General features: G+C 73.9%; 97 protein-coding genes, 1 tRNA gene and 1 pseudogene (2 of these 99 cut by a window edge). 61 read left to right on the plus strand and 38 right to left on the minus strand.

What is annotated here, in order from left to right:
• On the plus strand, positions 1–994 hold the 3' portion of the coding sequence (locus AB0G08_RS01070; RefSeq protein ID WP_358081580.1) for a glycosyltransferase family 4 protein. The gene continues 68 nt to the left of window position 1, outside the view; the window shows 994 of its 1,062 coding nt (coding positions 69–1,062); the start codon falls outside the window, past its left edge; the stop codon is at positions 992–994.
• An 11-nt stretch (positions 995–1,005) separates the two neighbouring features.
• Here AB0G08_RS01070 and AB0G08_RS01075 read toward each other — a convergent pair whose 3' ends face one another.
• A complete protein-coding gene (locus AB0G08_RS01075) occupies positions 1,006–2,556 on the minus strand; it encodes a serine/threonine-protein kinase (RefSeq protein WP_358081284.1) in 1,551 nt (516 codons plus the stop codon).
• Positions 2,557–2,745: 189 nt separating this feature from the next.
• On the opposite strand from AB0G08_RS01075, the gene AB0G08_RS01080 reads away from it, so the two are divergent.
• The 5 genes from AB0G08_RS01080 (at position 2,746) to AB0G08_RS01100 (ending at position 10,046) form a co-directional block, all read left to right on the plus strand.
• Positions 2,746–3,576 carry a patatin-like phospholipase family protein gene (locus AB0G08_RS01080; protein ID WP_358081287.1) on the plus strand — a complete coding sequence of 277 codons (831 nt, stop codon included), beginning with the start codon at positions 2,746–2,748 and terminating at the stop codon, positions 3,574–3,576.
• The gene (locus tag AB0G08_RS01085) at positions 3,576–4,592 is read left to right on the plus strand and encodes a 1-acyl-sn-glycerol-3-phosphate acyltransferase (protein WP_358081290.1); all 1,017 of its coding nucleotides are present in this window, start codon (positions 3,576–3,578) and stop codon (positions 4,590–4,592) included. The genes AB0G08_RS01080 and AB0G08_RS01085 overlap by 1 nt, the downstream gene beginning before the upstream one ends.
• Before the next feature lie 9 nt (positions 4,593–4,601).
• The gene (gene cutA / locus AB0G08_RS01090) at positions 4,602–4,922 is read left to right on the plus strand and encodes a divalent-cation tolerance protein CutA (protein WP_357088067.1); all 321 of its coding nucleotides are present in this window, start codon (positions 4,602–4,604) and stop codon (positions 4,920–4,922) included.
• 47 nt (positions 4,923–4,969) lie between these two features.
• Positions 4,970–8,842, plus strand: a complete 3,873-nt coding sequence (locus AB0G08_RS01095) for a hypothetical protein (RefSeq protein WP_358081293.1) — start codon at positions 4,970–4,972, stop codon at positions 8,840–8,842.
• Between the two features lie 154 nt (positions 8,843–8,996).
• Positions 8,997–10,046 (plus strand): acyl-CoA desaturase, encoded by a 1,050-nt coding sequence (locus AB0G08_RS01100; protein WP_358081296.1) that lies wholly within the window; start codon positions 8,997–8,999, stop codon positions 10,044–10,046.
• 57 nt (positions 10,047–10,103) lie between these two features.
• Here the strand turns inward: AB0G08_RS01100 and AB0G08_RS01105 are convergent, their stop codons facing one another.
• Positions 10,104–10,880, minus strand: coding sequence for a hypothetical protein (locus tag AB0G08_RS01105; RefSeq protein WP_358081299.1), 777 nt, complete (start codon positions 10,878–10,880; stop codon positions 10,104–10,106).
• A 198-nt stretch (positions 10,881–11,078) separates the two neighbouring features.
• On the opposite strand from AB0G08_RS01105, the gene AB0G08_RS01110 reads away from it, so the two are divergent.
• Both AB0G08_RS01110 and AB0G08_RS01115 read left to right on the plus strand, forming a co-directional pair.
• The gene (locus tag AB0G08_RS01110; protein WP_357880787.1) at positions 11,079–11,372 is read left to right on the plus strand and encodes a 4a-hydroxytetrahydrobiopterin dehydratase; all 294 of its coding nucleotides are present in this window, start codon (positions 11,079–11,081) and stop codon (positions 11,370–11,372) included.
• Complete coding sequence (locus tag AB0G08_RS01115; RefSeq protein ID WP_358081302.1) at positions 11,369–12,520, plus strand: FHA domain-containing protein; 1,152 nt, start codon at positions 11,369–11,371, stop codon at positions 12,518–12,520. The genes AB0G08_RS01110 and AB0G08_RS01115 overlap by 4 nt, the downstream gene beginning before the upstream one ends.
• A 64-nt stretch (positions 12,521–12,584) precedes the next feature.
• Here AB0G08_RS01115 and rocD read toward each other — a convergent pair whose 3' ends face one another.
• The 4 genes from rocD to AB0G08_RS01135 form a co-directional block, all read right to left on the minus strand.
• Positions 12,585–13,799, minus strand: a complete 1,215-nt coding sequence (rocD, locus tag AB0G08_RS01120) for an ornithine--oxo-acid transaminase (RefSeq protein WP_358081304.1) — start codon at positions 13,797–13,799, stop codon at positions 12,585–12,587.
• Entirely contained in the window at positions 13,796–14,611 is an 816-nt protein-coding gene (gene ddaH / locus AB0G08_RS01125) for a dimethylargininase (protein ID WP_358081583.1), read from the minus strand. Before ddaH ends, rocD begins: the two co-directional genes overlap by 4 nt.
• A gap of 563 nt (positions 14,612–15,174) precedes the next feature.
• Positions 15,175–16,050 (minus strand): thrombospondin, encoded by an 876-nt coding sequence (locus tag AB0G08_RS01130; RefSeq protein WP_358081306.1) that lies wholly within the window; start codon positions 16,048–16,050, stop codon positions 15,175–15,177.
• Between the two features lie 196 nt (positions 16,051–16,246).
• Positions 16,247–18,016: a ricin-type beta-trefoil lectin domain protein gene (locus AB0G08_RS01135; protein ID WP_358081308.1), complete on the minus strand. Its 1,770-nt coding sequence runs from the start codon at positions 18,014–18,016 to the stop codon at positions 16,247–16,249.
• A 439-nt stretch (positions 18,017–18,455) separates the two neighbouring features.
• Here AB0G08_RS01135 and AB0G08_RS01140 point away from each other — a divergent pair, with 439 nt between their 5' ends.
• Positions 18,456–19,265: a DNA-formamidopyrimidine glycosylase family protein gene (locus AB0G08_RS01140; protein WP_358081311.1), complete on the plus strand. Its 810-nt coding sequence runs from the start codon at positions 18,456–18,458 to the stop codon at positions 19,263–19,265.
• Between the two features lie 113 nt (positions 19,266–19,378).
• Here the strand turns inward: AB0G08_RS01140 and AB0G08_RS01145 are convergent, their stop codons facing one another.
• From AB0G08_RS01145 to AB0G08_RS01160, 4 genes are all read right to left on the minus strand, one after another.
• The gene (locus AB0G08_RS01145; protein WP_358081314.1) at positions 19,379–20,257 is read right to left on the minus strand and encodes an aminoglycoside phosphotransferase family protein; all 879 of its coding nucleotides are present in this window, start codon (positions 20,255–20,257) and stop codon (positions 19,379–19,381) included.
• Positions 20,258–20,423: 166 nt separating this feature from the next.
• The gene (locus AB0G08_RS01150; protein WP_358081316.1) at positions 20,424–21,842 is read right to left on the minus strand and encodes a WGR domain-containing protein; all 1,419 of its coding nucleotides are present in this window, start codon (positions 21,840–21,842) and stop codon (positions 20,424–20,426) included.
• 114 nt (positions 21,843–21,956) lie between these two features.
• Complete coding sequence (locus AB0G08_RS01155) at positions 21,957–23,336, minus strand: FAD-dependent oxidoreductase (RefSeq protein WP_358081319.1); 1,380 nt, start codon at positions 23,334–23,336, stop codon at positions 21,957–21,959.
• Positions 23,337–23,349: 13 nt separating this feature from the next.
• Positions 23,350–24,504, minus strand: a complete 1,155-nt coding sequence (locus tag AB0G08_RS01160; RefSeq protein ID WP_358081322.1) for a glutamate--cysteine ligase — start codon at positions 24,502–24,504, stop codon at positions 23,350–23,352.
• A 1,043-nt stretch (positions 24,505–25,547) separates the two neighbouring features.
• Here AB0G08_RS01160 and AB0G08_RS01165 point away from each other — a divergent pair.
• The 4 genes from AB0G08_RS01165 (at position 25,548) to AB0G08_RS01180 (ending at position 29,846) form a co-directional block, all read left to right on the plus strand.
• On the plus strand, positions 25,548–25,841 hold the full coding sequence (locus tag AB0G08_RS01165) for a DUF6412 domain-containing protein (protein WP_358081326.1): 294 nt from the start codon (positions 25,548–25,550) through the stop codon (positions 25,839–25,841).
• A gap of 89 nt (positions 25,842–25,930) precedes the next feature.
• Positions 25,931–26,680: a membrane protein insertase YidC gene (gene yidC, locus AB0G08_RS01170; RefSeq protein WP_358081329.1), complete on the plus strand. Its 750-nt coding sequence runs from the start codon at positions 25,931–25,933 to the stop codon at positions 26,678–26,680.
• Positions 26,681–26,752: 72 nt separating this feature from the next.
• Complete coding sequence (locus AB0G08_RS01175; protein WP_358081331.1) at positions 26,753–28,174, plus strand: carbohydrate-binding protein; 1,422 nt, start codon at positions 26,753–26,755, stop codon at positions 28,172–28,174.
• Between the two features lie 268 nt (positions 28,175–28,442).
• Entirely contained in the window at positions 28,443–29,846 is a 1,404-nt protein-coding gene (locus tag AB0G08_RS01180) for a cellulose binding domain-containing protein (protein ID WP_358081334.1), read from the plus strand.
• A gap of 187 nt (positions 29,847–30,033) precedes the next feature.
• On the opposite strand, the gene AB0G08_RS01185 is transcribed toward AB0G08_RS01180, so the two are convergent.
• Both AB0G08_RS01185 and AB0G08_RS01190 read right to left on the minus strand, forming a co-directional pair.
• Positions 30,034–30,702, minus strand: a complete 669-nt coding sequence (locus AB0G08_RS01185; RefSeq protein ID WP_358081337.1) for a DedA family protein — start codon at positions 30,700–30,702, stop codon at positions 30,034–30,036.
• An 85-nt stretch (positions 30,703–30,787) separates the two neighbouring features.
• Complete coding sequence (locus AB0G08_RS01190; RefSeq protein WP_358081340.1) at positions 30,788–31,390, minus strand: DUF1349 domain-containing protein; 603 nt, start codon at positions 31,388–31,390, stop codon at positions 30,788–30,790.
• Between the two features lie 118 nt (positions 31,391–31,508).
• Between AB0G08_RS01190 and AB0G08_RS01195 the strand changes: the two genes are divergently transcribed.
• Positions 31,509–33,161 (plus strand): alpha-amylase family protein, encoded by a 1,653-nt coding sequence (locus AB0G08_RS01195; protein ID WP_358081343.1) that lies wholly within the window; start codon positions 31,509–31,511, stop codon positions 33,159–33,161.
• A gap of 4 nt (positions 33,162–33,165) precedes the next feature.
• On the opposite strand, the gene AB0G08_RS01200 is transcribed toward AB0G08_RS01195, so the two are convergent.
• Positions 33,166–34,755 (minus strand): mucoidy inhibitor MuiA family protein, encoded by a 1,590-nt coding sequence (locus AB0G08_RS01200; RefSeq protein WP_358081346.1) that lies wholly within the window; start codon positions 34,753–34,755, stop codon positions 33,166–33,168.
• A 110-nt stretch (positions 34,756–34,865) separates the two neighbouring features.
• Here AB0G08_RS01200 and fabG point away from each other — a divergent pair, with 110 nt between their 5' ends.
• The gene (gene fabG / locus AB0G08_RS01205) at positions 34,866–35,624 is read left to right on the plus strand and encodes a 3-oxoacyl-ACP reductase FabG (RefSeq protein ID WP_357878123.1); all 759 of its coding nucleotides are present in this window, start codon (positions 34,866–34,868) and stop codon (positions 35,622–35,624) included.
• A 156-nt stretch (positions 35,625–35,780) separates the two neighbouring features.
• Here the strand turns inward: fabG and AB0G08_RS01210 are convergent, their stop codons facing one another.
• Positions 35,781–36,200 carry a hypothetical protein gene (locus AB0G08_RS01210; protein WP_358081348.1) on the minus strand — a complete coding sequence of 140 codons (420 nt, stop codon included), beginning with the start codon at positions 36,198–36,200 and terminating at the stop codon, positions 35,781–35,783.
• Positions 36,193–36,588, minus strand: coding sequence for a hypothetical protein (locus AB0G08_RS01215; protein WP_358081350.1), 396 nt, complete (start codon positions 36,586–36,588; stop codon positions 36,193–36,195). Before AB0G08_RS01215 ends, AB0G08_RS01210 begins: the two co-directional genes overlap by 8 nt.
• Before the next feature lie 403 nt (positions 36,589–36,991).
• Between AB0G08_RS01215 and AB0G08_RS01220 the strand changes: the two genes are divergently transcribed.
• The gene (locus AB0G08_RS01220) at positions 36,992–37,897 is read left to right on the plus strand and encodes a Gfo/Idh/MocA family oxidoreductase (protein WP_358081586.1); all 906 of its coding nucleotides are present in this window, start codon (positions 36,992–36,994) and stop codon (positions 37,895–37,897) included.
• A 473-nt stretch (positions 37,898–38,370) separates the two neighbouring features.
• Positions 38,371–39,168: an ErmE/ErmH/ErmO/ErmR family 23S rRNA (adenine(2058)-N(6))-methyltransferase gene (gene erm, locus AB0G08_RS01225; RefSeq protein WP_358081352.1), complete on the plus strand. Its 798-nt coding sequence runs from the start codon at positions 38,371–38,373 to the stop codon at positions 39,166–39,168.
• Between the two features lie 97 nt (positions 39,169–39,265).
• Here the strand turns inward: erm and AB0G08_RS01230 are convergent, their stop codons facing one another.
• The gene (locus AB0G08_RS01230; RefSeq protein ID WP_357878135.1) at positions 39,266–39,457 is read right to left on the minus strand and encodes a DUF2795 domain-containing protein; all 192 of its coding nucleotides are present in this window, start codon (positions 39,455–39,457) and stop codon (positions 39,266–39,268) included.
• A 91-nt stretch (positions 39,458–39,548) separates the two neighbouring features.
• Here AB0G08_RS01230 and AB0G08_RS01235 point away from each other — a divergent pair, with 91 nt between their 5' ends.
• Positions 39,549–40,805, plus strand: a complete 1,257-nt coding sequence (locus AB0G08_RS01235) for an erythromycin esterase family protein (RefSeq protein ID WP_358081355.1) — start codon at positions 39,549–39,551, stop codon at positions 40,803–40,805.
• Positions 40,806–40,904: 99 nt separating this feature from the next.
• Here AB0G08_RS01235 and AB0G08_RS01240 read toward each other — a convergent pair whose 3' ends face one another.
• The 4 genes from AB0G08_RS01240 to AB0G08_RS01255 form a co-directional block, all read right to left on the minus strand.
• Positions 40,905–43,109 carry an MMPL family transporter gene (locus tag AB0G08_RS01240; protein ID WP_358081357.1) on the minus strand — a complete coding sequence of 735 codons (2,205 nt, stop codon included), beginning with the start codon at positions 43,107–43,109 and terminating at the stop codon, positions 40,905–40,907.
• 40 nt (positions 43,110–43,149) lie between these two features.
• Positions 43,150–43,695 (minus strand): helix-turn-helix domain-containing protein, encoded by a 546-nt coding sequence (locus tag AB0G08_RS01245; protein WP_358081359.1) that lies wholly within the window; start codon positions 43,693–43,695, stop codon positions 43,150–43,152.
• 124 nt (positions 43,696–43,819) lie between these two features.
• The gene (locus tag AB0G08_RS01250; RefSeq protein WP_358081362.1) at positions 43,820–44,254 is read right to left on the minus strand and encodes a helix-turn-helix domain-containing protein; all 435 of its coding nucleotides are present in this window, start codon (positions 44,252–44,254) and stop codon (positions 43,820–43,822) included.
• Between the two features lie 75 nt (positions 44,255–44,329).
• A complete protein-coding gene (locus AB0G08_RS01255) occupies positions 44,330–45,736 on the minus strand; it encodes a PLP-dependent aminotransferase family protein (protein ID WP_358081365.1) in 1,407 nt (468 codons plus the stop codon).
• Positions 45,737–45,788: 52 nt separating this feature from the next.
• On the opposite strand from AB0G08_RS01255, the gene AB0G08_RS01260 reads away from it, so the two are divergent.
• The 4 genes from AB0G08_RS01260 (at position 45,789) to AB0G08_RS01275 (ending at position 49,239) form a co-directional block, all read left to right on the plus strand.
• A complete protein-coding gene (locus AB0G08_RS01260) occupies positions 45,789–46,610 on the plus strand; it encodes an isocitrate lyase/phosphoenolpyruvate mutase family protein (RefSeq protein WP_358081368.1) in 822 nt (273 codons plus the stop codon).
• A gap of 31 nt (positions 46,611–46,641) precedes the next feature.
• Complete coding sequence (gene ligD, locus AB0G08_RS01265; RefSeq protein WP_358081371.1) at positions 46,642–47,601, plus strand: non-homologous end-joining DNA ligase; 960 nt, start codon at positions 46,642–46,644, stop codon at positions 47,599–47,601.
• Positions 47,602–47,971: 370 nt separating this feature from the next.
• A complete protein-coding gene (locus AB0G08_RS01270; protein WP_358081373.1) occupies positions 47,972–48,475 on the plus strand; it encodes a DUF1772 domain-containing protein in 504 nt (167 codons plus the stop codon).
• Positions 48,476–48,720: 245 nt separating this feature from the next.
• Positions 48,721–49,239, plus strand: a complete 519-nt coding sequence (locus AB0G08_RS01275) for a hypothetical protein (protein ID WP_358081375.1) — start codon at positions 48,721–48,723, stop codon at positions 49,237–49,239.
• Between the two features lie 257 nt (positions 49,240–49,496).
• Here the strand turns inward: AB0G08_RS01275 and AB0G08_RS01280 are convergent.
• The 4 genes from AB0G08_RS01280 to AB0G08_RS01295 all read right to left on the minus strand — a co-directional run bounded on the left by AB0G08_RS01280 (position 49,497) and on the right by AB0G08_RS01295 (position 52,366).
• Positions 49,497–49,568: transfer RNA gene (locus AB0G08_RS01280), tRNA-Arg, on the minus strand.
• A gap of 300 nt (positions 49,569–49,868) precedes the next feature.
• Positions 49,869–50,561 (minus strand): winged helix-turn-helix domain-containing protein, encoded by a 693-nt coding sequence (locus AB0G08_RS01285; protein WP_358081378.1) that lies wholly within the window; start codon positions 50,559–50,561, stop codon positions 49,869–49,871.
• 312 nt (positions 50,562–50,873) lie between these two features.
• Positions 50,874–51,536, minus strand: a complete 663-nt coding sequence (locus tag AB0G08_RS01290; RefSeq protein WP_358081381.1) for a DUF305 domain-containing protein — start codon at positions 51,534–51,536, stop codon at positions 50,874–50,876.
• Between the two features lie 8 nt (positions 51,537–51,544).
• Entirely contained in the window at positions 51,545–52,366 is an 822-nt protein-coding gene (locus AB0G08_RS01295) for a DUF3105 domain-containing protein (protein WP_358081384.1), read from the minus strand.
• Between the two features lie 100 nt (positions 52,367–52,466).
• On the opposite strand from AB0G08_RS01295, the gene argS reads away from it, so the two are divergent.
• From argS to AB0G08_RS01325, 6 genes are all read left to right on the plus strand, one after another.
• Positions 52,467–54,131, plus strand: coding sequence for an arginine--tRNA ligase (argS, locus tag AB0G08_RS01300; protein WP_358081388.1), 1,665 nt, complete (start codon positions 52,467–52,469; stop codon positions 54,129–54,131).
• A gap of 61 nt (positions 54,132–54,192) precedes the next feature.
• Positions 54,193–55,578 carry a diaminopimelate decarboxylase gene (gene lysA / locus AB0G08_RS01305; RefSeq protein WP_358081391.1) on the plus strand — a complete coding sequence of 462 codons (1,386 nt, stop codon included), beginning with the start codon at positions 54,193–54,195 and terminating at the stop codon, positions 55,576–55,578.
• A gap of 8 nt (positions 55,579–55,586) precedes the next feature.
• Positions 55,587–56,900 (plus strand): homoserine dehydrogenase, encoded by a 1,314-nt coding sequence (locus AB0G08_RS01310; RefSeq protein ID WP_358081588.1) that lies wholly within the window; start codon positions 55,587–55,589, stop codon positions 56,898–56,900.
• A 275-nt stretch (positions 56,901–57,175) separates the two neighbouring features.
• Positions 57,176–58,225 (plus strand): threonine synthase, encoded by a 1,050-nt coding sequence (thrC, locus tag AB0G08_RS01315; protein WP_358081394.1) that lies wholly within the window; start codon positions 57,176–57,178, stop codon positions 58,223–58,225.
• Positions 58,226–58,388: 163 nt separating this feature from the next.
• Positions 58,389–61,694: an efflux RND transporter permease subunit gene (locus AB0G08_RS01320; protein WP_358081397.1), complete on the plus strand. Its 3,306-nt coding sequence runs from the start codon at positions 58,389–58,391 to the stop codon at positions 61,692–61,694.
• Between the two features lie 113 nt (positions 61,695–61,807).
• A complete protein-coding gene (locus AB0G08_RS01325; protein ID WP_358081400.1) occupies positions 61,808–63,052 on the plus strand; it encodes an MFS transporter in 1,245 nt (414 codons plus the stop codon).
• A 90-nt stretch (positions 63,053–63,142) separates the two neighbouring features.
• Here AB0G08_RS01325 and AB0G08_RS01330 read toward each other — a convergent pair whose 3' ends face one another.
• A complete protein-coding gene (locus AB0G08_RS01330; protein ID WP_358081403.1) occupies positions 63,143–63,688 on the minus strand; it encodes a hypothetical protein in 546 nt (181 codons plus the stop codon).
• A gap of 141 nt (positions 63,689–63,829) precedes the next feature.
• Here AB0G08_RS01330 and thrB point away from each other — a divergent pair, with 141 nt between their 5' ends.
• The 3 genes from thrB (at position 63,830) to AB0G08_RS01345 (ending at position 71,305) form a co-directional block, all read left to right on the plus strand.
• Positions 63,830–64,774, plus strand: coding sequence for a homoserine kinase (gene thrB / locus AB0G08_RS01335; RefSeq protein WP_358081406.1), 945 nt, complete (start codon positions 63,830–63,832; stop codon positions 64,772–64,774).
• A gap of 297 nt (positions 64,775–65,071) precedes the next feature.
• Positions 65,072–67,216: a transcription termination factor Rho gene (gene rho / locus AB0G08_RS01340; protein ID WP_358081409.1), complete on the plus strand. Its 2,145-nt coding sequence runs from the start codon at positions 65,072–65,074 to the stop codon at positions 67,214–67,216.
• Positions 67,217–67,807: 591 nt separating this feature from the next.
• On the plus strand, positions 67,808–71,305 hold the full coding sequence (locus AB0G08_RS01345; protein ID WP_358081411.1) for a phosphodiester glycosidase family protein: 3,498 nt from the start codon (positions 67,808–67,810) through the stop codon (positions 71,303–71,305).
• Between the two features lie 96 nt (positions 71,306–71,401).
• Here the strand turns inward: AB0G08_RS01345 and AB0G08_RS01350 are convergent, their stop codons facing one another.
• Positions 71,402–72,298, minus strand: a complete 897-nt coding sequence (locus AB0G08_RS01350; protein WP_358081414.1) for an AAA family ATPase — start codon at positions 72,296–72,298, stop codon at positions 71,402–71,404.
• 298 nt (positions 72,299–72,596) lie between these two features.
• On the opposite strand from AB0G08_RS01350, the gene rpmE reads away from it, so the two are divergent.
• A complete protein-coding gene (gene rpmE, locus AB0G08_RS01355) occupies positions 72,597–72,821 on the plus strand; it encodes a 50S ribosomal protein L31 (RefSeq protein ID WP_088998650.1) in 225 nt (74 codons plus the stop codon).
• 97 nt (positions 72,822–72,918) lie between these two features.
• On the plus strand, positions 72,919–74,007 hold the full coding sequence (prfA, locus tag AB0G08_RS01360) for a peptide chain release factor 1 (protein ID WP_358081417.1): 1,089 nt from the start codon (positions 72,919–72,921) through the stop codon (positions 74,005–74,007).
• A gap of 21 nt (positions 74,008–74,028) precedes the next feature.
• Here prfA and AB0G08_RS01365 read toward each other — a convergent pair whose 3' ends face one another.
• Positions 74,029–75,579: a GGDEF domain-containing protein gene (locus AB0G08_RS01365; protein WP_358081591.1), complete on the minus strand. Its 1,551-nt coding sequence runs from the start codon at positions 75,577–75,579 to the stop codon at positions 74,029–74,031.
• 72 nt (positions 75,580–75,651) lie between these two features.
• Here AB0G08_RS01365 and prmC point away from each other — a divergent pair, with 72 nt between their 5' ends.
• From prmC to AB0G08_RS01385, 4 genes are all read left to right on the plus strand, one after another.
• Entirely contained in the window at positions 75,652–76,599 is a 948-nt protein-coding gene (prmC, locus tag AB0G08_RS01370; RefSeq protein WP_358081421.1) for a peptide chain release factor N(5)-glutamine methyltransferase, read from the plus strand.
• Positions 76,599–77,243, plus strand: a complete 645-nt coding sequence (locus AB0G08_RS01375) for an L-threonylcarbamoyladenylate synthase (RefSeq protein WP_357870843.1) — start codon at positions 76,599–76,601, stop codon at positions 77,241–77,243. The genes prmC and AB0G08_RS01375 overlap by 1 nt, the downstream gene beginning before the upstream one ends.
• The gene (locus AB0G08_RS01380) at positions 77,244–77,855 is read left to right on the plus strand and encodes a phosphotyrosine protein phosphatase (protein WP_358081424.1); all 612 of its coding nucleotides are present in this window, start codon (positions 77,244–77,246) and stop codon (positions 77,853–77,855) included.
• Between the two features lie 116 nt (positions 77,856–77,971).
• Positions 77,972–80,083, plus strand: a complete 2,112-nt coding sequence (locus AB0G08_RS01385; RefSeq protein ID WP_358081427.1) for a transglycosylase domain-containing protein — start codon at positions 77,972–77,974, stop codon at positions 80,081–80,083.
• A 12-nt stretch (positions 80,084–80,095) separates the two neighbouring features.
• Here the strand turns inward: AB0G08_RS01385 and AB0G08_RS01390 are convergent, their stop codons facing one another.
• On the minus strand, positions 80,096–81,589 hold the full coding sequence (locus AB0G08_RS01390) for an SDR family oxidoreductase (RefSeq protein WP_358081430.1): 1,494 nt from the start codon (positions 81,587–81,589) through the stop codon (positions 80,096–80,098).
• A 35-nt stretch (positions 81,590–81,624) separates the two neighbouring features.
• On the opposite strand from AB0G08_RS01390, the gene glyA reads away from it, so the two are divergent.
• From glyA to AB0G08_RS01455, 13 genes are all read left to right on the plus strand, one after another.
• Positions 81,625–82,911, plus strand: coding sequence for a serine hydroxymethyltransferase (gene glyA, locus AB0G08_RS01395; RefSeq protein WP_358081432.1), 1,287 nt, complete (start codon positions 81,625–81,627; stop codon positions 82,909–82,911).
• Positions 82,908–83,339: a hypothetical protein gene (locus AB0G08_RS01400; RefSeq protein ID WP_358081435.1), complete on the plus strand. Its 432-nt coding sequence runs from the start codon at positions 82,908–82,910 to the stop codon at positions 83,337–83,339. Before glyA ends, AB0G08_RS01400 begins: the two co-directional genes overlap by 4 nt.
• Positions 83,340–83,503: 164 nt before the next feature.
• On the plus strand, positions 83,504–83,725 hold the full coding sequence (locus AB0G08_RS01405) for a hypothetical protein (protein WP_088998658.1): 222 nt from the start codon (positions 83,504–83,506) through the stop codon (positions 83,723–83,725).
• The gene (atpB, locus tag AB0G08_RS01410; RefSeq protein ID WP_358081437.1) at positions 83,726–84,547 is read left to right on the plus strand and encodes a F0F1 ATP synthase subunit A; all 822 of its coding nucleotides are present in this window, start codon (positions 83,726–83,728) and stop codon (positions 84,545–84,547) included.
• Between the two features lie 93 nt (positions 84,548–84,640).
• Complete coding sequence (gene atpE, locus AB0G08_RS01415; RefSeq protein WP_210832257.1) at positions 84,641–84,868, plus strand: ATP synthase F0 subunit C; 228 nt, start codon at positions 84,641–84,643, stop codon at positions 84,866–84,868.
• 31 nt (positions 84,869–84,899) lie between these two features.
• Complete coding sequence (locus tag AB0G08_RS01420; protein ID WP_088998661.1) at positions 84,900–85,430, plus strand: F0F1 ATP synthase subunit B; 531 nt, start codon at positions 84,900–84,902, stop codon at positions 85,428–85,430.
• A complete protein-coding gene (locus AB0G08_RS01425; RefSeq protein ID WP_358081440.1) occupies positions 85,430–86,251 on the plus strand; it encodes a F0F1 ATP synthase subunit delta in 822 nt (273 codons plus the stop codon). Before AB0G08_RS01420 ends, AB0G08_RS01425 begins: the two co-directional genes overlap by 1 nt.
• 92 nt (positions 86,252–86,343) lie before the next feature.
• Positions 86,344–87,999: a F0F1 ATP synthase subunit alpha gene (gene atpA / locus AB0G08_RS01430; protein ID WP_358081442.1), complete on the plus strand. Its 1,656-nt coding sequence runs from the start codon at positions 86,344–86,346 to the stop codon at positions 87,997–87,999.
• 10 nt (positions 88,000–88,009) lie between these two features.
• Positions 88,010–88,939: a F0F1 ATP synthase subunit gamma gene (locus tag AB0G08_RS01435; RefSeq protein ID WP_358081444.1), complete on the plus strand. Its 930-nt coding sequence runs from the start codon at positions 88,010–88,012 to the stop codon at positions 88,937–88,939.
• Positions 88,939–90,375 carry a F0F1 ATP synthase subunit beta gene (gene atpD / locus AB0G08_RS01440; protein WP_350919652.1) on the plus strand — a complete coding sequence of 479 codons (1,437 nt, stop codon included), beginning with the start codon at positions 88,939–88,941 and terminating at the stop codon, positions 90,373–90,375. The genes AB0G08_RS01435 and atpD overlap by 1 nt, the downstream gene beginning before the upstream one ends.
• A 212-nt stretch (positions 90,376–90,587) precedes the next feature.
• Positions 90,588–91,730, plus strand: coding sequence for an LCP family protein (locus AB0G08_RS01445; protein ID WP_358081448.1), 1,143 nt, complete (start codon positions 90,588–90,590; stop codon positions 91,728–91,730).
• Between the two features lie 89 nt (positions 91,731–91,819).
• Positions 91,820–92,104: a F0F1 ATP synthase subunit epsilon gene (locus AB0G08_RS01450; RefSeq protein WP_358081451.1), complete on the plus strand. Its 285-nt coding sequence runs from the start codon at positions 91,820–91,822 to the stop codon at positions 92,102–92,104.
• 12 nt (positions 92,105–92,116) lie between these two features.
• Positions 92,117–92,572 carry a DUF2550 domain-containing protein gene (locus AB0G08_RS01455; RefSeq protein ID WP_358081454.1) on the plus strand — a complete coding sequence of 152 codons (456 nt, stop codon included), beginning with the start codon at positions 92,117–92,119 and terminating at the stop codon, positions 92,570–92,572.
• Positions 92,573–92,722: 150 nt separating this feature from the next.
• Here the strand turns inward: AB0G08_RS01455 and AB0G08_RS01460 are convergent.
• Together AB0G08_RS01460 and AB0G08_RS01465 are read right to left on the minus strand one after the other, a co-directional pair.
• A pseudogene (locus tag AB0G08_RS01460) lies at positions 92,723–92,914 on the minus strand (glyoxalase); the annotation flags it as partial.
• Positions 92,915–92,946: 32 nt separating this feature from the next.
• On the minus strand, positions 92,947–93,519 hold the full coding sequence (locus tag AB0G08_RS01465; RefSeq protein ID WP_101412544.1) for a cob(I)yrinic acid a,c-diamide adenosyltransferase: 573 nt from the start codon (positions 93,517–93,519) through the stop codon (positions 92,947–92,949).
• Between AB0G08_RS01465 and murA the strand changes: the two genes are divergently transcribed.
• Entirely contained in the window at positions 93,518–94,960 is a 1,443-nt protein-coding gene (gene murA / locus AB0G08_RS01470) for a UDP-N-acetylglucosamine 1-carboxyvinyltransferase (protein WP_358081456.1), read from the plus strand. The two genes, AB0G08_RS01465 and murA, sit on opposite strands and share 2 nt — an antisense overlap.
• 142 nt (positions 94,961–95,102) lie before the next feature.
• On the plus strand, positions 95,103–95,951 hold the full coding sequence (locus AB0G08_RS01475) for a 3-hydroxyacyl-CoA dehydrogenase family protein (RefSeq protein WP_357870771.1): 849 nt from the start codon (positions 95,103–95,105) through the stop codon (positions 95,949–95,951).
• A 31-nt stretch (positions 95,952–95,982) separates the two neighbouring features.
• Here AB0G08_RS01475 and AB0G08_RS01480 read toward each other — a convergent pair whose 3' ends face one another.
• Positions 95,983–97,167, minus strand: a complete 1,185-nt coding sequence (locus AB0G08_RS01480; protein WP_358081458.1) for an MFS transporter — start codon at positions 97,165–97,167, stop codon at positions 95,983–95,985.
• Between the two features lie 118 nt (positions 97,168–97,285).
• On the opposite strand from AB0G08_RS01480, the gene AB0G08_RS01485 reads away from it, so the two are divergent.
• Positions 97,286–98,179, plus strand: coding sequence for a helix-turn-helix domain-containing protein (locus tag AB0G08_RS01485; RefSeq protein WP_358081460.1), 894 nt, complete (start codon positions 97,286–97,288; stop codon positions 98,177–98,179).
• Positions 98,180–98,222: 43 nt separating this feature from the next.
• Here the strand turns inward: AB0G08_RS01485 and AB0G08_RS01490 are convergent, their stop codons facing one another.
• Together AB0G08_RS01490 and AB0G08_RS01495 are read right to left on the minus strand one after the other, a co-directional pair.
• The gene (locus tag AB0G08_RS01490; RefSeq protein WP_358081462.1) at positions 98,223–99,068 is read right to left on the minus strand and encodes an ABC transporter permease; all 846 of its coding nucleotides are present in this window, start codon (positions 99,066–99,068) and stop codon (positions 98,223–98,225) included.
• A complete protein-coding gene (locus AB0G08_RS01495) occupies positions 99,065–99,913 on the minus strand; it encodes an ABC transporter ATP-binding protein (RefSeq protein WP_358081464.1) in 849 nt (282 codons plus the stop codon). Before AB0G08_RS01495 ends, AB0G08_RS01490 begins: the two co-directional genes overlap by 4 nt.
• Before the next feature lie 150 nt (positions 99,914–100,063).
• Here AB0G08_RS01495 and AB0G08_RS01500 point away from each other — a divergent pair, with 150 nt between their 5' ends.
• Entirely contained in the window at positions 100,064–102,070 is a 2,007-nt protein-coding gene (locus AB0G08_RS01500; protein ID WP_358081466.1) for a protein meaA, read from the plus strand.
• A 121-nt stretch (positions 102,071–102,191) separates the two neighbouring features.
• Here the strand turns inward: AB0G08_RS01500 and AB0G08_RS01505 are convergent, their stop codons facing one another.
• Together AB0G08_RS01505 and AB0G08_RS01510 are read right to left on the minus strand one after the other, a co-directional pair.
• Positions 102,192–102,494 (minus strand): DUF1540 domain-containing protein, encoded by a 303-nt coding sequence (locus AB0G08_RS01505; RefSeq protein WP_358081468.1) that lies wholly within the window; start codon positions 102,492–102,494, stop codon positions 102,192–102,194.
• A gap of 61 nt (positions 102,495–102,555) precedes the next feature.
• Entirely contained in the window at positions 102,556–103,488 is a 933-nt protein-coding gene (locus tag AB0G08_RS01510) for a polysaccharide deacetylase family protein (protein WP_358081471.1), read from the minus strand.
• 1,134 nt (positions 103,489–104,622) lie between these two features.
• Here AB0G08_RS01510 and AB0G08_RS01515 point away from each other — a divergent pair.
• Positions 104,623–105,225, plus strand: coding sequence for a hypothetical protein (locus AB0G08_RS01515; protein WP_358081474.1), 603 nt, complete (start codon positions 104,623–104,625; stop codon positions 105,223–105,225).
• 97 nt (positions 105,226–105,322) lie between these two features.
• Here AB0G08_RS01515 and AB0G08_RS01520 read toward each other — a convergent pair whose 3' ends face one another.
• The gene (locus tag AB0G08_RS01520) at positions 105,323–105,940 is read right to left on the minus strand and encodes a DUF4126 domain-containing protein (protein ID WP_358081594.1); all 618 of its coding nucleotides are present in this window, start codon (positions 105,938–105,940) and stop codon (positions 105,323–105,325) included.
• 71 nt (positions 105,941–106,011) lie between these two features.
• Between AB0G08_RS01520 and nucS the strand changes: the two genes are divergently transcribed.
• Positions 106,012–106,671 carry an endonuclease NucS gene (gene nucS / locus AB0G08_RS01525; RefSeq protein ID WP_121399575.1) on the plus strand — a complete coding sequence of 220 codons (660 nt, stop codon included), beginning with the start codon at positions 106,012–106,014 and terminating at the stop codon, positions 106,669–106,671.
• A 49-nt stretch (positions 106,672–106,720) separates the two neighbouring features.
• Here nucS and AB0G08_RS01530 read toward each other — a convergent pair whose 3' ends face one another.
• Together AB0G08_RS01530 and AB0G08_RS01535 are read right to left on the minus strand one after the other, a co-directional pair.
• Positions 106,721–107,398: a methyltransferase domain-containing protein gene (locus AB0G08_RS01530; RefSeq protein WP_358081476.1), complete on the minus strand. Its 678-nt coding sequence runs from the start codon at positions 107,396–107,398 to the stop codon at positions 106,721–106,723.
• A 68-nt stretch (positions 107,399–107,466) separates the two neighbouring features.
• Complete coding sequence (locus AB0G08_RS01535) at positions 107,467–108,963, minus strand: aldehyde dehydrogenase family protein (protein WP_358081478.1); 1,497 nt, start codon at positions 108,961–108,963, stop codon at positions 107,467–107,469.
• Between the two features lie 286 nt (positions 108,964–109,249).
• Here AB0G08_RS01535 and AB0G08_RS01540 point away from each other — a divergent pair, with 286 nt between their 5' ends.
• From AB0G08_RS01540 to AB0G08_RS01560, 5 genes are all read left to right on the plus strand, one after another.
• Entirely contained in the window at positions 109,250–109,819 is a 570-nt protein-coding gene (locus tag AB0G08_RS01540) for an FHA domain-containing protein (protein ID WP_358081481.1), read from the plus strand.
• A gap of 99 nt (positions 109,820–109,918) precedes the next feature.
• The gene (locus AB0G08_RS01545; protein WP_358081484.1) at positions 109,919–110,977 is read left to right on the plus strand and encodes an alpha/beta hydrolase; all 1,059 of its coding nucleotides are present in this window, start codon (positions 109,919–109,921) and stop codon (positions 110,975–110,977) included.
• Between the two features lie 149 nt (positions 110,978–111,126).
• Positions 111,127–112,917 (plus strand): 3-hydroxybutyryl-CoA dehydrogenase, encoded by a 1,791-nt coding sequence (locus AB0G08_RS01550; protein WP_358081488.1) that lies wholly within the window; start codon positions 111,127–111,129, stop codon positions 112,915–112,917.
• Between the two features lie 40 nt (positions 112,918–112,957).
• Positions 112,958–113,452 (plus strand): SigE family RNA polymerase sigma factor, encoded by a 495-nt coding sequence (locus tag AB0G08_RS01555; RefSeq protein ID WP_358081491.1) that lies wholly within the window; start codon positions 112,958–112,960, stop codon positions 113,450–113,452.
• Positions 113,449–114,471: the 5' portion of a hypothetical protein gene (locus tag AB0G08_RS01560; RefSeq protein ID WP_358081494.1), read on the plus strand. The gene runs 30 nt beyond the window's last position; 1,023 of the gene's 1,053 nt are visible here — the first part of the coding sequence; it begins with the start codon at positions 113,449–113,451; its stop codon lies off the right edge, out of view. The genes AB0G08_RS01555 and AB0G08_RS01560 overlap by 4 nt, the downstream gene beginning before the upstream one ends.

The following is a 114,471-nucleotide window of genomic DNA, read 5'->3' on the forward strand; positions in this document are numbered from 1 at the left end:
CCTGGTGGAGACGCTGGTCGGCCGGGGGCACGCGGTGACCGTCTTCGGCGCCGGCCGCGAGCACGGGACCACGGCCGCGTTCGTCTCCACGGTGCCCGAGCTCCAGTTCGAGCGGCTCGGCGAGGCGCTGCCCGAGCTGGCCCACCTGGCCCGGGTCAACCATCGGGTCCACGCGGGCGACTTCGACGTCGTCCACGACCACACCACCATCGGCCCGCTGATCGCCGGCCACCGGGCCGTGCCCACCGTGGCCACCGTGCACGGCAACCCCGTGGGCGAGTACGGCGACGTGCTCAGCGAGACCGACAGCGGTGTCGGGCTGGTGGCCATCTCGCACGCCCAGCGCCGGCTCAATCCGCCGCTGCCCTGGGTCGGTACGGTGCACAACGCGATGGACGTCCGCGGCGTCCCGCACAAGACCGCGCCCGGGCACGGGCCGGTGCTCTGGCTGGCCCGGTTCAGCCCCGACAAGGGCCCGGACCTCGCCATCCGGGCGTGCCGGGCCGCCGGCCTGCCGCTGGTGCTGGCCGGCAAGTGCAACGAGCCGGCCGAGCACCGCTACTACGACCAGGTGGTCCGGCCCCTGCTCGGCGAGGACGTCCGGGTGGTGCTCGACGCCGACCGGGCCGAGGCGCTGCGGCTGCTGGTCGAGGCCCGGTGCCTGATCATGCCGATCCAGTGGGACGAACCGTTCGGCATGGTGATGGTGGAGGCGATGGCGACCGGCACGCCGGTGGTGGCGCTGGACCGGGGCGCGGTGCCGGAACTCGTCCGGCCCGGCCGGACCGGCCTGATCTGCGAGCGCGTGGACGAGCTGCCCGGCGCGTTGCGGGCGGCGACGGACCTCGACCCGGCGGCCTGCGTCGCGCACGTGGCGGAGAACTTCTCCACCGAGCGGATGGCCGCCGGGTACGAGGAGGTGTACCGCCGCTTCATCGCGCAGTCGGCCTCGCCCGCGACGGCCCGGGAGCCCGTCCGGGCCCGGGCCCGCTGACCGCCCGGCGGTCAGAGCCGCGCGGCCCCGAGCGCGGTGATCGCGCTGTCGAGCCGGCGGGCGTACGCGTCGGTGACGGCGCCCTCGCCGCGCCGGATGGCGACCTTCTCGCGGAGCCGGGCGATCCGCTCGCCCAGGTCGCCCGACCGGGCGCGCGCCGCGTCGGTCAGGTTGCGCAGCTCGTTGCGGAAGTCGAGGCCGACGTCGGGACGGATGCCCCCGTCGTCGAGGCCCGCGTCGATCAGCCCGTCGACCCGGTTGGCCGCCTCGATGAGGTCGCCGCGTTCCGGGGGCGTCCGGCTCGGCCTGGGCGCGACCGGCGGGGCGGAGGTCGGGGTCGGGGAGGCCGCCGGGGCCGGTGCGGCGTCGGCCGTCGGCGTGGGGGAGGGTGGCGGGTCGGACGGGCCCGTGGTGGGCAGCGACCGGGGCGGGCTCGCCTCCTCCTGACGGATCGCGGGCACGGCCAGGGCCACCCCCACGAGCAGCACGACCGGCACGATCAGCACCGGCCGTGGCAACCGGCGTCGGCGGCGCTCCCGGGCGAGGCGGGCGCTGCGCGACTCGGGTCCGCCGTCCGGCTCCGACCCGGCCGCTCCTGCCGTCCCGGCGGGTCCTGCCGGGTCGCCCGGTCCCGCCGTCGGCGGGGCGGGGTCACCCGTGGGCGCGGGGGTCGGCAGCGTCGGGAGGGTGACCGTCGGCGCGAGCATGGTGGCGGCCTGCGGGTCGGCGGGGAGCAGCTGGTCGCGCAGGACCGTGGCGACCTGGCGGGCGGTGGGCCGCTCCAGCGGGTCCCGCGCCAGGCAGCGCAGGCAGGTGCGGGCGACCTCCGGCGGCAGGCCCGGCATGTCGGCCAGCGGGGGAGGACCGTCCCCGGCGAGTGCCTCGCTGAGCTGCTCCCAGGTGTCCGCCGGGTACGGCACCCGACCGGACAGCGCCTCGTAGAGCAGCACGCCGAGGGAGTACACGTCGGTGGCCGGCTGCGCGGGCGCCCCGTCGAGCCGCTCCGGCGCCACGTACGCGGGCGTGCCGAAGGTGCCCCCGTCCTCGTCGTCGTCCGGCGCGCCGATCCGGGTGGCGATGCCGAAGTCGAGCACCTTGACCCCCGAGCGGGTCATCATCACGTTGGCCGGGGTGATGTCCCGGTGCACGATGCCGAGCCGGTGGGCGGCGGCGAGCGCGTCCGCCACCTGGGCGCCGACCTCGACCGCCTCGGCCCACGGCAGCGGCCCCTCGGTGAGCCGGACCTCCAGCTCCTCGCCGGCCAGCAGCTCCATCACCACGAACGAGGTGATCGACCCGTCGGGCGCGACCGTCTCGCCGTAGTCGTGCACCGAGGTGACGTGCGGGTGGACGAGCTGGGCGGCGGCGCGGGCCTCCTCGCGCACCATGTCGCGGAAGCGGGCGTCCGCGGCGAGCGACGGGGCGAGCACCTTCAGCGCCACGACCCGGTCGAGCACCTCGTCGCGCGCCCGCCAGATCACCGACATGCCGCCGGCGCCGATCTGGTCGACGAGCCGGTACCGGCGGGCCAGCAATCGGCCGGGGTGCAGTGCTGGCTTCACGGATCGCACCTGCCTCGCTGTGGGAGCGCTATCAGGTTGCGCGAATGTGTCGGGCCTGTCAACGGTCGGCTTCCTTCCGGGGCCGAACCCCGACGGGCGGAACCGGGGCCCGGCCGCCGGTGCCACCCCGGGCCACCCTCGCCGGGCCGCACCGGACGGCCCCTTTCCCGCCCGTGCCAGGATGAAGCCATGTCGGGACCGGTGGCGTTCGTACTCGGGGGCGGGGGAGTCCTCGGCGCGGTCGAGGTGGGCATGTTGCGGGCGTTGTTCCGGGCCGGCATCCGGCCCGACGTGGTGCTCGGCACCTCGATCGGGGCGGTCAACGGCGCGCTGGTCGCCGCCGAACCGTCCGAGGCGGTCACCGACCGGCTGGTCCGGCTCTGGGCCTCACCCGAGGCCAGCGAGGTGTACGGCGACTCGGTGGCCCGCCAGCTGCGCCGCTTCGCCGCTCGCACCCACCTGCACTCGCCCCGCCCGCTGCGCAAGCTGCTGGAGGCCGAGCTGGGTGCGGAGACCACCTTCGCCGATCTCCAGGTGCCCTTCCGCTGCTGCGCGGCCAACATCGAGCGCGCCGCCGAGCACTGGTTCGACAGCGGGCCCCTGGTGCCGGCCGTGCTCGCCTCCGCCTCGGTGCCGGGGCTGCTGCCGCCGGCCCGGATCGACGACCAGCACTACGTCGACGGCGGGATCGTGAACTCCATCCCGATCGGCGAGGCGGTCGCCGTGGGCGCCACGCGGATCTTCGTACTCCAGGTGGGCCGGATCGAGCGGGAGCTGACCCCGCCCCGGCGGCCCTGGGAGATCGCCCAGGTCGCGTTCGAGATCGCCCGGCGGCACCGGTTCGCCCGGGAGATGGCGGCCCTGCCCGACGGGGTGGAGGTGCACGTGCTGCCCACCGGCGGGTTGGAGCCGCGCGACGACACGCCGTGGGCGTACCGGGACATGGCGGCGGTGGGGCGGCGGATCAGCCGCGCCTACACGGCCTCCCGGCGCTACCTGGCGACGCAGTTGGAACCCTGATGCCCCTGCCGCCGCAGTGGGTACGCCGGCTGCTCCTGGCCCCCGGCGTGGTGCTGCTCGCCTTCCTGGTGGTGACGACCCTGCCGGTGTGGGCGTTGCTCGCGGCGGCCGCCTCGCCGCTGGTCCCGGGCCGGCTGCGGCCGCTGCGCCTGCTCTGGCTCGGCTGCGTCTACCTGGTCTGGGACGCGACGGCGCTGCTCGCGCTCTTCCTGCTCTGGGTCGCCTCCGGCTTCGGCTGGCGGGTCCGGTCGCCGGCCTTCCAGCGGGCGCACTACGTGCTCGCCGGCTGGTTCCTGCGGGCGCTCTTCTGGCACGCCCGCTGGGCGCTGCACCTGAGCATCGACGTGGTGGGCACCGACCCCGACACGGCCCTGCCCGGCCGGCCCGAGCTGGTGCTCTGCCGGCACGCCGGCCCGGGCGACTCGTTCATCCTGATCCACGCCCTGGTCAACTGGTTCAACCGGGAGCCGCGGATCGTGCTGAAGGACAGCCTCCAGTGGGATCCGGCGGTCGACGTGCTGCTCAACCGGCTGCCCAACCGCTTCCTCGCGCCGGGCCCCGAGGGCCGGGGATCGTTGACCGAGCAGATCGGGCACCTGGCCCACGGCCTGGACGACGACGACGCGTTCGTGATCTTCCCGGAGGGCGGCAACTTCACCCCCGGCCGCCGGCTGCGGGCCATCGAGAAGCTGCGCGGCCTCGGCCTGGAACGGATGGCGCGGCGCGCCGAACGGATGCGCCACGTGCTCGCCCCGCAGCCGGGCGGGCTGCTCGCGGCACTGGACGCCGCGCCCGACGCCGGGGTGATCTTCGTGGCGCACACCGGCCTGGACCGGATGCTCACCGTCGGCGACGTGTGGCGGGAACTGCCGATGGACAAGCGCATCACCATGCGCTTCTGGTCGGTGCCGCCCGAGGAGGTGCCCGTCGGTCGCCAGGAGCGGATCGACTGGCTTTTCGACTGGTGGGCCCGGATCGACGAGTGGATCGCGGCCAATCGGGACGGTGCCGCGTAGGGTGCGCTGGTGGACCAGATCTGCGTGGTGACGACGGTGGTGGACGCCCGCTCGGTCGCCGACGTGATGGCGGCAGCGGCCGTCGCCGGTCGGCTCGCGGCCTGCGCGCAGGTGGGCGGCCAGGTGGACAGCACCTACTGGTGGCGTTCCGGGGTGGAGACCAGCACCGAGTGGTCGGTGCAGTTCAAGACGGCGCCGGACCGGGCCGCCGCGCTGGTGGAGCAGATCCGGGCCAGCCACCCGTACGAGGTGCCCGAGATCCTGGTGACCCGGGTGGACAGCGGCGACCCCGGCTACGCCACCTGGGTGCACGAGCACACCCGGCCCTGAGTACCCGCACTCTTCTCAGGTGATCTCCCGGCCACCATGATGGCCGGGTGCAGAACATCGGCTACCCATGTCCCGCCTGCGGCGCACCGGCCGACCTCGGCTCCGGCTGCTCCGGGTGCGGCCGGCCGCCGTACCCGGCCGCCGCCGAGGTGGTCCGGCTCGACCGGGAGATCGTCGCGCTCGGCGGCGAGGTCGAGCGGGCCCGCGCGGCGTACCAGGGGCTGGCCGACCGGCTGGGCGCGGCCCGGCAGCGCCGGGCGGCACTGGCAGCCGCGGTCCGGGCGGAGTTCCCCGTGTCGCGTCCGGCGGCGCCCGCGACCCCGCGCCCGGCAGCGCCTGCGACCCCGGCGCCGGTGCGCCCCGCGCCCGCCGCGACCCCGCCGCCAGCCGCGATCCCGCCAGTGGCGTGGCCGGGCCGGGGGCCGGTCGCTCCGGTCCCCGCGCCGGCGGGTGCGGGCGGGGCGGAGACCTCCACCCGGACGGTGCAGGGCCTGCTCTTCGTCCTCGGCGGGCTGCTGCTGGGCACCGCCGCGGTGGTCTTCACGGCGGTCGCCTGGGCGGCGGTCGGGGTCGCCGGCCGCGCGCTGATCCTGCTCGCGTTCACCGCGCTCGCCCTGGCCGCGCCGCTGGTGGCGGTGCGACGCGGGCTGCGCGGCACCGCGGAGACGTTCGCCGCCGTCGGGCTCCTGCTGGTGCTCCTCGACGGGTACGCCGCCTGGTCGGTGGACCTGGCCGGAGTGGCCGACTGGCCCGCCACCCGCTACGCCGCGCTGGTCGGGGGGGCCGGCGCGGCGATCGCCGCCGGGTACGCCCGGCTCAGCGGGCTGACCGTGCCGTGGTTCGCGGCCCTGGTGACCGCGCAGCCGGTGCTGCCCCTGCTCGTCGGCGACGCCCGGCCGGACGCCGCAGGCTGGGCGCTGACCTTCCTGGGGGTGGCGCTGCTCGACCTGGCGGTGCTGGTCGCGCTGCGCCGCCGGGGCACCCCGACGGCCGGCACCACCTCCGTCGGCGGTCCGGCGACCGGCGTCGCGATGGCGGCCGGTCCGACGGCCGGCGCGGCGACCCCGGGTGGTGCGACGCCCGCGCCGGCCGGGTTCGGAGTGGCGACGCCCGCGCCGGCCGGGTCCGGAGCGGCGGCGTCCGCGCCGGCCGGGTCCGGAGTGGCGGCGTCGGCGCTGGGCGGCGAGCGCCCGGCGGTCGTCGCCGGGCGCGTCCTGGCCTGGGTGGGGCACGCCGGCGCGCTCTTCGTGGCCGCGTGCTGCGCGCTCGTGCCGCTGATGCTCGGCCGGGCCGCCGGCATCCCGCTGCTGGCCGGGGCGCCCCTCCTGCTGGTGGCGCTGACGCTGCTCGGCACCGCGCTGCTCACCGGCGGGGCGGTGTTCCGCGCCGTGGCCGCCGCGCTGTTGGTGCCGGTGCTGGCCGGCGCGCTGATCCGCCCGATCGCGGAGCTGAGCCTGTCGCCGCTGCTCACGGCGCTGGTCGTGGTGGCGCTGGCCGGCGCGGTACGGCTGCTGCCGGCCGGGTGGCGGACCGGTCCCCGCGCGGGCGCGCTGCTGGTGGCCGGCGGGGTGGCCCAGTTCGCCGTGCTGCTGGCCGTCGCGTTCGCCGGCGCCACCGCCGGCCGGTCGCTGCCGCCGTGGCGGGGGGCCGCCCCCGGGCCCGACCTCGACCAGGGCTGGCAGGGGCCGGTGGTGATCGCGCTGACCGTGGCCGCCCTGGGGCTGCTGCTGCCGAGGGCCGCCCGGCCGGCGCTGGCCGCGGTCGGCGCGGCGGCCGTCGTGCTGGCGGTGCCGGCCGGCTGGCCGTCGCCCTGGCCCGCGGTGGTGGCCCTGGACCTGGCGGCGGCGGTGGGCCTGCTGGCCGTCGCGGTGGGGCGCCCGGGCGTCCGGTCCTGGACGGTCCTGGCCGCGGGGGTGGCCGGGACCCTCCTGCTCGGGCACGGCCTGGTCGTGGGGTTCGCCGCCCCGGCGGGGGCGCTCGCGGCGCTCGCGGTGGTGCTGGTCGCCGGGATCGCGGTGGCGGCGGCGGGCCGGCGTGGCACGGCCGTGCAGCGCGGGGTGGCCGGAGCGGCGCTGGCCGTCGTGCCGCTCGCGGTGCCGGCCGGCGCGGTCGTCGCCCTCCTCGCCGCCGGTGCGCCGGCCTGGTGGCAGGCGCGGGCGGCGCTCGCCGCCGTCGCGCTGCTGCCCGTCGGGCTGCTCGCGGTCCGCCGGCACTGGCCCGACCTGCGGGCGTACGCCTCCGTCGGGGTGGCCGTGGCGGTCACGGCGGTCGGGTTGGCGCCGGTGGTCGTACCGGCCGACGAACCGGTGACGCTCTACGCCGCCGTGGCGGTCCTGCTCGCGACGCTGGGCGGTGCGGCGCGCTCCGACGTCGTCCTGCGGGTGGCCGGCGTCGTCCTGCTCGTGGTCTCGGTCGCCGCCGCCGCGCCGGTGGCGCTGACGGCGCTCGTCGCCCCGTACGGCGAGGTGGCGCCCTGGTCGGGCGTGCCCACGGTGACGGCCGATCCGGGGGCGCTCCCGGCGGGCCTCGCGTTGGCCGCGCTGGCGGTGGCCGGGGTGCTGGTCGGCCGGCCGGGCCGGGGCGTCGTGCGGCCCGGCCCCCTGCCGGCGGGCGCCGCTTCGTCGGCGGGCGCCGGTTGGTGGCGGGCCGCGCTGGTCGCGTTGCCGTTCGCCGCGACCGCGCTGCCCGTGCTGCTGGTGGCCGCCGGCCTGCCGTGGCCGGTGCTGCCGGTCGTCGCGCTGCTCGGCGGGGTGGCCGTGGTGCTGGCCGCCGCGCTGGCCGCGCCGCGCCCGCTGCTCGCCCCGGTCGGGGTGCCGGTGGGGTTGGTGCTGGCGGCGTCGGGGCTGCTCGGGCTGCTGGCCACCCGGGCGGGCACGATGGTCGGCCTGGGCGTGCTCGTGGTGGCGGCGACGGTGGTCGCCGTGGCGGCCCGCCGGGACGACGCGCGGCTGGGCGGCGCCCTGGTCGCGGTGGCCGCCGCGACGGGCCTCGCGGTCGTCGCGCCGCTGGCCGGCGGGCTGCCGGTGCGGACGGCCGCGTTCAGCGTGCTCGCCGTCGCGGTGCTCACCCTGGTCGCCGCGGCGGTGCTCGGCGGCCCCCGGACGCCCGCCGGGCCGCCGCTGTCCGGTCCGGCGTCCGGCGCCCTGACCGGTCCGGCGTCGCCCGGTCCGGCCGGCGCGGCGTGGCCCGGTCCGGCCGGTCCGGCGGCGCCCGGTCCCGTCGGCGCGACGTCGGCCGCCCCGCTCCGCCGGGGGCGGGCCGCGGCGGCGGCGTTGGACGCGTCCGCGCAGGCCGTGGCGCTGGTCGCGCTGCTGCTCGCGGTGGGCTCGCTCCGGCACGCCGCGGCGGTCTGCGTGCTGTGGGGCGCCGCCGTCGCACTGCGGGTGCTGCGTCGGGGCGAGTCGCCGGGCCGGCGGTGGGCCTTCGCGGGCATCGCCGGCGGCAGTGAACTGCTCGGCGGCTGGCTGCTGCTGGCCGCCGGGGACGTGGCGGTGCTGGAGGCGTACACGGTGCCGGCGGCGGCGCTGGCCCTCGTGGCGGGCGTGGTGGCGCTGCGTAGTCGGCCCGGGCTGACCAGTTGGCTGGCGCTGGGCCCGGGGCTCGCGGCCGCACTGCTGCCGAGCCTGGTGTCGGTGCTGGTGGCCCCCGACCCCCAGCCGTGGCGGCGGCTGCTGTTGGGCGTCGCCGCGCTCGGCACGGTGCTCGCCGGGGCGACCCGCCGCTGGCAGGCGCCGGTGCTGCTGGGCGGGGTGACGCTGGCGCTGCTCGCGCTGCACGAGCTGGTCGGGGGCTGGGACCGGCTGCCCCGGTGGATCTTCCTGGCCGTCGGCGGGTTCGCGCTGATCGGGCTCGCCACCACCTACGAGCGGCGCCGCCGGGACCTGGCCCGGCTCCGGGCCGCCGTCGGCCGGATGGGCTGACCACCACCCGTCCCGGGCGTCGGGGGTAGGGCTCGCCCTACCCCCGAACCGGGGGTGGGCAGGGTTACTCAGCGCAACCGTTCGCCGGAGACTGGAGGGCAGGGGCGCGCCGACCGGCGTCGTCCGGGATCGAGGAACGGGAACGGGAGCCGCAATGGTGCTCGGAGCGGTGGCGGACCCGCCGGTACGGCGGGGCAGTGACTACGCGCAGTTGTCCCGACGGATCAGCGGGGCGGGTCTGCTGGAGCGGCGCCCGGGACGGTACGTGACCCGGATCGTGCTCACGCTCGGCGTCTTCGCGGCGGGCTGGGCGGCGGTCGGCCTGGTCGGCGACTCGTGGGCGCAGCTCCTGGTGGCCGTCTTCCTGGCCGTCGCCACCACCCAGGTCGCGTTCCTCGGCCACGACGCCGGGCACCGGCAGATGTTCCGGCGGCGCGGGCCGAGCGAGGCGATCGGCCTGCTCACCGGCAACCTGGCGGTCGGGCTCAGCTACGGCTGGTGGGTCGACAAGCACAACCGGCACCACGCCAACCCCAACCACGAGGACGAGGACCCCGACGTCGGGGCTGGCGCGCTGGTCTGGACGTACGAGCAGGCCGCCGCGACGCGCGGGTTCGGCCGCCGGCTGGCCCGCCGGCAGGCGTGGCTGTTCTTCCCGATGCTGCTGCTGGAAGGCATCGCCCTGCACGTGGCGAGCGTGCAGGCGATCGTGGGCCGCGACTCCGACGGCCGCTTCCGCACCCCGATGCGGCACCGCCAGGTCGAGGCGGTGCTGCTGGCCCTGCACGCCGTGGGCTACCTCGGCGCGCTGCTGCTGGTGATGTCGCCGGTGAAGGCGCTGCTCTTCGTCGCCGTCCACCAGGGACTGTGGGGCTTCTACATGGGCTGCTCGTTCGCCCCGAACCACAAGGGCATGCCGATGCCCACCGCCGACGACGACCTGGACTTCCTGCGCAAGCAGGTGCTCACCGCCCGCAACGTGCGGGGCGGCCGCATCGTCGACGTCGCGCTGGGCGGGCTCAACTACCAGATCGAGCACCACCTGTTCCCGAACATGCCCCGGGCCAACCTGCGCCGGGCTCAGCCGATCGTCCGCGCCTACTGCGCCGAGCAGGGCATCCCGTACGCCGAGACGGGGCTGGTCGAGTCCTATCGCCAGGCGCTCGCGCACCTGCACGAGGTGGGCCGGCCGCTGCGCGGCTGAGACGCACGGCGGGGGCGGCGCCGATCGGCGCCGCCCCCGTTTTCCGTGCGGTCGGGCTCAGGAGCCCATGGACTCGATCAGCTCCTGCGGGGCCTCCTGCGTGTCGCTGGCGGCCGGCTTCTCCACGGTGACCGGGGCGCCGAAGTCCGAGTAGGTCGTGATCATCGTGCCCAGCGACTCGTGTAGCACCTGGGTGTCGATGGCGAACTCGACGAGCCGGCCCTGGTCGTCCACCCGGGCGGTGAACGGGACGGCCTTGGCCTTGTCACCGAGGGCCTGGATGGCCTTGTCGTCGGCCTTGGTGCGGGTGTAGTCGAGGGTGCCGGAGTAGCTGCCCGGGCCGGTCTTCTCGACGTCCACCACGCTGTCGACCATCTGCTTCGCCCCGCCCGGGTCGCCCTCGGGCATCAGGTTGAGCTGGCCGCTCTTGCCGAGCTTGGTGGCGTCCATGTGCAGCCACTTCTTCGGCATCCCCTGCATGCCGGTGATCTTCAGGTAGGCGTCGTTGCCGATCAGCAGGATCCGGAAGGTGCCCTGCGCGCCCATCTTCATCGTCATGTCGCCGGTCTTGGTGGCCGGGTCCATCGAACCGCTGCCGGTGATGACCGACGACTTGAGCTGCATCTTGACGCTCTGCTGGTTCAGCTTCTGCGCGGCGGCGCTCAGCTCGGCGCGGGCGTCGGCGGGGGCGCTGCTGGCCGGTGCCGCGCCGGTGGTGGCGCCGCCGTTGCCGGCCGGAGCGTCCGCGTCCGTCTTCGTGCCGCATCCGGTGAGACCGAGTGCGAGCGCGGCGACGAGCGCGACCCCCGTGGTCGCCAGCCGTCGAGTGTTCATCGTGGAAATCTCCTCACGCAGGGTGGGTCGGGGCGACGAACCGGTCGCGGCCCCGACCGGGCCGCCGGTCAGCCTAACCCCGCCGGTCCACAGCCGCCCGTCTATACCGTGGCGGCTGCCGGCCGCCGTGCTGCCGGGTTGGCCACACCTCCCGCCGCTGGTCGGCGTCGTCGCGACCGGTCCCGGTAGGGTCTCCCCATGGCAGACGTGCTCACCGCCGAGGCGGTGCGAGACGAGCTGGGTGAGCTGGCGGGCTGGTCGGGGGACCCCGCCGGGATCGCCCGCACCGTGGAGCTGGCCAGCTTCCCGGAGGCCATCGCGGTGGTCGACCGGGTCGCCGTGACGGCGGAGGAACTGGACCACCACCCCGACATCGACATCCGCTGGCGCACCCTGACCTTCCGGTGCGTCACGCACTCGGTGGGCGGGGTCACCCGGCGTGACCTGGAACTGGCGCGGCGGATCGACGAGATCGTGGGGAGCGTCCGATGAGATTCGAGATCAGCAAGGTGCTGGACGCCATCGAGGGCCGGGTCAGCACCGACCCGTCGCTGGCCCGGGCCGTCGTCGATCTGGCCGAGGTGATTCGCTACCAGGATCTCGACGGCGGCCGGCCGGCGAGCCTGCTCCGCCTCGGCATGGTGATCGACGCGCTCGCCCGGGAGCTGGAGGAGGACAGCATCCCGGTCTACGCGGTGGTCCACCGGGCCCTGCTCTCCGACGCCGACCTCACCTCCAACGAGCGCATGGTGGTGCGCCGGTGGGCCGACGACGGGCTGGTCGAGGTGCTCGACAACCCGGGCGACCGGATGCTGGAGGTGGCGGACCTGCTCGGGCTGCCCGTACTCACCCGGGTGCGGGCCGACGGCCTGCGCGGGCGCTACCCGTGGCTGGTCGAGCAGGCCGGCCGGGTGCTCGCCCCGGTGCCCGGCGCCGGCGGGCCGGTCTTCATCGCCCACGTCGGCGGCGGGCACACGCCGGTCGCCGGTGACCGGTCACCGGCCGGTGTGAAGCTGCTCTCCAGGCAGTGGCGCTGCGCGGAGCCCGGCTGCGCGCTCTTCGGCGGTGGCGGGGGCGGCGGGGCCTTCGCCGACCTGTCCCGGGTCGTGGAGCGCAGCCCCGCCGGCCAGCCGCCGCCCACGCTGCGCGGCGGCGCGCCCACCTGCCCCCGGCACGGCACCCGGCTCGGCGACGGCGGTCCGCGACCGCGCAGCGCCGTCCTCGCCGTCCGGGTGGGCGGGCTGATCCGGCGCCGCTTCGTGCTCACCGAGGACCAGCCGGCCGTGGTGGGCCGGGCGCCCGACCAGGCCGGCGGGATCGTGCTCGGGCAGTGGCTCAACGACGAGGCGCGCCGCTGGATCAGCCGCAGCCACGTCCGGTTCGAGCTGCGGGTCGGCGAGGTGATCGTGACCGACGTGAGCACCAACGGCTCGGGCATCCGGCCGGGCGGGTCGATGGCGGAGGCCGACCGTGTCCCGCTGGCGCCGCAGCAGTCCCGGGTGCTGGCCGAGGGCGACATGGTGGAGCTCTATCCCGGCGTGCAGATCGGCCGGCCCGACGAGCTTCCCGCCGGCGCCCCCTACACGCCCACCTCGGTCATGGCCGAGGCCCCCACGATGGCGATGCGCCTGCCCCGCTGATCCGCGGGAGACGACGGCGGGCGCCGGGACCGTGGTCCCGACGCCCGCCGTCGTCGTACGGGGTTCAGCCGGCCAGCACCGCGGCGAGCTGGGCGACCGCGTGGTCGATCTCCTCCTCGGTGATCACCAGCGGCGGGGCGAGCCGGATGGTGGCGCCGTGGGTGTCCTTGGCGAGCACCCCGCGCTCGGCGAGCCGCTCGCAGGCCTCGCGGCCGCTCATCAGCGTCGGGTCGATGTCGAGGCCGGCCCACAGGCCCCGGCCCCGCACCGCGACGAGGCCCTTGCCGACCAGCGACCGGAGACCGGCGTGCAGCCGGGCGCCCAGCTCGGTCGAGCGGCGCTGGAACTCGCCGGTGGCCAGCAGCCGGACGACCTCGGTCGCAACGGCGCAGGCCAGCGGGTTGCCGCCGAACGTGGAGCCGTGCTGGCCCGGCCTGAGCACGCCGAGCACGTCGGTGTTCGCGGCCACCGCGGAGACCGGCACGATGCCGCCGCCGAGCGCCTTGCCCAGCAGGTACATGTCGGGCGTGACGCCCTCGTGGTCGCAGGCGAAGGTCTCCCCGGTCCGGCCCAGGCCGGACTGGATCTCGTCGGCGATGAAGAGCACGTTCTGCTCCGTGCAGACCCGGCGTACGCCCGGCAGGTAGCCCTCCGGCGGCACGACGACGCCCTGCTCGCCCTGGATCGGCTCGATCAGGACCGCGACGGTGTTCTCGTCGATCGCGGCGGTCAGCGCGGCCAGGTCGCCGTAGGGGACGACCGTGAACCCCGGCGTGTACGGCCCGAAGTCGGCCCGGGCGTCCTCATCCGTGGAGAAGCTGACGATGGTGGTCGTACGGCCGTGGAAGTTCCCCTCGGCCACCACGATGTTGGCCTGCCCCGGCGCGACGCCCTTGACCTGGTAGCCCCACTTGCGGGCGACCTTGATGCCGGTCTCCACCGCCTCGGCGCCGGTGTTCATCGGCAGCACGAGGTCCTTGCCGCACAGCTCGGCCAGCTCGCGGCAGAAGTCGGCGAACTGGTCGTGGACGAACGCCCGGCTGGTGAGCGTCAGCCGGTCGAGCTGGGCGTGCGCGGCCGCGATCAGCGTCGGGTGCCGGTGGCCGAAGTTCAGCGCCGAGTAGCCCGCCAGGCAGTCGAGGTAGCGGCGGCCGTCCACGTCGGTCAGCCAGGAGCCCTCGGCGGAGGAGATGACCACCGGCAGCGGGTGGTAGTTGTGCGCGGTCCACCGCTCCGCGTCGCGGATCGCCTCCGGCGTCCGCAGCATGTCGTCGATCACAGGCTCGCCTTTCCCTGACGGAGTCGCAACGTGCAGCACTTCGGTCCGCCGCCGGCCTTGCGCAGCTCGGAGAGGTCGACACCGATCGTCTCGTAGCCCCGGTCGCGCAGCTTCGCGGCCAGGCCGGTGGCCTGCGCCGGCAGCACCACGTGCCGACCGTCGCTGACCGCGTTCAGCCCGAAGACCTCGGCGTCGGCCAGGGTGGCGTGCACCGCGTCGGGGAAGAGCCGGCGCAGCACGGCCCGGCTGCCGGGCGAGAACGCCTCCGGCAGGTACGCCACCGTCCGCTCGTCGAGCACGGTGAGCGCGGTGTCCAGGTGGTAGAAGCGCGGGTCGACCAGCTGCATGGTCACCACCGGGTAGCCGAAGACCTCCTGGAGCTGCGCGTGCGAGGCGTGCGCGGTGCGGAAGCCGGTGCCGGCCAGCAGGAAGTCGCCGGCCAGCAGGATGTCGCCCTCGCCCTCGTTGACGTGCTTCGGGTCGTGCATCTCGAAGCCGGCGGCCTCGAACCAGGCGCGGTAGGCGGGGGCCTCGTCGGCGCGCTGCGGGTCGCGGAACTGCACGGCCATCGCCTTGCCGTCGATCACCGTGCCGCCGTTGGCGGCGAACACCATGTCGGGCAGGCCGGGCACCGGAGCGATCTCCTCGACGGTGTGGCCCAGGTCCCGATAGGTCTGCCGCAGCTGCTCCCACTGCCGGACGGCGAGGTCGACGTCGACCGGCGCGGTCGGGTCCATCCACGGGTTGATGGCGTAGTCGACGGCGAAGTACGTCGGCCGGCACATCAGAAAGCGCTGGCTGGTGGCGTCCATCGTCATTGTCCTGCTCCCAGGGGTCGGGCGCGCCCGGCCACCTTCGGCCCACGGGCTGGCGCCGTTGCTCAACGTTATGCGGCCGGGGGTGGCGGAATCCACCGGCGATGCTTGCGTCGAACGGCCGATCGTTGCGTATCCGAACCCGGGGAAGGCGATCTGTTGCGGCGCGGTGCCCGGAGAGCGGCGATGCGCTGCATCGAGCTGCCCACGCCGGGACGACCCTGCCGGCACCGGGGGCGTCCCGATCGCGTCCGGCTGCGCGACCAAGCAGTGCGAAGGTGAGGCGGCGCGACGGCGATGCAGCGCGGCGGCGCGGCGGTGAGGCGGCGCGGCGGTGAGGCGGTGAGGCGGCGCGAGGTTGAGGCAGCGCGACGGCCATGCAGGCGCGACGGCGAATCAGCGCGACGGCGAGGTGCGGGGAGCTGGGAAAACACTTCGGGGGCGGCGAACCGCCGCCCCCGAAAAAGGGTTGCCCGGCTGGTGAACCACCAGGCTGGTCGGGCGTCGCCGGTGAACCACCGGCGTTGCCGGCGCATCGCCGGCGAGCCGGACAGTGCCCGCTAGAAGCGGTCCACAAACTGTGAGTCAAGCCACTCGCGGAACCGCTGCACCCAGTCCCCGTCGGTGGTCGGCCAGTCGAACTGGCCGGTCATCGCCAGCACGCCGAGCACCACCGCGCCGAGGCCCAGCGCGATGCCGAGCAGCGCGTCGGTCTTGCCGGCGATGTGCCGGCGGCGGGTGGCCATCAGGCCCAGCACCGCGAGGACCGCGCCGATGGCGCCGAGCCCGATGCCGTACCCGGCGAGGGTGCCGGTGAGCACGAAGAGCGCCCCGGCCACGCCGACGATCAGACCCAGCGTGGCGAGCAGGCTGGCCCGGGGCTTCGGACCGGCGACCACGGGCCGCTCCGGCTCGCGGTCGGCCACGCCGTCGCCGTCGCGGTCGACGGCGTGGTCCGCGGCGTGGTCCCGGTCGAGCGGGCGGTCCTCGGTGCGGTCCCGGTCCGTCCGGGCGGCCAGCGCCGTCGCGTTCCGGTCCAGGTCGGTCGTCCGACCGTCGAGGGTCCGTTCGAGGGTCGGGTCGGGTTCGGTGCCGCGGGGCGCGCGTCGGGAGTCGTCGTCGGTGGGGCGGGCCGTGGCGGCCCGGGCGACGGCCGCCCGCTCGGCCGCGCGCCGCTCGGCAGCGCTGTCCCGCCCGGCGGCGCCGTCCCGCTCGGCAGCGTCGGGAGCGGCGCTGCTGCGGTACGTCGTCTGCTCGCCGTCCCGGTCGGTGACCACCGGACGGCTGGGCGCGGTGCTCCGGTCCGCGTCGGTCCGCGTCGCGCCCTCCGGGCCGGTGTCGACCGGGGCGTCGCGGCCGTCGACGCGGCCGTCGAGGTTCTCGTCCCGTGTCGGCGCCTCTTCGGACCGGCGCGACAGCGAAGGAATCCTGACCACAACACACCTCCTCATGAATGCGTGGTGGCCGATGGAACGACGCCGCCCACGCGGTACGCGTCTGCAATACCCAGGCGGTCGTCCTCCGACACGGGGTACGCGCCGGCAGCGGTGGTGCCGGCGCGTACCGCTGGTGGTCCGTGGGTCCCGGCGCGCCGGGGCGGGGGTGCGCGGCGGGACCCAGTGGGCCGCCGGACTAGGCGGGCACCGTCCACTTCTGGTTCGCGCCGCCGGTGCACGTCCAGATCTGTGTCGGTGTCGCGTTGGCCGGGTTGTTGTCCACCACGTCCAGGCACCTGTTCGCGCTGACGCTGACCAGGTCGCGTGCCGCCGTCGCGGTCCACCGCTGGTTCGCGGCGCCGGTGCAGGTCCACAGCTGGGTGCGGGTGCCGTCGGCGGTGCCGTTGTCCCGCACGTCCAGGCACTTGCCCAGGGCGCGTACGGTGCCGTCGCCGCCGAGCGTCCACTGCTGCGCGGCGCTGCCGTTGCAGTCGTACAGCTGGACGGCGGTGCCGTCGGCGCTGTTGGCCCCGGCGACGTCGAGGCACTTGCCGGCCAGGCCGACGATCGGGCCGGTCCGGCCGCCGCCGGACTGGCTGCCCGACCAGGTGAAGGTGGCCGTGGTCCGGGCCGGCAGCGAGTACGTGAAGGACTGTCCGCCCCAGACAACCTTGACCGACTGGGTGCCGGTGCCGCCGTTGTGCGCGATGAGGGCCTTGGAACCGTCCGGGTTCACGTAGGCCACGTTCGGCACCGCGCCGTTGGCGGTCGAGTCGATCCGGTACGCGCCGGGCCGGACGAACTTCGTCAGGTGGCCGGTGGTGTAGTACTCGACGGTGTAGTCGACCTGGCCGGCCCGGGGGCCGCCCTCCTGCACGGTGACCAGGCCGGTGCAGACGTCGCAGCCGCCGTTGTGCGGGCCCATGTTCTGGTTCAGGGCGAGGCTCCACTTGACCAGGCTGCTGCTGTGGTTGCGGGCGTAGTTGACGATGTCGGCCAGGTCCTCGTTGTGCTGGTTGCCGATCCAGGTGCCGCCCGAGTGCTCGGTGCTGAACTGACGCACCGACGGGTACTGGTTGCGCACCTGGGTGCCCACGGTCGGCTCACCGAAGTAGCCGTGCCAGGCGATGCCGCCGAAGAGCGGATCGTTGCGGATGCCCGGGTCGGCCAGCAGCACCGCCCCGAAGCTGGAGTAGTCGCCGTAGTTCCAGTCGTGCACGAGGACCTTGGTGCTGAGGCCGGCGGCGCGCAGCGCGGGGTAGAGGTGGTTCTTGGTGAACTCGACCAGCCCCGACCCGTTCCAGCTCATGCCCGGGTAGTTCATCTCGGTCGGCGCGTTGGGCTTGCAGCAGTTCGGCTCGTTCTGCACCGACAGGTAGTTCACCGGGATCCCGGCGGCCTGGTAGGTCTGCACGTACTTGACCAGGTACTGGGCGTACATCGGGTAGTACTCCCACTTGAGCCAGCCCATCTGGTCCATCCGGCCGTTGTCCTTCATCCAGCCGGGGGCGCTCCACGGCACCCCCTTCACCCGCAGGGCCGGGTTGAGCGACCGGGCCTGGGCGGTGAGCAGCCGGACGTCCGTGTCGTAGCCGTTGCTGTAGAAGTCGTTGAGGTCGCAGCAGGTGTCGTCGAGGGAGACGTTGCCCGGGCGGGAGAGGTCCGAGGCGCCGATCGGGTTGCGGACGAAGGAGAGCCCGATGCCCTCGGTCGGGGAGAAGAGCTTGCGCATCACGGCGTCGCGGGTGGCCGCGCTGATCGGCCCGCCCCGGAACAGGTACGCGGTGGTGTCCGTGATCGACGCGCCGCCGCCCTCGAACTGCTGGTAGCGGGTGTTCTCGTTGACGGTGATGGTGTGCGTCGCGCCGCCGCTGGAGGGGGCGAAGGCGAGCGGGGCCTGCTGCTGGAGGCCGCGGCTGACCTGGCGGCCACCGGGGTCCGTGGTGGTGGTCAGCCAGACGTTCACCGGCTCGTTGGCGGCGGACGCCGGTGCCGGAAGCGTGACCGTGGCGGCGGCCACGGCGGTGCAGAGCGCGAGCAGCCCTGCGGACGCGACTCGGCCCCGGGCTCGTCGGCGGTGGCCCGCTGTGGCGGATACGGGGGTGGGGGACATCGGGTGGCTTCCTCTCGCGCGGCGATGGGGGAGATGTGTGGACGTGCGCGAACCGGCCGGTAACGGGCGCGTTTATGTCATGGATTGCCCGGACTCGTCCGAACCTCCGTAAGACCCAGTTAATATTCCTTCGTAATAGAAGTCAATGAATCTGCCCGATCGGGTGTCGGCGTCAGGCGGCACCGGGGGGCTGGCACCGTCGGGTCGCCCCGCCGGCGACGGCGTCGGGTCGCCTCCCGTGGCGACCGAAGCCGCAGGTCGCGGCCGGACGCGCTGGCTATCCTTGGCACCCGTGCCAGAGGGACACACCATCCACCGCCTGGCGGCGCGGCACGCCGAGCTGTTCGGCGGGGACAAGCTGCACGCCGCCAGCCCGCAGGGCCGCTTCGCCGAGGGCGCCGCCCGGCTCTCCGGCACCGTCCTGGAGGCCACCGAGGCGTACGGCAAGCACCTGCTGCACCACCACGCGGGCGAGCTGACCCTGCACGTGCACCTCGGGCTCTACGGCAGGTTCACCGACGGCGCCGGACAGCCGCCGGAGCCGGTCGGCCAGGTGCGGCTGCGACTGACCAGCGACCGGCACTGGCTCGACCTGCGCGGCCCCACCGCCTGCGAGCTGCTGACCCCGCCCGAGGTGGCGGCGCTGCGCGGCCGGCTCGGCCCCGACCCGCTGCGCGCCGACGCCGATCCCGAGCGGGCGTACGCCCGGATCTCCCGCAGCCCGACGCCGCTGGCGGCGCTGCTGCTGGACCAGTCGGTGGTGGCCGGCACCGGGCTGATCTTCGTCACCGAGGCGCTGTTCCGGGCCGGACTGCCGCCGACGCTGCCCGGCCGGCGGCTGACCCGCGCCGGCTGGGACGCGCTCTGGGCGGACCTGGTGGCGCTGATGCGGCTCGCCGTCGACCGCGGCCGGATCGACACCGTCCGCGACGCGCACCTGCCCGAGGCGATGGGTCGCCCCGCCCGGGTCGACCGGCACGGCGGCGAGGTGTACGTCTACCGCCGCCCCGGCGAGCCCTGCCACGTCTGCGCCACGCCCGTGAGCCGGGGCGGACTGGCCGGCCGCAACCTCTACTGGTGCCCCACCTGCCAGCGGAGCTGACGCCCCGCCCTCGCCACACCCATCCCGGAACCGGCACCCGCGTTCGGACCGGGCGGACCACCAGCGGCGCGCCGGTCGTGAGCCCGCCGCCCCTGGCCCCCGTCGCCGCAGGGTCACCCGGCTGCGAGCAGCCAGCGGACCACCTCCACCTGGTTGGGGAACACCTTCCCCTCGCCGATGCTCCAGGCCAGCGTCTGCCCGATCGCCCAGCCGCGTACCCGCTCCCGGTCGAGCCCCAGCTCCGCGCTGAGCCGGTCCAGCCGGTGCCGGACGGCGTCCGGCGAGTGCCCCAGCTCCGCGCCCCGGACCAGCGGCACCACGCCGAACTCGCGCTCGCCGGTCAACGGCTTCGGGTCGATGAGCAGCCACGGCTCCCGGCTCGCCCGCAGCACGTTGCCGGCGTGCAGGTCCTGGTTGACCAGCACCTGCGCGCCCTGGCTGCCGACCAGGTCCGCCAGCAGCCCCAGCGCCGCGTCGAGCAGCCGCCGTTCGTACGGCCGGCCGGCCCGCTCCCAGTTCGCCGGCAGCCGTTCCATCCAGCCGGCGGCCTCGTCGGCGAGCGGGGTGAACGGCGGGCCGGCCGGTCGCCACAGCCGGGGCAGCAGCCCGACCGCCACGTCCAGCGCCGCGTCGGCGGGTAGGGCGTGCAGCGGCGTGCCGGGCACGCACCGCTCGACCAGCAGCGCCCGCCGCTGCGGATCGTGCGCGAGCAGCCGGGCCGCTCCCACCCCGGCCCAGTGCTCCAGCGCCGTGGCCTCGTGCACGCTGTCGGGGTCCGGGTACTGGAGCTTGAGCACCGCCGGCGTGCCGTCGGGCAGCTCCGCCGGCAGGGCCAGCGACGCGAAGGCGTACGGGAAGGGCGGCCCGAGCCGCAGCGACCAGCGCGCGGCGCAGGCGGCCAGCCGCTCCGGCAGCGCCGCCAGCCACTCCCGCCCGGCCGGCACGCCCCGCACCCACGCCAGCCCGTCCGGGATCAGGAGGTCGGAATCCATCCGGCCATCCTGGACCGTGACCGCCCGGCCCGCACCACCGATTCCGCCCGCCCGCCCGCCCGGCCGGTTCGGTGATCAAGAGGTTCCGGTCCGCCACGGAGATCGAACCGGACGCAAACCTCTTGATCACCGGGCCGGATCGGGGGCGGTGGGGAGGAGGGAGCGGTCAGCGGAGGCGGCGGATGTCGCCGTGGGCGCGGTAGAAGCCGCCCCGGCCGGACTCGCGGACCTGGGTGACCAGGTAGCGCGCGCCCGGCTCCCGGATGCCCTTGGGGAACTGCACGGACCAGTCCCGGTGGTAGCCGGGGGAGACGACGTGCACCCGCAGCCGGCCCCGGTCCTCGACGCACTGCACGACCACGCCGCCGTCGACGTCGCTGGTCACCTCGACCGTCGTCCACGCCGCCGGCTCCGGCATCCGGGGCGGGGCCTTGACGTCGACCACCTCCGGCACGCTGCCGGCCTCGGCCGCCCGGATCGCCGGCTCGCTCGCGTCGATGCAGGCCAGGTAGCCGCCGGTGGTGACCACGTAGAGCCGCTCCTCGTGGTACTGCATCGAGTAGGCCGAGCCGCAGCCGGTGCCGAGCTTCCACAGCCGGTTGCCCGCCGCGTCGAAGCAGTAGATCGAGGACTGGCTGTCGCCGGCGAAGACGTAGCGGCCGCCCTCGGCAGTGGCGCAGGAGAAGACCGGGGCGTCGCACCGGTAGGTGCGCTCGGTGCGGCCGTCCTTCGCCAGCCGCACCACCTCCCGGGTGCCGGTGCCCGCGAACACCGCGCCGGGCTCCTGCCAGCCGAAGAGCACCGAGCCGGTGCGGGTGTGCCATAGCTCCTGGCCCGTCCGCCAGTCGTAGCCGGTCACGCCCTGCGAGTGGCCGTGGTAGAGCGCGTCGGCGTCGCAGCGCACCATCCACGCCGACCGGCCGCGACCCTGCCGGCGCCAGAGGAACTCGTCCTCGTGGTCGACGGCGACGATGCCGCCGCCCGCGTCGGAGACGCCCAGCACCCCGTCGTGGATGTCCAGCCAGTAGATGTCGATCTCCGGCGCGATCTCGTACGCCACCCGGGGCACCTTGCCGGACAGGTCGTAGACGTTGCCGTCGTCGCAGCCCGCGTAGATCCAGGCGTCGTCGGCGACGATGCACTTCACCCCCTCGGGGAGGCGGACCTGGTTGAGCACCCGGGCGTCGTGGCCGAGCGTGGTGATCACCCCGCGCTCGTTGCCGACCATGCAGCTCTGCCCGTCGACGAAGATGCCGAAGGCCGGGGCGCCCGAGTCGTAGCGCCAGAGCACCGGGGCGGTGCGGGCGGTGGAGCGGGTGCTGACGATCTGCCGCCGGGAGACGGCGCGCTTCTGCCGCACGCCGCGCACGGCCGGGGCGTAGCCCTTGCGGACCTTCTCGCCGATCTTCTTCGCCGCCGCCGCGCGGGCCTTGGCGTTGTCGGGGTAGGCCGTGGTCTTGACCTGGCCCTGGTCGCCGATCCGGCCGTAGCGGACGGTCAGCGCGGCGTCGTCGACGACGACCTCGTAGAACTTGTGCGCACCGTCCGCTTCGGACAGTTCGAGGTAGGTCGTCTCCTGCGACATGGGGGCCTCCGAGGGGGTCAGCGACCGGCCCGACGTGGCCGGCGGCGACAGCGGGCACACGCTAACCGCCGCCCCCGACAAAGCCCACCCGGGGCGTGCGGAAGGGCCCTTCCCTCAGCGGTCGACGGCGGCCAGGGCGTCGACGGCCTTGCGGGCGGCGATCAGCACCGGGTCCCAGACCGGGGCGTACGGCGGGGCGTAGCCCAGGTCGAGCGCGGTCATGTCGTCCACCGTCATGCCGTTCCACAGCGCCACCGCGAGGGTGTCGATTCGCTTGGCCGCCTCGGACCAGCCGACGATCTGCGCCCCGAGCAGCCGCCCGCTGGGCTTCTCCGCGATCAGCTTCACGGTCATGGACCGGGCGCCCGGGTAGTAGCCGGCCCGGTTGGTTGACTCCGCGATCACCGAGACGAACTCGAACCCCGCCGCCGTGGCGTCCTTCTCGCGCAGCCCGGTGCGCCCGACCTCCAGCTCGCAGACCTTGGTGACGGCGGTGCCGATCACCCCGGCGAAGGTGGCGTACCCGCCGCCGATGTTGATGCCGGCGACCCGGCCCTGCTTGTTGGCGTGGGTGCCCAGCGGCACGTGCACCGGCAGCCCGGTGACCCGGTGCACGGTCTCCACGCAGTCGCCGGCGGCCCAGACGTCCGACACGCCCTGCACCCGCATCCGGCGGTCCACCCGGATCCCGCCCGTGGTGCCCAGCGGCAGGCCGGCGGCCTCCGCGAGCGCGGTGTTGGGGCGTACGCCCAGACCGAGGACGACCACGTCGGCGGGGATCGGCCCCTCGGCGGTGACCACCGCGGACACCCGACCGTCGGTCTCCTCCAGCCCGGTCACCCCGAGGCCGGTGCGGATGGTGATGCCGATGCCCCGCATCGCGTCCGTGACGAGCGCTGCCATGTCGGGGTCCACGGTGGCCATCGGCTGCTCGGCCTGCTCGACAAGGGTGACGGTGAGCCCGCGCTGGATCAGCGCCTCGGCCATCTCCACGCCGATGTAGCCGCCGCCGATCACCACCGCCCGGCGCGGCCGGGGCTCGGACTCCAGCCAGTCGCGCAGCGCGGCGCCGTCGTCGAGGGTCTGCATCCCGAAGACCCCGCCGGCGTCGGTGTCGGCCCAGCCGGGCTTCTTGGGCACCGACCCGGTGGCGTACATCAGGGTGTCGAAGCGCTCCCGGACCTCGCCGCCGCCGTCGAGGTCCCGCGCGAGGACCTCGCGCCGGTCGAGGTCGATGGCGGTCACCTCGTGCCGGAGCCGGACGTCGATGTCGAACTTCTCCCGGAAGGTCTCCGGGTCGCGGGCGATCAACTGGTCCCGCTCGGGCACCAGCCCGCTGATCCAGTACGGGATGCCACACGCCGAGTACGAGGTGAAGTGCCCCCGCTCGAAGGCGACGATCTCCAGGTCGCCGCGGTCGCGGCGGCGTCGCGCCTGGGACGCCGCCGCCATCCCCGCGGCGTCCCCACCGATGACGATCAGCCGTTGCGCCACGGGCACCATCCTGTCACGAGCGGCTCGCGCCGCGGGTCTGCCGCGCGACGTCCTCCACCACGTCGACGAGCTTGCCTGTACGCGCGAAGACCGCCCGCTGCCGGGCCGCCCCGCTGCCGTGCCGGCGCAGCCCCGCGACGAGGTCGCTCACCTCGTCGAGGTCGCCGTGTCGCTCCAGCGCCGGGCGCAGCCGCTCGACGAGCTGGTCGAACAGCTCCCAGGCCGGGCGCAGCTCGCCGTCGGTCAGGTCGACGCCGTCGCCCTCCAGCCCGTCGTGGGCCGCCCGCCAGTGCGCGGCGACCAGCAGGTGGTGGTCGGTGCGCAGGGCGGGCCGGCCGGCGGCCATGTCGTCCAGCGCGGTCGCCACCATGGCCCGGACCAGGGCGGCGACGAGCACCGCGTCGTCCACCGACGGGCAGACGTCGCCGATCCGGATCTCCACCGTCGGGTACTTGGCCGACAGGCGGGCGTACCAGTAGAGCATCCCCTCGTCGAGCATCACGCCACTGGCGATCAGTTGCCGGATCAGCCGCTCGTAGTGCTCGTGCGACTCCAGGTACGGCGTGGGCGCCACCGACGGCCAGCGCTCCCACTCCACCGACCGCCAGCTCGCGTACCCGGTGTCCTCGCCCCTGGCGAAGGGGGAGTTGGTGGTCACGGCGTGCAGCACCGGCAGCCAGGGCCGGACGTGGTTGAGCACCTGCGCCCCGGTCTCCGGGTCGGGCACCCCGACGTGCACGTGCATGCCGTTGTTGCCGGGGCCGGGGACCAGCAGGCGGAACCGCTCGATCATCCGGTCGAAGCGGGGCTTGTCGACCACCGGGGGCACCGGGCCGTCGACCGGCCCGGTGCCGATGGCGAGCAGCCGTACGCCGGCCCGCTCGGCCGCGTCGGCGAGCGCGGCCCGCAGCACCCCGAGGGAGTGCCGGATCGAGGAGAGCTCCAGGCCGGGCGGGCTGCCGATCTCGATCTGGCTGGTCTGGAACTCCCGCTCCACCTGACCGCGCAGCTCGGGCGGCACCTGCTCCATGACGAGGTCGACGGCGGGCACCGCGGCTCCGGTGTGCGGGTCGACGAGCAGGAACTCCTCCTCGACACCCACCGTGAGCAGGTCGGTCCCCTCGGCCGTGCCGCTCGGCGCCTCCGCCACCTGGCCCGCCATCGCCATCACCGTTCCTTCGCGCCCGGTTGCGGTCCGTCCGCGTCGGGTCGATCAGTGGTTACCCACCGTGCCGAGGCGGGGAAACGCGGCCCGGCGTGTCGCCCGTCGCGCCGGTTCGCGGGGCGGCCGGACCTCGCGCACCGGCTCGCGAGGCGGGCGGGATCCACGCGCCGGCTTGCGGGCTGGCGGGGGACCCGCGCCCCGGCCCGCGGGGCGACCCGCGCGGTGCGGAGTCAGCGCGGTCGGCGGTCCTCGCCGGTCTGCACCAGGGCGCGGACGCGGCGCAGCGTGGCGTCCGGGGCCAGGATCGCCTCCCGCCACCGGTCCAGCGTCCGGCGCAGGTCCCAGACCGTGGCCCGCAGCTGCCGTTCCTGCTCGCGGGCCGACCGACGGCCACCGCGAAGACGAACGACGTCGCGGCGACCCCCTGCGGGCCGGTGACCACCATCAGGGCGACGGCGTACATGCCGGTGATCGTGCCGAGCATGAGCACTGACGCGAGCTCGATCCCGAGGGCGGTGGAGAGCCGGCCCGGCCAGACGACGCCGAGCAGCCCGGCGACGCCGGCGACGATGAGGCCCGACTCCCACCCGGCCTGGATGGGGCCCGGCATCGCCATCTCGACCGATTGCGGCCGGACGTCGAGGATGATCAGGAGGACCCCGCACACCGGGGCGGTCGCCATGATGGCGATCTCGAAGGGCTGGTGCCGGGAGCGGATTTGGTTGTGGGGCACGGCGGCTCCTTCGATGGCCCGTCACCTCGTCGAGGCGGCCCGTCGGCCGAGGCGGGCGCCCGCCGCCGGCGGTGCACCGGGAGGGCCCGCTCCCACCGCCCGGGTCGGCGCGGCGCCCGACGACGCGGGAAATCACCGCCGACCGAAAGGGACGACACGCCGACGTTGGCTGCCGACGCACCAAGTCGTACCACTGCCGCCGCGCCTCCGTCCACCCCGGAACTGTCGCATAAGCGCAGGTCAGGGTGGGTGCGGAGGTGGTTGTCGCGCGAACGGGCCGGGCGGCGTGACAACGGGTCCTAGGCTGGTCGGCGTGCCGGGGTTGCTGGGGATCGTGCTGGGGGCGTGGGCGTACGCCTTCGCCCACCTGACGCTGCTCGCCGACCGCCCGGCCGGGCTGCTCGCCGGGGCCGCGCTCGCCGCCGTGGCGCTGCTCGTCGTCGCGCTCGCGGCGCACGCGGCCGGCGTCGTCGACGCGCCCCGGGCAGGTCGCGCCGCCGCCCTGCGCGCCCGGGCCCGGCGCCGCCGGGTGCCCCGGCAGGTCGACCCGGACGCCGCCGGGCGTCCCCGTCCCCGCGCACCCGGGCCGCACCCCTCGGCCGCGTAGCACCGCCGCGCGGCCGATTCCGCCGCCATCCGCCCGTCCGGCGACTCACCCGCCGGACCGGCACCCGGAATCGGACCGAGGGGTCACCCATGCTCGCCTTCGCACCTCTGCACGACGCCGTCGGCGCCGCCGGCCGCGCGCTCGGCTGGTTCACCACCCTGCTCGAACCGCTGGCCGGCGACGCGGCCACGGCCGCCGCCATCGTCGTCCTCACCGTCGTCGTCCGGTTGCTGATCTCGCCGCTCACCCTCGCGCAGGTCCGTGGGGAGCGGCGCCGCGCGGCGCTCGCCCCCGAGGTCCGCGAACTCCAGCGGCGGTACGCGGACGACCCGGCCCGGTTGCAGGGCGAGTTGTTCGCGCTCTACCGGGCCAACGGCGCCAGCCCGGTGTCCGGCTGTCTGCCGCTGCTGCTCCAGGCCCCGGTCCTGCTGGTGATGTACCGGCTCTTCGCCACCGCCGACGGCGGCACCGGGCTGCTCGACGAGCGGCTGGCCGGCGTGCCGCTGGGCCACCACCTCGGCGACGGGTGGGACGGCGGCGCGCTGCCGCTGTTCGGCGTCCTGCTGGCGGCCCTGCTCGCGCTCGCCTGGTGGACGTCGCGGCGGATGCGGCGCGCGGCGGAGGCGACCGGCACGGTGGCCGGCACGCCGACCCAGGGGCCCGGCGCGGCCGTGCTCGGCCGGCTGCTGCCGCTGCTGCCGTACACGACGGTGCTGGTGGCGCTGGTGCTGCCGCTCGCCGCGGTGATCTACCTGGTCACCACCACCGCCTGGTCGGCGGCGGAGCAGGCGGTGCTGCGCCGCCCGCGCCCCGCGCCGGCGGACATCGATAAGCGTTGACATCTGCGGAGCCGGCACGTACAACTCGTGAGAGAGCGCTCTCTCGACCGTCCGCGCAGAGAGGCACGTCCAATGACACCTGCCCCGGCGGCGCCCGCCGCCCCGCCCCCGCGACGCCGGTTGACCCTGGCGTTGGCCCTCCTCGCCGCCGCCACGACCGCCCTGACCGCGATGACGGTGACCGCCAACGCGGCGGTCCCGGCGCCCGCGCCCGGCTGGAGTCTGGTGTGGAGCGACGACTTCACCGGTGCGGCCGGCACGCTGCCGTCCGCCGCCAACTGGATCATCGACACCGGCACCAGCTATCCCGGCGGCCCGCCGAACTGGGGCACCGGGGAGATCCAGACCTACACCAACAGCACGGCCAACGTCAGCCACGACGGCGGCGGCAACCTGCGGATCACCCCGCTGCGCGACGCCTCGGGCGGCTGGACCTCGGCCCGGATCGAGACGGTGCGCAGCAACTTCAAGCCCCCGTCCGGTGGCGTGCTGGCCATCGAGGGCCGCATCCAGATGCCCAACGTCACCGGGGCCCAGGCGGCCGGCTACTGGCCGGCGTTCTGGGCGCTCGGCTCGCCGTACCGGGGCAACTACCAGAACTGGCCGGGCATCGGCGAGTTCGACGTCATGGAGAACGTCAACGGCCTCAACTCGGTCTGGGGCGTGCTGCACTGCGGGGTGGCCCCGGGCGGGCCGTGCGACGAGTTCAACGGCATCGGCGCGTCCCGGGCCTGCCCCGGCAGCACCTGCCAGTCGGCCTTCCACACCTACCGGTTCGAGTGGGACGCCTCGGCCAGCCCGCAGCAGCTGCGCTGGTACGTCGACGGGCAGCTCTACCACAGCGTGAGCCAGACCCGGGTCGGCGAGCCGTACTGGTCGCAGATGACCAGCCACGCCGGCTACTTCCTGCTGCTCAACGTGGCGATGGGCGGGGCCTTCCCGAACGGGGTGGCCGGTGGCGCCACGCCGACCGCCGCCACCGTCCCCGGTCGCCCGATGCTGGTCGACTACGTGGCGGTGTACAGCCGGGGTGGCGGCACCGCACCGCCGACGACCCCGCCGCCGACGACCCCGCCGCCCGGCGGGGTGCGGGACGCGTACGCGACCATCCAGGCGGAATCGTTCAACGCGCAGAACGGGGTGCTCGTCGAGGCGTGCGCCGAGGGCGGGCAGAACATCGGCGCGCTGCGCAACGGCGACTGGGTGCGGTTCGACAACGTCGAGTTCGGGGCCACCGCGCCCCGCGACTTCGTCGCCCGCGTCGCCTCCGGTGCGGCGGGCGGGGTCAGCGGGCTGGTGGAGGTCCGGCTGGACAGCCCGACCGGCCCGCCGATCGGCAGCTTCGCGATCGGGAACACCGGCGGCTGGCAGAGCTGGCGTTCGGTCCCCGGCAACGTCGCCGGCCCGACCGGCCGCCGGACCGTCTACCTGACCTTCACCAGCGGACAGCCCGCCGACTTCGTCAACGTCAACTGGTTCACCTTCCGCCGCTGAGCCGCGCGGAGCCCCCGGGCCGTCGCCGGGGGCTCCGCCGCCGGGCGGGTTCCGGTCGCCTCCCCGCCAGGGCGGGCTCCGGTCGCTCGCCGCCCGCCTGGCGGGTTCCGGCTGCTCGCCGCCCGGGGTTCCGGTCCCGCACTGCCGTCCGGCCGGCGGGTTTCTGTCCCGCGCTGCCGCGGGCGGCTCTGGACAGAAACAGTTAACACTCCTAATAATGGGCGTCAATGTCGATGCCGGTGGATGGCGTCCGGGTGTGGAGGGTGTCGTGAAACGATCCAGATCTCTGGTGTTCTCGCTGGTCACAGCCGTGGTCGCGGCGCTCGGCGCGGTGTGGGTGGCGATGCCCGCGTTCGCCGCCGGGGTGACCGCCAGCTTCGTCAAGACGGCCGACTGGGGATCGGGCTGGGAGGGGAAGTTCACGATCACGAACGGGGGCGGGTCCACGGTCGACGGCTGGACCGTCGCCTTCGACCTGCCGGCCGGGACCACCGTCGGCAGCTACTGGGACGCGCTGCTGACCTCGTCGGGCCAGCGGCACACCTTCACCAACCGGTCCTGGAACGGCCGTATCGCCCCGGGCGCCTCGGTCTCGTTCGGCTTCCTCGGCTCCGGGCCGGGCGCGCCCACCAACTGCCAGCTCAACGGCACGGCGTGCGGCGGGGGCACCAACCCCACCACCGCGCCGCCCACCACCGCGCCGCCGACGACCGCACCCCCGACCACGCCGCCCCCGACCACGCCGCCCCCGACGAGCCCGCCGCCGAACACCGGCCTGCCGAAGCACCTCCTCACCGGGTACTGGCACAACTTCGACAACCCGGCGGTCGAGCTGCGGCTGCGCGACGTGCCGGCCGAGTACGACGTCGTCGCGGTCGCCTTCGCCGAGGCCACCGCCACGCCGGGGGCGGTCACCTTCGCCGTCGACCCCGGCCTGTCCACCGCGCTCGGCGGCTACACCGACGCCGACTTCTCCGCCGACGTGCGCGCCCTCCAGTCCCGGGGCAAGAAGGTGATCATCTCGGTCGGCGGCGAGACGGGCCGGGTGGCGGTCAACGACGCTGCCTCCGCCGCCGCGTTCAGCGACAGCGTCCACGCGCTGATCCAGCGGTACGGCTTCGACGGGGTCGACATCGACCTGGAGAACGGGCTGAACCCGACCTACATGGCCCAGGCGCTGCGCTCGCTGCGGGCCAGGGTGGGCGCGGGGCTGATCATCGCGATGGCCCCGCAGACCATCGACATGCAGTCCCCGGAGAGCAGCTACTTCAAGCTGGCGCTCGACATCAGGGACATCCTCACCGTCGTGAACACCCAGTTCTACAACTCGGGGGCGATGCTCGGCTGCGACCGCAACGCCGCGTACAGCCAGGGGACGGTGAACTTCATCGTCGCGCTGGCCTGCATCCAACTGGAGGCCGGGCTCCGCCCGGACCAGGTCGGCCTCGGCCTGCCGGCCGGCCCCGGCGCGGCCGGCGGCGGCATCGTCGCACCCGCCGTGGTCAACGCCGCGCTGGACTGCCTGGCCCGGGGCACCAACTGCGGCAGCTTCCGCCCGCCGCGCACCTACCCGGGCATCCGTGGCGCGATGACCTGGTCGGTCAACTGGGACGTGACCAACGGCAACACCTTCGCCCGCACGGTGGCCCCCCACCTCGACACCCTCCCCTGACCGCCCCGCCCCTGCCCCTACCCCCGCCCCGCCCCCTCGGCCCGAACCCCCAGACCAGCGTCGATCATGCAGTCGTGGTGGTCCGCGTAAGCCGCGTACGCGGTCACATCCGGCACCACCACTGCATGATCGACGCGGTGGGGGTGGGGCGCGGTGGGGGTGGGGGTGGGCGGGGCAGGCGGGCGGGTCAGGGGGTGGCGTCGGCGTGGTCGTGGTGGCGGGCGCGGCGGCGGCGGGTCTTCTTGACCGCCCACAAGCCGATCATCACGACGAAGATGGCGATGATGCCGTAGTCGAACCACTTGCTGTACTGCTCGATCTGCTGCCAGCGGGAGCCGAGCGCGTATCCCAGGCCGACGAAGAGCGCGTTCCAGATGCCGCTGCCCAGCGTGGTGAACGCGATGAACTCCGGCAGCGGCATCCGGTTGGCCCCGGCGGGGATGGAGATCAGGCTGCGTACCACCGGCATCATCCGGCCGAAGAGCACCGCCCAGCGGCCGTGCCGCTCGAACCAGCGGTCGGCCCGCTCCAGGTCGTCGAGGTCGACCAGGGGCAGCCGGTCGAGCCAACGCTTGAGCCGGTCCTCGCCGGCGGCCGCGCCCAGCCAGTAGAGGACGAGTGCCCCGGCCAGGGAACCGGCGGTGGCGGCGAGCCCCACCAGGACGACGTTGAACCGTCCCTCGCTGGCCAGGTAGCCGGCCATCGCCAGGACGATCTCGCTCGGGATCGGCGGGACGATGCTCTCCAGCGCGACCAGCAGGGCCACCCCGATGGCGCCGGCGGCGTCGATCACTCCCGCCACCCATCCGGTCAGGCCGCCGAGTTCGGTCGGGTCGACGTTCTCGGCGAGTGCCATCGCGATCCTTTCGGCCGGGTGCGGATCAGATTCCTCTACCCTTCGGCCCGGCCGTCACACCTGCCCGTGAGTCGGGCCACCCGGTTCAAGCCTCCGGGTGCAGCGCCGCGTCGGCCGGCCCCCGCCGCCAGCCGGTGAACCGGACCCGCAGGCCCGCCCGGGTGGGGGAGCAGCAGTACGGCCCGGCCGTCGCCACCGCCTCCGGGGCCAGCGGGGCGAGCCGGACCAGCCGCCACGGCTCGTCGTCGGAGCGGGCCCGTACGGTGAGCGCGTCCCGGCCGCGGCTGACCCGGACGGTCACCTCCCGCCCGGCCCACAGCGGCACCGGGGCGACCGACCAGTCGGAGACCTCCCGGGTCACCACGGCGCCGACCTGCGGCTGGCCGTCGCTGACCTCGACCCCCGCCTTGACCCAGTTCCGCTCGTCGACCCGCACCAGCACGCCGGCCTGGTCGAACTGCTCGCCGTAGTCGAGGACGAAGGCCACCTCCACCGCCTCGCCGACGGGCAGCGGCGCGAGCAGCGCCGGGGCGTCGTCGTGGACGAAGCCGTACGAGGTGTGCCGCCACAGGTCGCTGCCCTCGGCCGGCTGCACCAGCAGCTCGCCCGCCCGTCCGCTCTCGACCCGCACCGGCTCGTTGCACCACTCACCCTCGGCCCAGTCGACCGCCCGCTCCGCGTTGCCCATGCCGGCGACCGTACCGCCGGCCCGCGAGGTGGCGCGACCGGCGCGACCGGCGCCTGCGCGGGCCACCGAGCCGACGTCGGCGTTTGCCGGACGGCGGGATCGGAGACATTAGCCAGGCATGGCTGACAGGTGGTACTCGGAGGCGGTCGTCTACTGCCTCGACATCGACACGTACGCGGACTCCGACGGCGACGGGGTCGGTGACATCCGGGGGCTCATCGGCCGGCTGGACTATCTCGCCCGGCTGGGCGTGACCTGCCTCTGGCTGCACCCCATCCACCCGTCGCCCAACCGGGACGACGGCTACGACGCGACCGACTTCTACAACGTCGACCCGCGCTTCGGCACCCTCGGCGACTTCGCCGAGCTGCTGCACCAGGCGCAGAACCGCGGCATCCGGGTGATCATCGACCTGGTCGTGAACCACACCTCGAACGAGCACCCGTGGTTCCAGTCCGCCCGCTCCTCGCCCGACTCGCCGTACCGGGACTGGTTCGTCTGGTCCGACCACGAGCCGAGCGACCGGCACCAGGGCATGGTCTTCCCCGGCGAGCAGCACGAGACGTGGAGCTACGACCGGACCGCCAAGGCCTGGTACTACCACCGGTTCTACAAGTTCCAGCCGGACCTGAACTTCACGAACCCGGCGGTCCGCGAGGAGATCAAGAAGATCGTCTCGTTCTGGCTCCAGCTCGGCGTCTCCGGCTTCCGGATGGACGCGGTGCCGTTCATCATCGAGCTGACCGAGCCGGGCAACCCGAACTCGCCGAAGGACTTCGAGTTCCTCACCGAGCTGCGTCAGCACGTGCAGTGGCGCCGGGGCGACGCCGTCCTGCTCGCCGAGGCCAACGTCGAGCCCGACCAGCTGCCGACCTTCTTCGCCGACAGCGGCGGCTCGGGCAACCGGCTGCACATGCTCTTCGACTTCATGCTCAACGGGCGGCTGATGCTGGCCCTGGCCAGGCAGGACCCGGAGCCGATCATCGAGGCGCTGCGGGACACCCCGGCGCTGCCCGAGGGCGGGCAGTGGGCCACCTTCCTGCGCAACCACGACGAGATCGACCTCTCCCGGCTCACCGCCGAGCAGCGCAACCAGGTGTACGCGGAGTTCGGCCCGGACGAGAACATGCGCATCTACGACCGGGGCATCCGCCGCCGGCTCGGCCCGATGCTCGGCAACGACCGCCGCCGCATCGAGCTGGCGTACGCGTTGCAGTTCTCGCTGCGCGGCACGCCGGTGCTGCGCTACGGCGAGGAGATCGGCATGGGGGAGGACCTGTCGCTGCCGGGGCGGGAGGCGATCCGCACCCCGATGCAGTGGTCGTACCAGCCGAACGCCGGCTTCTCCACGGCCGACCCGGAGAAGCTGGTCCGCCCGGTGATCGACAAGGGCGACTTCTCGTACGAGAAGGTCAACGTGACCGCCCAGCGCAGCGACCCGAAGTCGCTGCTCGCCTGGTTCGAGCGGATGATCCGTACGCTCCGCGAGGCCCCCGAGGTGGGCTCGGGCTCGACCACCCACATCGACGTGGCGATGCCGCCGGGTGTGCTGGCGCACCGGGCCGACGGGCGCACCGGCACGATGGTCTTCGTGCACAACCTCGGCACCACCGACGCCGAGGTGGACCTGAGCACGCTGGAGCCCGAGGCGGACCTGCCCATCGACGTCCTCGCCGACCGCAACTACGGCGAGGTCGGCAAGCTGGACCGCCTCAAGGTGGCCGGCTACGGCTACCGGTGGATCCGCCTCTGCCGTGGGCGCGGCCTCTGAGCGGTCACTCCCGCCAGCCGGTCAGCTCGACCCCCTTGGCGAGCTCGACCCGGAAGCCCATGGTGATCTCGCCGCTCTCCCCCGGCCCGAGCCGCAGCTGCCAGGTCAGCTCGCCCAGCTCCGTGCGCTCGGCCGGGGGCGGGACGAGGGTGGGTTCCCGCACGACCACTGCCTCGTCGCGGGACACCGGCAGCTGGTCGCGTACCTCGACGGTCGCCGGCCGGGGCGTGTGGTTGGCGACGCTGATCCGGTACTCCACGTCCCGTCGCCGGGTCGAGCCGAGCGTGGCCCGGGTCTCGGCGCGCCGGCTGAGTTTCCGCTCCACCCGGACCCGGTCGTCCACCCCGAGTGCCAGCTCGGTCTCCTCGCCGGGCGCCCACGTCGGCAGCCGGGTGGCCGCGACGAAGTCGGCGCCGTGGAAGACCGCCGCCGGGCCGGGGAGCAGCGTGTGCGACGAGGTGTTGCGGACCGTGGCACGCAGGTGCGCCTCGGTCGCGCGGACCGGCACGGTCACGTGGTCCAGCTGTGCCGGCAGCTCCAGCACGGCGATGGTGGCCCGGTGGGCGCTGCCGTCCGCCGGCACCGCGACCGGGCGGGCCGGCCGGTAGGTGGCCGCGGCGACGCCCTGCTCGACCGTGGCCGCGCTCTGCCGCACCTCGGCGCGTGGCGGGCCGGACCGGGCCGTCGCACCGGGGGGCGCCGCGCCGGGCGCCGGGGGCGGCGGCATCGCGCCGAAGCTCGCCGACGCCGCCATCGGCATCGGCGGCGGCAGCGGCCGGGCCCGGTCGAGATACCAGGGCGTCAGTTCGGGTACGCGGGTCGCCGCCGCCGGCCGGGCCGTCGAGAGTTCGAGCACGCACTCCGGCCAGTCCTCGCCGGTGTCCTGGCTGACCAGCCCGAACCAGGTGACGGTCATGGTGTCGTCGACCAGCCGCAGGTCGTAGGAGGGCTGCCAGCGGGCCCCGTCGATCAGGTAGCTCAGCTCCAGGTCCAGCTCGTCGTCGTCGGCGTCCACCGACACGGTCACCTCGGCGACCAGCTGGTCCGGCTTCCGCTTGCCGCGCGTGGCGTCCAGCTGCCGCTTGACGGCCGCCAGCTCCTCGGTCAGGTCGGTACGCCGCCGGGCCAACGCGCGACGGCGACGCTGGGAGTCGGCGAGCTGACCCGCCACCGAGTCGGCGAAGGCGGCCACGTCGGTCGGGGCGGCGTCACCGGAGGCCAGCGCGCGGGCGTACGTGCCGCCGGCCCGGTCGGCCAGCCGGGTGAGGAACTGCCCCCGCTGCGTCTCGACCTCGCACGCGTCCTCGACCTCGGCCAGCTCGTCGGCCAGCTCCCGGTCGCGCTGCTCCAGCTCGCGGACCTGCCCGTCGGTGCTGCGTGGCTGCCGCCACGTCGTGACGTCCACGCCGAGCACCGTGGCCGCGCCCCGACCGCCGACCCGCAGCGAGTCCCGCCGCAGGCCCAGCGGCAACGGTGCGATGCGTACCCGGTGCTCACCGGCGGCCAGCCGGGTGCTGCCCCGGCGGGTGACCCGGGCCCGGTCCGGATAGACGGTGACGCCGACGACGGGTGCTTCGATCTCCACAGCCTCCACGGCCGGGAGAGTAGTCGGACGGCGCTCGTGACGGCGTCCCGCGCCGGCCGGCGCCGCCGTACGGCTGGGTTAAGCTCCTTCGATCGAGCGCAGGTTACCGGGAGGTAGGCATGTCGGAGGAGCAGCGGGTCGCCATCGTCACGGGGGCGGCGCGGGGGATCGGGGCGGCCACCGCCCGGCGGCTGGCGGCCGACGGCCTCGCGGTCGCTGTGGTCGACATCGAGGAGTCGGCGACCAAGGAGACCGTGGACGCCATCGCCGCTGCCGGCGGCCGGGCGCTCGGCGTCGGCGCGGACGTGTCCGACCGGGCCCAGGTCGAGGCGGCCGTGCAGCGGGTCGCCGCCGAACTCGGCGCCCCGACGGTGCTGGTCAACAACGCCGGCGTGCTCCGCGACAACCTGCTGTTCAAGATGACCGACGCCGACTGGGACACGGTCATGGGCGTGCACCTGCGCGGCGCGTTCCTGTTCAGCCAGGCCGCCCAGAAGCACATGGTCGAGGCGAAGTGGGGCCGGATCGTCAACCTGTCCAGCACCTCGGCGCTGGGCAACCGGGGCCAGGCGAACTACGCGGCGGCCAAGGCCGGCCTCCAGGGCTTCACCAAGACCCTCGCCATCGAGCTGGGCCCGTTCGGGGTGACCGTCAACGCGGTCGCGCCCGGCTTCATCGTCACCGACATGACCGCCGCCACCGCCGCCCGGATGAAGGTCGACTTCGAGGCGCTCCAGAAGCACGCCGAGTCGGAGATCGCGGTGCGCCGGGTCGGCCGCCCCGAGGACGTGGCGCACACCATCTCGTTCCTGGCCAGCGAGGGCGCGTCCTTCGTCTCCGGCCAGGTCATCTACGTGGCCGGCGGCCCCAAGGACTGACCGCCTGCACCCCCGCCCCACCCCACCCCACGAGCCCCGCCCCGCCCCGGAACGTCGATCATGCAGTTGGGGTGCCCCGCAAAGCCGGCGGACCCGGTCACAACGGGCACCACGACTGCATGATCGACGCTTGTTCTTCGCGGCGGGGGCATGGGGTCAGGGGGTGGCGGGGCGGGTGCGCCAGAGCCAGAGCAGGCCGAGCACCGGGAGGACCAGCGGGATGTAGCCGTACCCGCTGCCGAACTGCGACCAGACCGTCTCGTCGGGGAAGAGCTCCGGGTCGGCGAGGCTGAGGGCCCCGACGCCGAGCACCCCGACCAGCTCCACGGCGCAGCACGCCAGGGCGACGCGCCGCCCGGCGGCGCCGGCGCGGGCCAGCCCCACCGCCGCCACGATGTAGATGGCCGCGGCGAGGGCCGAGAGCAGGTACGCCACGGGCGCCTCGTCGAACTTCGTGGCGATCTGCAGGCCGGCGCGGCTCGTCGCGGCGATCGCGAAGAGCAGGTAGACCGCGATCAGCAGCCGTCCCGGGCCGGCGTTGGTCCGCTTCACCTCGGGGGCGCGCACGTCAGCCACCCAGCGCCTCCCAGGTCTGCTGGAGCCGTACGGCGACCACCGGCGTGACCAGGCAGACCGCGCAGACGATCGCCGAGCCCCAGCGCGTCGGCTCCATCCGGGCCAGCACCCAGGCCAGCGGCGGCAGGCAGACCAGCGTCGCCAGGTAGCCGAAGAAGGCCCCCGGCTCGCCCGGCCGCTCGCCGCCGCCGAGGGCGACCAGCGCCAGCGCCGCCAGCGCGAGCAGCGCCACCTCCAGCACGGCCAGGCCGACGAACTGCGCCCGGTCCGGCGCGCGATGCCGCAGCGTGGCGACCAGCGCCCAGGCGGCGACGAGGAGCGACAACACGATCGAGGCGGTCGCGAGGAGCCCGTCCACCGGCGAACCCGCCGACGCCGCGCTGGTCATCGGGGCAATCCGGGGTGCGGTTCGGTCACCGGCACAGCCTACTAACCCGCGTAGTACACCCCGCCACCCGCCGCCCCGTCGCGTCACCGGCCGCCGCCTTCGTCTGCTTGCCGCCGGTCGCCGTCGTCTGCCCGTCGCCCGTCGCCTTCATCGGCTCGCCCGCCGGCTCGCCGCCCGCCGGCTCGCCGCCCGCCGGCTCGCCGCCCGTCGCCCGTCGCCTCGCCCGCCGTCTCGCCGCCCGTCCCTTCGTCGGTTGGTCCGCCGTCTCGTCGCCCGTCCCTTCGTCGGTTCGTCCGCCGGGCGGCTGGCGTCCATCGGCGTCGTCCGGGCGGGCGCGGGATCGGGCGACTAGCGTGGACCGGGGCCACGGGTGCCGTGGCGGGACGATGAGGTGGGGGTACTCGTGGTGCGGTTCGGGTTGTTCGGCACCGGTCACTGGGCGGCGGAGACGCACGGCGCGGCGCTGGACGCGCACCCGGGGGTCGCGTTCGCCGGCGTGTGGGGCCGGGACCCGCGCAAGGCCGCCGCCCTGGCCGAGCGCTACGGGGTGCCGGTGTTCGACGACGCCGACGCGCTCATCGACGCCTGCGACGCGATCGCCGTGGCCCTTCCCCCGGACGTCCAGGCCGGCCTCGCCGTCCGCGCGGCCACCGCTGGCCGGCACCTACTGCTGGACAAGCCGCTCTCGTTGAGCGTCGCCGACGCCGACCGGGTGGTCGACGCCGCGCAGGCGGCGGGCGTGGCCTCGGTGGTCTTCTTCACCGGCCGCTACCAGCCGGACGTCGCCGCCTTCCTCGCCTCGACGGCCGCCGTCGGCGGGTGGCACACCGCCAAGGCGATCCGGTTCGGGTCCATCTTCCAGCCGGGCAACCCGTACGGGACCTCGCCCTGGCGGCGGGAGCACGGCGCGCTGTGGGACGTCGGCCCGCACGCGCTGTCGATCCTCCTGCCGGTGCTCGGCCGGGTCACCCGCGTCGCCGCGATGGACGGGCCGCGCGGGCTCGTCCACCTGCTCCTCACCCACGACGGGGGCGCGACCAGCACGGTGTCGCTGACCCTGGACGCCCCGCAGGAGGCGGTGAGCCGGGAGTTCGTCTTCTACGGCGAGAACGGCGTCGAGACCGTTCCGGCCGGCGAGGGCGACTCGGCGACCGCGTTCGGCGTGGCCATCGACCAGTTGCTGGAGGAGATCGGGTCGGGCACCCGGGACCACCGCTGCGACGTACGCTTCGGCCGCGAGGTCGTCGCCGTGCTCGCCGCCGCCGAGACCGCCCGCGCCGAGGGCCGCACCGTCGACCTGCCGGCCTGAGGCGGAGGGGCCACCCCGCCCGGCCGGGAGGGCGCCGCGAGGCGGAAAAGCGGTCGCCTCGCGGGGCCGGGCGCGGCTAGGGTCGGCCGCATGTCCGCGCACGCTCTGATCGAGGGGGTCGGCACGCCGGCCGCCTTCGGGCCGCTCCTGGCGGCCCGCCCGCGAGTCCGGCGTCCGGCCCTGGCCGGCGCGACCCGCGACTGACCCCGCACCGCACCCGCGGCGCCACCGCCCCGGCATCCCCGGGCACGGCGCCGCCCCCGCCACGCATCCGGGCCCCGTCCCGGGGCTGAGTGCCGCCCGTCGGCACCACCCCGGTCACCCACCGCGGCGTGGCGGTTCGCCGTGCGCCGCCGATTCCCGCGTTCCGCGTCCCGCACAGGGCCGTCCGAGTCCCCGACCACTCGGACAGGCCCCGCTCGCGGCTGCCTGTCCGCTCCGTCGCCGCACGGCGACAGACAGGACGACGACCCGTGGCGCCCCGCCGTACCCGAGCAACCGAACGCGACCGGTCCCGTCGCGTACTCTCCCAGAACTTCCTCGCCGACCCGGCCGCGATCGCCCGGATGGTGCACGCCGCCCGCCCCGGGCCCGACCGGCTCCTGCTGGAGGTGGGTGCCGGCCGGGGCCAGCTCACCCGGCCGCTCGCGGCCCGCTGCCGGCACCTGACGGCGTACGAGGTGGACCCGGCCGCCGGCGCCGAGCTGGCCCGGGTCTGCGCGGCCCTGCCGAACGTGACCCACCGGCAGGTCGACTTCCTCACCGTCGCCCCGCCGCCGGAGGAGTTCGACGTGGTCGGCAACATTCCCTGGTCGCTGACCTCGGCCGTGGTGCGCTGGTGCCTGGGCGCGCCCGGCCTGGGCGCGGCCACCCTGCTCACCCAGTTGGAGTACGCCCGCCGGCGCAGCGGCGACTACGGCCGGTGGACCAGGCTGACCGTGCTGACCTGGCCGGAGTTCGGCTGGCGGCTCGCCGGGCGGGTGCCCCGCACCGCGTTCCGCCCGGTGCCGGGGGTGGACGCCGGCATCCTGCGGCTCCAGCGGCGGCCGGAGCCGCTGCTGGCCGCGTCGGCGCTGCCGGCGTACCGCCGGATGGTGGAGATCGGCTTCGACGGGGTCGGCGGCTCGCTCGCGGCCTCGCTGGCCCGGCACCACCCGCGGGCGCGGCTGTCGGCGGCGCTGCGGGCGACCCGGCTCGACCCGGCCACCCCGGTCGGGCACGTCTGGCCCGAGCAGTGGCTGGTGCTGTTCCGGCTGCTGCACGCCCGCTGACGGCGCCGCCGCACCGCCCGCTGACGGTGCCGCCGCACCGCCCGCTGACCGGCTGCTGCACGCCCGCTGACGGTGCCGCCGCACCGCCCGCTGACGGTCAGGCCAGCGTGTTCAGGGCCTCGCTCAGCTCGGCGGGGGAGTCGAACTCCTCCGCCGGCAGGGCCCGCAGCGTCTGGAGCATCTCCGTGCTGACCCCGTTCTCCTGGCCCCAGCGGACCAGGTCCTCGCGGGAGACCGGGTAGTCGAGCCCGGCCAGGTACTCCTGCAACTGCACGCCGGTGACGGTCATGCCGGCGGGCTACCCGCTCAGCCCGCCGGCACACCGCCCGCCGATCGACGATCGGCGGTTTGCCCCGGCGGCGCGCCGGGTAGCCGCCGGCATGCTGGTTCAGCGGCTCGGCGCGCCGAGCGACTTCGACCCGTTGCTGGAGCGCGTCCGGGACGCCCGGATCGTGATGATCGGCGAGGCGACGCACGGCAACTACGACTACTACCGCCTGCGCGAACAGCTCACCCGCCGGTTGATCGCCGAGTGCGGGTTCTCGTTCGTCGCCGTGGAGGGGGACTGGCCCGACTGCGACCGGGTGCACCGCTCGGTGACCGCCGCCCCGGGCGGGGCCGTCGAGCCGCGTACCGCGCTGGAGCGCTTCGAGCGCTGGCCGACGTGGATGTGGGCGAACGCCGAGGTGGCCCGCTTCTGCTCCTGGCTGCGGGCGTGGAACGTGGAGCGGCCCGAGGACGCCCGGGCCGGCTTCCACGGCCTGGACGTCTACAGCCTCTGGGAGTCCATGCAGGCGATCTTCGACTACCTCGGCGAGGAGGACCCGAACTCGCTGGAGGCGGCGCAGGACGCGTACCGCTGCTTCGAGCCGTACGGCAAGCGGGTCGAGGAGTACGGCATGGCGAGCCGGTTCGTCTCCGCCCGCTGCGAGGAGGAGGTCGTGCGGCTGCTGGCGCGTACCCGCGAACAGGCCGCAGCGGACGGCCCGGACAGCTTCTCGGCCTGGCAGAACGCGGAGGTGGTGGCCGGCGCGGAGCGCTACTACCGGGCGATGGTGCGCGGCGGGCCGGATTCGTGGAACATCCGGGACACGCACATGGCGGACACCCTGGACCGGCTGCTGGAGCGCTACGGTCCGGGCGCGCGGGGCGTCGTCTGGGCGCACAACACGCACGTCGGCGACGCCCGGGCCACCGACATGGCCGCCGACGGGATGGTCAACATCGGCCAGCTGGCCCGCGAACGGCACGGTGCCGACGACGTGGTCCTGGTCGGTTTCGGCGGCTACCGGGGCACGGTGATCGCCGCGCCCCGCTGGGGCTCGCCGGCCGAGGCGATGGTGGTGCCGCCGGCCCGCGCCGGCTCGGTCGAGCACCGGCTGCACGAGCTGATGCCCGAGCGGGCGGTGCTGGTCTTCGGCGGCGACGACCAGCCCGGCTGGGTCACCGGGACCGCCGACCACCGGGCGATCGGGGTGGTCTACGACCCGTCGTTCGAGTCGTGGGGCAACTACGTGCCGACCCGCCTGGGGGAACGCTACGACGCCTTCGTCTGGTGCGACGAGACGACGGCCCTGCACCCCCTCCCGGCGCTGAGCGCCCCGGGCGAGATGGAAACCTACCCGGCCGGCGTCTGACCCCCGCTCCACCCGGTGATCATGCAGTTGTGGTGCCCGTTACCGCCGGTTTCGCCGGTTGTGCGGGGCACCACAACTGCATGATCGACAGATTGGTGGTCAGGCGCGGGCGGGGGAGCTCTCGTCCAGGTGGGCGCGCAGGCCCTCGCCCTCGATGTCGACGTTGGGCAGGATCTTGTCCAGCCAACGGGGGAGCCACCAGGCCCGCTTGCCGAGCAGCGACATCACAGCCGGCACGATGGTCATCCGGACCACGAACGCGTCGATGGCGACGCCGATGGCGAGCGCGAAGCCCATCGACTTGATGACCGGGTCGTCGAGGAAGACGAAGCCGCCGAACACCGAGATCATGATCAGCGCGGCGGCGGTCACCACCCGGGCGCCGTGCCCCATCCCGTTGATGGTCGCCTGCTGCGCGGTGTCGCCGTGCACGAAGTCCTCCCGCATCCGGGAGACCAGGAAGACCTCGTAGTCCATCGCCAGGCCGAACAGGATGCCGATCAGCAGGATCGGCAGGAAGCTGACCAGCGGGCCGGGCGTGTCCAGGCCGACCAGGTCCGCGAGGTGCCCCTGCTGGAACACCGCCACGGTGATGCCGAAGGTGGCGGCGACGGTGAGCAGGAAGCCCAGCGCGGCCTTGACCGGCACCAGCAGCGAGCGGAAGACCAGCATCAGCAGCAGCACCGAGAGCCCCACCACCAGCAGCAGGTAGACCGGCAGGGCGTCGGAGAGCTTCTCGGAGACGTCGATGCCGATCGCGGTCGCCCCGGTCAGCAGCACGTCGACGTCGCGGAACTCGCCCACCGCCGCGCGGACGTCGTTGACCAGGGTCTCGGTGGCCTCCTCGGTCGGGCCCGTCTTCGGCACCACCCCGAGCAGCGCGGTGCGCCCGTCCGGGCTGAGCTGCGGCGGGGCCACCGCGAGGACGTTCTCGGTGCGCTGGACCAGCGCGGTGACCTGCGGGATGGCCGCCGCGGTCGCCTGCGGGGTGTCCCCGGCGACCACCACCGCGAGCCGGCCGGTGAAGCCCGGCCCGAAGCCCTCGGTGATCAGGTCGCTCGACTCCCGGGCCGGCGAGCCGACGGGCGCGGTGCCCGCGTCGGGCAGCGCCAGCCGCATGTCGGGCGCGGGCAGCGCGAGCAGCCCCAGCCCGATCAGCCCGACCAGGATGACCGGCACCCGGAACCGGGTGACGAGGCGCGCCCAGCGGAACCCGAAGCCCGACCGGTCCTCGGCCGGCGGGGTGGCCGCGCCGGCGGCGTGGACCGCCCCGTCCCCGGCCGGCACCGTCGAGCGCAGCTTGCGGGGCAGCACCCTGCGGCCGGCGAAGCCGAGCAGGGCCGGCTGGAGCGTGATCGCGACCAGCACCGCGACGGTGACCGTGCCGGCGGCGGCCAGACCCATCACCGTCAGGAACGGGATGTTCACCACGGCGAGCCCGGCCAGCGCGATGACCACGGTGGCGCCGGCGAAGACCACGGCCGAGCCGGCGGTGCCCACGGCGCGGCCCACCGCCTCGTCCGGCGGCAGACCCTCCATCAGGTTCTGCCGGTAGCGGGAGGTGATGAAGAGCGAGTAGTCGATGCCGACCGCGAGGCCGAGCATCAGGGCGAGGATCGGCGCGGTGCTGCTCAGGTCGACCACGCTGCTGATCGCGAAGAGACCCGCCATGCCGACGCCCACGCCGATCAGCGCGTTGAGCATGGTCATCCCGGCCGCCACCAGCGAGCCGAACGTGACCACCAGGACGATCGCGGCGACCGCCACACCGATCGCCTCGGTGGAGCCGACCTCCGGCACGCTGCTGAGCACCTCGCCGCCGGGTGCGACCTCCCAGCCCTGGGCCTCGGCCCGCTCGCCGACCTTCTCGTACGCCTCGCGCTGGGCGTCGGTCACCTCGTCGGCGCCGGTGGCGAACTGGACCTGGACCAGCGCGTACCGGCCGTCGGGGGAGACCGCCCCCACCTGGAACGGGTCGACGGCGCCGACGACGCCGGGCAGCGTCGCGGCCTCCTGGGCGAGTTCCTTCACCACGGCCTGCCCCTGCGGGCTCGCGAGCGCGCCGTCGGCGGGCGCCTTGACCGCGATCGTGCCGGTCGCGCCGCTGGCCGCCGGGAACTGCTCGGCGAGCAGGTCCAGGGCGCGCTGCGACTCCGTGCCGGGCATGGTGAAGTTGTCGGCTATCGGGCCGCGCAGGGTCGCGGCGGCGAGGCCGAGACCGACGAGTACGACGAGCCAGATGGCCGCGACGAGTCGCCGCCGGCGCATCGAGCCCCGGCCGAGCCGGTAGAGCAGGGTGGCCATGAGTTCCTTGTCCTCGGTCGTGGATGGTTTTGGGGACGGATCAGTCGACGGGCTCCAGTGCCCGCCGGGCGAGTGCCAGCAGGGCGGCGCGCAGCTCCTCGTCGGACACGTCGCCGAACTCCCCGCAGGTCTCGGAGATGCCGGCGAGCAGCACCAGCGCCGCGATCCGGGCGGACGGGCGTTGCGGGTGCCCGGCGAGCGCGTCGACCAGCCGCTCGGAGATCCGCTGGATGTGGGCGAAGGCGGGCTGCTGGAGCAGCTCCGGGAACTCGCCCCGGAGCAGGGCGATCTCGCGCCGGAAGCGGACCGCGAGGTCGACGAAGCCCTCGGCGGCGACCCGCTGGGCGGCCGCGCCGTGATGCGCGCAGATCTGCTCGTCGAGCGCCTGGAGGACGCCGATCGCCGGGGCCATCAGCTCGGTGAGGATGGCCTCCTTGTTGGCGAAGTGGTAGAGCACCGCCGCCTTGGAGCAGCCCACCTCGCGGGCGATGTCCTGCAACGAGGTGCCCCGGTAGCCGGTCGTCGCGAAGCGCCGAGCCGCCGCCGTGAGGATCTCGTCGTGCGTCTCCGGAACCATCCGCGCCATGCCGGCCCACCTCCCCGACCAGCATGCCTGACCGATCGGTCAGACCCTGACCGATCGGTCAGATGGAGGGCGTGGCGTTCCCCACACGCGCCCGAGGTTTACTCCGCCCGCGCCGTCGGCGCCGTCAGTCGGCCGCGCCGTGCGCCCGGTCGTACGTGGCCCGGGCCTCGGCGATCGCACTGCGGTGCCGTTCCGCCCAGCCGGTCAGGGCGACCAGCGACTCGTAGAGCTCCAGCGCGATCGGCGTGGCGGTGTACTCCACCTTCGGCGGGACGGTCGGATGGACCTTCCGGTGCAGGAGGCCGTCGCGTTCCAGGTTGCGCAGGGTCAGGGTGAGCATCCGGCGGCTGATCCCCTCCACGCAGCGCTCCAGCTCGGTGAAGCGCACCGGGCCCTGGCAGGTGGCCACCAGGATGCCGATGCTCCACTTGCCGCCCACCCGGTCGAGCACCTCGCGGACGGTGCAGGCCTCGACCCGGCCGGAGGCGGAGGACCCGTCGACCGCCCCGCACACCTGCGACGCCGGGCGGCCGGTCGCCTCGCTGTTCCCCTGGGACATGGGTGTCTCCTCACGCTCCGCCTCATGGTCACAGGGCCCGGCGCAGGCAACAAAACCGTACGCCCGAGGGAGGGGTCAGGCGGCGGTGACGAGGATGCGGGCCAGGGCGCCGAGCGCGGCCGGGTAGGCGTGCGAGGGCGGGGTGGCGTAGCCGACGACCAGGCCACCCGGGTGCGCCCCGGGGGCGTGCCGGTGGCTGCCGAGGGCGCCCAGCGCCAGCTCGTGCCGGGCGGCCTCGGCCAGCACCTCCGCCTCGGTCGGCCCGCCGGGCGGCAGCGTGATCAGGGCGTGCAGCCCGGCCGAGATCCCGCCCACGGCGTACCGGCCACGGATCGCGCCCAGCCGGTCCAGCAGCAGGTCCCGGCGGCGGTGGTAGTGCCGGCGCACCGCGCGGACCTGCCGGTCGTAGCCGTGGCCGTCGATCAGGTCGGCCAGCGCGAGCTGCCCGATCGTCTCCGTGTGCAGGTCCAGGTGGCGCTTCGCCTCCACCACCGGCTCGACCAGCCGGGCGGGGAGCACCAGCCAGGCCAGGCGCAGCGCGGGGCCGAGGGTCTTGGCGGCGGTGCCCACGTAGGCGACCTGCTCCGGCGCGGTGCCCTGGACCGCGCCGACGGGCTGCCGGTCGTAGCGGAACTCGCCGTCGTAGTCGTCCTCGACCACCAGCGCGTCCCGGTCCCGCGCCCAGCCGGTCAGCGCGTGCCGGCGCCGGGGGTGCAGGGTCACCCCGGTCGGGTACTGGTGCGCCGGCGTCACCACCGCGGCGGCCACGTCGGCCAGCCCGCCCGTCCCGAGCAGGTCGGTGCGGGCGCCCCGCTCGTCCACCGGCAGTGGCAGCACCGTGGCGCCCTGCCGGCGGGCCACCTCCCGGTGGAACGCGAGCCCCGGATCCTCCATCGCCAGCACCGGCCGGCCCGCGTCCCGCAGCACGGCGGCCAGCAGGACCAGCGCCTGCACGTAGCCGGTGGTCACCACGATCCGGTCGGGGTCGGCCAGCACGCCCCGGGCCCGGCCCAGGTAGCCGGCGAGCGCGGTGCGCAGCTCGACCCGCCCGCGCGGGTCCCCGTAGCCGTAGGCGGACGCGGGGGCGGCGGCCAGCGCCCGGCGGGTCGCCCGCAGCCAGTCGGCGACCGGGAAGGTGCCCACGTCGGGGCTGCCGGGGCGCAGGTCGTACCGGGGCGCGGCCGGGCCGGGCGGCGGGGCGGCCGGCGGCGCGGGGCCGCGCCGCGCCCCGCTCACCTCGGTGCCGGAGCCCACCCGGGCCACCAGCCACCCCTCGGCGACCAACTGGTCGTACGCGGCGCTGACCGTGCCCCGGGACAGACCGAGCTGCGCGGCGAGCGCCCGGGTGGCGGGCAGCCGGGCCGACGGGGCGAGCCGGCCGTCCCGGATCGCGTCGCGCAGCGCCCGCTCCAGCCCCGCCCGGCGCCCGGCCGACGCGTCCAGCTCCAGATGCAGGTCGACGCCGAAAGCGGCCCAGTCCATCGGCACGGCATTGGAGCTTAGAGCCGGGCGCCGGCCGGCCGAGAATCGGCGTATGACCGACGACCTTGCCGGCCGGGCGGCGGCGCTGCGCGCCCTGCACCGGCCCGGTGACCCGCTGATCCTGCCCAACGCCTGGGACGCCGGCTCCGCCCGCCAGGTCGCCGCCGCCGGCTTCCCGGCCGTGGCCACCAGCAGCAGCGCCGTCGCCGAATCGCTCGGCCACGCCGACGGCGAGGCGACCCCGCCCGGGGAGATGTTCGCCGCCGTGGCCCGCGTCGCCCGCGCCGTCGCCGTCCCGGTCACCGCCGACCTGGAGCGGGGGTACGGGCTGCGCCCCGTCGAGCTGGTGGAGCGCCTGCTCGACGCCGGGGCGGTCGGGCTCAACCTGGAGGACTCCGACCCGCGTACCGGCCGGTTGCTCGACGCCGGGGCACAGGCCGACCTGCTGGCCGAGGTCCGGGCGGCGGCCGACGCGGCCGGGGTGCCCGTGGTGCTCAACGCCCGGATCGACGTCTTCCTCGACGCCGGCGGCGACCCCGCCGCCCGGCTCCCCGAGGCGGTCAGCCGGGCCACCCGCTACCTCGCCGCCGGCGCGGACTGCGTCTACCCGATCCTGCTCGCCGACCCGGCGGCGCTGTCCGCGCTGGTGGCGGCCGTGCCCGGCGCGGTGAACGCGCTCGCCCGGCCCGGCGCGCCGGCGGTGTCGGAGCTGGCCGCGCTCGGGGTGGCCCGGGTCAGCTACGGCGGGGGCCTGTACGCCGCCGCGCGCGGGCACACCCAGCGGCTGCTCGACGCCGTCCGGGCCGGCGGCGACCCGTTCGCCGCGGCCCGCTCCGACCCGTTCGTCGCGGCCCGCCCCGCCGCGTCCGGTTGACCGCCGGCCCCCGGGCCGCGAAGGTGGTCGGATGAGTGGCGCTGACGAGACCCGCGACGGGGTGTCGCTGACCAACCTCGACCAGCCGCTGTTCGACGGCGCCGACGCGACCAAGCGGGACCTGGTCGACTACCTCGACGCGGTGCACGAGCGGATCCTGCCGCAGCTGCGCGGCCGGCCGCTGTCGGTGATCCGGGTCCGGCCGGGGCAGCCGCCGTTCATGCAGAAGAACCTGCCGAAGTACACCCCGGACTGGGTGGCCCGCACCCCGGTCTGGGCCGAGGCGTCGCACCGCGAGATCTCGTACGCGCTCTGCGACGACCGGCGCACCCTGCTCTGGTTCGCCAACCAGCGCGCGGTGGAGTACCACCCCACCCTGGCCACGGTCGACGACCTGCACCGCCCCACCCACCTGGTGCTGGACCTCGACCCCCCGGAGGGGGACTCCTTCGCGTTGGCGGTCGCCGCCGCGCGGCTGGTCCGGCAGGCGCTCGCCGACGCGGGGCTCGCCGGTGCGGTCAAGACCAGCGGGGCCAAGGGCGTGCACGTCTTCGTGCCGGTGGCGCGGGGCGCCACGGTGGAGGACATGGCCGCCGCGACCCGCGCGGTGGCCGCCCGCGCCGAACGGTTGGACCCGGCGCTGGCCACCACCGCCTTCATCCGCGAGGACCGGGGCGGCAAGGTGTTCGTCGACTCGACCCGGGCCGGCGGGGCGACCGTGGTGGCCGCCTACAGTCCCCGGCTGCGGCCGGGCGTGCCGGTCTCCTTCCCGGTCGACTGGGCCGACCTGGGCGACGTGACCCCGGCGGACTTCACGATCCGTACCGCCCCGGCGCTGGTCGCCGAGCGCGATCCCTGGGCCGAGCGGCTGCCCGCGCCGCAGCGACTCCCGGCGGACCTGGTCGCGGAGGGCCACACCATTCCGGTCGCCCGCGTGCAGGCCATGCACGAGGGCAAGCGCCGGGCCCGCGCCCGCCGCGCCGCCGACTGACGTACGCCCACCGCCCCTCAGCCCTCGCTCCTCCCTCGCCTGTCGCCGGCCAACCGTCGGCCTGTCTCCTGTCGGCCCTCCGCCGCCTGTCGGCCCTTGTCGCCTGTCGCCTGTCGGTCTCCGTCGTCTGTCGGTGCTCCGTCGCCTGTCGTGGGTCGCCCCTCGGCCATGCCCGTCGGCCACCTCGGCTACGTCGGGAAGCGACGCCCGACCGCGCGGGCGGGCGACCGGTCCGTGCCGCCGTACGTCCAGAGTCGACCCCGCGTTCGCGCCGTCGGGCGGCAGACGGGCGGCGGCGGCCGACCTAGCGTCGACGACGACCCCAGCGGACGGCGCCGGCACGGCGTCGACTGGATCGGCAGGAGGACCCATGACCCGCGACAGGCTGACCTGGACGGTGCTCATCGCTCTGGTGTGGACGGCGATGATGTCGTTCGGCGGCGTCGCCGCCGAGACCGTGATGCTCTACCCCAACATCTTCGGCGACCCCCCGGCGTCGCTGGACCGGGCCCGCGAGTTCCTGGTGGCGGGCGGCCCGAGTGACTACTTCCCGCCGCTCGGCGCGACCGTCGTGCTCGCCTGCCTCGCGGCGGCGGTGCTCACCTGGCGCGACCGCCGGCTGCGCTGGTGGATCGCCGGCGCGGCCGTGGTCTTCGTCGCCTGCGAGTTCCTGTTCTCGGTCTTCTTCTTCTGGCCGCGCAACGAGATCATGTTCGTCGACCCGGTCGGCACGCACTCCCCGGAGTACCTGCGTCAGGTCGCGGCCGAGTTCGTCGCCGGGCACCGGGTGCGGCTGGTGGGCGGGGCGGTGACGGCCGCGCTGGCGTTCACCGCGCTGCTGCGCTGGGCCCGCGCGACCGCCCCTCGGGCCTGACGGAACCGCCCGACGCCTCCCGCCCGACGCCTCCCGCCCGCCCCGACCGGGCGGCGGCCGGAGCACAGGGAAGGCCACCGGCCAGGCAACCTGGTCGGCGGCCTCTCTGCTGGCGGTCATGATCCACTAGATAGTCTTCCGCCCATGATCTCTGCCCTGGCCTCGCGTTCATCGCGAGCCCGCGCCGCTGCGGGCCGCTCCGCCGCCACCCGTGCTGCGGCCAGTTCAGCTCCGAGGAGGATCTGGTGATCAGAGCCCATGCGAGAACCCTGGCCCTGATCGTCGGCGTGCTTCTCGTCCCGTTGATCCTGGCCGGATGCGCAGGGAATGAGGATTCGGGGGAGACCAGGATCTTCGAGATCGAGAACACGGAGCAGGTCTTCGGCAAGAAGGACGAGGACGCCGTGACCGTCAGGAGGCACTACATGATCCTGAACCCACCCGAGGACCTGACGGACTTGAAGGAACTGGTCGAGAAGTACGGCAAGGAGCATCCAGTCGAGGGGGAAGTCGAAGCGGCGGCGGGAAAGACCCGCTTCTTCCACATGTACTTCTACCGGGAGAGCGACGACCTGCCGAGGGACTGGCAGCCGGACGAGGGCTACCTGAGCACGGATCGGATGGAGCACCACAAGAACGATCTCATCGCGGCGATCGATTGGTCGGACGCCGACCCGCAGAAGGAATACTCCAGTTATGAGAAGAGCAAGGAAGGGAAGATCGTCAAGCGGATGCGTTTCGTGGAGGACCAGATTGTCGAGTGAGGCTGGAGTCTCCAACAGATGTGCGGCGGCTGCGATGGCTTCCACACGCGCCGCACCTGCTCCGCGGCCGCCCGCCCGATGATCCGGCTCGGCGCGCGCCAGGAGGCGGCCGCGTTGAACTTCGGCACGCATCCGGTGTGGGCGCCCGTCGCGGGCCGCTGAGAGCCGAACGTGGCCGGACGTACGACAAAGGCCGCTGCCCGGGCTTGCCCTGGTCAACGGCCTCTTCGTGCTGGTCAAAGCTTCTCTAGCAAGTGTGCCCCCGGCAGGATTCGAACCTGCGCCCCCGCCTCCGGAGGGCGGTGCTCTATCCCCTGAGCTACGGGGGCTCAGCGACTCGAGAAGACTAGCAAACGCCTCCCCGGAACGCCGAATCGGTATCCGGTGCCCGCCCTCGTGTCGCCTTGCCCGGTGCCGCCTGCGCCGCACGCCGCGCCACGGGGAGGGCGGGCGCCCTCGGGCGGCACGAGTGGAACCTCACGGTTGTCTCCCGTCGTCCGATCCGACCATGGCGTTCCACTCGTCGATGTCCGCCGGCCGCTTCGGCCGTCGCGCCGGGTCGGCGGGCCCGGCGCGGGCCGGCGCGCCCGACGGCGGGCGTACGGTGCGGTCACCGCAGGTGTGGGCGGTCAGGCGGCGACGGCGCGGCCGCAGCTGGGCAGCGGGTGCAGCACGACGCGGCGGGGCAGGCGCCGGGGCCACTCGTTGCGGGGCCAGGAGCCGTCCACGATCAGGTGCACGGTCCGCTGCTCCTCGCCACTGAGCCGCAGCACGAAGTCGCGGGGGAGCGGCGGGTCGACCGACGGTGTGGTGATCATGAAGCGCACCCGGCCGCGGGACGAGACGGCGGAGATGACGTCCGCCGCCGGCATCGTGCCGCGCAGGCGTACCCGGCCGATCCAGTAGACCTCGGCGAGGTGCTCCTGGGCGGCCCGGGTGATGGCCGGGTACTCGCTGCGCACCCAGCGCTCCACCGCGCCGACGCAGAGGCCGCAGGCCCGCTCCCGGGGCTCCCGCGGGCCCAGCCCCCAGGCCCGCAGGTACGCCCCGACCGCCCCGGCGTCCATGGGCGCCTCGAAGCGGCGCTGGATGAGGGCGTGCAGGCTCTGTCGCGTCCACAGCTCCTCGTCCAGCCCCAGCTCGTCGGGGTAGACGCCCCGCAGGACGTCGATGAGTTCGAGCTCCTGTTCGCGGCTGAGCGTTCCCGGCTCGCCCTGCCGCTGTCCGCGACGGACGGCTGCCACCGCCCCGTCACCGCCGATGGTGTGGCGCCGGCACCAGCTGGTGACCGAGCGCCGTGCGTCTCTCAGTGCAACCCCCACGTCCTGCGCAACGAGCCCGAATCGCAACTGGTCACGATATGTGTGGAGAAAACTCTCTTAGTGTCGGAATCGGGCGTTCCGGTCAATCGGGTCGTCTGCCTGTCAAGCTGGACGCCGAGCGGTCGCGGCGTGGTCGGCGTACGCGTGGACGGAGAGCAGCCCGAGGGTGGCGCAGGGCGCGACGGCCGGGCCGGTCACCGGGTGCGGGAAGGCCGCTTCGGCCCCGGGCTGGAACGGCGAGAGGTCCGCGTCGGCCGGATGAACCGGCGGCGACGCGGACCTCTCGACGGACAGCGGGGCGGCGGAGGTGGGTCAGCCGCCCAACCGCTGGAGCGCGTTCTGGAGATTGGTGAGGTCGTTGCGCTGGGTGTTCTTCATGGTCTGCGCGGTCCGGACCACGTCGGGCTCGTCGCTCACGTCGAGGATGCCGTCGATCATGTGGATGCCGCCCAAGTGATGCTTGATCATCAGTTGCAGGAAGAGGACGTCCAGCTCCCGGCCCTCGGCCGCGCGCAGCTTCGCCATCTCCTCGGGGGTGGCCATGCCCGGCATCAGCCCGTTCCTGACCAGCCCGGCGCCGTCGGACATCCACGACATCGACGGCTGGCTGCCCGCCGGGTCGAGCCCCCACGAGCGCAGCCAGGTGTGCATGGTGCCGATCTCGCCCTGCTGGGCGGTGGCGATGTCGCCGCCGATGCTGCGGACCTCCGGGTCCGCGCCCTCGTCGAAGGCGATCAGGCCCATCTCCACCGCCTGCGCGTGGTGGGTCATCATGTCCCGGGCGAAGCCCGCCTCCGCCGAGGCGTCGCCCGGGCGGGTCAGCCGGGGCGTCAACAGGCCACCGGCGTAGCCGAGGAGTAGCCCGACCACGACGGCCAGGGCCAGCGCGGCCGTGCCCCAGCGGACCGGCGGACGCCGCTCCTCCGGAGCCGGGCTGGCCGGCTCGCTCGTATCGATCATGGTCGGGATGCTCATCGCTCTCCTCAGCCCTGCGGCATCTGCGGGGCATCGTCGCGCGGCGTGGTGCCGGTGGCGGTGATGCCCTGGCTGCACAGCGCGGTCGGGCCCTCGACCGAGGCGTTGACCTTCAGCGTCTTGATGAACTCGTCGATCCGGCCGTCGTCGGCGTTGTCGACCTTGAGCTGGTAGCCCCACGCCTGGAGCGAGATCGGCTTGTCCAGCCCCTCGAACGGGCTGAGCATCAGCTTCTCCTTGCCCCGCACCTTCTCGGCGAGCTTCGTCACCTGGTCGGCGGGCAGGTCGGGGCGGTAGGTGATCCAGACCGTGCCGTGCTCCAGGCTGTGCACCGCGTGCTCGTTGGCGATCTGGGCGGGGTAGACGTCACCCATGCAGTTCTGCCAGGCCGCGTTGTGCGGGCCGGCCACCGGCGGCAGCACCGTGTAGGTGATCGGCCCCGTCTTGTGGTTGCCGCCGGCCACGAGGTCCTTGTCCTTCTCGCGGTAGTTGACGATGCCCTCGATCGCGTCCGCCCGGTCCTCCCAGGGCTTGGCGCCCTGGAACGTCGCCCAGGCGCCGTAGCCGATGATCGCCACGGCCAGCACACCCACGGCGACGAAGAGCGCGATCGGCCCCCAGGAGCGGCCCTGGCTCACCTTCACCGGGGCGATGGGCTTGCGGCCCTTGCCCCCCGCGCCGGGACGGGTGCCCGTCGGCTTGCCGGACCCGGCCTTGGCGCCGGTGGACCCGGGCTTGGCGCCGGCGGCCGGGCGGCCCGCCGCCGGCTTCTTGCCGGTGCTGACCACGTTCGGACGGCGCTCAGGGCCGCCCGGGGTGCTGATGCTCATGGTGCCTCGTCAGGTCGGTCGGTCAGGGGATCCGGCGGGCCGGTCTCACACACTGGGTCGCCGCCGCGGGTGCCGAGTCTACCCCCGATAACATGGATCGGTGACTCCCGCAGAACTCGCCGAGGTCGTCCTATCCGCAGCCCACGCCGTCTTCACCGAGCGTGGCCTGGACCGCGCCGCCCTGCCGGAGCGGACGGTGGTCGAGCGACCCCGCAACCCCGAGCACGGCGACTACGCCTCCACGCTGGCTCTCCAGCTCAGCAAGAAGGTGGGCGTCCCGCCGCGCGAGCTGGCCACGGCGCTGGCCGACCAGCTCGGTCGGGCCCCGGGGGTCAAGTCGGTGGAGATCGCCGGCCCGGGCTTCCTCAACATCCGGCTCGACGCGGCCGCCGCCGGGCAGCTCGCCCGGGCGATCGTCGAGGCCGGTGAGGCGTACGGCCGCAGCGACCGGCTCGCCGGCCAGCGGATGAACCTGGAGTTCGTCTCGGCGAACCCGACCGGCCCGGTGCACATCGGCGGCGTCCGCTGGGCGGCCGTCGGCGACGCGCTCAGCCGGCTCCTGCGCGCCACGGGTGCCGACGTGGGCACGGAATACTACTTCAACGACGCGGGCTCCCAGATCGACCGGTTCGCCCGCTCCCTGCTCGCCGCCGCGAAGGGCGAGCCGGCCCCCGAGGACGGCTACGCCGGGGCGTACATCTCCGAGATCGTCGACGCCGTCCGGAAGATCCGTCCCGACGTGCTGGAGCTGGACGACGACGCGGCCCAGGAGGTCTTCCGGGTCGAGGGCGTGCAGCTCATGTTCGCCGAGATCAAGTCCTCGCTGCGCGGCTTCGGGGTCGAGTTCGACACCTACTTCAACGAGAAGGACCTGCACGACCGGGGCGAGCTGGACCTGGCCCTCCAGCGGCTGCGCGAGCAGGGACGGATCTTCGAGTCCGACGGCGCGACCTGGCTGCGCACCACCGACTTCGGCGACGACAAGGACCGGGTGCTGCGCAAGTCCAACGGCGAGTGGACCTACTTCGCCGCCGACTGCGCCTACTACCTCGACAAGCGGGAGCGCGGCTTCGACCGGGTCGTGATCATGCTGGGCGCCGACCACCACGGCTACATCGGCCGGATGAAGGCGATGTCGGCGTGCTTCGGCGACGACCCGGAGCGCAACCTGGAGATCCTGATCGGCCAGATGGTCAACCTGGTCCGCGACGGCGCCCCGGTCCGGATGAGCAAGCGGGCCGGCACCGTGGTGACCCTGGAGGACCTGGTCGACGCGATCGGCGTGGACGCCTCCCGGTACGCGCTGGCCCGCTACTCCAGCGACTCCCCGATCGACATCGACGTGGAGCTGTGGACCCGCGCCACCCGCGACAACCCGGTCTACTACGTGCAGTACGTGGCGGCCCGGACGGCCAGCGTCGGCCGCAACGCCGCCGAGGTGGGGCTGACCCGGGGCGACGCCGAGGCGTTCCGCCCGGAGCTGCTCGGGCACGAGAAGGAGAACGAGCTGCTCAAGGCGCTCGCCGAGTTCCCCGCCGTGGTCGCCGCGGCGGCCGAGCTGCGCGGCCCGCACCGGGTGGCCCGCTACCTGGAGGAGCTGGCCGGGGCCTACCACCGGTTCTACGACGAGTGCCGGATCCTGCCGCGCGGCGACGAGGAGGTCACCGACCTGCACCGGGCCCGGCTCTGGCTGAACGACGCCACCCGCACCGTGATCGCCAACGGCCTGCGCCTGCTCGGCGTCTCGGCCCCCGAGAGGATGTGAGCGCTGTGCGAGCGCGAGGAGTGAGCTTGCGAGCCCCGCAGTCGCGAAGCGAAGACCGGTAATGCGTGCTCACGAGGCCGGTGCGCTGCACGGCGACATCGGCAGCCGAGGGCCGGCGTGGCTGCGTCCCCCGGTCGACGTCAACGCCCTGGTGCCGCAGCTCTGGCCGCGCAACGTGACGCGCGACGGCGACGGCGTGCTCGCCGTCGCCGGGCTCGGCGTCCGCGACGTCGCGGCCGAGTTCGGCACCCCGGTGTACGTCCTCGACGAGGACGACCTGCGCTCGCGCTGCCGCGACTTCCGCACCGGCTTCGACGGCGTCGACGTCTATTACGCCGGCAAGGCCTTCCTCTGCCGCGCGGTGGTCCGGATGATCTCCGAGGAGGGCCTGCACCTCGACGTGTGCACCGGGGGCGAGCTGGCCACCGCGCTGTCGGCCGGGATGCCGCCCGAGCGGATCGGCTTCCACGGCAACAACAAGTCGGTGGCCGAGCTGACCCGGGCGCTCGACGCCGGGGTCGGCCGGATCATCCTCGACTCGTTCGACGAGATCGACCGGCTCACCGCGCTCGCCCGCGAGCGGGGCGTCCGCCCCCGGGTGATGATCCGGGTCACGGTCGGCGTCGAGGCGCACACCCACGAGTTCATCGCCACCGCCCACGAGGACCAGAAGTTCGGCTTCTCCCTCGCGGGCGGGGCGGCGGCCGAGGCGGCCTTCCGGGTGCTCGACGAGGGCGTGCTGGAGCTGCGCGGCCTGCACTCGCACATCGGCTCGCAGATCTTCGACGCCAGCGGCTTCGAGGTCTCCGCCCGCCGGGTGCTCGGCCTCCAGGCGCAGATCCGCGACGCGCGCGGGGTGGAGCTGCCCGAGCTGGACCTCGGTGGCGGCTTCGGCATCGCGTACACCACCCAGGACGACCCGGCCACCCCGCAGGACCTGGCGAAGCGGCTGCGCCGGATCGTCGAGTCCGAGTGCGCGGCGGAGCGGCTGGCGGTGCCGCACCTGTCGATCGAGCCGGGCCGGGCGATCGTGGGGCCGGCCGTCTTCACCCTCTACGAGGTCGGCACGGTCAAGGACGTGGACGGGATCCGGACGTACGTGAGCGTCGACGGCGGGATGAGCGACAACATCCGTACCGCGCTCTACGACGCGTCCTACTCCGCGACGCTGGCGTCCCGGGCGTCGACCGCCGAGCCGATGCTCGCCCGCGTGGTGGGAAAGCACTGTGAGTCCGGGGACATCGTGGTGAAGGATGAATTCCTGCCCGCCGACGTGCAGCCCGGAGATCTTGTCGCGGTGCCGGGCACCGGCGCCTACTGCCGGAGCATGGCCAGCAACTACAACCACGTGCCCCGCCCCCCGGTGGTCGCGGTGCGGGGCGGCCAGGCGCGCCTGATCGTCCGGCGGGAGACCGAAGACGACCTGCTGGCATTGGATGTGGGATGACGTCACCTGTGCGCCTGGCACTGCTCGGCTGCGGCACGGTCGGTAGCGAGGTGGTCCGGCTGCTGCACGAGCAGGCGGCCGACCTCGCCGCCCGGATCGGCGCCCCGCTGGAGATCGCCGGCATCGCCGTACGCCGTCTCGGCCGCGACCGGGGCGACCTGCCGGTCGACCCGACCCTGTTCACCACCGACGCGCTCGGCCTGATCAAGCGCGACGACGTGGACGTTGTCGTCGAGGTCGTCGGGGGCATCGAGCCCGCGCGGGGCTGGCTGGTGGAGGCGCTGCGGGCCGGCAAGAGCGTGGTCACGGCCAACAAGGCGCTGCTCGCCGAGGACGGCGCCGCCCTGCACGACGCGGCGGCCGAGGGCGGCGGCGACCTCTACTACGAGGCGTCCGTGGCGGGGGCGATCCCGCTGCTGCGCCCGCTGCGCGAGTCGCTGCACGGCGACCGGATCAACCGGGTCACCGGCATCGTCAACGGCACCACCAACTTCATCCTCTCCGCCATGGACGCGACCGGCGCCGGCTTCACGGAGGCGCTGGAGGAGGCCACCGAGCTGGGCTACGCCGAGGCCGACCCGACCGCCGACGTGGAGGGCTTCGACGCGGCGGCGAAGGCGGCCATCCTCGCCTCGCTGGCGTTCCACACCCGGGTCGGCGCGGCCGACGTGCACCGGGAGGGCATCACCGAGGTCACCGCGGCCGACGTGGCCAGCGCCAAGGCGATGGGGTGCACCATCAAGCTGCTCTGCATCGCCGCCCGGGGCGCCGACGCCGCCGGTCGGGAGACGGTAAGCGTGCGGGTGCACCCCGCGATGATCCCGCTGGGCCACCCGCTGGCCAGCGTCGGCGACGCGTTCAACGCGGTCTTCGTCGAGGCCGAGGCAGCCGGGCCGCTGATGTTCTACGGCCGGGGCGCCGGCGGCGCGCCGACCGCCAGCGCGGTGCTGGGCGACGTGGTGGCGGTCTCCCGCAACCGGCTCGCCGGGGTGCGGTCGGCCAGCGAGAGCGCGTACGCCGACCTGCCGGTGCGGCCGATGGGGGAGGCGCTGACCCGCTACCACATCAGCCTGGACGTGGCCGACCGGCCGGGTGTGCTGGAGGGCGTCGCCGGGGTGTTCGCCCGGCACGACGTGTCGATCGCCACCGTGCGGCAGGGCCCGGCGGGCGGGGGCCCGGCCGGCCGGGGCGAAGACGCCGACCTGGTCATCGTCACCCACGTGGCACCCGACGCGGCGCTCGCCGCCACCGTGCGCGAGCTGCGCGGGCTGGACATCGTCCGCTCGGTGGCGAGCGTGCTGCGGGTGGAGGGCGGGCTGTGACAGTCTTCGGCCCCGCCCGGGCGGCTCGCGGTCGCCACGGCAGGTGCGGGCGGTGACCGGTCTCTGGGCCGCCCCGGGCGGTACGGCCGGGCGGCTCGCGGTCGCGACGGCATGGGCCGGGCGGTGACCGGTCGCTGGCCCCGCCCCGGCGGGGCGGGCGCTTGCGCGTCTCGCCTGATGGTTAACTGCGGGTGCGCCGACGGGCACCGGGCGATGCTGGTCCAGGCTGGAGAGGTGCCCGGCGCGGCGGGGCGGTAGAGGCGAGGGAGAACGACATGTGGCGGGGTCTGATCGACGCGTACCGGGACCGGCTGCCGGTCACCGACGCCACCCCGGTCGTGACCCTGCACGAGGGGAACACCCCGCTGCTGCCCGCGCCCGTGCTCTCCGCCCGGCTCGGCTGCGACGTGCACCTGAAGGTGGAGGGCGCCAACCCGACCGGCTCGTTCAAGGACCGGGGCATGACGCTCGCGGTCTCCAAGGCGGTCGAGGCCGGCAACAAGGCGATCATCTGCGCCTCCACCGGCAACACCAGCGCCTCCGCGGCGGCGTACGCGGCCCGCGCCGGCCTGACCTGCGCGGTGCTCGTGCCGCAGGGCAAGATCGCGCTGGGCAAGCTGGCCCAGGCGCTCGTGCACGGGGCGCGGCTGCTCCAGGTCACCGGCAACTTCGACGACTGCCTGTCGCTGGCCGCCAAGCTCGCCCAGGACTACCCGGTCGCCCTGGTCAACTCGGTCAACGTCGACCGGCTGCACGGCCAGAAGACGGCCGCCTTCGAGATCGTCGAGGCGTTGGGCGACGCCCCCGACATCCACTGCCTGCCGGTCGGCAACGCCGGCAACGTCTCCGCCTACTGGATGGGCTACTCGGAGGAGCTGCGGGACGGCAACGCCACCCGGGCCCCCAAGATGTACGGCTTCCAGGCGGCCGGCGCCGCCCCGATCGTCAGCGGGCAGGTGGTCCGCGAGCCGTCCACGATCGCCACCGCCATCCGGATCGGCAACCCGGCGAGCTGGACCAGGGCGCTCGACGCCCGGGACTCCTCCGGCGGACTGATCGCCGCCGTCACCGACCGGGAGATCCTGGCCGCGTACCGGCTGCTGGCCCGCGAGGTCGGGGTCTTCGTCGAGCTGGGCAGCGCGGCCAGCGTGGCCGGCCTGCTCCAGCAGGCCGCCGCCGGTCGGATCCCGGCCGGCTCGACGGTGGTCTGCACGGTCACCGGCCACGGCCTGAAGGACCCGGAGTGGGCGATCTCCACCGCGCCCGTGCCGACCACCATCGCCAACGACCCCCTGGCCGCCGCCCGCTGTCTCGACCTCGCCTGAGCCGCCGGCGGATCGGCGCCGGTCGACGCCGACGGGAGTGAGCCGGCGCGGCCGAGGCGAGTCCTGTGCATCGGACGGGGCAGGGCCGACCGGGGTCGGTCAGGCCGGGTGGGGGAGAATCCGAACCCCCGCCAATCGCCTTTTTCAGGAGTGAGTCACGCCGATGTCGCTGCTCGCCAGATTCAGCCTCGCCAACCGAGGGCTGATCGCCCTCATCGCGGTGGTGACCACGCTGTTCGGGGCGTTCGCCGTACCGTCACTGAAGCAGCAGCTCCTGCCGTCGCTGGAGTTCCCGGCCGCGTTCATCGTGGCGGTCTACCCCGGCGCCGGGCCCGAGGTCGTCGAGTCGCAGGTCACCGAGCCGATCGAGAACGCCCTCCAGGGCATCCCCGGGCTGGACCAGGTCACCTCGACCTCCCGCGAGGGCTCCACGACCGTCCAGGTCCAGTACGAGTTCGGCACCGACCTGGACGACGTGGTCAACAAGATGCAGACCGCGCTCAACCGGATCGACGCGCAGCTGCCGGAGGGGGTCGACCCGCAGGTCATCGCCGGCAGCACCGACGACCTGCCCGCGGTGGTGCTCGCCGCCTCCGGCGGTGCCGACCAGCGCGTCCTCGTCGAGAAGCTGCGCGCCGCGGTCGTGCCCGAGCTGGAGGCGATCGAGGGGGTGCGGACGGTCGACCTGACCGGCGCCCGCGACGACGTCGTGGTGGTCGTCCCGAACCCGGCCAAGCTGGCGGCGGCGAAGCTCCAGCCGACCGCCCTCGGCGCGGCGTTGCAGACCAACGGCGTGACGGTGCCGGCCGGTGCGGTGACCGACGGCACCCGCGCGCTCCCGGTGCAGGTCGGTACCCGGCTCGCCACGCTGGACGACCTGCGTGGCGTCGTGGTCGCGCCGGCGACGGGCCGGGCGGCCCCGGTCCGCCTCGGCGACGTGGCCACCGTCGAGCAGCAGCTCGCCCCGGCCACCGCGATCACCCGCACCAACGGCAAGGACAGCCTGGGCATCGCGATCACCGCCTCCCCGGACGGCAACGCGGTGCAGATCTCGCACGAGATCCGGGACCGGCTCGCCGAGCTGCGGGAGGCCTCCGGCGCCGAGCTGACCGTCGTCTTCGACCAGGCGCCGTTCGTCGAGAAGTCGATCGAGAGCCTGACCACCGAGGGCCTGCTGGGCCTGGTCATGGCCGTCGTGGTCATCCTGGTCTTCCTGCTGTCGGTCCGCTCCACCGTGGTCACCGCGGTCTCCATCCCGCTCTCGGTGGTGGTGGCCCTGATCGCCCTCTGGATCGGCGACTACTCGCTCAACCTGCTCACCCTCGGCGCGCTCACCATCGCGGTCGGCCGGGTGGTCGACGACTCGATCGTCGTGCTGGAGAACATCAAGAGACACCTGGAGTACGGCGAGCCGAAGCGGCAGGCGATCCTCGCCGCCGTGCGCGAGGTGGCCGGCGCGGTGACCGCGTCCACCCTCACCACGGTCGCCGTCTTCGCGCCGATCGCGCTGGTGGGCGGCTTCGTCGGGCAGCTCTTCGCGCCGTTCGCGATCACCGTCACGGTGGCCCTGCTCGCCTCGCTGCTGGTCTCGCTGACCGTCATCCCGGTGCTCGCGTACTGGTTCCTGAAGCCCTCAGGCGGCACGGCGGACGACGCCGCGCTGCGCCGGGCGGCGGAGGAGAAGGAGCTGCGCAACCCGTTGCAGCGGGCGTACCTGCCGGTGATCGGGTTCGCGACCCGCAAGCGGGCCACCCGGTGGATCACGCTGGGCCTCGGCATGCTTGTGCTGTTCGGCACCTTCGGCCTGTCCCGGCAGCTGGAGACCAACTTCATCGACGACTCCGGCCAGGACACCCTGAGCATCACGCAGGAGCTGCCGGCGGGCACCGGGCTGGCCGGCACGGACGCGGCGGCCCGCCAGATCGAGGCGGTGCTGGAGCGCACCGAGGACGTCGAGACGTACCAGGTCACGGCGGGCGGCGGGGACAACCCGTTCGCCGGCGGCGGCGGCAACAACGTCGCCAGCTGGTCGCTGGCCCTCGGCGAGGGCACCGACGCCAAGAAGATGCGGGAGAAGCTGCGCCGGGAGTTCGACGCCCTGGGCGCGGGCGTCGGTGAGATCAGCTTCGGCGCCGGTCAGGGCGGGGCGGCCGCCAACCAGATCGAGGTGGTCGTGCAGGGCGCCGACCCGGAGGCGCTGACCCGGGCCGCCGAGGAGGTCCGCTCGGCGATGGCCGGGCTGGCGGGCGTCGAGGACGTCTCCACCAGCCTCGCCACGCGGGTGCCGCGCGTCGACGTCACCGTCGACCGGGTCGCCGCCGGGCGGGTCGGGCTCACGGAGGCCGCCGTCGGCCAGCTGGTGGCCCAGGCGTTCCGGGGCGCGCCCCTGGGGCAGGTCACGCTCGACGACGGGCAGCGGGACGTGGTGCTGCGGTTCGCGGGCAAGCCGCCGACCACGGTGGAGGAGCTGCGCGCGTTGCCGGTCGGGCCGGTGAAGCTCGACGCCATCGCCGACGTCACCCAGACCGAGGGCCCGCAGCAGGTGAGCCGGATCGACGGCGAGCGCAGCGTCTCCGTCACCGGTACGGCCACCGGCTCGAACCTCGGCGCCATCACGCAGGAGCTGCAGAAGAAGCTGGACGGCATCGACGTGCCGGGGGCGACCTTCGCCATCGGCGGGGTCAGCGCGGACCAGGAGGAGGCCTTCGCCGACCTGGGCCTGGCCGTGCTCGCGGCCATCGCGATCGTCTTCCTGATCATGGTGGCGACGTTCCGGAGCCTGGTCCAGGCGCTGATCCTGCTGATCTCCATCCCGTTCGCGGCGACCGGCGCGATCGGCCTGCTGCTCGCCACCGGCACCCCGCTGGGCGTGCCGGCGCTGATCGGCGTGCTCATGCTGGTCGGCATCGTGGTGACCAACGCGATCGTGCTGCTGGACCTGGTCAACCAGTACCGGGCCCAGGGCATGGGGGTCCAGGAGGCGGTGGTCGAGGGCGGCCGGCGCCGGCTGCGGCCGATCCTGATGACCGCGGTCGCCACCATCTTCGCGCTGCTGCCGATGGCCCTCGGCCTCACGGGGGAGGGCGGCTTCATCTCCAAGCCGCTGGCGGTCGTGGTGATCGGCGGTCTGCTCAGCTCGACGCTGCTCACCCTGATCCTGGTGCCGACGCTCTACGCGATGGCGGAGAACACCAAGGAGTCGTTCCGCTCCCGGCGGGCCCGCCGGTCCGGCGGGGCGGCCCCGGCCACCGGGGCGGGCGACGCCGATCAGCCCGGCGACGACGGCGGGACGCCCGCCGCCGAGCCGGTTGCGGTGCCCGCGGGCGTGCCGTCCACCGCCGGCGCTGAGGGCGCCGACGCCCCGGCGTCCCGGCCGGCGCCGTCGGGCGCGCTGGTGGACGGCACCGACCAGTTCGAGGTGCTGCGGCTGCCGAAGAGCCGCAGGTCCCCGCTGCCGCCGACCGAGTAGCGGTACGTCCGCGAACGCCCCCGACGGGTCCCGCCCGCCGGGGGCGTTCGCATTCGGTCAGGTAGCCGCCGTACGCCCGGCCCGCCGGTCGCCGCCGGGTAGGGTATCCGGACGTGCCGTCCACCGTCTCGGTCCTCACCCGCAACCGGAACTTCCGCAATCTCTTCCTCGCGGAGCTGGTGGTCTTCGGCGCCGACTGGTTCGTCATGGTGCCGCTGCTGGTGCTGCTGCCGGACCTGACCGGCAGTGGCGTCTGGGGCGCGCTGGTGCTCGCCGTCGACACCGGCATCGTGGCGTTGCTGCTGCCGTACACGGGCACGGTCGCCGACCGGTTCGACCGGCGCAAGATCATGATCATTTCGAACGTCGCGGCCCTGCTCGGCGTGCTGCTGCTGCTCGGGGTGCGTAGCGCCGGGACCGCCTGGCTGGCGATGGTCGGGATCGGGGTGGTGGCGGTTGCCAAGGCGTTCTACTCCCCGGCGGCCCAGGCGGCCCTGCCCAACGTGCTCGACCCCGACGAGCTGGCCGCCGGCAACGCCGTGGCGGGCTCGGCCTGGGGCACCATGACCGTCGTCGGCGCCTCGCTGGGCGGCGTGCTCAGCGCCGCCGTCGGCCCGTACGCCTGCTTCTGGGTGGCGGCCGTGGGCCTGGTGATAGCCGCGGGCCTGGCCACGCTGATCCGCCGGCCGTTGCAGGCGCCCCGCGACGCGGACCTGCCGGTGCAGCGGACCTGGCCCGCGATCCGCGAGGCGCTGGGCTACATCGGGCACCGGCCGAGGGTGCTGGCGCTGGTCACCGTGAAGTCGGCGGTCGGCCTCGGCAACGGCGTGCTGACCGTGTTCCCGCTGCTCGCGGCGGTGTACGGGGTCGGTCCGATCGGCACCGGGCTGCTCTTCGCCGTCCGCGGGGCGGGGGCGCTCGTCGGGCCGATCCTGATGCGCCGGGTGCTGACCAACCGGGCCTGGCTGCTGCCCGGGCTGGCGCTGTCCATGTCCCTCTACGGCCTGGCCTACCTCGGCACCTCGGTCGCCAACTGGTTCCCGCTGGTGCTGGTCCTGGTCTTCGTCGCCCACTTCGCGGGCGGCAGCAACTGGGTGATGTCGAACTTCGCGCTCCAGGGCGAGGTGCCGGACCGGCTGCGGGGCCGCGTCTTCGCCACCGACATGATGCTGGCGACCCTCGCCGTCTCGATCAGCCAGCTCGCGGTGGCCGCCGTGGTGGACACCGTGGACGAGCGGGTGGTGCTGGCCAGCTGCGCCCTGGTCACGCTGGTCTACGCGGTCGGCTGGCGGATCGCCACCCGCCGGCTCTCGCTCACGGAGCCGGCCCCGCAGCCGGCCCCGAGCGCCGCCCACTGACCCGCCCGCGCGGCCGGCCCACTGACCCGCCCGCGCGGCCGGCGGTCAGCCGCGGCCCGCTCCGGGCGCCGCCGCTGACCCGCCCGGCGGTCAGGGCCGGTCGGTCCCGGTGTCCGTCGGCGCGTCCGGCCGGGATCGGCCACCCCACTGCGCCGGCACGTCGGCGCCGCCCTCCGCGGTCCACCCCGGGCCGGTCGGCGGCGCAGGTGCGGCGGTCGGCACCGGTTGACCGGCCGGCACCGGGGCGGTGGTCGGCACCGGCGCGCCGCCGGCGAGCGGTCGTCCGAACGGGCCGGCCTCCGCGCCGCCCGCCCGCCGCCCGGCCAGCACCGCCGCGATCAGCAGACCCGTCCCGATCGGGTACGTCAGGGACTGCAGCCCGCCGTAGGCCAGGTTCATCAGCTGGAAGTTCGAGCGCCCCCAGTCGAAGTCGAACGCGCGGGGCAGCAGCAGGGTCCAGGCCACGCTGAGCACCGCGTTGACCAGCAGCACGGTGAGCCCGGACAGCGCCAGCAGCCGGGGCTTCCGGGGCAGCCGCCGCCCGGCCGTCGCAGCCAGTACGAGGCCGACCAGCAGCACCAGCGCCGTGGGCGCCTGGAAGGCGGCCACCGTCGCCACGTACCCGAGTTCGCGCATCCCTGCCTCCAGCCGCCGTCGGTCGGGTCAGGCTAACGGACCGGCCGGGGTGCCCACCGTCCTGCGGAGGCGGCCCTGCGGCCCCGTCCCATCCGGCGGGCGGAGGTCCGGGTCGTCGGTGCGGAGCCCTAGCATGAGCCCGTGCCGACGAACTTCACCTCCGGCCCGGTCCGGGTCCGGGTCCCCGCCACCAGCGCCAACCTGGGGCCGGGATTCGACGCCCTGGGGCTCGCCCTGGCGCTGCACGACGACGTGGCCGCCGAGGTGACGGCGCGGGGCGTCACGGTGGCCGTGGCCGGGCAGGGCGCCGGGGAGCTGCCGGCCGACGACCGGCACCTGGTCGTCCGCGCCATGCGGGCGGCCTTCGACGTGCTCGGCGGGCAGCCGCCCGGGCTGGCCGTGGAGTGCGTCAACCGCATCCCGCAGGCCCGCGGCCTGGGCTCCTCGTCCGCGGCGATCGTCGCCGGCGTGCTGCTGGCCCGTGCGCTGGTCACCGACGGCGAGAACCGCCTCGACGACGCCGCCGCGCTGCGCCTCGCCGCCGAGATCGAGGGCCATCCGGACAACGTGGCGCCGTGCCTGCTCGGCGGCTTCACCCTGGCCTGGACCGAGCCCTCCGGCGCCCGGGCGGTGTCGCTGCCGGTCGCCGAGGGCGTACGACCGACGGTCTTCGTGCCGGCGGAGCGCGGCCTGACGGCGACCGCGCGGGCCGCGCTGCCGGCCACCGTGCCCCACGCCGACGCGGCGCTGAACGCCGGCCGCGCCGCGCTGCTGGTGCACGCGCTGACCGCCGACCCCGGTCTGCTGCTGCCGGCCACGGTCGACCGGCTGCACCAGGACTACCGCGCCGACGGCATGCGGGGCAGCGCCGACCTGGTGGAAGCGCTGCGTGGGGCCGGTGTGGCCGCTGTGATCAGCGGTGCGGGGCCGACCGTCCTGGCCCTGACCGACCCACCCGAGGGCCTCGACCCGGGAACAGGTTGGCAGGTCTGGCGGTTGGATCCAGACGGGAGCGGAGCACAGGTCACCCGGGGTAGACTGGGACACGCAGAGCGGGACCCTGTTGCCGCAGGTCGGAAGAGTTGATTACGCTCTAGACTTAGCACAGCCGCGAAGCATGCGATCTCCCTGCGGGTCGGCGCACCCCCGAAGCTTTCGGCGGTCAGCCCGTCACCCCTGCCTAGGCCCACGCCGCACCGCAGTGTTCACAGGTCGCCGCAAACGGCGAGACCCGCTCACCGACGTTTGGTGAGTCGGGAAACCGACCGGCTGCTGTGTCACAGACTCCCGCGACGCGTCCATGCGAGGCGGGTGCACCGAGGCCGCCCGGCCACCTGGCTTTTCGACTCCGGGCAGTCCCGGCCTATCGAGGGAAGGAATCCATTGAGCGACACCACCGACGTGACGTCGGATGTTTCCAACGTCGCTGGCGATGCCACCACCGCCGCCGCCCCCGCCCGTCGTCGGCGTAGCGGCACCGGCCTGTCGGCAATGCTGCTGCCGGAGCTGCAGAGCCTGGCCGCCTCGCTCGGCATCTCGGGCACGGCCCGCATGCGCAAGGGCGAGCTGATCAGCGCGATCTCCGAGCGGCAGGGCGGCGCCGCCGCCGGGACCCCTCGACCGCGGGCCGAGGTCGCGGCCGCGGCCGCTGCCACCCGTGAAGAGGCCCGCGCCGAGGTCCGCGAGACCGAGCGGCCGGCGGCCGAGCGGCGCACCGCGGAGCAGGCTCCGACGGAGCCGGCGGCGGTCGAGGCGGAGCCCCGTGGCCGGACCCGGCGCAGCCGGACCGCCGCCTCCGAGGCACGGGCCGCGGAGGCCCGTCCGGCGGAGACGCGCCCGGCCGAGGCCCGCCCGGCGGAGACCCGTCCAACGGAGACCCGTGTGGAAGAGGCCGAGGCCGGCGAGCGCGCCGACCGGGGCGAGGGCCGTGGCCGTGAGCGCGGCGACCGCGCCGAGCGTGGCGGCGAGCGTGCCGAGCGCGGTGACCGTGCCGAGCGCGGCGACCGGGCCGAGCGCGGCGACCGGGCCGAGCGTGGCGGCGAGCGTGCCGAGCGTGGCGACCGGGCCGAGCGCGGTGACCGTGTCGAGCGCGGCGGCGAGCGTGCCGACCGTGCCGAGCGCGGCGACCGCAACGAGCGGGGCGACCGTGGCGAGCGTGCCGAGCGCGGTGACCGCAACGAGCGCGGCGAGCGTGCCGAGCGCGGCGACCGCAACGAGCGCGGCGACCGGGGCCAGCGCATCGAGCGTGACAACGACGGCGACGACGACGAGAGCGGCGGCCGGCGTGGCCGGCGCAGCCGGTTCCGCGACCGCCGCCGTGGCCGCGGTGAGCGTGCCGAGGGCGGTGGCACCGGCGACGGCGGGCGCGAGCGCGAGCCGCAGGTCGGCGAGGACGACGTCCTCGTCCCGGTGGCCGGCATCATCGACGTGCTCGACAACTACGCCTTCGTGCGGACCACCGGCTACCTGGCCGGCCCGAACGACGTCTACGTCTCGATGTCGCAGATCAAGAAGTACGGCCTGCGGCGCGGTGACGCCATCACCGGTGCGGTGCGCGCCTCCTCGCGCGACGGCGAGCAGCGGCGGGACAAGTACAACCCGCTGGTGCGGCTGGACACCATCAACGGGATGGAGCCGGACGAGGCGAGGCGCCGGCCGGAGTTCTACAAGCTCACCCCGCTCTACCCGCAGGAGCGGCTGCGGCTGGAGACCGAGCCGCACATCCTCACCACCCGGGTCATCGACCTGGTCATGCCGCTCGGCAAGGGCCAGCGCGCGCTGATCGTGTCGCCCCCGAAGGCGGGCAAGACGATGGTGCTCCAGGCCATCGCGAACGCGATCACGCACAACAACCCGGAGTGCCACCTGATGGTGGTGCTGGTGGACGAGCGGCCCGAAGAGGTCACCGACATGCAGCGGTCGGTGAAGGGTGAGGTCATCGCGGCGACGTTCGACCGTCCGCCGCAGGACCACACCACGGTGGCCGAGCTGGCGATCGAGCGGGCGAAGCGCCTGGTCGAGCTGGGCCACGACGTGGTCGTGCTGCTCGACTCGGTGACCCGCCTCGGTCGGTCGTACAACCTCGCGGCGCCGGCCAGCGGCCGGATCATGTCGGGTGGTATCGACTCCACCGCGCTCTACCCGCCGAAGCGCTTCCTGGGTGCGGCCCGCAACATCGAGAACGGTGGCTCGCTGACCATCCTCGCCACCGCGCTGGTGGAGACCGGGTCCATGGCGGACACGGTCATCTTCGAGGAGTTCAAGGGCACCGGCAACGCGGAGCTGAAGCTGGACCGGAAGATCGCCGACAAGCGCATCTTCCCGGCCATCGACATCCACCCGTCCGGCACGCGCAAGGAGGAGATCCTGCTCGCGCCGGAGGAGCTGGCCATCATCCACAAGCTCCGGAAGGTCCTGCACTCGCTGGACTCGCAGGCGGCGCTGGACCTGCTGCTCGACAAGCTCAAGCAGACCCGCACCAACATCGAGTTCCTGATGCAGATCGCCAAGTCGACGCCGGGGGAGTGACCCTCCCCGGGTGAGACGAGCGAGAAGGGCGCGGCCACGAGGCCGTGCCCTTCTCGCGTCCCGGGCTCCGGTGTGGTGGTGAGCTCCGGCGCGGCACGCGGACTGCCCAGGCGGGCCACGGTTGCCGGCCCGCGTCGGTGACGATGCGTCACCGGCCCTCGGCTCGCCCATGACATGACGCTGCGTGAGCGAATCCGGTGGCCCGGCTAGCCTGCCTTCCCGCGCCGCCGCTGCCGGTGCCTCCTGGCCAGGGGTTTTGCTGGAAGGCGCGCTTCCGTCGCCGCACCCTCCACGTCCCCTTTGCTCTGCATCCACGTGCGCACCGCTCACGCGGCGTGCCCGGTGCGGATATGGCTGCAGAGCAAAGGGGACGGACCGAGGGGGGCGGGAAGGCCGGGACCGTCCACTCTCCGTGACCGGATGCGGCGCCGCCGTGGCCCGTGGGCGCGGTATGGCCGGGCCGGCTGCGCCACGGCGTGGTCCGCGGATGGCGGCGACGCGACGGCGACGGCAACCGGACGGGTGGAGTTTTCCTTCGCTTTGGGCAACAGGTATTGAAACTTCTATTCACCGTCCGGTTGACTGTCGCCCATGCGTACCCGCAGACGATCCGCCCGGCTCGCAGGCGTCCTGCTGCTGACGCCGCTGCTCACCCTGGCCGGCACCGTGCCGGCGAACGCCGGTGCGCCGGCTCCGGCCACCGACCCCTCCGCCACCGCGGCCGAGGACGCACCGCGTGCCTCCTCGTACTCCACGGGCTCCGTGACGCTCGCCGGCGACCCGGCCGCGAGCACCTCGGCCGCCGCGGCCCCGACCGGCCTGGAGCCGGCCGGCGGGCTGGAGACCGCGAAGACCACCCGCCCGGTCGCCCCGGGCCTCGCCCTGACCTCCTTCGACCGGTACGACGCCGACGGCTGGCTGCGCGCGGACGCGCTCACCGCCGACCTCACCGGCGGCCTCACCGTGGACTACGTCAACTCCGGCGCGGTCAGCCGCGCCGAGCCGCTGCGCGGCGCCGTCGACGCGGCCCGGGCGGTCGCCGCGGTCAACGGCGACTTCTTCGACATCAACAACTCCGGTGCCGCCCAGGGCGTCGGCGTCCGCGACGGCCAGCTGGTCCAGTCCGCGGTCAGCGGGCACCGCAACGCCGTCGCGATCACCACCGAGGGGCTCGGCCGCGTCATCGAGGTGAACTTCGACGGCACCGCCACGCTGCCCACCGGTCCGGTGACGTTGACCCAGTTCAACAACATGATCCAGGCGAACGGGATCGGCGTGTTCACCGCGCTCTGGGGGTCGTACACCCGGGAACGGGCGGTCGCCGGCGCCACCCGCGTCACGGAGGTCACGGTGGTCGACGGCCGCGTCGCCACCGTCGGCGGCACGGCCGGCAGCGGGGCGGTCCCGGCCGGCACCACCGTGCTGCTCGGCCGCGACGCCGGCGCGGACGCCCTCGCCGGGCTGCGCCCCGGCGACCCGGTGACCGTCGCCTACCAGCCCAAGCCGGCCGACGGCAGCACCCTGCACGCGGCGGTCGGCGGCGGCAACGTGCTGGTCCGCGACGGAGTGGTGCAGAGCATCGCCGACGCGTCGCTGGCCCCGCGCACGTCCGTCGGCTTCTCCGCCGACGGTCGTCGCATGATCATGCTGACCGTGGACGGCCGGCAGGTCGACAGCCGCGGCGTCACCCAGACCGAGATGGGCCGCATGATGGCCGAACTCGGCGCGCACCACGCGCTCAACCTCGACGGCGGCGGCTCCTCGACGCTGCTCGCCCGGGAGCCGGGCGCGGCGGCCGTGCAGGTGGAGAACAGCCCGTCCGACGGCAGCGAGCGTGCCGTGCCCAACGGCCTGGCCATCTACGCGCCCAAGGGCAGTGGCCGGCTCACCGGGTACTGGCTGGAGACCGCCAGCGACCCGACCAGCGCCCCGGGCGTCGCGCCGGTGCGCGGCGGGCGGCCCGACCGCGTCTTCCCCGGCCTGACCCGACGGCTCACCGCCGCCGGGCACGACGAGACGTACGGCCCGGCGGCCGGCGCGCCGAAGTGGCGGGCCAACCCGGCCGTGCACGGCGTCGTCGACGACAAGGGCCGCTTCCGGGCCGGCCTGCCCGGGCGCACCACGGTCACGGCCTGGCGGGACGAGGCCAGTGGCACCCTCGACCTGACCGTGCTCGGGCCGCTGGCCCGGGTCGACTCCACTGTGGACCGGGTCGGTCTGACCGGCGCGCAGGGCAGCGCGCTGTTCGGCGTGGTCGGCTACGACGCCGAGGGCAACACCGCCCCGATCGAGCCGGCCGACCTGAGGCTCGACTACGACAAGGACCTGCTCCGCATCGTCCCGACCGCCGACGGCAACCTCGCCGTCACCGCCCTGCGGGACACCGGCTCGGCGCTGGTCACCGTCCACGTCGGCCGGAGCAGCACCGTCCTGCCGGTCACCGTCGGGCTCACCGACGTGCCGGTGGCCACCTTCGACGACGCGGCGGCCTGGAAGTTCAGCCAGGCCCGGGCCAGCGGCGCGGTCGCGCCCGCGCCGGGCCGCACCGGCACGGGCCTGAAGATGACGTACGACTTCAGCCAGTCCACCGGCACCCGGGCCGCGTACGCGGACCCGCCGGCCTGGATCGAGGTGGCCGGCCAGCCGCAGGCGTTCGGCATGTGGATCCACGGCAACGGCACGGGGGAGTGGCCCAGCCTGCACCTGCACGACGCGCAGAACACCCAGCACGTCCTGCGCGGCCCGCTGATCACCTGGACGGGCTGGAAGTACGTCGAGTTGGCCGTGCCCGCCGGGGTGCAGTACCCGGTGCGGGTCCGCCGGTTCTACGTGGCGGAGACCAACGCCGCCGCGCAGTACCGCAGCGAGGTGGTCATCGACGACCTGGTGGCGAAGGTGCCGCCGACGGTCGACGCGCCGGCCGAGACGCCGCGCACCGACCGGGTGGTGCTGCGCGACGGCACGGTGGACGGGGCGCCCTGGCGCTTCGCGGTGATGTCCGACGCGCAGTTCGTCGCGGCGAACCCGGACAGCGACCTGGTCGCCCAGGCCCGCCGTACGCTCCGCGAGGTCAAGGCCGCGAAGCCGGACTTCCTGGTGATCAACGGCGACTTCGTGGACACCGCCTACCCGGCGGACTTCGCGCTGGCCAAGCGGTTGCTGGACGAGGAGCTCGGCGGCGAACTGCCGTACTACTACGTGCCCGGCAACCACGAGATCATGGGCGCCCCGATCGCCAACTTCAAGGCCGCCTTCGGCGACACCGAGCGGACCTTCGACCACAAGGGCACCCGCTTCGTCACGCTGAACTCGTCGACCGGCTCGCTGCGCGGCGGCGGCTTCGACCAGGTGCGGATGCTGCGCGAGGCGCTCGACTCGGCGGCCGGTGACGCGGGCGTCGGCTCGGTGGTCGTGCTGCACCACCACCCGCCGCGCGACCCCAGCCCGGCCAAGGCCAGCCAGCTCGGCGACCGGAAGGAGGCCGCGCTGCTGGAGCAGTGGCTGGCCGACTTCCAGCACCGCACCGGCAAGGGGGCCGCGTTCGTCGGCGGGCACGTCGGCACCTTCCACGCCGAGCGGGTCGACGGGGTGCCGTACCTGATCAACGGCAACGCGGGCAAGAACCCCTCCACCCCGGCCGACCAGGGCGGCTTCACCGGGTGGACGGAGTTCGGGGTGGACCCGGTGAGCCCGGCCGAGGCCGACCGGGCCCGGCGCAACCCGCTCGTCGAGGGCCCGCGCTGGGTCGCCGCCGAGTTCCACGCGCACGTCGACGCGCTCGCGCTGGCCGCCCCGGCCAGCATCGCGGTCGGCGCCCCGGCGACGGTCACCGCCACGGTGACCCAGCCCGGCGGGCGTACGGTGCCGGTGGCGGCGCCGGTGAGCGCGGACTGGTCCGCCTCGCCCAACGTGCACGTCGGCTCGGTCCTCGGGCTGAAGCCCTGGCACGTGGCCCGCTTCGACCCGGCCACCGGCAAGCTCACCGCCCTGCGCCCCGGCGCGCAGGTCAAGCTGGCCGTCGCGGTCAACGGGGCCCAGGCCGAGGCCACGGTCACCCTGACGGCCGCCGCCGCAGCTCCCGCCGCCTGAGTTGAGGGGAGGGGCGCCTTCCGGCGCCCGGCGCGTGGGAAGGCGCCCCTCCCGACGTCGCTTCCGAAGGCCCGCTCCGGTTTCCGGTGCGGGCCTTCAGAAGTCGCCCTCGGCCACCTGGAAGACGGTGAGGCCGAGGGCGCGCCACATCCGCACCACCTGCTGGCGGTCGTCGAAGACGCCGACCACCCGGTAGCGGTCGGCGATCTCGCGCTCGTAGATCTCCCGCTTGACCACGGAGTCCTTCCGGTTGTCGCCGATGGCGCGCAGGTGCAGCCCGAGGTAGGGGACCCGGACGTGTCGGGCCAGCCACGCCTCGGTGGCGGCGCGGGCGGTGGCGTCCCGGCCCGAGCAGAAGACCACCCCGTACCCGGCGGCGTGCATCGCCCGGACCGCCGCGATCACCGCCGGGTTCGGCTCGTCCTCGCCGACCCGGGTCATGTCGTACGGGCTGCGCGAGACGTTCAGCGCGACCGTGCCGTCGATGTCGACCAGGACGATCTCCGGCGGCTCGGTCGACGGGGCGTGCATCGTGGCGGGCCGCCCCGTCCGGGCCTGCGGCACGGGCAGCGGCAGCGTACGGCCCTCCAGGTAGCGCTCGTGCAGCCGGCGGATCCACGCCTCGCCGACCCGGTCGGCCTCGGGGCGGGCGGCGTCGCGGCGCAGGCACTCCGCGAGCGGCACATCGGTGAAGTCGTGCACCTCGAACTCGGCGCCGTGCCGGGCGGCCAGGTCGGCCCAGTCGCGCAGGGTCCGCGACCGCAGGTTGGTGTCGTCGACGCAGACGTCGGCCCGGGCCCGCAGCAGCGCCTCGACCTGCGCCCGCTGCACGACGGTGACCTGCCACTCCGCCCACTGCGTGAACAGCCGCTCGCCGTGCAGCATTCGGCGCAGGTCGTCCCGGTTGACCCGGACCACGGACGGCTGGAGCGTCCGGGCGAACGTGGTCTTGCCCGAGGCGGGCAGTCCCCGGGTGGCGATCAGGCGGGCCATCGGGTCCTCCGTGTCGTACGTCGTCGGCGGTCGCGCCGCCTGCGGCGCGTGCCCCGGGCGGGGCACGACGCCGACGGCGGCCGTGTCGGGTGAATGCCCGGCCCGGCGTCGGGAATGCGGGAGGTGGGGCGTGCGTTGTCGATGCCGGACCAGCCGTGCGGCCCGATTGCCGGGTCGGCGCACGCCCATGGCACACTGGTCAATCGGCCACCGGTTCCGGTTCACGCCCGAGCCCGTCGCGCGCCGCGACGGACACCGACGGCGACCCGGCGACCACCCACGAGAGGACCGAGGCGAGATGAAGTCCAACATCCACCCGGAGTACGTGACCACCGAGGTCAGCTGCTCCTGCGGCAACACGTTCACCACCCGCAGCACCGCCAAGGGCGGCTCGATCCACGTCGAGACCTGCAGCGCCTGCCACCCGTTCTACACCGGCAAGCAGCGCGTCCTGGACACCGCGGGCCGGGTGGCCAAGTTCCAGCAGAAGTACGCCAAGGTTCAGGCCAAGAAGGCCAAGTAATTCCTCGTTCGACGCCCGCGCCCGGTTTCGTGCCGGACGCGGGCGTCGTCCGTATCTCCCCGGATTCCGCCCTCGTCGTCGAAGGAGCCTCCCCCGCATGAGCAGTGAGCGTCTGGCCGCCCTCCTCGACGAGTACGCCGAGCTGGAGAAGCGGCTGGCCGACCCGGCCATCCACGCCGACCAGGGCACCGCCCGCCGGATCGGCCGCCGGTACGCCGAGCTGGTGCCGCTGCACAAGGCGGCCGGGGAGCTGGAGCAGGCCCGCGCCGACCTCGCCGCCGCCCGGGAACTGGCCGCCGAGGACGCGTCCTTCGCCGCCGAGGCCGAGTCGATCGCGGCGAGCCTGCCGGCGCTGGAGCAGCGGCTGTCGGAGCTGCTGATCCCGCGCGACCCGCACGACGCCAAGGACGTGATCGTCGAGATCAAGGCGGGCGAGGGCGGCGAGGAGTCCGCGCTGTTCGCCGGCGACCTGCTGCGGATGTACACCCGGTACGCCGAGCGGCGCGGCTGGGTCACCGAGGTGCTCGACGCCCAGGACTCGGACCTGGGCGGGGTGAAGGACGTCTCGCTGGCGATCAAGACCAAGGGCGTGCCCGAGGGTGGCAACGGCGTCTGGTCCCGGCTCAAGTGGGAGGGCGGCGTGCACCGGGTGCAGCGGGTCCCGGTCACCGAGTCGCAGGGCCGCATCCACACCAGCGCCGCCGGCGTGCTGGTGCTGCCGGAGGCCGAGGACGTCGACGTCACCATCGACCCGAACGACCTGCGCATCGACGTGTTCCGCTCGTCGGGGCCGGGCGGGCAGTCGGTGAACACCACCGACTCGGCGGTCCGGATCACGCACGTCCCGACCGGCATCGTGGTCTCCTGCCAGAACGAGAAGTCCCAGTTGCAGAACCGCGAGCAGGCGATGCGGATCCTGCGCGCCCGGCTGCTGGCGGCGGCTCAGGAGCAGGCCGACGCGGCCGCCTCGGACGCCCGCAAGGCGCAGGTGCGCACCGTGGACCGCTCCGAGCGGATCCGCACCTACAACTTTCCGCAGAACCGGATCACCGACCACCGGATCGGCTACACCGCGTACAACCTGGACCTGGCGCTCGCCGGCGACCTGGACGGGGTCCTCGACGCCCTCGTGGAGGCCGACCGCACCGCCCGCCTCGCCGGCGACACCGAGCTGACCCGCCGCTGACCCCCGCCCGGCCGACCGGGGTCAGGACGCGCGGGGGCGGGCCTTCGCGCGGAGCATCGCGCGGTCGGCGGCCTCGAAGGCGGTGCCGAGGGCGTCGCGCAGGCCCGGGCCGGTGGCGCCCACCTCGGCGAAGCCGACGCTGACGCCGACGGGGGTGTCGGGCACCAGCGACTCCCAGTCCTCCGTGCGCACCGCCGCGTCGATCCGGCGGCCCACCTCGGCCGCCTCGGCCATCCCGGCGCCGGGCAGCACCACCACGAACTCGTCCCCGCCGTAGCGGGCCACGAAGTCGCCCCGGCGCATCACCCGGTTGATCACCCCGGCGACGCGCTGGAGGACCAGGTCGCCGGAGTGGTGCCCGTGCCGGGTGTTGACGGCCTTGAAGCCGTCCAGGTCGCAGACGCCGATGACCACCCGGTCGCCGTGGGCGACCAGGGTGGCAATGTAGCGCTCCAGCCGCCGCCGGTTGGGCAGGCCGGTCAGCGGGTCGGTCAGCGCCTCGCCCTCGAAGCGGGCGGCCTCGCGGCGCATCTCCTCGTGGTCGATGCGGGCGGCGATGCCGTCGATGTAGACGTCCCGGAGCCGGTCGTTGCGCTGGGCGGCCAGCCGGAACGCCAGCCGGTCGGCCCGGTGCGCCCCCGCGTGGTCGCCGGCGCGGGCCAGGGCGACGCTGCGCAGCCGGGCCGGTTCGGCCGCGCCCAGCGTCTCGGTGGAGACCCGCACGGTGTCCAGCCGGGCGACGGCCTCGATGGGCCGTCCCTCGGCGACGGCGAGGCAGACCTGGCCGAGCTGGCGCATGTCGCGGGCCCGGGCGCTGTCCCCGCCGTGGCCGAGCAGCCGGGCCGGGGCGGCCTCCGTGTCGACGTCCAGCCGGTCGCCGAGGGCCGCCCGCCGGGCGGCGGCGTAGCCGTACGCGGCCAGGCTGCTCGGGCGCAGCTTCCCGGCCCGCCCGCTGCGCAGGAACCGGTCGAGGTCGGCGGCGACGTCCCGCAGCACCCGCAGGCAGCCGTCGCTGTCGCCGTTGTGGTCCAGCGCCACGGCGTTGCGCAGCCGGATGCCGGGGGCGGCGAAGGTCTCCTCCGGGATCTCGGCGGCGCTGCCGAGCTGCCGGGCCCGCTCGATCGCGCCGAGGGCGTAGCCGTGGAAGCTGAGGTACGAGTAGGCCATCGCCAGGTCGTGCCAGCCCCACGCGGTGTCCCGGTCGGGGTCGCCCACCGCGCCCAGCGCCCGGGCGGCCTTCACGAGGTGGGTGACGCAGCGGTCCAGCGCGCCCTGGTGGTGCGCGGCGAGGGCGGCCAGCGCGTTGAGGTGCCCCAGCAGGTAGGGCTCGGCGAGGTCGCGCACGGCGGTGGAGGCCTCCTCGACGGCCCGGGTGTACTCCGCCGTCCGCCCCAGGTTGATCACCGCGGAGAGGCGCTGCACCAGGGCGTCGGCCCGCGCGTACGGGTCGGTGGTGGTGGCGGCGACCCGGTCGAGGATCGCGTACGCCTCGGCGGAGCGGCTGAACTCCTGGAGGGCGCGCGCCCGCGTCAGGGCGTCAACCTGGTCGGTGACCCGGTCGAGCCAACCCACCGCGACCTCCTGTCGGTGTGCGTCCGGACGCATCCGCTCGTGATGTCCAGCGCGACGCCCCATGATTATCTCGTGACCACCGTGCCGCAACACCCGTCCGAAGGGACGAGACGGCAGCGTCCTTCCGTGGCGTTGGCCCGGGCGTCCCGGGCGCTCGCCGACGCCGGGATCGCCTCGGCCCGGGCCGAGGCGGAGCAGCTGGCCGCGTACGTGCTGGCGGTGCCCCGGGGACGGCTGGCGCTGGCCGACGACTTCACCGCCGACCAGCTCGACCGGTTCGACGAGCTGGTCGCGCGGCGGGCCGGGCGGGAACCGTTGCAGCACCTCACCGGCAGCGCCGGCTTCCGGCACCTGGAGCTGGCCGTCGGGCCGGGCGTCTTCGTGCCCCGGCCGGAGACCGAGCTGCTCGCCGGCTGGGGGATCGCGCAGGGCCGGCGGCTGGGCGCCGGGCTGGTGGTGGACCTGTGCAGCGGCTCGGGGGCGATCGCCCTCTCGGTCGCCCAGGAGCTGCCGGCGGCCCGGGTGGTGGCGGTGGAACGGTCGGCGGCGGCGCTGCCCTGGCTGCGGCGCAACGCGGCGGCCCGGGCCGCCGCGGGGGACCGGCCGATCGAGGTGGTGGCGGCGGACGTCACCGCCGCCGACCTGCTCGCCGACCTGGTGGGCCGGGTCGACGTGCTGCTCTGCAACCCGCCGTACGTGCCGTCGGACGTGGCCGTGCCCCCGGAGGTGGGCCGGCACGATCCGGCGAACGCGGTCTTCGGCGGGGCGGACGGCCTGGCGGTGATCCGCCCCGTGATCGCCCGGGCGGCGGCGCTGCTGCGCCCCGGCGGGGTGTTCGGTGTCGAGCACGACGACACGCACGGCGCGGCGGTGCCCGACCTGCTCGCCGCGAACGGCCGGTTCGAGGCGGCCGCCGACCATCCGGACCTGACCGGGCGGCCCCGCTTCGCGACCGCGTCCCGGCGGACGGACGGCCAGCACGCCGCCGCCGACGCGACGTGGCAGACTGACTCCTCGTGATGCTCTACGACTGCCGGTCGCCCGCCGACCGGGACCGCGGCATCGCCGCTGCCATCGAGGCGGTCAAGAACGGCGAGCTGGTCGTCCTGCCGACCGACACGGTCTACGGGATCGGCGCGGACGCGTTCACCCCCTACGCGGTCAAGGCCCTGCTGGACGCCAAGGGCGGCCGTCAGGTGCCGCCGCCGGTGCTGATCGGCTCCCGGCACACCCTCGACGGCCTGGTCTACTCGCTGCCCCAGGCGGCCCGGGACCTCGTCGAGGCGTTCTGGCCGGGGGCGCTGACCATCATCGTGGCGCACTCGCCCAGCCTGCGCTGGGACCTCGGCGACTCCTCCGGGACGGTGGCGGTGCGGATGCCGCTGCACCCGGTGGCGCTGGAGGTGCTGCGTGAGACCGGCCCGATGGCGGTCGCCTCGGCCAACAAGACCGGCCAGCCGGCCGCCCTCACCGCCGAGGAGGCCCGCGACCAGCTCGCCTACTCGGTGCGGGCCTACCTGGAGGCCGGGCCCTGCCCGGATCCGGTGCCGAGCACGATCGTGGACCTCACCGGCGAGGTGCCGCAGGTCCTCCGCCAGGGCGCCGTCGGGCTGGAGAAGCTCCGCGACGTGGTGCCCGACATCCTCGCCGGCCAGGGGGTCTGAGTGCCTCCGTTCACCGTGTTGCACGTGTGCATGGGCAACATCTGCCGGTCCCCGATGGCGGAGCGGCTGCTGGCCCTCGCCGTCCGGGAGCGGCTGGCCCGCCGCGAGGTCGACCCGGCGCGCGCCGACGAGCTGCTGCACAGCCACAGCGCCGGCACCGGCGGCTGGCACGCCGGCGAGGAGATGAACCCGCCGGCGTCGCGCCAGGTGACCGCCCGGGGCGGCAGCGCCGACGGTTTCGCCGCGCGCAAGCTCCGGTCGGACCACATCGACGCCGCCGACCTCGTCCTCACCGCCACCGCCGACCAGCAGGAGTACGTGGTGGCGCTGCGCCCCGACGCCGCGGCGCGCACGTTCGTGCTGGGCGAGTTCGGCCGGCTGCTCGCCGGGGTGGACGCCGCCGGGCTGCCGCCGGCCGAGGCGACCCCCGACGCGGTGTACGCGCGCGGCGTGGCCCTGGTGGAGGCCGCCCACGCCGCCCGCCTGGGCGCCACCTCGCTGCCCACCGACGATCTCGACGACCCGTGGGGGCGTGGCGACCAGTGCTTCAGCCGGGTCGCCGACGAGATCGAGGAGACCGTCCACCCCCTCGCCGCCGCGCTCCTGCCGTAACCCGCCCGAGGTACCCCCGCGCGTGAGTTTCCTGCGGGTTTGGGGGAAAGGGGCGGTCGAGAGGGGCTTTCGGGTCATTCTGGGTGGGTCCTGACCGGCTCCTGCGGGGAGAGCTGATGACCCGGGCACGCCTCGACAAACTGTTCACCGTGCTGATCGCCGGCGTGCTGGCCGGGCTGGCGCTCGCGGTGGCGGCCCTACCGGCCGCGCTGGTCTTCGGCATCGGGTTCTCGGCGCTCGCCGCGCCGTACTCCGAGCTGCCGAACACGCTGCGCACGCCGCCGACGCCGCAGCGCTCGAACCTCTACGCCAACGACGGCACCACCCTGATCACCTCCTTCTACCAGGAGGACCGGGTGGACGTGCCGCTGACCGAGGTGGCGCCGGTGATGCGGCAGGCGATCATCGCCGCCGAGGACGCCCGGTTCCACGAGCACAGCGGGGTCGACCTGCGCGGCGTGGTGCGGGCCTTCACCGTCAACCAGCGCGACGGCACGACGAGGCAGGGCGCGTCCACGCTGACCATGCAGTACGTCCGCAACGTGCTCAGCAACGACCCCCGGCTGAGCGAGCGGCAGCGCGCCGCCGCCACCGAGCTGACCACCGCGCGCAAGATCCAGGAGATGCGGTACGCGCTCGCCCTGGAGCGGGAGCTGACCAAGGACGAGATCCTCGGCCGCTACCTCAACATCGCCTACTTCGGCGCGGGCGCGTACGGGGTGGCCGCCGCGAGCCGGCGCTACTTCTCCAAGCCGCCGGCGGAGCTCACCCTGGCCGAGGCGGCGCTGCTCGCCGGCCTGGTCCGCTCCCCGCACACCGACGACCCGATCAACGGTGACGCGGACGCCGCGGTCGCCCGCCGGGCGTACGTGCTCGACCGGCTGGTGGAGTCCGGGCAGGTGCCGGCCGACGCGGCGGCCCGGGCCGGGGCGGAGCAGTTGCGGCTGCGGCCCAGCCAGACGCCGAACGACTGCACGGCGGTGTCGGCGGAGCACAACGACTGGGGCTTCTTCTGCGACTGGTTCACCCGCTGGTGGAACGCCCAGCCGGCGTTCGGCGCGACGGTCGACGAGCGGCAGCTCACGCTGCGCCGGGGCGGGTTCTCGATCGTCTCCTCGCTCGATCCCGCCGTGCAGCGCGCCACCAGCGAGCAGGTCCGCCGGATCTACTCCGTGGACGACCGCCGGGCGGCGCCGACGGCGGTGGTCCAGCCCGGCACGGGCCGGGTGCTCGCGATGGCGGTGAACCGCAACTACGGCGTGGCCGCCAACCCGGCCGGGCAGAAGAACCACCCGAACACGGTCAACCAACTCGTCGCCGGGGGCGGGGCGATCGAGGGCTACCAGGCCGGCTCCACGTTCAAGGTCTTCACCATGCTGGCGGCGCTGGAGTCCGGGCTGCCGCTGAGCACCGAGTTCGACGCGCCGGAGCGGATCGTGACCGACTACTCGGCGAGCGGGGCAGCGAGCTGCGACGGGTACTGGTGCCCGCGCAACGCCAACGCCTCCATGGACGGCCGGCACACCATGTGGACCGCCTTCGGCGAGTCGGTCAACACGTACTTCGCCTGGCTGACCGAGCGGGTCGGCGCGGACCGGGCGGTGGAGATGGCCGAGCGGCTCGGCATCGTCTTCCGCTCCGAGGACGACGCGCGGCTGGCCCGCCACGGCGCGCGCGAGTGGGGGCCGTTCACCCTCGGCGTCTCCGCCACCACCCCGCTCGACCTGGCCGGCGCGTACGCCGCGGTGGCGGCCGAGGGCTCGTGGTGCGCGCCGCTGCCGGTCGTCTCGATCGCCGACGCGGCCGGCCGTCCGGTGGCGGCCGCGCGCCCGAACTGCCGGCAGGCGGTGGACGTGGACGTGGCCCGGGCGGCGGCGGACGCGGCCCGCTGCGCGGTCGGCGACCAGTCGATGTACGGGCAGTGCGCCCGCAGCACCGCCGAGGTGCTGCGCCACCAGCTCGGTCGTCCGGTGGCGGGCAAGACGGGCAGCTCGGACGGGTACGCGACGGAGACCGTGGTCGCCTTCACCCCGCAGCTGGCGGTCGCCTCGATCGCCGCGAACCCCGACGACCCGCGCGACGCGGTGGGCCAGCGGGTGCAGGGGCAACTGGTCGAGGCGGTGGGGGAGGTGCTCGCCTTCGCGCTGCGCGACGAGCCGGTGCGCGACTTCGTGCCGCCCAGCGAGACGACCGCCTTCCGGCTCACCGGGGCCCGCGCCGGCAACTGAGCCGGCGCGGCCTCAGCGGCGCGGGGACGCGGCGACCGCCCGGCGGGCCGTCTGCTCGGCCTGGCGGGCGATGTTGCGGGCCATCCCGCCGAAGACCACCGCGTGGAAGGGCGCCACCGCACCCCAGTACGCGTGCCCGGGCAGCCCGCGCGGCAGGAACACCGCCCGCTGCTGGTAGCGGCTGCCGCCGCCGTCCACCGGGAGCACCCGCATCTCCAGCCAGGCCCGGCCCGGCAGCCGCATCTCGGCGCGCAGCCGCAGCAGCTCGCCGGGCACGATCTCCTCCACCCGCCAGAAGTCCAGCGCCTCGCCGACCTGGAGGCGGTGCGGGTCGCGCCGGCCGCGGCGCAGCCCCACGCCGCCGATCAGCCGGTCCAGCCAGCCCCGGACCGACCAGGCCAGCGGGAACGAGTACCAGCCGTGCTCCCCGCCGACGCCCTCGACGACCCGCCACAGGGCCTCCGGCGGGGCGTGCACCGCCCGCTCGCGGACGTCGGTGTAGGCGGTCCCGCCGGACCACTCCGGGTCGCTGGGCAGCGGCTCGGCCGGCGCGTCGGGGCCGCTCGCGGTCGACCAGCGGGTCTCCACCTCGCCGTCGCGGACCTTCGTCAGGGCCGCCGCGACCGCCTGGTCGAAGCCGGTCAGCCCCTCCGGCGGGTCGGGGACGTACGCGGCGATGTCGTGCTCGTGCGCGACGGCCTCGTGCACCAGGCTCTCCACCAGCGGCCGGGCGATCGCGTTCGGCACCGGGGTGACCAGCCCGACCCAGTGCGAGGAGAGCGACGGCGTCAGCGGTCGCACCGGCACGATGGCCCGCCTACGCAGCCCGGCCACCCGCGCGTACCGCTGCATCATGTCCTCGAAGGTGAGGATGTCCGGCCCGCCGATGTCGAAGGCGCGGTTGACCTCCGGCGGCAGGCTCGCGCAGCCGGCCAGGTAGCGCAGCACGTCCCGGACGGCGATCGGCTGGATGCGGTTGCGGACCCAGCGGGGGGTGACCATGGCCGGCAGCCGCTCGGTCAGGTAGCGCAGCATCTCGAACGAGGCCGACCCGGACCCGATGATCACTGCGGCCCGCAGCACCGCCGTCGGCACCCCGCTGGCGAGCAGGATCCGCCCGACCTCGGCCCGGGAGCGCAGGTGCGCCGACGGGACCTCCCGGTCCGCGGCCGGCTCCGGCCCGCCCAGGTAGACGATCCGGCGTACGCCCGCAGCCCGCGCGGCCTCGGCGAACCCGGTGGCGGCCTCCCGGTCGGCGGCCTCGAAGCCGGCCTGGCCGAGCGAGTGCACCAGGTAGTACGCGACGTCCACGCCCTCGAACGCGGCCGGCAGCGTCTCCGGCTTGCGCAGGTCGCCCTCGGCGATCTCGGTCCGCGCCGCCCAGGGCACGTCCCGCAACCGTCCCGCCTTGCGGGCCAGGCAGCGCACCGTGTGCCCCTCGGCCAGCAGCCGGGGCGCGAGCCGCCCGCCGATGTAACCCGTCGCTCCGGTGACCAGGCATCTCACGGTCTCCAGTGTGCGGCCCAATAGACTCTGGCGCTGTGGCAACTGAGACGAGCACCTTCTGGGGGCCGGACTTCGACCAGCTCCGCACGACCGACCCGGAGATCGCCGGGGTGGTGCTCGGCGAGCTGGACCGGCTCCGGGGCGGGCTGCAACTGATCGCCAGCGAGAACCTCACCTCGCCGGCGGTGCTGGCCGCGCTCGGCTCGACCCTGACCAACAAGTACGCCGAGGGCTACCCGGGCCGGCGCTACTACGGCGGCTGCGCCGAGGTCGACCGGGCCGAGGAGATCGGCATCGCCCGGGCGAAGGAGCTCTTCGGCGCCGAGCACGCCAACCTCCAGCCGCACTCGGGGGCGAGCGCCAACCTGGCCGCGTACGCCGCGCTGGTCCAGCCGGGGGACACGGTGCTCGCCATGGACCTGCCGCACGGCGGCCACCTCACCCACGGCAGCCGGGTCAACTTCTCCGGCAAGTGGTTCCACACGGTCGGCTACACCGTCCGGCGGGACACCGAGCTGATCGACTACGACGAGGTGCGCGACCTGGCCCTCGCGCACCGGCCGAAGATGATCATCTGTGGTGCCACGGCGTATCCGCGGCTGATCGACTTCGCGCGGTTCCGCGAGATCGCCGACGAGGTCGGGGCGTACCTGATGGTCGACGCGGCGCACTTCATCGGGCTGGTCGCCGGGCAGGCCGTCCCGTCGCCCGTGCCGCACGCCGACGTCGTCTGCGCCACCACGCACAAGGTGCTGCGCGGCCCGCGCGGCGGCATGATCCTCTGCCGGGAGCCGCTGGCCCAGCGCATCGACAAGGCGGTCTTCCCGTTCACCCAGGGCGGCCCGCTGATGCACGCCGTCGCCGCCAAGGCGGTCGCGCTGCGCGAGGCCGCCCAGCCCGAGTTCCGGGCGTACGCCGACCGGGTGGTGGCCAACGCGCGGGCGCTCGCCGCCGGGCTGGCCGACGAGGGGATGCGCCCGGTCTCCGGGGGCACCGACACCCACCTCGCCCTGGTGGACCTGCGCGAGGCCGGGGTCACCGGCGCGGACGCCGAGGCGCGCTGCGAGGCCGCCGCCATCACGCTGAACAAGAACGCGATCCCGTACGACCCGCAGAAGCCGATGGTCGCCTCGGGCATCCGGGTGGGCACCCCGAGCGTCACCACCCAGGGCATGCGCGAGCCGCAGATGCGCCAGGTCGCCTCGCTGATCTCCCGCGCCGTGCGCACCGATCGCGCCGCCCCGGGCGGCGCCGACACCCTCGCCGGGATCGCCGGCGAGGTCGCCGAGCTGGTCGCCGCCTTCCCGGCGTACCCCCGATGAGCGAGCCGCGCGCGGGCGAGCCCGGCGCCATCCGGTCCCGGCTGCCGCACCTTCGCCTGCCGCTGCTGGCCTGCGCGGTGCTCGCGCTGGTCGCGGTGCCGACCGCGGCGGTGCTGCGCGGCGGCACCGGCGCGGCCGGCGTGGCCGCCGGGATCGCGCTGGTCGTCGCGAGCTACCTGGTCTCCGGCGTCTCGGTGGCCTGGGCCGACGCCGTCAATCCACGGATGATCATGTCGGTGGGACTGGTCACCTACGCCACGAAGATCGTGGTGCTCGGGGTGGCGATGGCCGCCGTGGCGGCCACCGGCTGGCCCGGCCTGCCGGACATGGGGGTGGCGATCATCGCGGCCGTGGTGGTCTGGACCGGCGCCCACCTCACCTGGGCCCTGCGCTCGCCGCTGCCCACATTCGAGCGACGCGGTGAGTGAGCGTTCTGTCGGATCTGTGTCCGGCATTTCGGGCTGCCGCCGCGGGCCGCACGGGAGTAACCTGACCAACGACTTTCGCGCCCGCACCACGGCCCGCACGCTGTCCGCAGTGTGGGGGGTGCCGCACACTCCCGCGCGTGCCTGCTGATATTGTTCGCCACGTCATGGCCGAAGACCCACACCCCCGCAGGTCCGACGACCCTTCGTCGGAAGGCGCGGCAGGGGCCGTTCTGGGCTACCTACTCGCCGGCATCGTGGTGTGGGGCTTCCTCGGATGGTTGGCGGAGCGACTTCTCGATCTGCGAACCGGCGTCGGGGTCGCCCTCGGCATGATCTTCGGCGCGGCCGGAGCGATTTACCTGATCATGAAGAGGCTCAGTGCTTGAGTGCCAGCACGCCCGGGTCTGTCGAGTGCGGAGGATGACACGGTGAGTGGACAGCTCGTCGCCGCCGAGGGGCTTCCCTGGCCCCCCAGCGTCGGAGATTTCTACCCGCCGGACGTGGCTGGCCCCTGGGTCACCAAGTTCGGGATCATGATCTGGCTCGCGGTCGCGCTGCTGATCGTCTTCTTCATGCTCGCCTACCGGAAGCCCAAGCTGGTCCCCGGCAAGGCCCAGTGGTACGCGGAATCGGTCTACGGCCTGGTCCGGGACAACATCGCCCGCGAGCAGATGGGCAACGCGGGCATCCGCTTCGCGCCCTACTTCACGGTGCTGTTCAGCTTCATCGTGCTGACCAACCTGTTCGCCATCGTGCCCGGGTTGCAGATCTCGCCGAACTCGCACATCGCGTTCCCCATCGTGCTCGCAGCGGTCTCCTACGTGATGTACCTCTACATCGGCGCCCGCAAGCACGGCCTCGGCAAGTACCTCAAGATGAGCCTGATCATCCCGAACGTGCCGTGGCCCATGCACATCCTGCTGATCCCGATCGAGTTCATGCAGACGTTCATCGTCCGGCCCGTCACGCTGGCGCTGCGGCTCTTCGCCAACCTGTTCGCCGGCCACCTGCTGCTGCTGGTCTTCACCATCGGCGGCTTCGTGATGCTCAACTCGAGCAGCCTGTTCATCCAGGTGACCTCGATCTTCTCCTTCCTGATGGCGATCGTGATGGCCTTCTTCGAGGTGCTGGTCGCCGTGCTGCAGGCCTACGTCTTCGTCACGCTGAGCGCGAACTACATCGGAAGTTCGCTCGCCGACGAGCACTGATCGGGCTCGGCGGGCCGCCCGGCCCGACCAAGCTTCTGGTACCGACCCGCGTACGCGTGAGACCTCACGCGTCGAACAGGAGGAATACCCGCAATGACTGTTCTTGCCGAGATCGGCGGTAGCGTCAACACCATCGGCTACGGCCTCGCCGCCATCGGCCCCGGTATCGGTGTCGCCCTGGTCTTCGCGGCCTACATCCAGTCGAGCGCGCGCCAGCCGGAGTCCGCCGGCTACAACCGCACCTGGCTGATCCTGGGCTTCGCCCTGGTCGAGGCGCTCGCACTCTTCGGCCTGGTGCTCGCCTTCGCCGTCCAGGGCTGACGAGAGCTCTCTCCCGACCCGGAGGTCTGACATGTTCATCGCCGCAGAAGGTGTGGAGCACAACCCGATCCTGCCCATCTGGCAGGAGATGGTCGTCGGGACCATCGCCTTCGCCCTGCTCTGCTTCGTCCTGCTGAAGTTCGTCATGCCCCGCATGGAGGCGATGTACCAGGCGCGGGTCGACGCCATCGAGGGCGGGCTCAAGCGGGCCGAGGCCGCCCAGGCCGAGGCCAACCAGGTGCTCGAGCAGTACCGGGCGCAGCTCGCCGAGGTGCGTACCGAGGCGGCCCGGATCCGGGACGACGCCCGGGCCGACGCCGAGGGCATCCGTCAGGACATCCTCGCCAAGGCGCGGGAGGAGTCCGACCGGATCATCGCGGCCGGCAAGGAGCAGCTCGCCGCCGAGCGGGCCACCATCGTGCGCGAGCTGCGCACGGAGGTCGGCACGATCGCGGTCGACCTGGCCAGCAAGATCGTCGGGGAGTCCCTCGCCGACGAGGCGCGCCGCAAGGGCACCGTCGACCGGTTCCTGAGCAACCTCGAGAGCGCGGGGGCCCGCTGATGCAGGCCGCCAGCCGGGAGTCGTACAAGGTCGCGGTCGAGCACCTCGACGCGTACGTCCGCGGCGCGGAGCCGTCGGCGGTGGCCACCACCGCCGGCGACATCCTCTCCGTCGCCGACCTGCTGCGGCGCGAACCGCGGCTGCGCCGCGCGCTCTCCGACCCGGCCCGCTCCGGGGCCGACCGTGCCGGGCTGCTCGGCGAGCTGCTGCGCGGCAAGGTCGGCGCCGAGGCGCTGGACCTGGTCGCCTCCCTGGTCGCCGGCCGCTGGTCGGCGCCGTCGGAACTGCTCAGCGCCACCGAGCAGTTGGGCATCGACGCGCTCCTGGCGAGTGCCGACTCCGCCGGCGAGCTGGGCGAGGTCGAGGACGAGCTGTTCCGCTTCGGGCAGGTCGTCGCCGGTTCGCCGCAGCTGTCCAGCGCGCTCTCCGACTCGGCAGTCCCCGCCGACCGGCGGGCCACGCTGGTCGACCAGTTGCTCGCCGGCAAGACCCGGCCGATCACCGGCTACCTCATCGGGGTCGCGCTCGCCGGTTTCGGTGGACGCAACCTCTCCGGTGCGCTCAGCCGGCTGGTCGAGCTGGCCGCCGAGCGGCGGGACCGGCAGGTGGCGTACGTGACCGCCGCGGCCCCGTTGAGTGAAGAGGACGAGCGCCGGTTGGGCGCGAGTCTCTCCGCGATATACGGTCGAGAGGTTTCCGTCAAGCAGACGGTCGACCCCTCGGTTCTCGGTGGCGTCAGCGTGCGGGTCGGCTCCGACCTGTACGACGGCACCGTCCTGCGCCGCCTCAACGAGAGCCGCAACGCGCTCGCGAAGCGCTGACGCGGCCCCGCCGCCCAGCGCGTGTGAATAGACGCCATTCGGACCGGTCGGTACTAGGTATCCCGGGCCCCTGATACTTAAGGAAGCAGAGGATGGCCGAGCTGACCATCTCGACGGAGGAGATCCGCGGCGCCCTGGAGCGCTACGTCTCCTCCTACTCGTCCGAACTCTCCCGCGAGGAGGTCGGCACCGTCGCCGACACCGGCGACGGCATCGCCCACGTCGAGGGTCTCCCCTCGACCATGACCAACGAGCTCCTGGAGTTCGAGGACGGCACCCTGGGTGTGGCGCTGAACCTCGACGTCCGGGAGATCGGTGTCGTCGTTCTCGGTGACTCCGCCAAGCTCGAAGAGGGGCAGCGCGTCAAGCGCACCGGCCGGGTGCTCTCCGTGCCGGTCGGCGACGCCTTCCTCGGCCGCGTGGTCAACGCGCTCGGTCAGCCGATCGACGGGCTCGGCGACATCGCCAACGAGGGCTTCCGCGAGCTGGAGCTCCAGGCCCCGAACGTGATGTCCCGGCAGTCCGTCGACGAGCCGCTGCAGACCGGTCTCAAGGCCGTCGACGCCATGACCCCGATCGGCCGCGGTCAGCGTCAGCTGATCATCGGCGACCGGAAGACCGGCAAGACCACGGTCGCGCTGGACACCATCCTCAACCAGCGGGACAACTGGCGCTCCGGCGACCCGAAGAAGCAGGTCCGCTGCATCTACGTCGCCATCGGCCAGAAGGCCTCCACGGTCGCCTCGATCAAGGGCGTCCTGGAGGAGGCGGGCGCGATGGAGTACACGACCATCGTCGCCTCCCCGGCCTCCGACCCGGCCGGCTTCAAGTACCTCGCCCCCTACACCGGCTCGTCCATCGGGCAGCACTGGATGTACGGCGGCAAGCACGTCCTGATCGTCTTCGACGACCTGAGCAAGCAGGCCGAGGCGTACCGGGCCGTGTCCCTGCTGCTGCGTCGCCCGCCGGGCCGCGAGGCGTACCCGGGTGACGTCTTCTACCTGCACTCCCGCCTGCTGGAGCGCTGCGCGAAGCTCTCCGACGAGCTGGGCGGCGGCTCGATGACCGGCCTGCCGATCATCGAGACGAAGGCCAACGACATCTCGGCCTTCATCCCGACCAACGTCATCTCCATCACCGACGGCCAGATCTTCCTGGAGACCGACCTGTTCAACCAGGGCGTGCGGCCGGCCATCAACGTCGGCACCTCGGTCTCCCGGGTCGGTGGCGCCGCCCAGGTGAAGCCGATGCGGAAGGTCGCCGGTTCGCTGCGGCTCAACCTGGCCCAGTTCCGCGAGCTGGAGGCGTTCGCCGCCTTCGCCTCCGACCTGGACAAGGCCTCCCGGGCCCAGCTGGACCGCGGCTCCCGCCTGGTCGAGCTGCTCAAGCAGGCGAACTACTCGCCGTACCCGGTGCAGGAGCAGGTCGTCTCGGTCTGGGCCGGCACCGAGGGCAAGCTCGACGACATCCCGGTCGGCGAGGTCCGCCGCTTCGAGTCGGAGTTCCTCCAGTACCTGCGCCACAAGCACGAGGGCGTGCTGGCCTCGATCGCCGACAACCAGTGGAACGACGACATCATCGGCTCGCTCGACGCCGCCATCGCCGACTTCAAGCAGGTCTTCCTCGGCAAGGCCGACGAGCGGCGGATCAACGATGCCCCGGCCGCGCCGCTGGAGGGCGAGGAGAACCGCGAGACGGTGACCCGCTTCCGTGACGGCACGAGCGACCGCCCGGTCGAGAACCAGTAAGGGCTGATTCATGGCGGCCCAGGTACGCGTTCTTCGTCAACGGATCCGCTCGGCGAAGGGGATGAAGAAGATCACCAAGGCGATGGAGCTCGTGGCGACGAGCCGGATCGCCAAGGCCCAGGCCCGGGTGGAGGCGTCCCTGCCGTACGCCCAGGCGGTCACCGGTGTGCTCACGGCGCTGGCGTCCAACGCGCGGATCGACCACCCGCTGCTCACCCCGCGTCCGCGGGTGCGGCGGGCGGGCGTCCTGCTGGTCACCTCCGACCGTGGCCTCGCCGGTGGCTACAGCTCCAACGCCATCAAGATGGCCGAGTCGCTGATCGCCCGGCTGCGGGCCGACGGCAAGGAGCCGGTGCTCTACGTCATCGGGCGCAAGGGCGTCGGGTTCTTCCGGTTCCGGGACCGGCCGATCGAGGCCAACTGGACCGGGTTCTCGGAGCAGCCGACCTTCGCCGACGCCCGCACCGTGGGCGAGACGCTGATCAAGGCGTTCACCGCCGGTGCGGACGACGTCGACGGCGGCGCCGGGGCGGACGGGGTGCTCGGGGTCGACGAGCTGCACATCGTCTACACCGAGTTCCACTCCCTGATGACCCAGACCCCGGTCACCAAGGTCATCGGCCCGATGCAGGTCGAGGACCGGCCGCGCGCCGAGGGCGCGCTGCCGGCCTACGACTTCGAGCCGGACGCGGAGGCGCTGCTCGACGCGCTGCTGCCGAAGTACATCAACACGCGGATCTACGCGGCGTTGCTGGAGTCGGCGGCGAGCGAGTCGGCGGCCCGTCGGCGGGCGATGAAGAGCGCCACCGACAACGCCGAAGAGATGATCGAGAAGTACACGCGCGAGATGAACTCGGCCCGCCAGGCCGGGATCACCCAGGAGATCAGCGAGATCGTCGGCGGCGCGAACGCGCTGGCCGCGTCGGGAAGTGAAGTGTGATGACTGCCCCAGTAGAGACCAAGACGGCCACGGGTCGCGTGGTCCGGGTCATCGGCCCGGTCGTCGACGCCGAGTTCCCGCGCGACGCCATGCCGGCCCTGTTCAACGCCCTGCACGTCAACGTGACGCTCTCCGGTGGTGAGAAGACGCTGACCCTGGAGGTCGCCCAGCACCTGGGTGACAACATGGTCCGCGCCATCTCGATGCAGCCGACCGACGGCCTGGTCCGCGGCACCGAGGTGCGCGACACCGGCTCGCCGATCACCGTTCCGGTGGGCGACACGGTCAAGGGCCACGTGTTCAACGCGATCGGCGAGTGCCTCAACCTGACCGAGGGCGAGACGCTCCAGCCGGACGACCACTGGGGCATCCACCGCAAGGCCCCGGCCTTCGCGGACCTGGAGCCGAAGACCGAGATGCTGGAGACCGGCATCAAGGTCATCGACCTGCTCGCCCCGTACGTCAAGGGCGGCAAGATCGGCCTGTTCGGCGGCGCCGGCGTGGGCAAGACGGTGCTCATCCAGGAGATGATCACCCGTGTCGCCCGGAACTTCGGTGGTACCTCGGTCTTCGCCGGCGTGGGTGAGCGCACCCGCGAGGGCAACGACCTCATCGCCGAGATGACCGAGTCGGGCGTCATCGACAAGACCGCGCTGGTCTACGGCCAGATGGACGAGCCGCCGGGCACCCGGCTGCGGGTCGCCCTCTCCGCGCTGACCATGGCGGAGTACTTCCGCGACGTCAAGAAGCAGGAGGTGCTGCTCTTCATCGACAACATCTTCCGCTTCACCCAGGCCGGTTCGGAGGTCTCCACCCTGCTCGGCCGCATGCCGAGCGCGGTGGGTTACCAGCCGACCCTGGCCGACGAGATGGGCGAGCTCCAGGAGCGGATCACCTCCGTCCGGGGCCAGGCCATCACCTCGATGCAGGCGATCTACGTGCCGGCGGACGACTACACCGACCCCGCCCCGGCCACCACGTTCGCCCACCTCGACGCGACCACCAACCTGGAGCGGTCGATCTCCGACAAGGGCATCTACCCGGCCGTGGACCCGCTGGCGTCCTCGTCCCGGATCCTCGCCCCGGAGTTCGTCGGTGCCGAGCACTTCGCGGTGGCGACCGAGGTGAAGCGGATCCTGCAGAAGTACAAGGACCTGCAGGACATCATCGCCATCCTCGGTATCGAGGAGCTCTCCGAGGAAGACAAGATCACCGTGCAGCGCGCGCGGCGGATCGAGCGCTTCCTGTCGCAGAACACCTACGCGGCGGAGCAGTTCACCGGCGTGCCGGGCTCGACGGTCCCGATCGAGGAGACCATCGAGGCCTTCAAGAAGATCAGCGAGGGCGAGTACGACCACTTCCCCGAGCAGGCCTTCTTCATGTGCGGTGGTCTGGAGGACCTGGAGCGCAAGGCAGCGGAGCTGATGAAGGGCTGACCTGTCGGTCCTGAACGAAGGCCGTCCCGGCAACGCCGGGGCGGCCTTTCGTCCGTCTTTAGGCCGCGTGATCGCCGCTGTCCGGATCCGCGTGCTCGGCGATCATGTCGTACGCGAGGTACCGTCGATCCGCCCACGCACCGCGGGGGCGTCGATCTGCAACGAATCGGCTGCATGCGCCCGTCTCCTGATCGTGGGCGTGACGAACGGAGATGATCGTGGGTAAGGCCGACAAGGGCGGCGGCAAGCCGTCCATGTGGTCGGGGGTGCCGCGCTGGGCCCGGGTCTGCACCGTTTTCGGTGCCGTCCTGATGCTGCTCAGCGGCGCGGTGCTGGTCGGCGCCGAGGCGCTGATGGCCCGCTACGAGGGCGCCGTCGGCAAGGCCGACCTCTTCGGCGACCAGGCCGCCGGGGCGAAGGAGCGCAGGAGCGACATCAAGGGCCCGCTCAACATCCTGCTGGTGGGCATCGATCCGCGCAACCCCGAGATGCCGCCGCTGGCCGACTCGGTCATGGTGCTGCACGTGCCGGCGGAGATGGACCGGGCCTACCTCTTCTCGATGCCGCGCGACCTCATCGTGGAGATCCCCGCGTTCAGCCGGGCGGAGTTCAAGGGCGGCACCGACAAGCTCAACTCGGCGATGTCGTACGGCAGCCGGGTGCCCGGCGGCAACCCGGACGCGGCCCGGGGCTTCGAGCTGCTGGCCACGACGGTGCAGAACGTCACCGGCATCGAGCGCTTCGACGCCGGGGCGATCATCAACTTCAACGGCTTCAAGAAGATCGTCGACGCGATGGGCGGCGTCGACATGTACATCGAGCGCGAGGTGCGCTCCGAGCACCGCGAGCCGGACGGCAAGCACCGCAAGGGCAACCCGAACGGCGAGGGCTACGTCGGCCCGCAGGCGGTCTACAAGAAGGGCAACCAGCACCTCAGCGGCTGGCAGGCGCTCGACTACGTCCGCCAGCGCTACCCGAAGAACGGCGTGCCCGACGGCGACTACGGACGGCAGCGCCACCAGCAGCAGTTCGTCAAGGCCATGGCCGGCCAGGCGCTCAGCGCCGACGTGGTGACCAACCCGGTCAAGCTGGACCGGGTGCTGCGGGCGGCCGGGCAGTCGCTGATCTTCAGCGGCCGGGGCAACAGCGTGATCGACTTCGGCCTGGCGCTCAAGAACATTCGGCCGGAGACGATCCAGATGATCAAGCTGCCGGGCGGCTCGGTCACCGAGAACGGGGCGTACCGGGGCGAGCGGTTCCAGCCCGCCGTGGACGACTTCTTCGCCGCCCTGCAGAAGGGGCAGCTGGACGCGTTCCTGGTGGAGCACCCCGACTTCCAGAACAAGACGAAGTAGCCGTGGCGCAGGTCTCGCCACCCGCGTTGGGGGCAGGTCGGCGGCACGACTAGACTTTCGACAATCCGCCGCCGCAGCAAGGAGACAGCGTGGCAAAGCAGCTTCACGTCGAGCTCGTAGCCGTCGAGGAGAAGGTCTGGTCCGGCGAGGCCGAGATGGTCGTCGCCCGCACGACCGAGGGCGAGCTGGGTGTGCTGGCGGGGCACGCGCCCCTGCTCGGCCAGCTTGCCGAGCCCGGCCAGGTGCGCATCAAGCTTGCCGGCGGCGAGCAGGTCTCCTACGAGGTGGCCGGTGGCTTCCTGTCGGTGACCGGCGAGGGCGTGACCGTCCTGGCCGAGAGCGCCACCCCGATCTCCGCCGCGCAGAGCCGCTGAGCCGAAACGCCGATGGAGATCGTCGAAGGGATCGGAATCGGCGTCGCCGTCATCCTCGGCGCACTTCTGATCCTCTTCGCCCGGCGGGCCGTCGTCGTCCGTAGCGGGGGCATCATCCGGCTCGGCGTCCGGACCTCCACGATGCTCGACGGCCGCGGCTGGTCTCCCGGCTTCGGCCGCTTCGTCGGCGACGAACTCCGCTGGTACCGGCTGTTCAGCTTCGCCATCCGACCCACCAGGGTGCTCTCCCGCAAGACGCTGGCCGTCGAGCGGCGGCGGCTCCCCGAGGGGCAGGAGCGCCTCTCGATGCCCGCCGACTGGGTCATCCTCCGCTGTACGAGCGACCACGCCCCGGTGGAGATCGCCATGGCCCGGTCCACCGTCACCGGATTCCTCTCCTGGCTCGAGGCCGCCCCTCCGGGGGCGGTCTCGCCGCGTATGGCCTCCCAGGACTGGCCCGCCGCCTGACGTCCCCTCGTCCTTGGGGGTTTTCGGGGAGCCCACCCGCTCCGGGCGGTCAGGCTTGATCCCTCCGCGGGCGGGCTCCCCGAAAACCCCTGCCGCCGCACTGTCCGCGGTCCGGCGCACTCTTACACCACCTGCACCGTTACCGGTCAGCCGGTCGTGCCGCCGCCCGCGCAGCGCCGGCGACTGCTCCAGCACCAGGTACGTCGGGCCGAGCCGCCAGGAGCGGCCGGCCGGCCACTCCTGGAACGGCGTCCAGCCCAGCTCGCCGAGCAGCCAGCCCCAGCCGCGTGTGGCGGCGCTCAGATCGGGCACCCAGACCTCGACGTGGTGCAGCGTGCCCACCGGGGTCTCCGGCGGGCACGAGGGCCGCGTGGTCAGCGGTTACCGCCGGGCACCCATAGCACATCCCCGTCCGGATTTGCCGTTCTTGACAGGATAAAGAGCAGATCAGAGAGCCGGTTGAGATACTTTGCCGGGAGCGAGCTGGTCCGATCGGGGTCGTGCGCGACCAGGGCCCACGCCGCCCGCTCGGCGCGTCGGGCGACCGTCCGTGCCACGTGCAGCAGCGCCGCACCCGCGGTGCCGCCGGGGAGGATGAAGGAGTCGAGCTTGCTCAGGCGTGCGTTGTACTCGTCGCACCAGCCCTCCAGACGCTCGACGTACGCCTCGGTGACCCGCAGCGGCGGGTACTTCGGATCGGGTTCGACCGGGGTGGCCAGGTCGGCGCCCACGTCGAACATGTCGTTCTGGATCGACGCCAGGACGGCCCGCAGCTCGTCGTCGAGCTGCCCCAGGGCGAGCGCCACGCCGATCGCGGCGTTGCACTCGTCGACATCCGCGTACGCGGAGATGCGCGGATCGGTCTTCGGCACCTGCTCGTTGTTGCTCAGCCTGGTCATGCCGGCGTCGCCGGCCTTGGTGTAGATGCGCGTGAGGTGGACGGCCATGACGCACAGCCTACGGATACCGGACCTGACGATCCCGGAGCGCCCGGGCGGCACCGCCGTCCGCACGGCGGGGGTGGGTCCCGGCGACGCCGGTGACCCGGCGGTCCACGACCTCGACGTCATCCGGGTGCGCGGTGACGCGCGCCTGGCCGGCACGGTGCACGTCGTCGGCGCGAAGAACTCGGCGTTGAAGCTGATGGCCGCCGCGCTGCTCGCCCCGGGCCGCAGCGTGATCACCAACGTGCCGCGGATCACCGACATCGCGATCATGGGGGAGGTGCTCCGCCGGCTCGGCTGCGGCGTCCACTTCGACGCCGACGACCCGGTCGACCCGATGGTCACGTACGGCGGGGTGGCCCGGTCCCGGTCGGTCGTCATCGACGTGCCCGAGCGGCCCGGCGCCGAGGCGGACTACGACCTCGTACGCCGGCTGCGCGCCTCGATCTGCGTGCTGGGCCCGCTGCTGGCCCGCCGGGGGTACGTGCGGGTGGCCCACCCGGGCGGGGACGCCATCGGCTCGCGGGGCCTGGACATGCACGTCTCCGGGCTGACCCGGATGGGTGCCGAGATCTCCGGCGAACACGGCTTCGTGATCGCGTCGGCGCCGCACGGGCTGCACGGCGCGGAGATCGTGCTCGACTTCCCCAGCGTCGGGGCGACGGAGAACCTGGTCATGGCGGCGGTGCTGGCGCGGGGGCCGAGCACCATCGACAACGCCGCCCGGGAGCCGGAGATCGTCGACATCTGCACCATGCTGAACCAGATGGGCGCCCGGATCTCCGGCGCCGGCACCTCCACCCTGCACATCGAGGGGATGCCGGGGCTGCGGCCGGTGCGGCACGCCACCGTGGGGGACCGGATCGTGGCCGGCACCTGGGCGTTCGGCGCGGCGATGACCCGGGGGGACGTCACCGTCACCGGGGTGGAGCCGACTTTCCTGGAGGTCGCGCTCGACAAGCTGGTCTCCGCCGGGGGCCTCGTGGAGACCCGGGGCGACGCGTTCCGGATCCGGATGGACGACCGGCCGAAGGCGGTGGACGTCGTCACGCTGCCGTACCCGGGCTTCGCCACCGACCTGCTGCCGATGGCGATCGGGCTCGCCGCGGTCAGCGACGGCGCCTCCCTGATCACCGAGAACATCTTCGACGGCCGGTTCATGTTCGCCAACGAGATGATGCGGCTGGGCGCGGACATCAAGACCGACGGCCACCACGCGGTGGTCCGGGGCCGGGACCGGCTCTCCGGCGCGCCCGTCCGCGCCACCGACATCCGGGCCGGGGCGGGGCTGATCATCGCCGGGCTCTGCGCCGAGGGGGTCACCGAGGTCTCCCACGTGCACCACGTGGACCGGGGCTACCCGGACTTCGCGGCCGACCTGCGCGCGCTCGGGGTCGAGGTGGAGCGGGGCACCACACCGGAGGAACCGGACCTGACCATCTGAGCCCGCCGCGCCCGCCCGGCGCCTCGGCCCCCGAGGCTCCGGACCCCGCCAGGGCCGTCGCCTTCGGCCAGACGCCTTAGCATCCGTTCAGGCTCGCCGACTAGGGTGCTGACAGACACTCAATCAGGCGAGGGAGAAGCAGATGGCGGGTCGACTCGCGGTCGTCGGGGCCGGGCTGATGGGCTCGGGCATCGCCCAGGTGGCGGCGCAGGCGGGCTGGCAGGTGACGCTGCGGGACCTGGACGACGCGGCCACCGGACGGGGCATGGACGGCATCCGGAAGTCGCTGACCCGGTTCGCCGAGAAGGGCAAGATCGAGGCGTCCGAGGTCGAGGCCACGCTGGGTCGGATCACCCCGACCACCGACCTGGAGGCGGCGGCCGACGCGGACATCGTGGTCGAGGCGGTCTTCGAGCGGCTGGAGATCAAGCACGAGGTGTTCCGCGCGCTGGACAAGATCTGCAAGGCCGACGCGGTGCTCGCGACCAACACCTCGGCCATCCCCGTGACGCAGATCGCTGCGGTGACGGAGCGCCCGGAGGCGGTCGTCGGCACCCACTTCTTCTCGCCGGTGCCGATGATGAAGCTCTGCGAGCTGGTGCGCGGCTACAAGACCAGCGACGAGACCCTGGCCACGGCCAAGTCGTTCGCCGAGGAGATCGGCAAGACCGTCGTGGTGGTCAACCGGGACATCGCGGGCTTCGTCACCACCCGGCTGATCGCGGCCCTGGTCGTCGAGGCGGTCAAGCTCGTCGAGTCGGGCGTGGTGTCGGCCGAGGACCTGGACACCGCCTGCCGGCTCGGCTTCGGTCACGCCATGGGCCCGCTGGCCACCACGGACCTGACCGGCGTGGACGTGCTGCTGCACGCCTCGAAGAACATCTACACCGACACGGCCGACGAGAAGTTCTTCCCGCCGGAGCTGCTCCAGCGCATGGTCACCGCGGGTGACCTGGGCCGCAAGAGCGGCAAGGGCTTCTACACGTACTGACGGGAGCCGGGGGCGCGACGTCCCCGGCCGCTCAACGGACCGCCTCCGCCGGCGCGGGGGCGGTCCGCCTCAGCCCGGCGGTGAGCACGAGCGTGGCCGCCGTCGACGCCGCGGCGAGCAGCGCGACGGCCCAGCTCGCCGGGACCAGGTCCGCGACCGTGCCGGCGAGCACGGCACACAACGCCTGCGTGGTCAGCATCCCGTTGTGGTGCAGGCCGAGCACCTGGCCCCGGATCTCGGCGGGCGAGTGGACGATCAGCCGCTCCTGCAACGGCAGCCCGGCGGCGAAACCCGCCGAGGCGACGACCGCGACGACCATGGCCAGTGGCAGCGCCGGCGACAGCGCGAAGGCCAGGTAGGGCAGGGCGAGCAGCAGCCGCAGTGCGGGAACCAGTCGGTCCCGCCGGGCCGGCGGCAGGAACCGCCCCACCACGACGTCGCCCGCCAGCATGCCGAGGGCCGCGGCGGCGTAGAGGAAACCGGCCCGGTCCCCGGCGTAGGGCACGAACAGCGCCTCGCAGCCGACGACCAGGCCGCCCGGCACCCACAGGTTGAGCAGGAGCGACCGGCGGCCGGGATCCGCCCACACCTCCCGGTTCACCCGCAGCGTGCGCCCGACCGTCGTCCGGGCGGTGGTCCGTGCCGGGCGCTCCGACAGCCCGAACCATCCGACCGCCGCCGCCACCACCCGCAGCACCGCCGCGAGCAGGAACACCTCGTACGGGTCCAGCCAGACCAACAGGACGCCGCCCAGCCCGAACCCGGCGATCTGCATCGCCCCGACGCTCGTGTTCATGGTGGACCGGCCCAGCACGTAGGCGTCGGCCGGCAGGATGTCGGTGAGCAGTGCCCACCGGGCGCCGGCGGTGATCGAGCCGACGTACGCGCCGGCGAAGATGACCGCGAACCGGGCCCAGAGCGGCAGGCCGGGCACGGCCTGCAGCGCCGCTCCGGCGGCGACCAGCACGGCGGCGAGGGTCAGCGCCCGGCGGGGCGGCACGCTGTCCGCGGCCGACAGCAACGTCAGGCTGCCGAGCACGCCGGCGAGCGGTGCGCCGAACATGCTCAGCGCGGTGAGCAGCGCCGAGCCGGTCGACGCGTAGGTCAGCGCGCCCAGCGCCAGCGCCGACGTCGTGTGCGCCGCGATGCCCGCGCAGTTCGCCAGGAACAGGTTGCGGAACTCCCGGACCGCGAACAGATCTGCGTACGTTCTCACGGGGCACATCGTTCGGGGCGCCGGGTGGATCTCGTAGAGTTACGTCTGGAGGCGAAACGTGGGCGTCTGGCAGGTGCCGTCGGACCTTCTCGCGCGGAGCCGCTTCACGGTCTCGCCGATGGTCGACACGATCGCCGCGCTGCGCGCGCTGCACGACCCGCGTACCCCGTGGCAGCGGGCCTGGCGAGGGCGGCACGTCGAGGCGTTCCGGCGGATGCTGGTTGGTCGGCCGGTGGTCCGGGCGCTGCTGCCCGCGTCGTTCCACCCCCGGTGGACCGCGGACTTCCTCACCGTCGCGCCCGCCTCGCCGGAACCGACGTTCGCGGCGGAGCTGGCGGCCGTCGGGCGGTTGTCCGACGAGCGGATCAGGGCCGACCTGCGCGCCACCCGCCCGGAGCCGCTCGCCGCGGAGTTGCTGGCCGACGGTCTCACCGGGCAGGTGGTGGGACTCCTCGACTGGGTCTGGACGCACACGGTCGAGCCGGAGTGGCCGGAGCGGACCCGCCGGCTCCGGGCGGACATCGTGGCCCGCACCGCCGCGCTGAGCACGGGCGGTTGGGCGGGGGTGTTCGCCGACCTCAACCGCAACGTGCGCTGGCTGGGCGACGGCCGTCTCCAGGTCAACGACTACCCGGAGCCGCCGCTGTCGCTGGACGAGGCCGAGCAGCTGGTCTTCCTCCCGGCGCACTGCCGTCGCGGCTGGGTGGTCTGGGACAAGCCGATCCGGTTCGGGATCGTGTACCCGGTGCGCGGGATCCTGGTCGATCCCACCTCACCGGCACCCGACGGGCTCGCCCGGCTGATCGGCGCGAACCGGGCCAACATCCTGGCCAGGCTGGACACGCCGCTGAGCACCTCGCAGCTCGTCGTGGTGACCGGGCTGTCCCTCGGGACGGTGGGCGACCACCTGCGGGTGCTGCTGGACGCGGGCGCCGTCGGCAAGCGGCGGTCCGGGCGCGAGGTGCTCTACTGGCGTACGCCGCTCGGCGACGCGCTCGCCGCCGGCGGGTGAGCGAGGTCGCCCGGCCGCCGGCGGTGCGGGCCGCCCGTCCGGGTCAGCCGTCGCGCTTGGTCGTCCAGCGGAACGTGGTCAGGCAGAGCACCAGGCCGATCACGCACCACGCGAGGAGCACCAGGGCTACCCGGTCCAGCTCGAACGAGCCGCCCGGCTCGCGGGCGCCGAAGCTCTCCGGCAGGAAGACCGAACGCAGGCCCTGGCACATCCACTTCAGCGGGAAGAGCGCCGCTACCTGCTGCATCCACGCGGGCAGCTCGGTGAAGACGAAGAACACCCCGGAGATGAACTGGAGCACCAGCGCGACCGGGGTGACCACCGCCGAGCCGCTGCGGGCGGTGCGGGCCAGCGACGAGATGGCGATGCCGCAGAGCGTGCAGGCGGTGACGCCGAGCACCGACACCCAGCCGAAGGTCAGCCACCTGGCGGCGGTGCCGGGCAGCTCCAGGTCGAACAGCGCGACGGAGACGGCGAGCAGCAGCGCGGTCTCGGCGACGCCGATCGCCACCACCATGATCACCTTGCCGGCGAACCAGACCCACTTCGGCATCGGCGTGCCCCGGTAGCGCTTGAGCACCCCGCGGTCCCGCTCGATCGGGATCCAGATGCCGAGGTTCTGGAAGCTGACCGTCATCAGGCCGGTGGCGATCATGCCGGTGATGAAGTACTGGGTGTACTTGACGCCGGGCGCGATCTCGTCGCTGAAGATCGCCGCGAAGATCAGGATCATGATCACCGGGAAGCCCATCGTGAAGACGACGGACTCCCGGCTGCGCAGGAACTGGGTGATCTCCAGCCGGCTCTGGCGCAGGCCGAGGGCGACCGGACCGGGCCGCCGGGCCGGTGCCGTGGTGGCCGGCGCGGCCGGCCTCGTCGTGGTGGTCATCGGTGTCCGATCATCGTCAGGTAGATGTCCTCCAGGGTCGGCCGCGTCACCGTCAGGCCCGGGACCTCGCCGCCGAAGCGCGCGGCCAGCTCGGCCACCAGCGCCGTCGGCGTCGCGCTCTGCGCCGTCTCCAGCGACCCCTCCGGCGTACGCCAGGAGACCGTCGCCAGGGCCTCCCGCCGGTTGCCCAGCCGGTCGGGCGGGGCCACCTCGATGACCCGGCCGCCCGCGATCACGCCGACCCGGTCGGCGAGGGACTCGGCCTCGTCGAGGTAGTGGGTGGTGAGGACGATGGTGGTGCCGGCGGCGGCCAGGTCCCGGATCAGCTCCCAGAACTCCCGGCGCGCCTCCGGGTCGAAGCCGGTGGTCGGCTCGTCCAGGAAGAGCAGCTCGGGGCGGCCGATGATGCCGAGCGCCACGTCGAGCCGGCGCTTCTGCCCGCCGGAGAGGGTGTGCGTGCGGGCCTTCGCCTTGCCGGCCAGCCCGACCCGCTCGATGACCTTGTCGGGGTCGTCCGCGTCGGCGTAGAAACCGGAGAAGTGGCGCACCACCTCGGCGACCGTCAGCTCGTCGAACTCGCCGGTGCCCTGGAGCACGATGCCCACCCGCGACCGCCAGTCGGCGGCCGGCCTTGCCGGGTCGCTGCCGAGGACGTCGACGTCGCCCGCGTCGCGCCGCCGGTAGCCCTCCAGGATCTCCACGGTGGTGGTCTTGCCGGCGCCGTTGGGGCCGAGGAGGGCGAAGACCTCGCCGCGGTGGACGTCCAGGTCCACGCCCGCCACGGCGACGTTGTCGCCGTACGCCTTGCGCAGCCCCCGGACGGAGATCGCCAGCTCGTCATGCATGTGTCAAGTGTGCGACCTGGCCGCCGCGGTGGGCCGGCCGGGGTGTGGTGGTCGCGCCCATGTCGGGTGCTTCGCACCCGGGTTTCCGCTCCATGGAGCTGTGTGGTTTTCCACAGCTCTGGTGACTGAACGGTAACTTAGACTCCCGCCATGGACGAGAAGGCTCTCCCCGGCCGGCTGCCCGAGCGCGACCGCCCCTGGGTGATGCGCACGTACGCCGGGCACAGCTCGGCCGCCGCGACGAACGCGCTCTTCCGCCGCAACCTGGCGAAGGGGCAGACCGGGCTCTCGGTCGCCTTCGATCTGCCGACACAGACCGGCTACGACCCCGACCACGAACTCGCCGCCGGCGAGGTGGGCCGGGTGGGTGTCCCGGTGGCGCACCTCGGCGACATGCGCGCCCTCTTCGAGGGCATCCCGCTGGCCGACATGAACACGTCCATGACCATCAACGCGCCGGCGATGTGGCTGCTCGCCCTCTACGGCACGGTCGGCGAGGAGCAGGGCGCGCAGCTGTCCCGCTGCGCCGGCACCACGCAGAACGACATCATCAAGGAGTACCTCTCCCGGGGCACCCACATCTTCCCGCCGGCGGCGTCGCTGCGGCTGACCGCCGACGTCGTCGCGTACACGCTGCGCGAGATGCCGCGCTGGAACCCGGTGAACATCTGCTCGTACCACCTCCAGGAGGCCGGCGCGACCCCGGTGCAGGAGGTCGGCTTCGCGCTCTCCACCGCCGTCGCGGTGCTCGACGCGGTCCGTGACTCGGGGCAGGTGCCCGCCGAGCGGATGGGCGACGTCGTGCAGCGGATCTCCTTCTTCGTCAACGCCGGGGTGCGCTTCGTCGAGGAGATCGCCAAGATGCGGGCCTTCGGCGCGCTCTGGGACGAGATCACCCGCGAGCGCTACGGGGTGCAGGACCCGAAGCAGCGGCGCTTCCGCTACGGCGTGCAGGTCAACTCGCTGGGCCTGACGGAGGCGCAGCCGGAGAACAACATCCAGCGCATCGTGCTGGAGATGCTCGGCGTGACCCTGTCCCGGGACGCCCGGGCCCGCGCCGTCCAGCTGCCCGCCTGGAACGAGGCGCTCGGCCTGCCCCGGCCGTGGGACCAGCAGTGGTCGCTGCGGATGCAGCAGGTGCTCGCGTACGAGTCGGACCTGCTGGAGTACCCGGACCTCTTCGCCGGCTCGCACGTGATGACCGCGCTGGTCGACGAGATCGTCACCGGGGCCCGGGTCGAGTTGGGGACGGTGCTGGAGATGGGCGGCGTGGTCGCCGCCGTGGAGACCGGCTACCTCAAGAGCGCGCTGGTCGCCTCGCTGGCCGAGCGGCGCCGCCGGATGGAGTCCGGCGCCGACGTGGTGGTCGGCGTCAACCGGTTCACCGAGACCGAGCCGTCGCCGCTGACGGCCGCCGGCGCCGAGTCCGTCGAGCAGGTCGACCCGGCCGTCGAGGCGGCGGCCACGGCCTCCGTACGCCGGTGGCGGGCCGGTCGGGACGACGCGGCGGTCGACGCGGCGCTGGCCCGGCTGCGCGCGGACGCCACGACCACGGCGAACCTGATGCCGGCGACGCTGGAGTGCGTGCGGGCCGGGGTGACCACCGGCGAGTGGGCCGGCGCGCTGCGCCAGGTCTTCGGCGAGTACCGCGCGCCCACCGGCCTGGCCGGCGCCGCCGGGGCCGGCGGCGACGCCACCCTGGTCGCGGTCCGGGAGCGGGTCGCCGCCACCGCCCGCGAGCTGGGCAGCGGCCGGCTGCGGCTGCTCGTCGGCAAGCCCGGCCTCGACGGGCACTCCAACGGCGCGGAGCAGATCGCGGTACGCGCCCGCGACGCCGGCTTCGAGGTGGTCTACCAGGGCATCCGGCTGACCGCCGGGCAGATCGTCGCCGCCGCCGTGGAGGAGGACGTGGACCTGGTCGGCCTCTCGGTGCTCTCCGGCTCGCACCTGGCGGCGGTGCCGGCGGTGCTGGACGGCCTGCGCGCCGCCGGCCGGGCGGACCTGCCGGTGGTGGTCGGCGGGATCATCCCCGCCGGCGACGCCAAGCAGTTGCGCGCCGCCGGGGTGGCCCGGGTCTTCACGCCGAAGGACTTCGCCCTGACCGGGATCATCGACGAGCTGGTCACCGTGGTCCGGGAGGCCAACGGCCTGCGATGAAGGAAGGCCCCTCGGCGACGAGGGGCCTTCCTCCGGGTGCCGACCTCGGTCGGGGCGCTCCGGCCTCGGCGCGTTCCAGCCTCGGTCCGGGCGCTCCGGCGGCGGCGCGCCCCGGGCGCCGTCAGCGCTGGTCGTAGGTCATGCAGTCGGCCATGTCGTTGTCCGGGCCGACCCTGATCGACGGCGCGTGGCACTCCAGCTGCTCGTTGTGCCGGCAGTCCGCGCGCTGGCAGGCGCCGACCTGCGCGGTCATGCCGCCGTCGACCCCGCCACGGACCGCCGGCATCTCGACGAAGGTGTGGCAGTGCGCATGGTCCGGGCTGCCGATGGTGATGGCGAAGGCGTGGCAGTCGTTGGTGTGGTTGTACGAGCACGCCGCCACGACACATTCCTGGACGCGGGGCATCTCCACTGCTGCGGTCATGGTGACCTCCTATAGAGTCTTGCCCCGATTTTAGGCTTTTGTAGTTTTTGCCGAGCCTGGTTCAGCCCAGTCCGAGCACCTCCGAGAGCGGGGCCGGCTCAAGGCCGCGCTCGGCCAGCCCGGCGAGGATGTGCGGCAGCGCCTCGTCCGTCATCGGCGCGTTCGCCTCCGTCACGTGCAGGACGATCACCGAGCCGGGACGCACCCCGGCCAGCGAGGCGCGGACCACCGGCCGCCAGGACTTCGCGAACGGGTCGCCGCTGACCACGTCGCCGTCCACCACGGTCACCCCCAGCGGGGCCAGCGCGGCCAGGGCCTTCCGGTCGTGGCACAACCCGGGGAAGCGGAAGTACCGGGTCTGCCGCCCCCCGTACGGGGCCACCACGTCGAACGTCCGGGCCACGTCGGAGGTCATCTCCCGCTCCGCGATGCGGGGCAGGCCGTAGCAGTCCGGGGTAAAGGCCAGGTGCCCGTACGTGTGGTTGGCCAACTCGAAGCGCGGGTTCCCGGCGAGCCGGCGGGTCACGTCCGGGTACTGCTCCACCCACTTGCCGGTGAGGAAGAAGGTGGCCGGCACCCGCTCCCGTTCCAACAGGTCGATGATCTTCAGGTTCGCGTACGACCGCACCGCGCCGCTGCGCAGTTGGTACCGCATCGCGTCCGTCATGTCGGCGTCGAAGGTGAGCGCCACCTTGTTCCCCGTACGCGGACCGTGGTCGACGACGGGTGGCCTGGTCCCGGGCGGGGTCGCGCCGGGGACCGCCGCCGGGGGCGCGCCGGGGGCCGTCGCCTCCGGGGCGGCCGGCGCGGACGGGGCCGGCGCCGAGGCGTCCGGTGCCGTCGGGGTCTGCGAAGCCCGGCCCGCCTCCGCGATGCGGACGATGCCGGCGTCGGCCGACGTGCGCGGCGGGGTCGGGGCGGCGAGGAGGGCCGCGGCGGCGACCACGGCGGTGAGGGTCGCGACGAGCGGAACGCGGGGGATCTTCACGTGCACCGGGAGATGATGTCAGCGCCTGGCGGTTTCGGTGTGCCCGCGGTTGGGTTGCGCGGTCGTCGTGGCGTTGCGGCGTCGTGATGGGCTGGGTCGTGGTTGGCCCTGCGTTGTGGTTGGGCTGGGTCGGGTGGTTGGGCTGCGTCTGGTGGTTGCCGGTCCGTCGTGGTGGGAGTGTGGCCCGCCGTACCCGGCTCCGGGCGGTCAGGCTTGATCCCTGCGCCGGGCACGGCGGGCCACACCCGTCGGTGCCCGCTCGCCGTCCTCGGCTCACTCTCCGTCCCAGGCCGTGCCCGCCTGCAACCCCTGGCGCCGTCTGCTCGCCTGGGCCCGTTGCGCCGAAGCCTGCCCGCCTACACGCGTAGCGCTGCCGCCTGCCTGCACCCATAGCGCTGCCGCCTGCCTGCCTGCCTGCCCGCCCGCGTAGCGTCCGGTGATCAGGGCGGCGTGAAGGTTTTCCGGCCGTTGTGGGGTGCATGACGTCCTGATCAGTGCCGGTTGGTTCCACGGGCCCGTCCCATGATCCGTTGACGTCGGCCCGGGCGGAGGGCCGCGCAGAGCCCGGCGCAGCGTCAACCGATCATGAGCGCCGCTCGACGACACCGGTGGCTCTCGGTACGAAACCGCCCCGCCAAGGGCCCTTTCGTGCCAAGATCCCGGCCGTCCACCCTGCGAACCGGGGTGCTTGGTGTCCGGTTGCGTGATGGGTGTCGGGTGCAGCATCGGCGGGCGGGCGTCATCGCGTTCCCGATCGGGGCCGGTGTCCGGTTTGGGGGTGTGAGCGGGGGCATCGGGGGGGGCGGAATCGTGGCCGGGGTGGGGTCGTTACACCCTGCGTACGACCGAGCAAGACCGCGCCGCCCCACGGATTCTGGGGCCCCGGAATGATGGCGGGCCGGCGGTCGTTACACATGGTCCGGCCGACGTGAGGGCACCCCCCCCGCCCCGCGAACAGGCCCGATCCTCCCGGCCGACACGGCCAATCTGATCCCCGGCCGACAGGGCCAATCTGATCTTTGCTTCGGCGAGAGGCCGGAGATCCCCTGAGTTGTTCATGAGCGCCGGACGGTGCTTGCACCCGCACAAGCCGAGTCCCCCCTTCGGTGTGGGTGCCGACCCCCGAATGGAGCACATCTGATGAACACGTTCATTCGTAACAGCGTTCTTGGTATCGCCGGTCTGGCGTTCGCCGGTGGTGTGGCCGCCGGCCCGATGACCGACACCACCCACACCCCGAGCGTGGACACGAAGGCGACGGCGGTGGCGGTGGCGGTGCAGGCCGACAAGCCGTCGGTCGACAAGGCGAAGCTGGTGCCGCATGGTGTGCAGGGTGCGCAGTCGCGTATCGAGCTCTCCGACGAGCAGGTCGGCAACGTCAAGGCGATCATCGCGGCGACGAAGAAGGCCGGCATGGACGAGCGCGCCGCCGTCGTCTCCATCGCCACCGCGTTGCAGGAGTCGAAGTTGGAGAACCTGGGTCACCTGGGTGAGCGCAACGACCACGACTCGCAGGGCCTGTTCCAGCAGCGCCCCACCTCGGGTTGGGGCACCGTCGAGCAGATCACCGACCCCGAGTACTCCACGACCGCGTTCCTCAAGGGCCTCAAGCAGGTCGACGGGTGGCAGGACATGCCGCTGACCGAGGCCGCCCAGACCGTGCAGGTCTCGGCGTACCCCGACCACTACGCCCAGTGGGAGCAGCAGGCCGCCGACCTCGTCGCCGAACACTGGAACAACTGACACACCCCGACACGACTCCCACAGACTTTCCACCACAAGGGGGATCGCTGGCCGGCACCCGAACCCGGGGTGCCGGCCAGCGGCATGTCCGGAGCGGTCAGACGCGGAAGCCGGCGGCCCGCGCCGCCTCGCGCTCCCGGCGGCGGTCGGAGCGGCGGCGCCGGAACCAGAAGAAGAAGACGACCAGCCCGAGCAGGAACGCCAGCACCAGCACCGGCAGGATGATCGCCACCACCGACATGACGACGCTGGTGGCGTCCTCGGCGGTGCTGGCCACCGGCGCGCCGACGCCGGCCGTGGTCGCGTTGATGACCGGTCGGGCGGCGGACTTCAACAGGTGTACGCCGAGGGCGATCAGCACCCCGGTCACCACCGGGACCCACTGGCTGGACGAGAAGAAGCTGCCCGGGTCGCTCACCGTCACCGTCTCCGACGACGAGCCCGCCCCGAACGCCAGGCCGCCGGCGGTCGGGCGGACCACGGTCTGCACGACGTCGTTGACGTGGTCGACCACCGGGACCTTGTCGGCGACGACCTCGATGACCAGCAGCACCGCCAGGATCGCGATCACCCAGCCGTTGCTCAGCCACTGCCATCCGCCGGGCAGGTCGATCAGGCTGGTGTAGCGGGCCAGGAGGCCCATGGTGAGCAGGGGGATGTATGCGTTCAGCCCCGCCGAGGCGGCGAGACCCGTACCGGTGAGAACTTCGAGCACCATCTCAGCATCGCACCGGCACGCCAGTGCCGCTCGGTGGCGCGGGCCGGGGTCTCGGCTACCCTCGTCGGGTGCGGTTGGTCATTGCGAAGTGCTCGGTGGACTACGTCGGACGGCTCTCGGCCCACCTGCCGCCGGCCACCCGGTTGCTCATGGTGAAGGCGGACGGGTCGGTGTCGATCCACGCCGACGACCGGGCGTACAAGCCGTTGAACTGGATGAGCCCGCCCTGCCGGTTGGAGGAGGCCCCCGGCGTCTGGCGGGTCGTCAACAAGGCGGGCGAGGAGCTGCGGATCACCCTGGAGGAGATCTTCCAGGACACCTCGTACGAGCTGGGGGTCGATCCGGGCCTGCGCAAGGACGGCGTGGAGGCGCACCTCCAGGAGCTGCTGGCGGCCAACCCGGAGACCCTCGGTGAGGGGTTCACGCTGATCCGCCGGGAGTACATGACGGCCATCGGCCCGGTCGACCTGCTCTGCCGCGACGCCGCGTCCGGCACCGTCGCCGTCGAGGTGAAGCGCCGGGGCGAGATCGACGGCGTGGAGCAGCTGACCCGGTACCTGGAACTGCTCAACCGCGACCCGCTGCTCGCCCCGGTCGCCGGGGTCTTCGCCGCGCAGGAGATCAAGCCGCAGGCCCGGGTGCTCGCCACGGATCGGGGCATCCGCTGCGTGGTCGTGAACTACGACAAGCTGCGCGGCATCGAGCGCGACGAGCTCACCCTCTTCTGACGGTCCGCCCGGCTGTCGGGCGGGAGGCGACTCCGACGCCCGGCGGGAGTCACCGGGGCGTGGCCGGGGGCCCGTCCGCGCGGACGGCGATCAGCGACTTGGGCAGGCCGGCCACCCGCTCGACGAGGATCCGCGAGTCGGGGAAGTAGTGCCGCATCTGGGAGCGGTCCAGCAGCTCCGTCCAGAGCACCTGGTGGATGGCGGCCTCGTGGGTGCGGGTCGGCTTGTGCCCGAGCGGCCAGCGGCGGGCGAACGCGGTGCGCAGCCGCACGGGGAGGAACTGCATCCCCGGCGCGATCCAGTGCGGCTCGATGGGGAAGTAGCGGTAGGGCGTCTGCACCCAGTGCCGGTCGCCGAGACCGCGCACGGCGTCGGCGAAGCGCAGCCGCCGCTCGTGCCCGCCGACGTGCTCCAGCACGGAGTTGGAGAAGACCAGGTCGTAGCGGCGCGAGGTGATCCGGGCCGGCAGGTCGCAGGCGTCGGCCCCGTCGACCTCCGCCCACTCCGGGACGTCCGCGGGCGGCCGCTCCAGGTTGACCACGTGCACGCGCGCCGGCCGCACGTCGGCGCGGGTCCAGGTGCCGAGCCGGCCGCCCAGGTCGATGACGTGCATCTTCTCCAGGTCGGGGAAGGTCTGGGCCAGCCAGTCGGCGCGGCGACGCCGCTGCCGGGCACTCCACGACCGGTCACTGTCGACGAGGTGGAAGCGCAATCGATGGGGGTGCATTTAACGCAATGTACCGCTCCCACCACGTTGGACACGCGCGAGGGCGTTCATGATCGGTTATCCGACAGTCACCTGCCGTACATGACCTTGATGGCCTTCACGAGCCGGGCGACGTCGGCCGGGGTCCGCTCGAAGGTCGTCGAGGGCAGCAGCGACCTGGCCCGTCGCCGGGTGATGGCCTTGGCGCGGCTGAACTCGCGCAGCCCGTCCTCGCCGTGGATGCGCCCGAAGCCGGAGTCGCCCACGCCGCCGAACGGCAGCGTGGACATCCCGGCGAAGGTCAGCGCCGAGTTCACCGACGCCATGCCCGAGCGCAGCCGCCGGGCGATCGCCACCGCGTGCCGCCGGCCGAAGACCGAACCCCCCAGGCCGTACGACAGGGCGTTGGCGAGGGCGACGGCCTCGTCGGCGTCGCGGACCCGGTTGATGGTCAGGGTCGGACCGAACGTCTCCTCGCGTACGGCGGCGGAGTCCTCCGGGACGTCCACCAGCACGGTCGGCCGCACGTACGGCGGCTGCACCGCGTCGGCGCCGCCGAGCACCGCCCGGCCGCCCCGGGACAGCGCGTCGTCGATGTGCCGGCGGATCACGTCGATCTGGCTCGGCATGGTGATCGGCCCGATGTCCGCGTCGTCCGGGCCGACGGTCAACCGGCCGGCCCGCTCGACCACCTTGCCGACGAAGGCGTCGAAGACCGGCTCGACCGCGTAGACGCGCTCGATGCCGATGCACGTCTGGCCGGCGTTGGTGAGCGCGCCCCAGACGCACGCCTCGGCGGCGGCGTCCAGGTCGGCGTCGGCGTCGACGATCATCGCGTCCTTGCCGCCCGCCTCCAGCAGCACCGGCGTCAGCGACTCGGCGCAGGCCGCCATCACCTTCCGCGCGGTGGCCGAGGAGCCGGTGAAGGCCACCTTGTCCACTCCGGAGCGGCAGAGCGCCGCCCCGACGTCGCCGAGCCCGTGCACGGCGGTGAAGACCGGACGCTCCGGCACCACCTCGGCGAACGTGTCGACCAGCCACTGCCCGACGGCGGGGGTGTACTCGCTGGGCTTGAGCACCACCGTGTTCCCCGCCGCCAGCGCGTACGCGGCGGAGCCGATCGGGGTGAAGACGGGGTAGTTCCACGGGCCGATAACGCCGACGACGCCGTACGGCTGGTATTCGAGGTGGGCGGAGAACTCGGCCAGGACGAGCCGCGAGCGGACCCGGCGGGGGCCCAGCACCCGGCGGGCGTTGCGGGCCGCCCAGTCGACGTGCTCGACGGCGGTGACGACCTCGACGATGGCGTCGGCGACCGGCTTGCCGCCCTCGGCGTGCACCAGCTCGGCGATCTCCTCGATCCGCCGGGCGAGGAGGCCGCGCCAGCGCAGCAGCCGCTCCCGGCGCCCGTCGAAGCCGAGCGCGGCCCACCACTCGCCGGCAGCGCGGGCCTGGTCGACGGCCCGTCGGACGTCTTCGGCGGTGGCGACCGGCAGGCGCCCGGCCTCCGCCCCGGTGGCCGGGCTCGTCGAGATCAGCCGACCGTCCTCGATCACGGGGGTACCCGGGGCATGCACAGCCGTCATGACGGAAGTCTAGACCCGAGGATTACTCGCCGGTAGGGCTGCGGCGGCCGGTCCCGTCCGCCGGACCGGCCACGCGGCGACGGCACGGACCGGCCGCGCGGCACCGGAACGGGGTGGACGCCCATCGCCCGGACTTGTGATGATTCTTCCGCCGATGCGCGCCGAACCGTCGAACGCGAGGTGTCCGGCCGGGGGCGCGGAGGTGACCACGCGGCGGTGGAGGGTGGCTACCGTGTGATGGCAGGCTGACGCGCGGGTGACCGGGCGGGGTGGAGGCTGATCTTCCGTGGAGGAACATCCGGAACTGAGACCGTTGTTGACGGTGGCCGGTGGGGCGATGCGGGGGCTGAGCTTCCGGGTGGGCCCGCAGCGGCAGGTCATCGGCCGGGCGCCGACCGCCGACATCGTCGTGCACGACGCCCACCTGAGCCGCCGGCACGCCGAGGTCTGGCTGACGGGCGAGGGGGCGACCCTGGCGGATCTGGGCTCGACCAACGGCACCTGGCTGAACGACCGGCGGATCACCGGCGTGGAGCGGCTGGCCGACGGGGACGTGATCCGGCTCGGCCGCACCGAGCTGCGCGTCTTCGACCCGGGCGTGGCGCGGACCGACCCGGTGGGGTTCAGCTTCGGCGGGCCGCGCCGGGACCGCCGGCCGACCCTGCCGTTGCCGATCGCGGCCCCGGCCGCACCGATCGTGGCCTCTGCCGCACCGATCGCGGCCTCTGCCGCACCGATCGCGGCCTCTGCCGCACCGATCGCGGCCTCTGCCGCACCGATCGCGGCCCCGGCCGCACCGGGCGTCGACCCGGTGCCGCCGGTGGCGGTTGCGGCGGTGCTGTCCGCCCCGTCCTGACCGGGGCCGACGGCGGATGCCGGCGCACACCTCCCGGTGGTGGAAGGTGGCGGGCCGGCCCATGGACGCGTCCGGCGCGGCCGTGGCAGCATCCGGCGGATGGAGACCGGACAGCGGCTGGTGTCGGCGAACGGAATCACCCAGGCGGTACGGGTGGCCGGGCCGCCGGACGGCGCTCCCGTACTGCTCGTCCACGGCAACTGCTCGTCGGCGGCCTTCTGGGAGCCGCTGGTGCGGCGGCTGCCGGCCACCCTCCGCGTGGTCGCGCCCGACCTGCGCGGCTACGGGCTGACCGACACCGCCCCGGTCGACGCGACCCGGGGGCTGGGTGACTTCGCCGACGACGTCGCCGCGCTGCTCGACGAGCCGTCCCTCTTCGCGCCCGGCGCCCGGCCGGTGGTGGTCGGCCACTCGCTCGGCGGCGGGGTGGCCATGCGGCTGCTCGTCGACCACCCCGACCGGGTGGGCGCGCTGCTGCTCGCCGCGCCGGTCTCGCCGTACGGCTACGGCGGCACCCGGGACCTGACGGGGACGCCGACCACCCCCGACTTCGCCGGCACCGGCGGCGGCACCGCCAACCGGGACTTCGTCAAGCGGCTGGCCGCCGGCGACCGGGGCACGGACAGCCAGACCAGCCCGCGCGCCGTGCTGCGGGCCACCTACGTGGCGGACCCGGCCTCGCTCGGCGACGACGAGGAACTGCTGCTCGACAGCCTCCTCTCCACCGCGACCGGCGACGACAACTACCCCGGTACGGCGGTGACCTCGGCGAACTGGCCCGGCACCGCACCGGGACGGCGTGGCGTGCTGAACGCCCTCTCCCCGGCGTACTTCCGGGTCGCCGACGAACTGGTCGCCGTGGCCGGCAAGCGGCCCGTCACCTGGATCCACGGCGACGCCGACGTGATCGTCTCGGACACCGCGATGATGGACCTGGCCCACCTGGGCTCGCTGGGCGTGCTGCCCGGCTGGCCGGGGGCGGCGGCCTGCCCGGCGCAGCCGATGGTGGGGCAGACCCGGGCGGTGCTGGAGCGGTACGCGGCGGCCGGCGGGACGTACCGCGAGGTGCTGCTGCCCGGCTGCGGGCACAGCCCGCACCTGGAGCGGCCGGCCGAGTTCGTCGCCGAGCTGCTGAGGCTGACCGACGAGGCCGGCTGACCGGCGGGTGCCGGGTGGCCGCGCGCAGCCCCGCTGGGCTCGTGAAATTTCCCACGGCGCCTCGACAACTCAACGTCACGTGGCAGACTCGCGCGCATAACCTTAATGGTCGTTCACTCGGCCGTGCGGAGTTTTGAGGGAGGCTGGTCGTGGCGCGCGATTTCACCAGCGTGGGCGTTGTGGGTCTGGGCACCATGGGTGCCGGCATCGTCGAGGTATTCGCGCGTAACGGGGTCGACGTCGTCGCGGTGGAGGTCTCCGAGGACGCGCTGGAGCGCGGCCGGGCCATCCTCACCGGGTCGACGGACCGGGCCGTGGCCAAGGGCAAGCTCGCCGAGGCCGACCGGGACGCGCTGCTGAGCCGCGTGCGGTTCGCCGTCGGGCTGGACGCGCTGCACGCGGTGGACCTGGTCATCGAGGCGGTGCCCGAGCACCTGGACCTGAAGCAGCGGATCTTCGCCGAGCTGGACCGGGTCTGCAAGCCCGAGGCGATCCTGGCCACCAACACCTCGTCGCTGAGCGTCACCGAGATCTCCGTCGCCACCAGCCGGCCCAACCAGGTGATCGGCATCCACTTCTTCAACCCGGCCCCGGTGATGAAGCTGGTCGAGGTGGTCCGGACGGTGGTCACCTCCACCGACGTGGTCGCCGACGTGGAGGCGCTCTGCAAGCGGCTCGGCAAGGTCGACGTCACCATCAGCGACCGGGCCGGCTTCATCGCCAACGCGCTGCTCTTCGGCTACCTCAACCACGCCGTCGGGATGTTCGAGGCGCACTACGCCACCCGCGAGGACATCGACGCGGCCATGAAGCTGGGCTGCGGCCTGCCGATGGGCCCGCTGGCGCTGATGGACCTGATCGGCCTGGACACCGCGTACGAGATCCTCGACACCATGTACCGGCGCGGCGGGCGGGACCGCCGGCACGCCCCGGTGCCGCTGATCAAGCAGATGGTCACCGCCGGGCTCCTCGGTCGCAAGTCCGGCCGGGGCTTCTACACCTACGAGCGGCCGGGCTCCCCGGTCGTCGTACCCGACGAGCAGACGCCGGCGGCGACGGAGGCCGCGCTCGCCGACGGCGACCGCGCCCTCGCGAAGGTCGGCGTCGTCGGCTCCGGGACGATGGCCACCGGCATCATCGAGGTGTTCGCCAAGGCCGGCTACGAGGTCGTCTCGGTGACCCGGGGCGCGGAGAAGTCCGCCAGGGTCTTCGAGGCGGTCAAGACCTCGCTCAACAAGGGCGTGGTGCGCGGCAAGCTCAGCGAGGCCGACCGGGACGCCGCACTCGGCCGGATCAACTGGTCGGCCACCCTGGACCACCTCGCCGACGTCGACCTCGTCGTCGAGGCCGTGGTCGAGGAGCTGAGTGTCAAGAAGGCCCTCTTCGCCAGCCTCGACGAGATCTGCAAGCCGGGCGTCGTGCTCGCCACCACCACCTCCTCGCTGCCGGTGATCGACGTCGCGATGGCCACCCAGCGGCCCGCCGACGTGGTCGGGCTGCACTTCTTCAACCCGGCGCCGCTCATGCCGCTGGTAGAGATCGTGGAGACCATCCGCACCTCGGCGGAGACCACCGCCACCGCCCGCGCGGTCTGCGCCGCGCTGGGCAAGACGGGCGTGGTCTGCGGCGACCGGTCCGGCTTCATCGTCAACGCGCTGCTCTTCCCGTACCTCAACGACGCGGTGAAGATGCTGGAGGCGAGCTACTCCACCGCCGACGACATCGACCACGCGATGAAGCTGGGCTGCGGCTACCCGATGGGCCCGTTCGAGCTGCTCGACGTGGTCGGCCTGGACGTCTCGCTGGCCATCCAGCGGGAGCTCTACCTGGAACTGCGCGAGCCGGGCTTCGCGCCCGCCCCGCTGCTGGAGCACCTCGTCACGGCCGGCTACCTGGGCCGCAAGAGCGGCCGCGGCTTCCGCGACCACACCCGTCGCTGAACGGGTCAACACCTCCGGCCGGTGCCGGCGTCTGAAGGGTGTGACCTTCGAGGAGTACGTCAGCAGCCGAGGCCCCGCCCTGATGCGGCTGGCCCGGCTGCTGACGGGCGAAGAGCACCGGGCCGAGGACCTCACCCAGGACGTCCTGGCCCGCGCGTACGTGCACTGGCGGAGGATCGCCCGGGCGGACCGGCCGGACGTGTACGTGCGCCGGATGCTGGTCAACGCCAACAACTCCTGGTGGCGCCGGCGCACGAACCGCGAACTGGCCGTCGCCGACTTCGCGGAACGCCCGCAGCGCGGCGACCTCGGCGGCGAGACGGCCGACCGGGACGCCATGTGGCGGCTCATCCTCGGGCTGCCGGACCGCCAGCGGGCGGTGCTCGTGCTGCGCTACTACGAGGACCTCGACGACGCGACCATCGCCCAGATCCTCGGCTGCTCGCCGGTCACCGTCCGCACCCACGCCATGCGGGCGCTCACCCACCTCCGGGAGCGCTGCGGCGTCCCGGCGACCGACGGGAGCCGACCGTGACCGACCTAGACGAACAGATCGTACGGACGCTGCGGGAGCGCGCCGAGGGAACGGTCGACACCGACCGGTTGACGGCACGTGCCGTCGCCGGGGGAAAGACCCGCCGTCGCCGTCGTAGGGTCGGCGCGGGCGTCACGGTGGGCCTCGTGGCGGTGCTCGGGTTCACCGTCGCCACCGGCACCGGGCTGCTGCAGCGGGTGCGCCCGCCGGGCTCCGCCGCGCCGGCCGCCGCCACTGCCGCGCCGCCCCGGCTGGACGGCATCCAGGGTGCCGCCGCCCGGCCGGACCTGGTCGGCACGGACCCTCGGGTGCTGCACTTCGGGATGGATCCGGCGCGGGTCCGCCACCTGCGCTGGGGAGTCGGATCGGGCGTCGAGAGCGTCCAGGTCGACGTCGGCGCGGGCCCGGCGGTGAGCGTCCAGCTCTCGGCCTCCGCCGCCGGGTTGCGCCGTGGGGTCGACGGACCGCAGGGCCAGGACGCCGGACTGAGCGTCGAGGATGCCTTCGACGGCACCGACCGGCCGCACCGGGAGGCGGGACGGACGACGACGACGTGGATCAGGCTCTGGCAGCCCGTTCCCGGCCTCTACGCCCGGGCCGCCGTGACCGCCACGACCGCCCGAGGGATCGACGACGCCGTCGGGGCCCTCCGCCTGGACGAGGCGCGCCGCTGCGCAACGCCGGCGCGGCTGACCACCCTGCCCACCGGGGCGCGGGTGAGCGGCTGCACCGTCGACGTCGCCGCCTTCCCTGAGGCGGTGACCGCGTCGCTCCAGGTGGAGGGCACAGGCGGGAAGCAGATGAAGATCGCGTTCCAGTACGCGCACTCCATCGAGGCGGGTCGCACCATCGGGAACCGGACGATCGGGGGCAGGTCCGCCTACCTCTACCCGCAGGGCGGCCAACTGGAGTTGCTCGGCATCCCGAAGGCCCACCTGATCGCCAACTTCGGCTGGCCGTACGAGGGCTTCACCGAGGCGGACGCCGCCGTCGTGCTGGGCGGGGCGCAGGTGGCCGCC

Origin of the sequence: Micromonospora sp. NPDC023644 (assembly GCF_040640115.1) — a bacterium.
Classification (GTDB): Bacteria; Actinomycetota; Actinomycetes; order Mycobacteriales; family Micromonosporaceae; genus Micromonospora.

What these genes read in the sequence shown, in the direction of transcription:
- AB0G08_RS01185 (WP_358081337.1), bottom strand. Translation starts at nt 30,702, where the DNA reads ATGGCACTCGCCGAGAACGTCGACCCGACCGAACTCGGCGGCCTGACC.
- murA (WP_358081456.1), top strand. Translation starts at nt 93,518, where the DNA reads ATGACGCACAGCCTACGGATACCGGACCTGACGATCCCGGAGCGCCCG.
- AB0G08_RS01455 (WP_358081454.1), top strand. Translation starts at nt 92,117, where the DNA reads ATGGAGATCGTCGAAGGGATCGGAATCGGCGTCGCCGTCATCCTCGGC.
- AB0G08_RS01100 (WP_358081296.1), top strand. Translation starts at nt 8,997, where the DNA reads ATGGTGCTCGGAGCGGTGGCGGACCCGCCGGTACGGCGGGGCAGTGAC.
- AB0G08_RS01345 (WP_358081411.1), top strand. Translation starts at nt 67,808, where the DNA reads ATGCGTACCCGCAGACGATCCGCCCGGCTCGCAGGCGTCCTGCTGCTG.
- AB0G08_RS01235 (WP_358081355.1), top strand. Translation starts at nt 39,549, where the DNA reads ATGCTGGTTCAGCGGCTCGGCGCGCCGAGCGACTTCGACCCGTTGCTG.
- AB0G08_RS01495 (WP_358081464.1), bottom strand. Translation starts at nt 99,913, where the DNA reads ATGCATGACGAGCTGGCGATCTCCGTCCGGGGGCTGCGCAAGGCGTAC.
- atpA (WP_358081442.1), top strand. Translation starts at nt 86,344, where the DNA reads ATGGCCGAGCTGACCATCTCGACGGAGGAGATCCGCGGCGCCCTGGAG.
- AB0G08_RS01350 (WP_358081414.1), bottom strand. Translation starts at nt 72,298, where the DNA reads ATGGCCCGCCTGATCGCCACCCGGGGACTGCCCGCCTCGGGCAAGACC.
- AB0G08_RS01290 (WP_358081381.1), bottom strand. Translation starts at nt 51,536, where the DNA reads ATGAGCATCCCGACCATGATCGATACGAGCGAGCCGGCCAGCCCGGCT.
- AB0G08_RS01080 (WP_358081287.1), top strand. Translation starts at nt 2,746, where the DNA reads ATGTCGGGACCGGTGGCGTTCGTACTCGGGGGCGGGGGAGTCCTCGGC.
- AB0G08_RS01330 (WP_358081403.1), bottom strand. Translation starts at nt 63,688, where the DNA reads ATGCGCGAACTCGGGTACGTGGCGACGGTGGCCGCCTTCCAGGCGCCC.
- AB0G08_RS01215 (WP_358081350.1), bottom strand. Translation starts at nt 36,588, where the DNA reads ATGACCAGCGCGGCGTCGGCGGGTTCGCCGGTGGACGGGCTCCTCGCG.
- AB0G08_RS01295 (WP_358081384.1), bottom strand. Translation starts at nt 52,366, where the DNA reads ATGAGCATCAGCACCCCGGGCGGCCCTGAGCGCCGTCCGAACGTGGTC.
- AB0G08_RS01105 (WP_358081299.1), bottom strand. Translation starts at nt 10,880, where the DNA reads ATGAACACTCGACGGCTGGCGACCACGGGGGTCGCGCTCGTCGCCGCG.
- prfA (WP_358081417.1), top strand. Translation starts at nt 72,919, where the DNA reads ATGAGCAGTGAGCGTCTGGCCGCCCTCCTCGACGAGTACGCCGAGCTG.
- AB0G08_RS01445 (WP_358081448.1), top strand. Translation starts at nt 90,588, where the DNA reads ATGATCGTGGGTAAGGCCGACAAGGGCGGCGGCAAGCCGTCCATGTGG.
- AB0G08_RS01405 (WP_088998658.1), top strand. Translation starts at nt 83,504, where the DNA reads ATGGCCGAAGACCCACACCCCCGCAGGTCCGACGACCCTTCGTCGGAA.
- AB0G08_RS01085 (WP_358081290.1), top strand. Translation starts at nt 3,576, where the DNA reads ATGCCCCTGCCGCCGCAGTGGGTACGCCGGCTGCTCCTGGCCCCCGGC.
- AB0G08_RS01190 (WP_358081340.1), bottom strand. Translation starts at nt 31,390, where the DNA reads ATGGGCAACGCGGAGCGGGCGGTCGACTGGGCCGAGGGTGAGTGGTGC.
- AB0G08_RS01530 (WP_358081476.1), bottom strand. Translation starts at nt 107,398, where the DNA reads ATGCACCCCCATCGATTGCGCTTCCACCTCGTCGACAGTGACCGGTCG.
- atpD (WP_350919652.1), top strand. Translation starts at nt 88,939, where the DNA reads ATGACTGCCCCAGTAGAGACCAAGACGGCCACGGGTCGCGTGGTCCGG.
- thrC (WP_358081394.1), top strand. Translation starts at nt 57,176, where the DNA reads ATGTGGCGGGGTCTGATCGACGCGTACCGGGACCGGCTGCCGGTCACC.
- AB0G08_RS01175 (WP_358081331.1), top strand. Translation starts at nt 26,753, where the DNA reads ATGACACCTGCCCCGGCGGCGCCCGCCGCCCCGCCCCCGCGACGCCGG.
- AB0G08_RS01375 (WP_357870843.1), top strand. Translation starts at nt 76,599, where the DNA reads ATGCTCTACGACTGCCGGTCGCCCGCCGACCGGGACCGCGGCATCGCC.
- ligD (WP_358081371.1), top strand. Translation starts at nt 46,642, where the DNA reads ATGAGTGGCGCTGACGAGACCCGCGACGGGGTGTCGCTGACCAACCTC.
- AB0G08_RS01535 (WP_358081478.1), bottom strand. Translation starts at nt 108,963, where the DNA reads ATGACGGCTGTGCATGCCCCGGGTACCCCCGTGATCGAGGACGGTCGG.
- AB0G08_RS01115 (WP_358081302.1), top strand. Translation starts at nt 11,369, where the DNA reads ATGAGATTCGAGATCAGCAAGGTGCTGGACGCCATCGAGGGCCGGGTC.
- AB0G08_RS01255 (WP_358081365.1), bottom strand. Translation starts at nt 45,736, where the DNA reads ATGGACTGGGCCGCTTTCGGCGTCGACCTGCATCTGGAGCTGGACGCG.
- AB0G08_RS01400 (WP_358081435.1), top strand. Translation starts at nt 82,908, where the DNA reads ATGAGCGAGCCGCGCGCGGGCGAGCCCGGCGCCATCCGGTCCCGGCTG.
- AB0G08_RS01435 (WP_358081444.1), top strand. Translation starts at nt 88,010, where the DNA reads ATGGCGGCCCAGGTACGCGTTCTTCGTCAACGGATCCGCTCGGCGAAG.
- rpmE (WP_088998650.1), top strand. Translation starts at nt 72,597, where the DNA reads ATGAAGTCCAACATCCACCCGGAGTACGTGACCACCGAGGTCAGCTGC.
- yidC (WP_358081329.1), top strand. Translation starts at nt 25,931, where the DNA reads ATGCTCGCCTTCGCACCTCTGCACGACGCCGTCGGCGCCGCCGGCCGC.
- AB0G08_RS01485 (WP_358081460.1), top strand. Translation starts at nt 97,286, where the DNA reads ATGGTCGACACGATCGCCGCGCTGCGCGCGCTGCACGACCCGCGTACC.
- AB0G08_RS01425 (WP_358081440.1), top strand. Translation starts at nt 85,430, where the DNA reads ATGCAGGCCGCCAGCCGGGAGTCGTACAAGGTCGCGGTCGAGCACCTC.
- AB0G08_RS01545 (WP_358081484.1), top strand. Translation starts at nt 109,919, where the DNA reads ATGGAGACCGGACAGCGGCTGGTGTCGGCGAACGGAATCACCCAGGCG.
- fabG (WP_357878123.1), top strand. Translation starts at nt 34,866, where the DNA reads ATGTCGGAGGAGCAGCGGGTCGCCATCGTCACGGGGGCGGCGCGGGGG.
- AB0G08_RS01150 (WP_358081316.1), bottom strand. Translation starts at nt 21,842, where the DNA reads ATGTCGCAGGAGACGACCTACCTCGAACTGTCCGAAGCGGACGGTGCG.
- AB0G08_RS01465 (WP_101412544.1), bottom strand. Translation starts at nt 93,519, where the DNA reads ATGGCCGTCCACCTCACGCGCATCTACACCAAGGCCGGCGACGCCGGC.
- AB0G08_RS01110 (WP_357880787.1), top strand. Translation starts at nt 11,079, where the DNA reads ATGGCAGACGTGCTCACCGCCGAGGCGGTGCGAGACGAGCTGGGTGAG.
- AB0G08_RS01240 (WP_358081357.1), bottom strand. Translation starts at nt 43,109, where the DNA reads ATGGCCACCCTGCTCTACCGGCTCGGCCGGGGCTCGATGCGCCGGCGG.
- AB0G08_RS01320 (WP_358081397.1), top strand. Translation starts at nt 58,389, where the DNA reads ATGTCGCTGCTCGCCAGATTCAGCCTCGCCAACCGAGGGCTGATCGCC.
- AB0G08_RS01250 (WP_358081362.1), bottom strand. Translation starts at nt 44,254, where the DNA reads ATGTCCCAGGGGAACAGCGAGGCGACCGGCCGCCCGGCGTCGCAGGTG.
- AB0G08_RS01245 (WP_358081359.1), bottom strand. Translation starts at nt 43,695, where the DNA reads ATGGCGCGGATGGTTCCGGAGACGCACGACGAGATCCTCACGGCGGCG.
- AB0G08_RS01385 (WP_358081427.1), top strand. Translation starts at nt 77,972, where the DNA reads ATGACCCGGGCACGCCTCGACAAACTGTTCACCGTGCTGATCGCCGGC.
- atpE (WP_210832257.1), top strand. Translation starts at nt 84,641, where the DNA reads ATGACTGTTCTTGCCGAGATCGGCGGTAGCGTCAACACCATCGGCTAC.
- AB0G08_RS01505 (WP_358081468.1), bottom strand. Translation starts at nt 102,494, where the DNA reads ATGACCGCAGCAGTGGAGATGCCCCGCGTCCAGGAATGTGTCGTGGCG.
- AB0G08_RS01475 (WP_357870771.1), top strand. Translation starts at nt 95,103, where the DNA reads ATGGCGGGTCGACTCGCGGTCGTCGGGGCCGGGCTGATGGGCTCGGGC.
- AB0G08_RS01260 (WP_358081368.1), top strand. Translation starts at nt 45,789, where the DNA reads ATGACCGACGACCTTGCCGGCCGGGCGGCGGCGCTGCGCGCCCTGCAC.
- AB0G08_RS01195 (WP_358081343.1), top strand. Translation starts at nt 31,509, where the DNA reads ATGGCTGACAGGTGGTACTCGGAGGCGGTCGTCTACTGCCTCGACATC.
- lysA (WP_358081391.1), top strand. Translation starts at nt 54,193, where the DNA reads ATGCGTGCTCACGAGGCCGGTGCGCTGCACGGCGACATCGGCAGCCGA.
- AB0G08_RS01515 (WP_358081474.1), top strand. Translation starts at nt 104,623, where the DNA reads ATGAACACGTTCATTCGTAACAGCGTTCTTGGTATCGCCGGTCTGGCG.
- ddaH (WP_358081583.1), bottom strand. Translation starts at nt 14,611, where the DNA reads ATGGACGCCACCAGCCAGCGCTTTCTGATGTGCCGGCCGACGTACTTC.
- AB0G08_RS01145 (WP_358081314.1), bottom strand. Translation starts at nt 20,257, where the DNA reads ATGGATTCCGACCTCCTGATCCCGGACGGGCTGGCGTGGGTGCGGGGC.
- AB0G08_RS01420 (WP_088998661.1), top strand. Translation starts at nt 84,900, where the DNA reads ATGTTCATCGCCGCAGAAGGTGTGGAGCACAACCCGATCCTGCCCATC.
- AB0G08_RS01500 (WP_358081466.1), top strand. Translation starts at nt 100,064, where the DNA reads ATGGACGAGAAGGCTCTCCCCGGCCGGCTGCCCGAGCGCGACCGCCCC.
- AB0G08_RS01490 (WP_358081462.1), bottom strand. Translation starts at nt 99,068, where the DNA reads ATGACCACCACGACGAGGCCGGCCGCGCCGGCCACCACGGCACCGGCC.
- AB0G08_RS01160 (WP_358081322.1), bottom strand. Translation starts at nt 24,504, where the DNA reads ATGGCGATGGCGGGCCAGGTGGCGGAGGCGCCGAGCGGCACGGCCGAG.
- AB0G08_RS01270 (WP_358081373.1), top strand. Translation starts at nt 47,972, where the DNA reads ATGACCCGCGACAGGCTGACCTGGACGGTGCTCATCGCTCTGGTGTGG.
- AB0G08_RS01230 (WP_357878135.1), bottom strand. Translation starts at nt 39,457, where the DNA reads ATGACCGTCACCGGCGTGCAGTTGCAGGAGTACCTGGCCGGGCTCGAC.